This window comes from Haloechinothrix alba (assembly GCF_900188115.1).
Lineage (GTDB): Bacteria > Actinomycetota > Actinomycetes > Mycobacteriales > Pseudonocardiaceae > Haloechinothrix > Haloechinothrix alba.
The window spans coordinates 115,343-226,808 of the sequence record NZ_FZNW01000008.1; the positions used below are offsets into that span (position 1 = coordinate 115,343).

The 111,466-nt window shown below is 69.6% G+C and carries 95 protein-coding genes, 4 tRNA genes and 1 pseudogene (1 of these 100 only partly in view); 40 read left to right on the top strand and 60 right to left on the bottom strand.

What is annotated here, in order from left to right:
• From CHB84_RS09440 to CHB84_RS09455, 4 genes are all read right to left on the bottom strand, one after another.
• Window positions 1-331: the 5' portion of a YebC/PmpR family DNA-binding transcriptional regulator gene (locus CHB84_RS09440; protein WP_089301164.1), read on the bottom strand. Its footprint begins 419 nt before the window's first position; only the first 331 of its 750 coding nucleotides appear in the window; the start codon lies at window positions 329-331; its stop codon lies beyond the left edge, outside the window.
• Between the two features lie 171 nt (window positions 332-502).
• The gene (gene pdxT / locus CHB84_RS09445; RefSeq protein ID WP_089301165.1) at window positions 503-1,120 is read right to left on the bottom strand and encodes a pyridoxal 5'-phosphate synthase glutaminase subunit PdxT; all 618 of its coding nucleotides are present in this window, start codon (window positions 1,118-1,120) and stop codon (window positions 503-505) included.
• Window positions 1,121-1,286: 166 nt separating this feature from the next.
• Complete coding sequence (locus CHB84_RS09450; RefSeq protein ID WP_089301245.1) at window positions 1,287-1,607, bottom strand: AzlD domain-containing protein; 321 nt, start codon at window positions 1,605-1,607, stop codon at window positions 1,287-1,289.
• The gene (locus tag CHB84_RS09455; protein ID WP_089301166.1) at window positions 1,607-2,311 is read right to left on the bottom strand and encodes an AzlC family ABC transporter permease; all 705 of its coding nucleotides are present in this window, start codon (window positions 2,309-2,311) and stop codon (window positions 1,607-1,609) included. The genes CHB84_RS09450 and CHB84_RS09455 overlap by 1 nt, the downstream gene beginning before the upstream one ends.
• An 81-nt stretch (window positions 2,312-2,392) precedes the next feature.
• On the opposite strand from CHB84_RS09455, the gene CHB84_RS09460 reads away from it, so the two are divergent.
• On the top strand, window positions 2,393-2,941 hold the full coding sequence (locus CHB84_RS09460; RefSeq protein ID WP_089301167.1) for a helix-turn-helix domain-containing protein: 549 nt from the start codon (window positions 2,393-2,395) through the stop codon (window positions 2,939-2,941).
• Between the two features lie 39 nt (window positions 2,942-2,980).
• Here the strand turns inward: CHB84_RS09460 and pdxS are convergent, their stop codons facing one another.
• Entirely contained in the window at window positions 2,981-3,907 is a 927-nt protein-coding gene (gene pdxS, locus CHB84_RS09465; RefSeq protein WP_089301168.1) for a pyridoxal 5'-phosphate synthase lyase subunit PdxS, read from the bottom strand.
• Between the two features lie 329 nt (window positions 3,908-4,236).
• Between pdxS and CHB84_RS09470 the strand changes: the two genes are divergently transcribed.
• Entirely contained in the window at window positions 4,237-6,369 is a 2,133-nt protein-coding gene (locus CHB84_RS09470) for an elongation factor G-like protein EF-G2 (RefSeq protein ID WP_089301169.1), read from the top strand.
• Window positions 6,370-6,408: 39 nt separating this feature from the next.
• On the opposite strand, the gene CHB84_RS09475 is transcribed toward CHB84_RS09470, so the two are convergent.
• The 5 genes from CHB84_RS09475 to CHB84_RS09495 all read right to left on the bottom strand — a co-directional run bounded on the left by CHB84_RS09475 (window position 6,409) and on the right by CHB84_RS09495 (window position 10,318).
• Complete coding sequence (locus CHB84_RS09475; RefSeq protein WP_089301246.1) at window positions 6,409-6,942, bottom strand: LemA family protein; 534 nt, start codon at window positions 6,940-6,942, stop codon at window positions 6,409-6,411.
• 2 nt (window positions 6,943-6,944) lie between these two features.
• Window positions 6,945-8,111: a glycosyltransferase family 4 protein gene (locus CHB84_RS09480; RefSeq protein ID WP_089301170.1), complete on the bottom strand. Its 1,167-nt coding sequence runs from the start codon at window positions 8,109-8,111 to the stop codon at window positions 6,945-6,947.
• Window positions 8,108-9,073, bottom strand: coding sequence for a phosphatidylinositol mannoside acyltransferase (locus tag CHB84_RS09485; protein ID WP_089301171.1), 966 nt, complete (start codon window positions 9,071-9,073; stop codon window positions 8,108-8,110). Before CHB84_RS09485 ends, CHB84_RS09480 begins: the two co-directional genes overlap by 4 nt.
• On the bottom strand, window positions 9,070-9,681 hold the full coding sequence (gene pgsA / locus CHB84_RS09490; RefSeq protein WP_089301247.1) for a phosphatidylinositol phosphate synthase: 612 nt from the start codon (window positions 9,679-9,681) through the stop codon (window positions 9,070-9,072). The genes CHB84_RS09485 and pgsA overlap by 4 nt, the downstream gene beginning before the upstream one ends.
• A gap of 136 nt (window positions 9,682-9,817) precedes the next feature.
• Entirely contained in the window at window positions 9,818-10,318 is a 501-nt protein-coding gene (locus tag CHB84_RS09495) for a MarR family winged helix-turn-helix transcriptional regulator (RefSeq protein ID WP_089301172.1), read from the bottom strand.
• Window positions 10,319-10,417: 99 nt separating this feature from the next.
• On the opposite strand from CHB84_RS09495, the gene CHB84_RS09500 reads away from it, so the two are divergent.
• A complete protein-coding gene (locus CHB84_RS09500) occupies window positions 10,418-10,957 on the top strand; it encodes a YceI family protein (protein WP_089301248.1) in 540 nt (179 codons plus the stop codon).
• A gap of 48 nt (window positions 10,958-11,005) precedes the next feature.
• Here the strand turns inward: CHB84_RS09500 and CHB84_RS09505 are convergent, their stop codons facing one another.
• The 5 genes from CHB84_RS09505 to CHB84_RS09525 all read right to left on the bottom strand — a co-directional run bounded on the left by CHB84_RS09505 (window position 11,006) and on the right by CHB84_RS09525 (window position 17,185).
• Window positions 11,006-11,683 (bottom strand): O-methyltransferase, encoded by a 678-nt coding sequence (locus CHB84_RS09505; RefSeq protein WP_089301173.1) that lies wholly within the window; start codon window positions 11,681-11,683, stop codon window positions 11,006-11,008.
• Window positions 11,684-11,694: 11 nt separating this feature from the next.
• Window positions 11,695-12,303 carry an HIT family protein gene (locus CHB84_RS09510; protein WP_089301174.1) on the bottom strand — a complete coding sequence of 203 codons (609 nt, stop codon included), beginning with the start codon at window positions 12,301-12,303 and terminating at the stop codon, window positions 11,695-11,697.
• On the bottom strand, window positions 12,300-14,342 hold the full coding sequence (gene thrS / locus CHB84_RS09515; protein ID WP_245818643.1) for a threonine--tRNA ligase: 2,043 nt from the start codon (window positions 14,340-14,342) through the stop codon (window positions 12,300-12,302). The genes CHB84_RS09510 and thrS overlap by 4 nt, the downstream gene beginning before the upstream one ends.
• Window positions 14,343-14,472: 130 nt before the next feature.
• Window positions 14,473-15,714 carry an MATE family efflux transporter gene (locus tag CHB84_RS09520; protein WP_141134632.1) on the bottom strand — a complete coding sequence of 414 codons (1,242 nt, stop codon included), beginning with the start codon at window positions 15,712-15,714 and terminating at the stop codon, window positions 14,473-14,475.
• A complete protein-coding gene (locus CHB84_RS09525; RefSeq protein WP_089301175.1) occupies window positions 15,701-17,185 on the bottom strand; it encodes a P-loop NTPase family protein in 1,485 nt (494 codons plus the stop codon). Before CHB84_RS09525 ends, CHB84_RS09520 begins: the two co-directional genes overlap by 14 nt.
• Window positions 17,186-17,484: 299 nt before the next feature.
• On the opposite strand from CHB84_RS09525, the gene CHB84_RS09530 reads away from it, so the two are divergent.
• The 3 genes from CHB84_RS09530 to CHB84_RS09540 are packed head-to-tail and all read left to right on the top strand — an operon-like array spanning window position 17,485 to window position 20,517.
• The gene (locus CHB84_RS09530; RefSeq protein ID WP_089301176.1) at window positions 17,485-18,252 is read left to right on the top strand and encodes a CDP-alcohol phosphatidyltransferase family protein; all 768 of its coding nucleotides are present in this window, start codon (window positions 17,485-17,487) and stop codon (window positions 18,250-18,252) included.
• Window positions 18,249-18,698, top strand: coding sequence for an FAD synthase family protein (locus CHB84_RS09535; protein WP_089301177.1), 450 nt, complete (start codon window positions 18,249-18,251; stop codon window positions 18,696-18,698). Before CHB84_RS09530 ends, CHB84_RS09535 begins: the two co-directional genes overlap by 4 nt.
• Before the next feature lies 1 nt (window position 18,699).
• Complete coding sequence (locus CHB84_RS09540; protein ID WP_245818644.1) at window positions 18,700-20,517, top strand: right-handed parallel beta-helix repeat-containing protein; 1,818 nt, start codon at window positions 18,700-18,702, stop codon at window positions 20,515-20,517.
• A 31-nt stretch (window positions 20,518-20,548) separates the two neighbouring features.
• Here CHB84_RS09540 and CHB84_RS09545 read toward each other — a convergent pair whose 3' ends face one another.
• Both CHB84_RS09545 and CHB84_RS09550 read right to left on the bottom strand, forming a co-directional pair.
• Window positions 20,549-22,219 carry a PQQ-binding-like beta-propeller repeat protein gene (locus CHB84_RS09545; protein WP_089301178.1) on the bottom strand — a complete coding sequence of 557 codons (1,671 nt, stop codon included), beginning with the start codon at window positions 22,217-22,219 and terminating at the stop codon, window positions 20,549-20,551.
• Window positions 22,220-22,275: 56 nt separating this feature from the next.
• Window positions 22,276-23,415 carry a DUF1972 domain-containing protein gene (locus tag CHB84_RS09550; protein ID WP_089301252.1) on the bottom strand — a complete coding sequence of 380 codons (1,140 nt, stop codon included), beginning with the start codon at window positions 23,413-23,415 and terminating at the stop codon, window positions 22,276-22,278.
• A gap of 528 nt (window positions 23,416-23,943) precedes the next feature.
• Between CHB84_RS09550 and CHB84_RS09555 the strand changes: the two genes are divergently transcribed.
• Together CHB84_RS09555 and CHB84_RS09560 are read left to right on the top strand one after the other, a co-directional pair.
• On the top strand, window positions 23,944-25,155 hold the full coding sequence (locus tag CHB84_RS09555) for an O-antigen ligase family protein (RefSeq protein WP_089301179.1): 1,212 nt from the start codon (window positions 23,944-23,946) through the stop codon (window positions 25,153-25,155).
• Window positions 25,156-25,173: 18 nt separating this feature from the next.
• Window positions 25,174-26,328: a glycosyltransferase family 4 protein gene (locus CHB84_RS09560; RefSeq protein ID WP_245818645.1), complete on the top strand. Its 1,155-nt coding sequence runs from the start codon at window positions 25,174-25,176 to the stop codon at window positions 26,326-26,328.
• A gap of 7 nt (window positions 26,329-26,335) precedes the next feature.
• On the opposite strand, the gene CHB84_RS09565 is transcribed toward CHB84_RS09560, so the two are convergent.
• From CHB84_RS09565 to CHB84_RS09585, 5 genes are all read right to left on the bottom strand, one after another.
• Complete coding sequence (locus CHB84_RS09565) at window positions 26,336-27,805, bottom strand: sugar transferase (RefSeq protein ID WP_089301253.1); 1,470 nt, start codon at window positions 27,803-27,805, stop codon at window positions 26,336-26,338.
• Between the two features lie 493 nt (window positions 27,806-28,298).
• Window positions 28,299-28,373: transfer RNA gene (locus CHB84_RS09570), tRNA-Val, on the bottom strand.
• A 1-nt stretch (window position 28,374) separates the two neighbouring features.
• Window positions 28,375-28,446: transfer RNA gene (locus tag CHB84_RS09575), tRNA-Cys, on the bottom strand.
• A 65-nt stretch (window positions 28,447-28,511) separates the two neighbouring features.
• Window positions 28,512-28,584: transfer RNA gene (locus tag CHB84_RS09580), tRNA-Gly, on the bottom strand.
• 104 nt (window positions 28,585-28,688) lie between these two features.
• Window positions 28,689-29,114 (bottom strand): SsgA family sporulation/cell division regulator, encoded by a 426-nt coding sequence (locus CHB84_RS09585; protein WP_089301181.1) that lies wholly within the window; start codon window positions 29,112-29,114, stop codon window positions 28,689-28,691.
• A gap of 337 nt (window positions 29,115-29,451) precedes the next feature.
• Here CHB84_RS09585 and CHB84_RS09590 point away from each other — a divergent pair.
• Window positions 29,452-29,526: transfer RNA gene (locus CHB84_RS09590), tRNA-Val, on the top strand.
• Window positions 29,527-29,649: 123 nt separating this feature from the next.
• Here the strand turns inward: CHB84_RS09590 and CHB84_RS09595 are convergent.
• Entirely contained in the window at window positions 29,650-31,734 is a 2,085-nt protein-coding gene (locus CHB84_RS09595; protein WP_089301182.1) for a S9 family peptidase, read from the bottom strand.
• Between the two features lie 245 nt (window positions 31,735-31,979).
• Between CHB84_RS09595 and rocD the strand changes: the two genes are divergently transcribed.
• A complete protein-coding gene (rocD, locus tag CHB84_RS09600; RefSeq protein ID WP_089301254.1) occupies window positions 31,980-33,209 on the top strand; it encodes an ornithine--oxo-acid transaminase in 1,230 nt (409 codons plus the stop codon).
• Between the two features lie 61 nt (window positions 33,210-33,270).
• Here rocD and zapE read toward each other — a convergent pair whose 3' ends face one another.
• Window positions 33,271-34,329, bottom strand: coding sequence for a cell division protein ZapE (zapE, locus tag CHB84_RS09605; RefSeq protein ID WP_245818656.1), 1,059 nt, complete (start codon window positions 34,327-34,329; stop codon window positions 33,271-33,273).
• A 114-nt stretch (window positions 34,330-34,443) separates the two neighbouring features.
• On the opposite strand from zapE, the gene CHB84_RS09610 reads away from it, so the two are divergent.
• On the top strand, window positions 34,444-35,202 hold the full coding sequence (locus CHB84_RS09610) for a pyrimidine reductase family protein (protein ID WP_089301255.1): 759 nt from the start codon (window positions 34,444-34,446) through the stop codon (window positions 35,200-35,202).
• 67 nt (window positions 35,203-35,269) lie between these two features.
• On the opposite strand, the gene CHB84_RS09615 is transcribed toward CHB84_RS09610, so the two are convergent.
• A complete protein-coding gene (locus tag CHB84_RS09615) occupies window positions 35,270-36,517 on the bottom strand; it encodes a CaiB/BaiF CoA transferase family protein (protein WP_089301184.1) in 1,248 nt (415 codons plus the stop codon).
• A 116-nt stretch (window positions 36,518-36,633) separates the two neighbouring features.
• Between CHB84_RS09615 and CHB84_RS09620 the strand changes: the two genes are divergently transcribed.
• The 4 genes from CHB84_RS09620 to msrB all read left to right on the top strand — a co-directional run bounded on the left by CHB84_RS09620 (window position 36,634) and on the right by msrB (window position 40,889).
• Window positions 36,634-38,199 carry an alpha/beta hydrolase gene (locus CHB84_RS09620; RefSeq protein WP_217898501.1) on the top strand — a complete coding sequence of 522 codons (1,566 nt, stop codon included), beginning with the start codon at window positions 36,634-36,636 and terminating at the stop codon, window positions 38,197-38,199.
• A 345-nt stretch (window positions 38,200-38,544) separates the two neighbouring features.
• Complete coding sequence (locus tag CHB84_RS09625; protein ID WP_245818657.1) at window positions 38,545-40,083, top strand: serine/threonine-protein kinase; 1,539 nt, start codon at window positions 38,545-38,547, stop codon at window positions 40,081-40,083.
• Between the two features lie 71 nt (window positions 40,084-40,154).
• Window positions 40,155-40,451, top strand: a complete 297-nt coding sequence (locus CHB84_RS09630; RefSeq protein WP_089301257.1) for a hypothetical protein — start codon at window positions 40,155-40,157, stop codon at window positions 40,449-40,451.
• A 9-nt stretch (window positions 40,452-40,460) separates the two neighbouring features.
• Window positions 40,461-40,889, top strand: coding sequence for a peptide-methionine (R)-S-oxide reductase MsrB (gene msrB, locus CHB84_RS09635; protein WP_089301186.1), 429 nt, complete (start codon window positions 40,461-40,463; stop codon window positions 40,887-40,889).
• 27 nt (window positions 40,890-40,916) lie between these two features.
• Here the strand turns inward: msrB and hemQ are convergent, their stop codons facing one another.
• The 3 genes from hemQ to hemE form a co-directional block, all read right to left on the bottom strand.
• A complete protein-coding gene (gene hemQ / locus CHB84_RS09640; protein ID WP_089301187.1) occupies window positions 40,917-41,621 on the bottom strand; it encodes a hydrogen peroxide-dependent heme synthase in 705 nt (234 codons plus the stop codon).
• Window positions 41,622-41,654: 33 nt separating this feature from the next.
• Window positions 41,655-43,097 carry a protoporphyrinogen oxidase gene (gene hemG / locus CHB84_RS09645; RefSeq protein WP_089301188.1) on the bottom strand — a complete coding sequence of 481 codons (1,443 nt, stop codon included), beginning with the start codon at window positions 43,095-43,097 and terminating at the stop codon, window positions 41,655-41,657.
• An 86-nt stretch (window positions 43,098-43,183) separates the two neighbouring features.
• Window positions 43,184-44,287, bottom strand: coding sequence for a uroporphyrinogen decarboxylase (gene hemE, locus CHB84_RS09650; protein ID WP_089301189.1), 1,104 nt, complete (start codon window positions 44,285-44,287; stop codon window positions 43,184-43,186).
• Between the two features lie 115 nt (window positions 44,288-44,402).
• On the opposite strand from hemE, the gene CHB84_RS09655 reads away from it, so the two are divergent.
• The 3 genes from CHB84_RS09655 to CHB84_RS09665 all read left to right on the top strand — a co-directional run bounded on the left by CHB84_RS09655 (window position 44,403) and on the right by CHB84_RS09665 (window position 47,569).
• The gene (locus CHB84_RS09655; protein ID WP_176439885.1) at window positions 44,403-44,966 is read left to right on the top strand and encodes a DUF3000 domain-containing protein; all 564 of its coding nucleotides are present in this window, start codon (window positions 44,403-44,405) and stop codon (window positions 44,964-44,966) included.
• Between the two features lie 476 nt (window positions 44,967-45,442).
• Entirely contained in the window at window positions 45,443-46,159 is a 717-nt protein-coding gene (locus CHB84_RS09660; RefSeq protein ID WP_089301191.1) for a response regulator, read from the top strand.
• 147 nt (window positions 46,160-46,306) lie between these two features.
• Window positions 46,307-47,569, top strand: a complete 1,263-nt coding sequence (locus CHB84_RS09665; RefSeq protein WP_425432292.1) for an HRDC domain-containing protein — start codon at window positions 46,307-46,309, stop codon at window positions 47,567-47,569.
• Here the strand turns inward: CHB84_RS09665 and CHB84_RS09670 are convergent.
• Together CHB84_RS09670 and CHB84_RS09675 are read right to left on the bottom strand one after the other, a co-directional pair.
• Window positions 47,538-48,806, bottom strand: a complete 1,269-nt coding sequence (locus CHB84_RS09670; protein WP_245818647.1) for an aminotransferase class V-fold PLP-dependent enzyme — start codon at window positions 48,804-48,806, stop codon at window positions 47,538-47,540. The genes CHB84_RS09665 and CHB84_RS09670 overlap by 32 nt on opposite strands.
• Window positions 48,803-49,594 (bottom strand): tryptophan 2,3-dioxygenase, encoded by a 792-nt coding sequence (locus tag CHB84_RS09675; protein WP_089301192.1) that lies wholly within the window; start codon window positions 49,592-49,594, stop codon window positions 48,803-48,805. Before CHB84_RS09675 ends, CHB84_RS09670 begins: the two co-directional genes overlap by 4 nt.
• Before the next feature lie 182 nt (window positions 49,595-49,776).
• Between CHB84_RS09675 and CHB84_RS24010 the strand changes: the two are divergent.
• The 4 genes and pseudogenes from CHB84_RS24010 to CHB84_RS09695 form a co-directional block, all read left to right on the top strand.
• Window positions 49,777-49,893, top strand: a pseudogene (locus CHB84_RS24010) (ArsR family transcriptional regulator); the annotation flags it as partial.
• 118 nt (window positions 49,894-50,011) lie between these two features.
• Window positions 50,012-50,287, top strand: coding sequence for a permease (locus CHB84_RS09685; RefSeq protein ID WP_089301193.1), 276 nt, complete (start codon window positions 50,012-50,014; stop codon window positions 50,285-50,287).
• A gap of 21 nt (window positions 50,288-50,308) precedes the next feature.
• Window positions 50,309-51,127: an SIR2 family NAD-dependent protein deacylase gene (locus CHB84_RS09690; protein ID WP_217898502.1), complete on the top strand. Its 819-nt coding sequence runs from the start codon at window positions 50,309-50,311 to the stop codon at window positions 51,125-51,127.
• 230 nt (window positions 51,128-51,357) lie between these two features.
• The gene (locus CHB84_RS09695) at window positions 51,358-52,752 is read left to right on the top strand and encodes an alanine/glycine:cation symporter family protein (protein ID WP_217898511.1); all 1,395 of its coding nucleotides are present in this window, start codon (window positions 51,358-51,360) and stop codon (window positions 52,750-52,752) included.
• A 75-nt stretch (window positions 52,753-52,827) separates the two neighbouring features.
• Here CHB84_RS09695 and CHB84_RS09700 read toward each other — a convergent pair whose 3' ends face one another.
• Window positions 52,828-53,442 carry a TetR/AcrR family transcriptional regulator gene (locus CHB84_RS09700; RefSeq protein WP_089301195.1) on the bottom strand — a complete coding sequence of 205 codons (615 nt, stop codon included), beginning with the start codon at window positions 53,440-53,442 and terminating at the stop codon, window positions 52,828-52,830.
• Window positions 53,443-53,630: 188 nt separating this feature from the next.
• Between CHB84_RS09700 and CHB84_RS22860 the strand changes: the two genes are divergently transcribed.
• A complete protein-coding gene (locus tag CHB84_RS22860) occupies window positions 53,631-53,807 on the top strand; it encodes a hypothetical protein (RefSeq protein WP_176439886.1) in 177 nt (58 codons plus the stop codon).
• Between the two features lie 54 nt (window positions 53,808-53,861).
• Window positions 53,862-54,254 carry a DUF2237 family protein gene (locus CHB84_RS09705; RefSeq protein WP_089301196.1) on the top strand — a complete coding sequence of 131 codons (393 nt, stop codon included), beginning with the start codon at window positions 53,862-53,864 and terminating at the stop codon, window positions 54,252-54,254.
• 89 nt (window positions 54,255-54,343) lie between these two features.
• Here CHB84_RS09705 and CHB84_RS09710 read toward each other — a convergent pair whose 3' ends face one another.
• The 4 genes from CHB84_RS09710 to fabG are packed head-to-tail and all read right to left on the bottom strand — an operon-like array spanning window position 54,344 to window position 58,035.
• Entirely contained in the window at window positions 54,344-54,952 is a 609-nt protein-coding gene (locus tag CHB84_RS09710) for a TetR/AcrR family transcriptional regulator (RefSeq protein WP_089301197.1), read from the bottom strand.
• On the bottom strand, window positions 54,949-56,088 hold the full coding sequence (locus CHB84_RS09715; RefSeq protein ID WP_245818648.1) for an acyl-CoA dehydrogenase family protein: 1,140 nt from the start codon (window positions 56,086-56,088) through the stop codon (window positions 54,949-54,951). The genes CHB84_RS09710 and CHB84_RS09715 overlap by 4 nt, the downstream gene beginning before the upstream one ends.
• Window positions 56,067-57,275 (bottom strand): acyl-CoA dehydrogenase family protein, encoded by a 1,209-nt coding sequence (locus tag CHB84_RS09720; protein WP_089301199.1) that lies wholly within the window; start codon window positions 57,273-57,275, stop codon window positions 56,067-56,069. The genes CHB84_RS09715 and CHB84_RS09720 overlap by 22 nt, the downstream gene beginning before the upstream one ends.
• 4 nt (window positions 57,276-57,279) lie before the next feature.
• Window positions 57,280-58,035: a 3-oxoacyl-ACP reductase FabG gene (gene fabG, locus CHB84_RS09725; protein ID WP_089301200.1), complete on the bottom strand. Its 756-nt coding sequence runs from the start codon at window positions 58,033-58,035 to the stop codon at window positions 57,280-57,282.
• 428 nt (window positions 58,036-58,463) lie between these two features.
• Between fabG and CHB84_RS09730 the strand changes: the two genes are divergently transcribed.
• The 3 genes from CHB84_RS09730 to CHB84_RS09740 all read left to right on the top strand — a co-directional run bounded on the left by CHB84_RS09730 (window position 58,464) and on the right by CHB84_RS09740 (window position 60,758).
• Window positions 58,464-58,895 (top strand): hypothetical protein, encoded by a 432-nt coding sequence (locus CHB84_RS09730; RefSeq protein WP_089301201.1) that lies wholly within the window; start codon window positions 58,464-58,466, stop codon window positions 58,893-58,895.
• Between the two features lie 64 nt (window positions 58,896-58,959).
• Complete coding sequence (locus tag CHB84_RS09735) at window positions 58,960-59,523, top strand: hypothetical protein (RefSeq protein ID WP_141134633.1); 564 nt, start codon at window positions 58,960-58,962, stop codon at window positions 59,521-59,523.
• A complete protein-coding gene (locus CHB84_RS09740) occupies window positions 59,520-60,758 on the top strand; it encodes an MAB_1171c family putative transporter (protein ID WP_089301203.1) in 1,239 nt (412 codons plus the stop codon). The genes CHB84_RS09735 and CHB84_RS09740 overlap by 4 nt, the downstream gene beginning before the upstream one ends.
• Here CHB84_RS09740 and CHB84_RS09745 read toward each other — a convergent pair.
• The 4 genes from CHB84_RS09745 to CHB84_RS09760 form a co-directional block, all read right to left on the bottom strand.
• Window positions 60,727-61,863 carry an adenosine deaminase gene (locus CHB84_RS09745; RefSeq protein WP_089301204.1) on the bottom strand — a complete coding sequence of 379 codons (1,137 nt, stop codon included), beginning with the start codon at window positions 61,861-61,863 and terminating at the stop codon, window positions 60,727-60,729. The genes CHB84_RS09740 and CHB84_RS09745 overlap by 32 nt on opposite strands.
• 208 nt (window positions 61,864-62,071) lie before the next feature.
• On the bottom strand, window positions 62,072-62,707 hold the full coding sequence (locus CHB84_RS09750) for a superoxide dismutase family protein (protein ID WP_245818649.1): 636 nt from the start codon (window positions 62,705-62,707) through the stop codon (window positions 62,072-62,074).
• A gap of 330 nt (window positions 62,708-63,037) precedes the next feature.
• The gene (locus CHB84_RS09755; RefSeq protein WP_089301205.1) at window positions 63,038-65,941 is read right to left on the bottom strand and encodes an ATP-binding protein; all 2,904 of its coding nucleotides are present in this window, start codon (window positions 65,939-65,941) and stop codon (window positions 63,038-63,040) included.
• Window positions 65,942-66,185: 244 nt separating this feature from the next.
• The gene (locus tag CHB84_RS09760; protein ID WP_089301206.1) at window positions 66,186-66,995 is read right to left on the bottom strand and encodes a hypothetical protein; all 810 of its coding nucleotides are present in this window, start codon (window positions 66,993-66,995) and stop codon (window positions 66,186-66,188) included.
• A gap of 237 nt (window positions 66,996-67,232) precedes the next feature.
• Here CHB84_RS09760 and CHB84_RS09765 point away from each other — a divergent pair, with 237 nt between their 5' ends.
• The 4 genes from CHB84_RS09765 (at window position 67,233) to CHB84_RS09780 (ending at window position 71,358) form a co-directional block, all read left to right on the top strand.
• Window positions 67,233-68,999 carry a carbon starvation CstA family protein gene (locus CHB84_RS09765; RefSeq protein WP_089301207.1) on the top strand — a complete coding sequence of 589 codons (1,767 nt, stop codon included), beginning with the start codon at window positions 67,233-67,235 and terminating at the stop codon, window positions 68,997-68,999.
• Window positions 68,989-69,306 carry a cory-CC-star protein gene (locus tag CHB84_RS09770; RefSeq protein ID WP_245818650.1) on the top strand — a complete coding sequence of 106 codons (318 nt, stop codon included), beginning with the start codon at window positions 68,989-68,991 and terminating at the stop codon, window positions 69,304-69,306. The genes CHB84_RS09765 and CHB84_RS09770 overlap by 11 nt, the downstream gene beginning before the upstream one ends.
• 5 nt (window positions 69,307-69,311) lie before the next feature.
• The gene (locus CHB84_RS09775) at window positions 69,312-70,259 is read left to right on the top strand and encodes an ArsA family ATPase (RefSeq protein ID WP_089301262.1); all 948 of its coding nucleotides are present in this window, start codon (window positions 69,312-69,314) and stop codon (window positions 70,257-70,259) included.
• A 109-nt stretch (window positions 70,260-70,368) separates the two neighbouring features.
• Entirely contained in the window at window positions 70,369-71,358 is a 990-nt protein-coding gene (locus CHB84_RS09780) for a rod shape-determining protein (RefSeq protein ID WP_089301263.1), read from the top strand.
• A gap of 147 nt (window positions 71,359-71,505) precedes the next feature.
• On the opposite strand, the gene CHB84_RS09785 is transcribed toward CHB84_RS09780, so the two are convergent.
• A complete protein-coding gene (locus tag CHB84_RS09785) occupies window positions 71,506-74,415 on the bottom strand; it encodes an FtsW/RodA/SpoVE family cell cycle protein (RefSeq protein ID WP_217898503.1) in 2,910 nt (969 codons plus the stop codon).
• Window positions 74,399-75,754 carry a hypothetical protein gene (locus CHB84_RS09790; RefSeq protein WP_089301209.1) on the bottom strand — a complete coding sequence of 452 codons (1,356 nt, stop codon included), beginning with the start codon at window positions 75,752-75,754 and terminating at the stop codon, window positions 74,399-74,401. The genes CHB84_RS09785 and CHB84_RS09790 overlap by 17 nt, the downstream gene beginning before the upstream one ends.
• Window positions 75,755-76,118: 364 nt before the next feature.
• On the opposite strand from CHB84_RS09790, the gene CHB84_RS09795 reads away from it, so the two are divergent.
• Window positions 76,119-76,745 (top strand): alpha-ketoglutarate-dependent dioxygenase AlkB, encoded by a 627-nt coding sequence (locus tag CHB84_RS09795; protein ID WP_089301210.1) that lies wholly within the window; start codon window positions 76,119-76,121, stop codon window positions 76,743-76,745.
• A 79-nt stretch (window positions 76,746-76,824) separates the two neighbouring features.
• Entirely contained in the window at window positions 76,825-77,787 is a 963-nt protein-coding gene (locus CHB84_RS09800; RefSeq protein WP_089301211.1) for a pseudouridine synthase, read from the top strand.
• A gap of 210 nt (window positions 77,788-77,997) precedes the next feature.
• Here CHB84_RS09800 and CHB84_RS22865 read toward each other — a convergent pair whose 3' ends face one another.
• From CHB84_RS22865 to CHB84_RS09815, 3 genes are all read right to left on the bottom strand, one after another.
• Window positions 77,998-78,969: a tetratricopeptide repeat protein gene (locus CHB84_RS22865; RefSeq protein ID WP_089301212.1), complete on the bottom strand. Its 972-nt coding sequence runs from the start codon at window positions 78,967-78,969 to the stop codon at window positions 77,998-78,000.
• Window positions 78,893-80,842: an AfsR/SARP family transcriptional regulator gene (locus CHB84_RS09810; RefSeq protein WP_089301213.1), complete on the bottom strand. Its 1,950-nt coding sequence runs from the start codon at window positions 80,840-80,842 to the stop codon at window positions 78,893-78,895. Before CHB84_RS09810 ends, CHB84_RS22865 begins: the two co-directional genes overlap by 77 nt.
• An 87-nt stretch (window positions 80,843-80,929) precedes the next feature.
• A complete protein-coding gene (locus CHB84_RS09815) occupies window positions 80,930-81,883 on the bottom strand; it encodes a threonine ammonia-lyase (RefSeq protein ID WP_089301214.1) in 954 nt (317 codons plus the stop codon).
• Window positions 81,884-82,094: 211 nt separating this feature from the next.
• Here CHB84_RS09815 and CHB84_RS09820 point away from each other — a divergent pair, with 211 nt between their 5' ends.
• Together CHB84_RS09820 and CHB84_RS09825 are read left to right on the top strand one after the other, a co-directional pair.
• Entirely contained in the window at window positions 82,095-83,450 is a 1,356-nt protein-coding gene (locus tag CHB84_RS09820) for an ATP-grasp domain-containing protein (RefSeq protein WP_176439888.1), read from the top strand.
• A gap of 7 nt (window positions 83,451-83,457) precedes the next feature.
• The gene (locus tag CHB84_RS09825) at window positions 83,458-84,090 is read left to right on the top strand and encodes a protein-L-isoaspartate(D-aspartate) O-methyltransferase (protein WP_089301216.1); all 633 of its coding nucleotides are present in this window, start codon (window positions 83,458-83,460) and stop codon (window positions 84,088-84,090) included.
• A 3-nt stretch (window positions 84,091-84,093) separates the two neighbouring features.
• On the opposite strand, the gene CHB84_RS23495 is transcribed toward CHB84_RS09825, so the two are convergent.
• The 4 genes from CHB84_RS23495 to CHB84_RS09845 form a co-directional block, all read right to left on the bottom strand.
• Window positions 84,094-84,975, bottom strand: a complete 882-nt coding sequence (locus tag CHB84_RS23495) for a lysozyme (RefSeq protein ID WP_425432293.1) — start codon at window positions 84,973-84,975, stop codon at window positions 84,094-84,096.
• Between the two features lie 1,116 nt (window positions 84,976-86,091).
• Complete coding sequence (locus CHB84_RS09835; protein ID WP_089301217.1) at window positions 86,092-86,907, bottom strand: ArsR/SmtB family transcription factor; 816 nt, start codon at window positions 86,905-86,907, stop codon at window positions 86,092-86,094.
• Between the two features lie 142 nt (window positions 86,908-87,049).
• Entirely contained in the window at window positions 87,050-87,403 is a 354-nt protein-coding gene (locus CHB84_RS09840; RefSeq protein ID WP_245818652.1) for a DUF4190 domain-containing protein, read from the bottom strand.
• A gap of 117 nt (window positions 87,404-87,520) precedes the next feature.
• A complete protein-coding gene (locus CHB84_RS09845) occupies window positions 87,521-88,129 on the bottom strand; it encodes a hypothetical protein (protein ID WP_089301219.1) in 609 nt (202 codons plus the stop codon).
• Between the two features lie 185 nt (window positions 88,130-88,314).
• On the opposite strand from CHB84_RS09845, the gene CHB84_RS09850 reads away from it, so the two are divergent.
• The 3 genes from CHB84_RS09850 to CHB84_RS09860 all read left to right on the top strand — a co-directional run bounded on the left by CHB84_RS09850 (window position 88,315) and on the right by CHB84_RS09860 (window position 92,998).
• A complete protein-coding gene (locus CHB84_RS09850; protein WP_089301220.1) occupies window positions 88,315-89,583 on the top strand; it encodes a sensor histidine kinase in 1,269 nt (422 codons plus the stop codon).
• Between the two features lie 73 nt (window positions 89,584-89,656).
• Window positions 89,657-90,304, top strand: a complete 648-nt coding sequence (locus CHB84_RS09855; protein ID WP_089301265.1) for a response regulator transcription factor — start codon at window positions 89,657-89,659, stop codon at window positions 90,302-90,304.
• Window positions 90,305-90,382: 78 nt separating this feature from the next.
• Entirely contained in the window at window positions 90,383-92,998 is a 2,616-nt protein-coding gene (locus tag CHB84_RS09860) for an SEC-C metal-binding domain-containing protein (RefSeq protein ID WP_089301221.1), read from the top strand.
• Between the two features lie 14 nt (window positions 92,999-93,012).
• On the opposite strand, the gene CHB84_RS09865 is transcribed toward CHB84_RS09860, so the two are convergent.
• From CHB84_RS09865 to CHB84_RS09890, 6 genes are all read right to left on the bottom strand, one after another.
• A complete protein-coding gene (locus CHB84_RS09865) occupies window positions 93,013-93,462 on the bottom strand; it encodes a hypothetical protein (protein WP_089301222.1) in 450 nt (149 codons plus the stop codon).
• A gap of 158 nt (window positions 93,463-93,620) precedes the next feature.
• Window positions 93,621-94,778, bottom strand: a complete 1,158-nt coding sequence (locus tag CHB84_RS09870) for an MFS transporter (protein ID WP_176439889.1) — start codon at window positions 94,776-94,778, stop codon at window positions 93,621-93,623.
• Between the two features lie 226 nt (window positions 94,779-95,004).
• Entirely contained in the window at window positions 95,005-95,301 is a 297-nt protein-coding gene (locus CHB84_RS09875; RefSeq protein WP_089301224.1) for a MoaD/ThiS family protein, read from the bottom strand.
• Window positions 95,298-96,413 carry a WD40/YVTN/BNR-like repeat-containing protein gene (locus CHB84_RS09880; protein WP_089301225.1) on the bottom strand — a complete coding sequence of 372 codons (1,116 nt, stop codon included), beginning with the start codon at window positions 96,411-96,413 and terminating at the stop codon, window positions 95,298-95,300. The genes CHB84_RS09875 and CHB84_RS09880 overlap by 4 nt, the downstream gene beginning before the upstream one ends.
• A gap of 340 nt (window positions 96,414-96,753) precedes the next feature.
• The gene (ilvD, locus tag CHB84_RS09885; RefSeq protein WP_089301226.1) at window positions 96,754-98,463 is read right to left on the bottom strand and encodes a dihydroxy-acid dehydratase; all 1,710 of its coding nucleotides are present in this window, start codon (window positions 98,461-98,463) and stop codon (window positions 96,754-96,756) included.
• On the bottom strand, window positions 98,444-99,475 hold the full coding sequence (locus CHB84_RS09890) for a bile acid:sodium symporter family protein (protein WP_089301227.1): 1,032 nt from the start codon (window positions 99,473-99,475) through the stop codon (window positions 98,444-98,446). The genes ilvD and CHB84_RS09890 overlap by 20 nt, the downstream gene beginning before the upstream one ends.
• 132 nt (window positions 99,476-99,607) lie before the next feature.
• On the opposite strand from CHB84_RS09890, the gene CHB84_RS09895 reads away from it, so the two are divergent.
• Window positions 99,608-100,438, top strand: coding sequence for a helix-turn-helix transcriptional regulator (locus CHB84_RS09895; RefSeq protein WP_089301228.1), 831 nt, complete (start codon window positions 99,608-99,610; stop codon window positions 100,436-100,438).
• 66 nt (window positions 100,439-100,504) lie between these two features.
• Here the strand turns inward: CHB84_RS09895 and CHB84_RS09900 are convergent, their stop codons facing one another.
• The 3 genes from CHB84_RS09900 to CHB84_RS09910 all read right to left on the bottom strand — a co-directional run bounded on the left by CHB84_RS09900 (window position 100,505) and on the right by CHB84_RS09910 (window position 104,467).
• Window positions 100,505-102,388, bottom strand: coding sequence for a propionyl-CoA synthetase (locus tag CHB84_RS09900; RefSeq protein ID WP_089301229.1), 1,884 nt, complete (start codon window positions 102,386-102,388; stop codon window positions 100,505-100,507).
• Window positions 102,389-102,764: 376 nt separating this feature from the next.
• A complete protein-coding gene (locus tag CHB84_RS09905; protein ID WP_217898504.1) occupies window positions 102,765-103,475 on the bottom strand; it encodes a hypothetical protein in 711 nt (236 codons plus the stop codon).
• A gap of 131 nt (window positions 103,476-103,606) precedes the next feature.
• A complete protein-coding gene (locus CHB84_RS09910; protein ID WP_089301230.1) occupies window positions 103,607-104,467 on the bottom strand; it encodes a glycerophosphodiester phosphodiesterase family protein in 861 nt (286 codons plus the stop codon).
• Between the two features lie 353 nt (window positions 104,468-104,820).
• Between CHB84_RS09910 and CHB84_RS09915 the strand changes: the two genes are divergently transcribed.
• The gene (locus CHB84_RS09915; protein WP_089301231.1) at window positions 104,821-106,209 is read left to right on the top strand and encodes a M14 family metallopeptidase; all 1,389 of its coding nucleotides are present in this window, start codon (window positions 104,821-104,823) and stop codon (window positions 106,207-106,209) included.
• Window positions 106,210-106,266: 57 nt separating this feature from the next.
• Here CHB84_RS09915 and CHB84_RS09920 read toward each other — a convergent pair whose 3' ends face one another.
• From CHB84_RS09920 to CHB84_RS09930, 3 genes are all read right to left on the bottom strand, one after another.
• A complete protein-coding gene (locus CHB84_RS09920; RefSeq protein ID WP_217898505.1) occupies window positions 106,267-107,541 on the bottom strand; it encodes an exonuclease domain-containing protein in 1,275 nt (424 codons plus the stop codon).
• Between the two features lie 3 nt (window positions 107,542-107,544).
• A complete protein-coding gene (locus CHB84_RS09925; RefSeq protein ID WP_342743951.1) occupies window positions 107,545-109,479 on the bottom strand; it encodes an N-6 DNA methylase in 1,935 nt (644 codons plus the stop codon).
• 195 nt (window positions 109,480-109,674) lie between these two features.
• Complete coding sequence (locus CHB84_RS09930; RefSeq protein WP_089301269.1) at window positions 109,675-110,541, bottom strand: SGNH/GDSL hydrolase family protein; 867 nt, start codon at window positions 110,539-110,541, stop codon at window positions 109,675-109,677.
• Window positions 110,542-111,466: the final 925 nt, after the last annotated feature.

The window sequence follows — 111,466 nt, forward strand, 5'->3', positions numbered from 1 at the left end:
CAGCGCGGTTCTTGTTGTCGGTCAGGCACTCGATCAGGACCCCGACGCCGTTCGGCGCGTAACCCTCGTACATGACCGTCTGCCAGTCGGCCCCACCGGCCTCGTCCCCCGCCCCGCGCTTGCGGGCACGCTCGATGTTGTCCGCGGGCATCGAGCTCTTCTTCGCCTTCTGGATGGCGTCGTAGAGCGTGGGGTTGGCCTCCGGATCGCCACCACCGGTTCGCGCGGCGACCTCGATGTTCTTGATCAGTTTGGCGAACAGCTTGCCCCGCTTGGCATCCAGCGCGGCCTTCTTGTGCTTCGTCGTCGCCCACTTGGAGTGGCCGCTCATCGTTCCTCCAATTGCTCCGGGTGCTTGCCGGCGCGCGTGGTGTCCGGGATAGGCAGGTCCTGCCGCGAGCGTGACAAATCACGTCCGTACCCGACCATCCGCCCCGGCGAGCTCGTCGCCGGACGGCCGGCCCGCGTCCCCGCCGGACCCGCGAACGACCGTCCCGGCATCTCAGCGTGCACCGACCATGCCTGCGAACAGCTCGTGCATCCGCCGGTCACCCGTGAGCTCCGAGTGAAACGCGGTTGCCAGCACGGAGCCCTGCCGCACCGCTACGATCCTACCTGCCGCCCGCCCGGCGGCCGGGGTCTCGGGCACTCTCGCCAGGACCTCCACGGCAGGCTCGACCGACTCCACCCAGGGGGCCCTGATGAACACCGCGTGCATCGGCCCCCCTCCGACACCGGTCACGTCCAGGTCCTCCTCGAACGAGTCGACCTGCCTGCCGAAGGCGTTGCGCCGCACGATCATGTCGAGCGCACCGAGCTGATGCTGGTCCGGCCTGCCGTCCAGCACCTTGCCGGCCAGCAGGATCATCCCGGCGCACGAGCCGTACGCCGGCATCCCCTCCGCGAGGTGCCTGCGGAGCGGCTCCAGCAGGTCGAACGCCTCGAGCAGCCGGGACATGGTGGTCGACTCGCCACCCGGGATCACGATTCCGTCCACGGTGGACAGCTCGCCCGCCCGGCGCACGGGCGATGCCCGCGCCCCGCATTCCTCGAGCGAGACCACGTGCTCGCGCACGTCACCCTGCAACGCGAGCACACCGATATGTGGCTCCGCCACCACTACACCACCTGCCCGGACGATTCGTCAGCACGCGCGCGGGGCGCCGGGAGCGCCCTCATCAGCTGCCGTGCCGCACTCGAGCGCGCGGCTCAACCTTATGCCGCGACGGCCGGAGCACCGCCGGTGGGCCCCGCAGCGGTGTTCGGCAGGCCGAACGCGCCAGCATCTACGGTACGCCGGCCATCCGCAACGCCGCCGCGACCGCTGCGCCTGCGAGCACCACGACGAGGAACGGTGCCCGCAACCACGCGAGCACACCCCCGGCCAGCACGCCTGCGGGACGGGCCCATCCGGCGAACCCCTCGCCGTCCACGAGTGCCTGCGTGGCGACAAGGGCCGCGAGCAACACGACCGTGGCCATCGTGATGCGTCGGGTGAGCCAGTGCGGCAGCTGCACCCTGTCCCGCAGGGCCGGACCGGCACAGCGCAACGCGTACGTCCCCGCGGCCAGCGCGACCACCGTGGCGACCATGCTCCCTGCCGGCATCATCGCGACTCCCCGACCACGCCCGGCACGGCCGCCCGTGGCGTGCCTGCGGGTACCACGAGCAGCGCCAGCAGTGCCGCCAGGACCGGCATGCCGGATGGCAGGACGGGAGCGCTGGCCAGCGCGACGCACGCGCCGAGTACGGCAGCAGTGGCCATGCGCCGCTCGCGCAGCGACGGCCGGACCAGCGCGAGCAGCATCGCGGGGAACGCCGCGTCCAGCCCGAACGCGGCCGTGTCGCCGATCGCCGTCCCGGCGAGCGAGCCGGCGAGCACGCCGATGTTCCAGGTGGCGAACAACCCGACACCCAGCGTCCAGTACACCGCTCGCCGCCGCGCGGGGTCCTGCTGCGCGATCGTGAACGCCACCGTCTCGTCGATCATCAGGTGTGCCCCGACGTACCGTCGCCAGCCGGAACCGAGGGCGTCGGAGACGGCGAACCCGAAGGGTAGGTGCCTGCTGTTCACGGCAAGCGCCGCGGCCAGTGCGCCGAGCGGCCCGCCTCCCGCCGTCAGGATGCCGATGAACACGAACTGGGACGCTCCGGCGAACACCAGCAGCGACAGCGCGGCCGGTAGCCACAGTGGCAGGCCCGAGCCCACCGCGATCGCCCCGAAAGCCAGGCCAACGACCCCGATCGCGGCGGCGACCAGCGCGGCATCCGCCGCGAGATCACGTCCAACTGTTCGCCATACCGAACGCATAGTATCTTGTGTAGAACACACATGGATTGTTCGTCAAGTCGAACGGATGACCCGGTATGCCGAACACAGGTCGTGACACGCATGCAGACGCCACTGGAGACCATCTCGGTGTCGCTCCGCAGGGAGCGGGAACGGGCCGGGCTGTCGCTCAGCGAGCTCGCCAAGCGCGCGGGCATCGCCAAGTCCACGCTCTCGCAGCTCGAAGCCGGGTCGGGTAACCCGAGCGTGGAGACGCTGTGGGCGCTCGGGGTCGCGCTCGACGTACCGTTCTCCCGGCTGGTCGAACCACCCGAGCCACGGGTTCGCGTGATCCGCTCGGGTGAAGGCCCCGGCGTCGCCTCCGAGCAGGCGAGCTTCGTCGGCACGTTGCTGTCCTCGTGCCCGCCATCGGCACGCAGGGACATCTACGTCATCTCGCTGGAGCCCGGGTCACCGCGCGTGGCCGAGCCGCACATGCCGGGCACGGTCGAGCACCTCACCGTGGCCGCGGGGCGCCTCCGTGCCGGTCCCGCGGGCGACCCTGTCGACCTGGCGGTCGGCGACTACCTGGCGTTTCCCGGCGATGTATCGCACGTCTACGAGGCGCTTGACCCGGGAAGCTGGGCGGTTCTCGTCATGGAACACACCTGATCCGCGCCGACGCCGGTGACCGCGTCGGCGCGGCAGGCTTCACCAGCCGCGTTCGGCCAGGCGGTGCGGCTCCGCGACGTTCTCGACATTGATGCCGACCATCGCCTCGCCCAACCCGCGCGAGACCTTCGCCAGCACGTCCGGATCGTCGTGGAACGTCGTCGCCTTGACGATCGCCTCCGCCCGCTGCCCGGGATTGCTCGACTTGAAGATGCCGGACCCGACGAACACGCCTTCTGCGCCCAGCTGCATCATCATCGCCGCGTCCGGCGGTGTGGCCACTCCCCCTGCCGTGAACAGCACGACGGGCAGCTTGCCTCGCGAGGCGACCTCCCGGACCAGCTCGTACGGGGCCTGCAGCTCCTTGGCGGCGACGTAGAGCTCGTCCTCCGGGAGCGAGGACAGTTTGCGGATCTCCGCCCGGATCTGCCTCATATGCGTGGTGGCGTTGGAGACGTCGCCCGTTCCGGCCTCCCCCTTCGAGCGGATCATCGCCGCACCCTCTGTGATACGCCGCAACGCCTCGCCCAGGTTCGTCGCCCCGCACACGAAGGGAACCGTGAACGCGAACTTGTCGATGTGGTTGGTGTAGTCGGCAGGCGTAAGCACCTCGGACTCGTCGATGTAGTCGACGCCGAGCGACTGCAACACCTGTGCCTCGACGAAATGCCCGATGCGTGCCTTGGCCATCACCGGGATCGAGACGGCATCGATGATGCCGTCGATCAGGTCCGGATCGCTCATCCGCGCGACGCCGCCCTGCGCCCGGATATCCGCGGGGACCCGTTCGAGCGCCATCACCGCGACCGCACCGGCGTCTTCCGCGATCTTGGCCTGTTCCGGGGTGACCACGTCCATGATTACCCCGCCCTTGAGCATCTCGGCCATGCCACGCTTCACGCGGGCAGTACCTGTCTCCGCTACGGGGTTCGGGCTGGTCCCGTTCGAGCCGTTGACGGCAGTCAATGCACGAGCCTTTCTGTCATCCGTGATCCACGGGACGAGCCATTCGACCGCAGGGGAAGCATCTACCGTGGCGTTCGCGCGCGACCTCCGAACCGTACTGCCGCGCCGAGGAATGGCGTGTCCGTGGCTATCCAGAGCTTCCACTGCCATCGTACGGGCCGCGTGGACCGCTCGTGCAGGCCAGTATGCGGCAATTCCGGAAGTCCACTTTCCGCTTCGGAGGCGTCACACGCGGCCATCGATCATCACCCTGCCTCCCCTTGCTCACCGCGGCGATTCGGTGTGTGATCGATGACACACCCGTAGACGTGGGGCCACGGAGGCAGGTCATGGTGGACAAGCAAGCGAAGAACGGCCGCGGTTCCGCGGCGATGGCGGTCGATGACCCGCGTAAGGTGCGTAACGTGGTCCTTGTCGGCCCGTGTGGCTCCGGCAAGACCACCCTCATCGAGGCGTTGCTCACCGTCTCCGGCGCACTGGACCGGACCGGCTCTGTGACGGACGGCACGACCGTATGCGATCACGACCCCGCGGCGGTCCGGCAGCAGCGTTCGGTCGGCATCGCGTTCGCCCCGATCACGCACGACGGCATCAAGATCAATCTGATCGACACGCCCGGATACGCCGACTTCGTCGGCGAGCTGCGTGCCGGGATGCGCGCCGCGGACGCCGCGCTGTTCGTGGTGTGTGCCGCTGACGGCGTCGACGCCGCGACCGTCGCGCTCTGGAACGAGTGCGCAGCGATCGACATGCCACGCGCGGTGGTGATCTCCCGCACCGACCACAAGCGCGCCGACGTGCTCGGCGAGATGCGCGCGTGCCAGGAGGCGTTCGGGGCAGGCGTCGTCCCGCTCTACCTTCCGGTCGACGGTGAGCAGCCGGGACTCGTGGGGCTCATCACCCAGCAGCGATCGGACTACAGCGCCGGCTACCCGCCCACGATGATCGCGGCCGGCACGCAGGCCACCAGCGCCGCAGGCCCCATCAGCGCGGCGCGTGACGAGCTGATCGAGGGAATCATCGCGGAGAGCGAGGACGAGACCCTCATGGATCGCTATCTCGGCGGCGAGCAGCTCGACGAGGCCGCGCTCATCGACGACCTGGAGACGGCCGTCGAGCGCGGCTCGTTTCACCCGGTCATTCCCGTATGCGCGCACACCGGCGTCGGTCTCGCCGAGCTGCTCGAGCTGGTCGGCCGCGGGTTCCCGTCCCCGCTCGAGCACGAGCCGCCCGACGTGACCGGCGTCAACGGGGATCCGCACGACACGCTGCGCGCCGACCCCGACGGGCCGCTTGCAGCCGAGGTGGTGCACACGAGCATGGACTCCTATGTCGGTCGTATCTCGCTTGTCCGGGTGTTCTCCGGCACCCTGCGACCGGACCGTACGGTGCACGTTTCCGGGCACGGTCTGACCGAGCGCGGGCACGCGGATCACGACGTCGACGAGCGTGTCACGCACATCTACTCGGCACGGGGGACGGAGCTGAGCGAGGTGCCCTACTGCGTGGCAGGCGACGTCTGCGCGCTGACGAAGATCGGGTCGGCGGAGACCGGCGACACGGTGTCGCTGCCGTCCGACCCGGTGCTGATGCGGCCGTGGTCGATGCCGGAGCCGCTGCTGCCGATCGCCGTCGTGGCCAACAAACGCGGCGACGAGGACGCTCTGTCGCGCAACCTGGCGCGCGTGGTGGCAAGCGATCCCACCCTCCGGCTGGAACGCAACTCCGAGACGAACCAGCTCGTGCTGTGGTGCATGGGCGAGGCTCACGCGGACGTGGCGCTGTCCAGGCTACGTGCGGGCGGCATCGATGTGACGACGGAGGATGTCCGTATCCCGCTGCGCGAGACGTTCTCCGGTCCGGCGCGCGGACACGGGCGGCACATCAAACAGTCCGGCGGGCACGGCCAGTACGCGGTGTGCTTCATCGAGGTCGAACCGCTTCCGCGCGGTGCGGGGTTCGAGTTCGTCGACAGGATCGTCGGTGGTGTCATCCCCAACCAGTTCATCCCGAGCGTGGAGAAGGGGATACGCAACCAGCTCGCGCTCGGCGTCGCCGAGGGGTACCCGATGGTCGACATCCGGGTAACGCTCGTGGACGGCAAGGCCCACAGCGTGGACTCCTCCGACGCGGCGTTCCAGACAGCGGGCGCCCTCGCGTTGAAGGACGCGGCGGCGAACGGCTCGGTCATCCTGCTCGAGCCGCTCGACCAGGTCGTGGTGCGGGTCCCCGACGAGCATGTGGGAACGGTGCTCGGCGACCTGTCCGCCCGGCGTGGCCGGGTTCTCGGTACCGAAGCCACCGCGGGCACGTCCACTGTCCGGGCGGACGTCCCGGCCACCGAGCTGCTGCGCTACGCCACCGAGCTGCGCTCGATGACCTCCGGCACCGCGTCGTTCAGCCGCACCTTCTCCCGCTACGAACCCGCGCCGCAGAACATGACCGCCCATACGGGTGGCTGAATGACGCTTTCAGTCCACTGCGTGGATGCAAGGCGTCATTCAGCGATCGGCACGGGGGCCCGGCTCGGCGATCTCGAAGTAGTCCGGGGCCGGTGCGCTACCGGCAAGCCGGAAATAGCGCACCGCGGGCAGCCTGCGCACCGACAGCGTGTCGCGAACCGCGTCGTTGTAGACCCTGCGTGCGATCACCACGCGCTGCTCGGCGTCGGACAGCTCCCCGGCCAGGTCCGGCGGCAGGGCCGAGGTGTCGACCGCGGCCAGCAGCCGGGTGAGCTCGCTTTCCCGGATCTCGCGCTCGGCACGCCCGGCCCGTTCCGCCCGGTCCGCGGCGGCGCGCAACTCGGCTGCCGTGTCGGCACGGTCGGCCCGGCAGGCGCTGTCCGGGTCCACCATGCCGACCGCAACCGCCCGTGCCACAACCGCACGCCGGTCGAGAGCGGCCTTCAGCGCGGCCCACCCCGCGTCGGTGCGCACGTGCAGGCGGTCCAGCCGGTTCGCCGCCGAGACCAGCATCCCGCCGACGACCAGCGTCACAACCAGCAGGCAGACGAGGACCAGCAGCAGTACGGTCACGGTCACTCCACCGGTCCTGGCTGCCGGGCTCGCGACTGCCGCACCGCTTCGCGGACGCGCCGCGGATCCGCGGCAACCGCCGTGTCGTAGACCCGGAGTACCTGCTCACAGACCGTCGACCAGTCGTACCGTGCCACGCGTTCCGAACCAGCAGCCGCCAGCTCCGCGCGCCGGCCGGCGTCCCCGAGCAGGCCCCGCAACGCCCTGGCGAGCGCGGCGAAGTCTCCCGGCTCGGTGAGCATTCCGGCGTTCCCGTCGTCGAGCACCCGCCGGAACGAGTCCAGCGCGCTGGCCACCACCGGGGTACCCGCCGCCATAGCTTCGGTCAGGATCATGCCGAAGCTCTCCCCTCGCAGGTTGGGCGCGCAGTACACGTCCACACTCCGCAGCACGCGTGCCTTGGTCTCGTCATCGACCTGCCCCAGCAGCTCGATGCGCTCGCCGAGCCGCTCGCCGGCCTGCCGGAACAGCACATCCTGCTCGCCCCTGCCGACCACAAGCAGGCGCAGCCCGGGGAACTCCTCGGCCAGACCGTCCAGAGCCTCCAGCAACACGCCCATACCCTTGCGGGGTTCGCTGTACCTGCCGACGAACCCGATGGTCCGGCCCGGCCGCGGATAGCCGGGAAGCGGTTCGGCCGCTGCGAAGAACTCGGTGTCCACCCCGTTGGGAATCTCCACCGCATCGCCGCCGAGGTGCTCGACCTGCACGCGGCGTGCCAGCGCCGATACCGCGATGCGCGCGGTGATCTTCTCCAGCCACGGCCGCAGGAGGGGCCCGAAACCGGACAGTGTGCGCGACTTCATCGTGGAGGTGTGAAACGTGGCCACGATCGGGCCGTCGGCCACCGTCAGCGCCAGCAACGACAGGCTGGGCACGGTCGGCTCGTGCAGGTGCAGGACATCGAACTCGTTGTCCCTGAGCCACCGGCGCACCCTGGCGAAGGCCAGGGGACCGAACTGCAGCCGCGCGACGGAGCCGTTGTACGGGATTCCCACGGCCCTTCCGGAGGGATGCACGAAGTCGGGCAGCTCCTCGGCCGCGCCGGCAGGCGCCAGTACCGATATCTCGTGCCCCCTGCGCAGGAGCTCATTGGCCATGGCGGTCACGTGACCCTGAACCCCGCCCGGTACGGCGAACGAGTAGGGGCAGACGATTCCTATCCTCACGACGGCCCCAGTTCTTCCGCGTTCGGCTCCGACCCGTCCGCTGGCTCCCCCGCACCCCCTCGAGCGTCGGACAGGTCGGCCAGCCACAGCTTCTGCAGCATATGCCAGTCGGCAGGGTGAGCGGCGATGTCTCCGGCGAAACAGTCGGCGAGCAACTGGGTCGCCGAGGCCACCTCCTCCCGGCTGTCGACCCGGATGCGCGGGTGGATCCGCAACCCCCACCCGTCGTCGGTGAACCAGCTGCCGACGGGCAACAGGGCAGCGCCGGTGTCCGCAGCCAGCCGCGCAGGCCCGGCAGGCATCCGCGTGCGTTCGCCGAAGAACGTCACATCGATTCCGGCCGAGGTCAGGTCGCGATCAGCGAGCAGGCACACCACCCGATTGGCGCGTAACCGCTCGCGCAGCGTCGCGTAGGTCCTGATACCGCCGGAGAGCGGGAGGATCTCGAATCCGAGCGACTCGCGGAACCGGACGAACCGGCGGTACAGCGACTCCGGCCGCAGCCGTTCCGCCACCGTGCTGAACCGGCCCGAGTAGTGTACGAGCCACACGCCCGCCACATCCCAGTTCCCGCTGTGCGGCAACGCGACGATCACCCCCCGGCCTTCGCGCAGTGCCACGCTGAGGTTGTCCACCCCGTCGATGCCCTCGCTGACCTTGCGATACAGCTTGTCGAGATCGACAGCAGGCAGCCGGAACACCTCCTGCCAGTACCGCCCGTAGGAACGCAGCGCCTTGCGGGTCAGCTCGTCGAGCTCGTTCGGCCCCGCCTGAGGCACCACCCGCGCGAGGTTCCTGCGCAGCTGGCGCGCCCCTGGGCCGCCGCGACGGGCCGCCATGTCGCCGCCGACGGCGAACAACGTCTCGGCGACCTTCGCCGGTGCAGCCCTGACCAACCACCACCCGGTCACGTAGGCCAGCTCCTGGCTGCGCGAACCCAGCCACTGCCATGGCGTCGTCATCGACCTGCCTCCCGGGCCGAACGATGTGCGGCGACCACGCGCTGCACGAACGTCGCTGCGGACAACCCCACGAGTATCCACAGAGCGATCTCAACGGTGTGCGGGACCCCGAATCCGTGCAAGCCGGTACCGACAAGGGCGATGATCAGGCGTTCGGGCCGCTCGATCAACCCGCCCTCCGCGGTCAACCCCGATGCCTCGGCCCGCGCTTTGACGTAGGAGATGATCTGGGCGAGGACGAGTGCGAGCAACGCAGCCACCGCAGCCGTCCGGTTGTCGTCCACGGCGAAGCACCACCAGGCTATTGCCGCGAACAGCGCACCGTCGGCCAACCGGTCGCCGGTGGCGTCGAGCACGGCGCCGAACGCCGTCGGTCGCCCGGTCGCGCGGGCCATGGCACCGTCCAGCAGGTCCAGCATGGCGAAACCCCAGACCACGAAGGTCCCTGCCAGCAGCATCCCGAGCGGGAAGAACACCAGCGACGCCACAACCACGCCGACCGTCCCGATCAGCGTCATACCGTTCGGGGTCAACCCGGCACGGACCAGGGTGCGCCCGAGCGGATCGACGACTCGGGACACGGAGGCGCGGGCAAGGACGTTCAGCATCGGCTCGTAGACCCTCACATCTGTAACTGCGCGCTCGATACGGTGCGGCCAGGCCAGCCTAGCTGGCGACCCCTCCACCACCGGCGTCGCCGTCGCGTGTGCGCGTGTCCCGGCGCAGCGCCCGCGCGGCAGCCCGCTAGCCCGGACCTTCGTCCGCATCGGCCTCGACGGCCTCGCACTCCTCGGCGAGACCGTCGACGATCGCGCCGGTGATCTCGCCGAGCCTGCGCACCTGCTCGCTGTCGAGCACGTCGAACAGCGCTTTCCTGACCGCCTCGACGTGGTCCGGAGCTGCCGCTTCGAGTACCGCCCTGCCCTGCTCCGACAGCGTCGCCCACGCCCCTCGCTTGTCGGTGGGGCACGAGGTGCGGATGACCCACCCTTTGGCTTCCAGCTTGGTCACGGCGTGCGAGAGCCGGCTTCGGGAGAACCGGGACCGCACAGCGAGCTCGCTCATCCGCAGCGTGCACTCCGGCGCCTCGGACAGCGAGACGAGGACCTCGTAGTAGGTGTGCGGGATTCCCGCGTCCTGCTGCATACGGCGTTCCAGGTACTCGCTGAGCATGCTGGTGGCGGCGAGGTACCTACGCCACACGCGCTGCTCGTCCTCGGTGAGCCAACGCACTCCGTCGTTCATACCGGCATCATACCCCTTGGTTGAACCTTCAAGTATCTATCGTTACGATATGGTTGAGTCTTCAACGATTCGATGTTCAACAACCTGAAGGGAACACGCATGACTACTGCCACCACCGCGCTGCCCACCGGAACGTGGGTCATCGACCCCGCGCACTCCGAGGTCACCTTCAAGGTCCGGCACCTGGGACTGGCCAGGGTCCGTGGCGAGTTCACCTCATTTCGCGGGCAGATCGTGACCGGCGAGAGCGTGACCGACTCGACGGTGACCGCCGAGATCGACGTGGCTTCGCTCGACACCGGCAACGAGAACCGGGACCAGCACGTGCGCTCGGCGGACTTCTTCGACGCCGACAACCACCCGACGATGGGCTTCCGCTCCGTGAGCATCACTCCCGACGGCGACGCGTACCGCATCGACGGTGAGATCTCCTGGCGCGGGTACACGGTTCCGGTCAGCCTGCACACGGAGTTCCACGGTGTCGGGCAGAACCCCGCGAACAACGACGCGACAACGCTCGGCGCCTCCGCCGAGGCGACCATCAACCGGCTCGACTTCGGTGTCGGGGAGCCCGGTAACGCCATACTCAGCGAGCAGGTGAAGATCATCCTCGAGATCGAAGCCGCACTGCAGTCCTGAGCGCGACCCGCACCGCGTGAGGTGTCGCGTGCACCTGAGCGCGACACCTCACGCGGACTTGGCGTCGACCACCGCCAGGGCGAAACCGTCGTACCCCTTGCTCCCCACCGTCTGCAGCACGGTGGCCGTCAGCCGCGGCTCGGCCGCGATCAGTTCGTTCATCGCGCGCACACCACGCACCGTGGGGTCGTCGCTGTCCGAGTCGAGCACAGCACCGCCCCGGACGACGTTGTCGACGACGATCACCGCCCCCGAACGCGCCAGCCGAAGCGCCCAGGTCACGTACTCGGGAATGCTCGGCTTGTCCGCATCGATGAAGACGAGGTCGAACGGGCCGGCACCCTCGACCTCCAGTTGCGGGAGCGTCTCGAGGGCATTGCCCACCCTGATGTCGACCCGGGATCCGAGGCCCGCGGCGACGACGTTGGACTCGGCGACGGCCGCATGTGTCGGGTCCACCTCGAGGGTGACCAACGTCCCGTCGGCGGGCAACGCCCTGCCGAGCCAGATCGTGCTGTAACCCCCCAGCGTGCCGATCTCCAGGATCTTGCCGGCTCCCTGGATCGTCGCCAGCAGGTTCAGGAACTGCCCTTGAGCCGCTGACACGCTGATCGGCGGAAGGCCGGCGTCCTCGCACGCCTGCAGCGCCTCGGCCAGGTTCTCGTCTCGCCCGATGAGCAGGTCGGCGACGTACTCATCGACGTCGGTCCAGGCTGTGCTACTCACAGAGCCCGACGCTACACCGACTTCCACGCGTCCGCGAGCAGGATCCTGGTGTCGGACAGCAACTGCGGTAGCACTTTGGTGTGGCCGATGACCGGCATGAAATTGGAGTCACCGCCCCACCGTGGCACCAGGTGCTGGTGCAGGTGCGCCGCGATGCCCGCACCTGCGATGACCCCCTGGTTCATCCCGATGTTGAAGCCGTGCGCCCCCGACACCGACCGGATCACCCGCATCGCCCGTTGGGTGAACTCGGCGACCTCGACGGTCTCGTCCCCGGTCAGCTCGGTGTAGTCGGCAACGTGCCGGTAAGGCAGCACCATCAGGTGCCCCGGGTTGTACGGGTACAGGTTCAGCACCGCATACACCGCATCGCCGCGCGCGATGATCAGCGCTTCCTCGTCATCGAGGTCGATCAGGCGGCAGAACGGGCAGCCATGCGGCTGGTCGTCCTCGGCCTTGTTCTCGCCCTTGATGTAGGCCAGCCGGTGCGGCGTCCACAGCCGTTGCAGCGCGTCGTCGACGCCGACGCCGTCCTGTTCGACGAGTTCGGACTCGTCACCCACCGAACCACCGCCTCGGCACGTCCCATCGCCCGCGTGCTCGCGGCCCGCGTCCGTCATCCGTGCTGCTCCGCGCTCCTGCTGACAGCCTCCCCGAAGCTGTCGGCCGCCGGTGCCGCGTTCTCCTTACGCTCCACCCAATCCACGATGGCATGAACGGCCGAGGGCACCGAAACCCCGTTGATCTGACTGCCGTCCCTGAACCGGAAGGACACCGCGCCCGCCTCGACGTCGTTGCCCCCGGCAAGCAGCATGAACGGCACCTTGTCGGTGGTGTGGTTGCGGATCTTCTTCTGCATACGGTCGTCGCCGGTGTCGACCTCCGCCCGGAGACCGTGCGCACGCAGCTGGTTACGCACATCGAGCAGGTGCGGTATGTGCTCCTCGGCGATCGGGATTCCCATCACCTGTACCGGAGCCAGCCATGCGGGGAACGCCCCGGCGTAGTGCTCGGTAAGTACCCCGAAGAACCGCTCGATCGAGCCGAACAGCGCACGATGGATCATCACGGGCTGCTGCCGTGAACCGTCGTGCGCGGTGTACTGCAGGTCGAACCGCTTGGGCTGCTGGAAGTCGACCTGGATCGTGGACATCTGCCACGTACGGCCGATGGCATCGGTGGCCTGCACCGAGATCTTCGGGCCGTAGTAGGCCGCGCCACCCGGATCCGGCACCAGCGCGAGCCCGGACGTCTCGGCGGCCTCGCGCAGCGCCTCGGTCGCTTCCTCCCACTCGGCGTACTCGCCGATGAACTTCGGGGAGTCGTCGCGTGTGGACAGTTCGAGATAGAAGTCCTCGAGCCCGAAGTCCCGCAGCAGATCCAGCACGAAGGTCAGCAGGTTGCGCAGCTCATCCTGCATCTGCTCCTTGGCGCAGTAGATGTGCGCATCGTCCTGTGTCATACCGCGCACCCTGGTCAGCCCGTGCACCACACCGGACTTCTCGTAGCGGTACACCGAGCCGAACTCGAACAGGCGAAGCGGCAGCTCCCGGTACGACCGCCCGCGGGAGCGGAAGATCAGGTTGTGCATGGGGCAGTTCATCGCCTTGAGGTAGTAGTTCACCCCGTCCAGTTCCATCGGGGGGAACATCCCGTCGGCGAAGGACTGCAGGTGGCCGGAGGTCTCGAACAGGTCCGCCTTGGTGATGTGCGGGGAGTAGACGAACTCGTACCCGGCTTCGTCGTGTTTACGCCGCGAGTAGTCCTCCATGGCGCGCCGCACCACACCGCCCTTGGGGTGGAACACGGCCAGGCCGGAGCCGATCTCCTCGGGGAAGCTGAACAGGTCCAGTTCACCACCGAGTTTGCGGTGGTCGCGCCGTTCGGCCTCGGCGAGCATCTCCAGGTAGTGGTCCAGAGCCTCCTGGGACTCCCATGCGGTCCCGTACACCCGCTGCAACTGCCTGTTGCTGTCGTCGCCACGCCAGTACGCGGCGGCCACCCGGGTCAGCCGGAACGCGGGAATGTGCTTGGTCGTCGGAACGTGCGGCCCGCGGCAGAGATCGCCCCACTTCACCTCCCCGCTCCGCGGGTCGACGTTGTCGTAGATCGTCAGCTCACCGCCACCGACCTCCATGACCTCGGAGGTGTCCACGTCCCCCTTGTCGTCCACGAGCTCCAGCTTGAACGGCTCATCGGCCAGCTCACGCTTGGCCTCGTCCACCGAGTCCACCACGCGCCGGGAGAACCGCTGGGACGACTTGATGATCTGCTTCATGCGCTTCTCGAGCGCGCGCAGATCCTCCGGGGTGAACGGGGTGTCGACGGCGAAGTCGTAGTAGAAGCCGTCCCGCACGGGCGGTCCGACGCCGAGCTTGGCATCGGGGAACTGCTCCTGCACGGCCTGGGCCAGCACGTGCGCGCAGGAGTGCCGGATGACACTCCTGCCGTCCTCGCTGCAGGCGGTGACCGGCTCCACCTCGGAGTCGACCGTGGGCGCCCAGGACAGGTCGCGCAGCGACCCGTCCTCGTCGCGCACCACGACGACGGCGTCGGACCCCTTACCGGGCAGCCCGGCCTCGTGCACGGCTGTCCCCGCGCTGGTGCCAGCAGGAACCTTCACGCGTGGCACGGGCACGGACTCGGACAGTTCGTTCACTTCGGGCTCCCTGACGACGATGGCACGACTACAGCACCGCGCTCCGGCGGGCGGAGCCGATTTTACCTGCGCGGACTCGGCGGTACGCTGCGGGTTTACCGAGCAGCCCCGGGTGACCCGCCTGCCGGGGTCACGAGGTGCGGCGTGTGTCGTGCGCCAGCCGCCGCACACGCCAGACGGCGTACACCCCGCCGAGCGCCATCGCCCACGGCACAGCCGTCACACCCCGGCCCGTAGCCAGCAGTACCGCCACGAGCAGCAACCCGATCAGCGCATCGACGAGCCTGGCGGTGAATACCGCGCGGGAGTGCCGCCGAGCGACCACCTCGGTGACGTAGGGCAGGCCCGCTCCCCACACCGTCAGGTATACGACCCAGCCGAGCACCAGCAACGGGTCGACCGCGGTCCCGGTCAGCAACGCGCCGACCGGTCCGGACAGCGCGACGAGCACACCTCCCGCGCCGAGCGTTCCGACGCTCAGTATCCACACGAAGCGGGTGGTCAGGCGCCCGGTACGGGCCATACCCTCGCTTTCGGCCGAGGCGAACCTCGGCAGCAGGTAGCTGCCCGCGCCGTTGATCACCACCTGCAGCGGCGCCACCACAAGGCGCGCAGCCTCCAGCATGCCGACCGCTGCCAACGACAGCAGGTTCGCCACCAGCACGCGTGCAGCGAGCAGTGCTGCGGGCCGGAGGCCGGCCTGCGCCGAACGCCACGCGGCGAACGAGGCAACCCGACGCAGGCCACCCGTAGCGGGCCGTAATCCGCTCCGCTCCCGGCGCGGCAGGCGCGCCAACCCGGTGGCCACCGCGCCGATCGCGCCGACGGCCATCGCGGTGAACAGCGCGAGCAGCCCGACACCGGCCAGCCACCGGAACACCCCGAGCGTGGCGAGTGTGCCGAGCAGGTACACGCAGTCGTTGCCGACCAGCTCACCGAACTGCAGCCGTGCGATCAGCAGCCTGCGAACCGACTCCTTGCACAGCCAGCACGCGAGCATCGCCGGGTAGGCGATCACGAGCGCGGCGTCGCCCCCGCTCACCACCAGCGCCGCACCGGCCGCGGTGGCCCCGCACAGCAGTATCGCGGCCAGCGCACTGGTGGCCAGTGCCGAGCGTGTCCGCGGGTCGTGGCGGTCGAGTACCGCCAAGCTGTCGCCGACATAGCCTGTGTAAACGGCTGCCGCGCTCACCAGCAGGGCGAGGAACAACGCGAACGCGCCGAACTCGGCGAGTCCCAGCGATCGCGCGGCGATGACCTGGAGCAGCAGGCTCGTCCCCGCGGTGAGCCCCTGGGCGACGACCGGAGCGCCGATCCTCGCGGAGAGCCGGCCCACCCGGTGCAGGCCGGCCCCGAGGTCACCGCCCGCCATGCCGCTGTGACGGGTTCGCGAAGGTGAAGACGTACCCGGCGATCGAACCGCCGATCATCTGTATCTGGTCGCGCAGCCGCAACAGCTCATCGGTCGAACTACCGTGCCTGACGGTGATCACCACACCGTCGGCCTCGCGCAGCAGCGGGGTGGACTCCGGCGCGACGTCCGGGGCGGACGTGTCGACCAGCACCATGTCGTAGCCGGAACGGAGGCGCTCGGCCAGCGCACGCAGCTGACCGGCACGGAAGAACTCGGACGCGCCCTCCGCGTAGTGGCCGGCGGGAATCACCCAGTACCCGATGCCGTATCCCAGGTTGACCGGGCGCACGACCTCGCGGACATCGGTCAGTCCTGCCGCGACATCGGTCAGCCCACCGTGCTCGATCCCGTCGAGCCGCAGGGTGGCCGACAGGTCACGGCTACGCAGCGCGGCGTCGACCACGAGCACCCGCAGTCCCGCGCGTGCGGCCGCGTTGGCCAGTTGCATCGTCGTCGTCGTGCTCCCGGAGTCCGGCAGCCCGGTGACCGTGAGCACCCCGCGCTGCACCACCTGCTGCACGCTGGCCAGCGTCAACCGGTAGGCCTTCGCCGGTTGCAGCTTCGGGTCGAGCAACGCTCTCCCGTCGTCGGGTCCACGCCGCTCGATCTCGCCGAGGACGGGCCCCTCCACGACTGCCGCCACGCTCGCCTGGTCGGTCAACCGGCGGTCCCGGTCCGCGCGCACCCATGCCACCGCGGTCGCGAGCACCACACCGAGGGCGAGCCCGATGGCGCCGTCCCGCGGCACCGTCATCGGCATCGTCTCGGCTCCGGGGTCGGGCGCGTGCACGAACGCCACCCCGTCGCCGAGCTCGTTCCCGGCCAGCCGGATCTCGGTGGCCTGGCGGTCCAGCTCGCTGAGCGTCTGCGCGGCTGCCGTGGTATTGGCCTCCACGCGGCTGCCTGCTACCTCGTCGGGCAGCGCCTCCTCAACCGCGTCCCGGCGTTCGGCGATCGTTTCGAGGGCAGCACTGACACGTTCCTCGAGCTGCTCACCCGACAGCTCCCGGTACGCGGCGACCACGGCGTCGGCGAGCCGCACCGCGTCCTCGTGCGATGCCCCCTCGACCTCGACGACGACGGACTCCCCTGTGTCGGATTCCCTGGCGGTCACCACCCGCCGCAACTCCCGCAACGACCGACGGTCGGCCAGCTCCTCCCTGGCGACACCGAGCACCCCGTCCGAGGTCATCAGCAGGGCCTGCTGGTTGACGTAGCGGCTGAACGCCGACTCGCTCGAGGCGTCGACGCCCAGCAACCCCGTTTCGTCAGGCGGGTTGAGCACCACGCGCGACTGCACCGTGCTCGCGCTGCCCACCAGCAACGCGACGAGCACGCTGACCAGGACACAGCCGAGGACGATCGCCGCCGAGCTCCAGCGATACCGCCACAGCGAGTCCAGCACGCGGGGACTCGACTGGTCATCCATGTCTCGCGCTCCGATGCTCGGCACAGCCGGATCCGTTCTCACCCGTGGAGCCTGCCACCGACGTCGAGCCTGCCCGCGCCCGCTTGATCGACCGCGGCCGGACGTGCCGGCAGGCGCGCGGGTCCGGGCTGCTACGCGCGGTGACAGATTCCCAGGCCGTAACGAATCATGCCGTCCACACGACAAGGTGAGCAACGGGCAATACTCTCGTGGGGGGTCAAAACACCATTCACGCGGGTGGCGTGCGTCATACTCCGGCACGCTGATCCGCCCGCGGGACCGAGTACGTACGGGGCGGGATGACGAACGCGACGACACCCGATTTCACTACGGCGCTGGCACGACTGCGTGACGCGCAGAAGAGCACCAAGGGGGCGCCTGCCTACTCTCGCTTCATCAACCGCGAAGCGGGCCGCGTGCTCGCGGCCGCCGCGTTCACAGCCAACCTGACGCCCAACCGGGTCACCGCCATCAGCGCCGTGTTCACGTTCGGCGGGATCGGTCTCATCGCGACGGCACCTCCGACCCCGCTACTCGGTCTGGCCGTGGCCGCGGCCCTCGTGCTCGGTTACGCGCTCGATGCCGCCGACGGGCAGCTCGCGCGGCTGCGCGGTGGCGGCACGCCCGAGGGGGAATGGCTCGACCATGTCGTGGACAGCATCAAGATATCCGCACTGCACCTCGCCGTGCTCATCGCGCTGTACCGGCACTTCGACGTCACGACGGAGTTCCTGCTCGTCCCGCTGGGATTCCATCTCGTAGCCGCCGTCATGTTCTTCACGATGATCCTCAACGAGCAGCTGCGGCGCCGCCACACGACGCCGGACCGGGTGGCGGCCGAGACCGGATCGTCGCCCGTTCGCTCGCTCCTCGTCCTGCCCACCGACTACGGCGTTCTGTGCCTGCTCTTCGTCACTCTCGGGTTCGCCCGGGTGTTCCCCATCGGCTACGCGGCGTTGTTCGTCGCCAATGCCGCCTTCCTGGCCGCCGCACTCGTGAAGTGGTACAAGGACGTCTCCGCGCTCGGACGAGCCGGCACGGCACCGGAGGGCAGGTACACCTCATGAGCATCATCGGATATGCCCCCGGCGCCTACGACCTGTTCCACATCGGGCACCTCAACCTGCTCCGGCACGCCAGCGAGCACTGCGACCACCTCGTCGCGGGCGTGGTCACCGATGACGTGCTGGAGGCCGCCAAGGCACAGCGACCGGTGATCCCGCTCCAGGAGCGCATCGAGATCGTACGCAACATCCGCTATGTCGACGAGGCTGTCGCCGACCCGTACGTCGACAAGTTCGAGTCGTGGCGCCGATACCGCTTCGATGTCCTGTTCAAGGGCGACGACTGGCGCGGCACACCAGCCGGCCTGCGACTCGAGGGCCTGTTGAGCGAGGTCGGTGCTCGCGTGGTGTACTTCCCGTACACAGTGCACACCTCGAGCAGTGCCCTCCGGAGGTTCATCACCATGTCCGGTTCGCACTCCGGTCCGCACCGAGAGACCGGCGGCTGACATGCCCGGAGGCCGCTCTCTGACGCGCGCCCTGCATACCCGCTCGGGCATCCGGTACCTGGCACTGCTCATCCTGCTCGTATCGCTGGCTGCCGTGCTCGTCCTGCAGATGTCCAACGGCTCACCCGTACGGTCCGGCACCGAGCCGGCAGGCGAGCGCTACCAGGAACCGCCACTGGCGGGAACCGACGCCCCGGTGCCCGACGGCGCGCTGCTGGTGGCCACCGACGGCGCCGACGACAACCCGGGCACTGCCGACGCGCCACTGCGCACGCTCGGCGCGGCGATCGACCGTGCCGAGCCTGGGGCCACGATCGTCCTGCGCGACGGTGTCTACCGCGAGTCGGTCGGCATGGTCCGCAAGAGGCTGACGATCCGCGCCTACCCCGGCGAGCGGGTCTGGTTCCGCGGCAGCACCCCGGTGGACGACTGGACCGGCAACGGGCAGTACTGGGAACACACCGGCTGGGTGCCGGACTTCTGCCGCGACTGCTTCGTTCCGGAGATCATCGATCCGGAGCATCCCCTCGCCGGCCGGCCCGACATGGTGTTCGTCAACGGTGCGCCGTTGCGGCAGGTCTCCGGGCGCGACGAGGTGGAGCCCGGCACGTTCTTCGTGGACACCGACGACCCCGCCGTGGTGATCGGCGACGACCCCACCGGCAAGCTCGTGGAGGTCGCCACGCACGACCACCTGCTGCAGTTCGACGGACCCGGGGCAGCCGGTAGCACCATCCTCGGCATCGGTGTCGCCCAGTACGCCTCGCGCCAGGACTACGGGGCGCGCTCGGCGATGGTCGTCGTCAACGCCCCGGATGTCACCGTCGACTCCGCTGCCTTCGTCTCGTCGGCCTCCACCGGCCTCGCGGTGTTCCAGCCCGGTGCCATCGTCACAGGAACCCGGCTCGGTGACAACGGCCTCGTAGGACTGCTCGCCAACCGAGCGGACGGCCTCGTGATGACCGGCAACACCGTGACCGGTAACAACCTGCGGCGGTTCACGCTCAGCGGCGAGGCCATCGGCGCCGCGGGAACCAAGATCACCCGGACCGCACGCCCGCACATCGCGCGGAACACGTTCACCGGCAACCTCGCAACGGGGTGGTGGTGCGATCTCGGCTGCACCGACGCCACCGTCGTACACAACGTATCCGCCGACAACCTCCGGCACGGGTTGTACTACGAGGTCTCGTCCCGCGCACTGATCGCGTCCAACGCCCTGGAAGGCAACGGCGGGGCGGGGTTGAAGATATCCAGCTCCGACGACATCGGCGTGTATCACAACACGTTCGCAGGCAACGAGCTGAGCACGGGAATCTACAATGACCCGCGCAGCCCCGAGTCCGATCCGTACAGTGCCGGGCTCGGCCTGACGTGGGTCACCGAGAACGTGCGCCTGGTCAACAACTACATCACCCAGCGCGTCGACGATCGCCCGATCATCGACGCGGTCGACGGCAAGGACGACCCCGCAGGCAACCCGCCGTTCGTTTCCGAAGCCGACGGGAACGCCTACCTCTGGTCCTCTTCGGACGAGCCCGGCCACCTGCTGACCCTCGTCATGGGCGACGGCGAACGGAGCGACTTCACCTCGCTCGCCGAGCTGCGCGAGACGACCGGCTTCGAACGTTCCGGTTCCGAGCACGAGCTCGCCGCATCGCTGCTGTCCCCGTTCGTCGATCCCGGCAACGGCGACTTCAGCCTCCGCGCGGACGCGCCCGGGCGGCGCGCGGGCGTGCCGATCCCGCACGACGTTGCCGCCGAGCTCGGCATCGCCGGCGGGGACACCCCCGTCATCGGTGTACTGCCCCGTCCGTAGCGGCCTGCCGTTCGCGGCGCCGGCACGCCGGTCACAGCGTGGAGCTCGGCGAGCGCAGCACCTGACCGTCGTCGTCGACGACCCTGATCCAGTAGGTGCCGGACCGCGCGCCCCTGTCCACGAACCGTTGTTCCGGCCGGTCCCACGGACGCGACTCGACGGTGACCTCGTGGATCGGTTCGTCGGTGCCCTCGCGCATCACCTGGTACGTCATCTCGCCGTTCTGCGCGTTCCACGTGGCGTCCCAGCGGATGACCGGGCTGCCCAAGATCGGGAACGTCCGGCTCAACCGCGGTGCGCGGAACGGGAACTGCGGGCCGTTGTCGACCGCGCCGTCGACTCCGCGGGCCCCGAACCGGGTCAGGGACTGCTGTGGCCTGCTGTCCCTTGAATGCGTGTTCACCCCGGTGAACTCCCCACCGACGACCACATACCGCCCGTCGGTGTCGATCGCCCAGGTGCCTTGCTGGAAGTAGCTGTCGGAGGGTCCGCTGTCGGTGTTGGGAAACCACGGCAACACCTCCGGAACGGGGTCACCCTCCTCAACGTGGTTGTGATCATGCTCTGCCGTGCCGCGCGCATCCGCGGTCTGCGCGAGGAGCCGGAAGTAGCGGAAGTCCGCACCCTCCTCCGGCACGGCGCCGCTGGCCGCGCAGTCGTGGGCGTGCGAGACGCTGTAGAGCACACCGTCCGCGACAGCCGCACCGAAGCTGTCCCCGTAACAGCCGTCCCACCAGTGGGCCTTTCCGGTGGCGATGTCCGCGGCCATGCGCCCTTCGAACCGTACGCTGCCGCTGCCGAAGTCGAAGGCGCTCAACCATGCTGTACCGGAACCGTCGGTGACGATGTCCGTGACGGCCTCTCCCCCGCCGGGCACCTCGGCCTCCCACGGAACGAGACTGCCCTCCGTCGCGTCGACCGCCGTCATCCCCTGCCGGTCGGCGCCGTTGACCGTGCCGAACCGGCCACCGAGTACGACACGGTTCAGCTCCGGGACCGCCAGCACCGACCAGACTTCCCGGTCCGCACGGGGCGACCACTCGAGAAGCTCGCCGCCGGTGTCCACAGCGGCCAGCCTTGCGCGCTCGTGACCGCCCACGGCGCCGAAATCACCCCCGAAGTACACGGTGTCGGCTGTGGCCGACACCGATCGCACGCGGCCGTCGGCAGCCGGGTCGAACGGCTGGAGGTTCCCACCCGCTGTGTCGAACGCGGCCACCCTGGACCGCCACTGCCCGTCGATCCTGTCGAAGTCACCGCCCACGTACAGCGTCTCCCCCGACGGGCCGGCCTCGATGTCGAAGACCGAGTCGCACACCCACCGGTCCTCACCTGTACCGGTGCACCAGGCGGCGAGCTCGTCGTTCGACGAGCTGAACTCCGTTCCGTCGACCTCGGGGGACCAGTCCAGCAACTGGCCGGTGTGCAGGTCGAACGCCAGCAGGTTGTGCCGCTCCACCTCGCCGGGGCCACCCGGTTCCTCGCCGTAGGGTCGGGCCGTGTCGAATCGCCCGCCCGCGTACACCGTGTCGCCGACGATCGTGATCGCGAATACGGTCCCGTCGGTCTGCGGCGCGGGCATGGCTCCGGCCGTCACCGGTTCGGGCGGCTGGTCGGGCTCGGCCACCGAGGGGACCGTTACCACCATCGCGCAGGCGAGCGACGCGGTCAGCACCGTGACCGCCCACCGTGTCACACGCATCTGTCGTCTACCTCTCTTCCTGTCCCGGTGCGGCCCGCACCGGCGTGTTCCCCGGGTCACGCTCCCCACCGGGACTCGGACCTCGAGTGCCTCGCCAGTCGCCCCGCCAGCGTCTCGTAGGCCCCGGCGACCTCGTCCCAGTCGTAGCGAGCGGCCTCAGCGCGCAGTGCCCGACCACGCTCGGCGATCACCGCGGGATCGGCGGCCTCCGTCCGCGTGCACAGCCGTGCCAGCTCGTCAGGCGCGGCGAAGTACTGCCCCCGTTGCCCCAGCACCTCCCGGTTGAATCCGACGTCGTAGGCGAGGGTGACCGTGCCCGCTCCGATCGCGCGGAGCAACGAAGGGTTCGTGCCGCCGACGGAGTGCCCGTGTATGTAGGTCAGGGCATTGGCATAGAGCTCGTCGAGCAGCTCCTGGTCCCATACTCCTCCGAGGAACCGGACGCTCTCGTCCCCGGCCGCCAGCCGGGTGAGGCGCGCGACGTACTCGCCGGCGTAGGGCGCCGAGCCGACCACAACCAGTGGGAACCGGCAGCCGCCTGCCCGGTACCCCTCGACGGCCAGGTGCACATGGTTCTCCGGCTCGAAGCGTGCGACCACCAGATGGTACTCACCCGCCCGGAGCCCGTACTCGGCCAGCCGTGAACTGCCGACACCGTCCAGGACGGGAGCACCGTAGGCGATGTACTCGCTCGACGCGCCGAAGCGGTCCATATAGTACTCTTGGATGCCGCGCGCGTCGGCTATCAACGCATCCGACCATCGCACGGCCAGCGACTCCGCGAGCCGGTAGTACCGGCGGCCTGCGCGCCCCCACTTTCCGCGTTTCCACTCCAGGCCGTCCACGTGGGTGGCGACCGGAACCCGGCACGCACGGAGTACGGGCAGCAGCGGCGCGTTCGCCGCGTTGAACACGAACGCGGCGTCCGGTCCACGACGCGCGCTGTGCGCCGTCGACAACGCCGTATGGCTCAACGTCTCCAGCGCCTTGTGCCGCACGGCAGGTAGGTGAACCAGGTGCATTCCCAGGTAGTCGCCGTCCCGAGCCGCCGTGCATCCAGGGGAGGCGGAACCGCGGCAGTACACCGTGACCTCGTGTCCGGCAGAGGCCAGGCGGCGCCCCACTTCCTCCACGCACGTCTCGAAGCCCCCGTATCGCGCGGGTACGCCGCGCGTGCCGATCATCGCGATCCGCATCAACGAACCCGAACGGTACCGCGCCGGTGGTGCTCGCAGCGCATCCGCACGCGCCGGTCCGGACCGTGCGGATGGCCTCCCGCCCGTCGACGTGCCTGTCGCCGCATCGCCGGTTCGATTCTCACGTTCCTCCCCTGCCTGCTCCCCGCATGCTCCCCGCATGCACAGCCGGATCACCTCGCACGCAGCCACCTGCGCACCGTTTCGGACAACGCACCCTGTATGTCACGTTCCGCCAGGGATGTACGCCGAAGCCGCGACATCGTTACCCGAATACGAGCAAACTGGGCGAAACGGCGTAGCGCGCTGCTCCCAACGGACCCGACCGCAGGCATGCGTGCGTCGCAGAACCCACTGTGATTCGGCGGTCGCGGCTCGGGCGCGTGTCACAGCACTACCCGGTAGGCTGGGCGAGCCGGACGACGAGGACGAGGGATGCTGCTACCCCGAAACCCACGAGGCGACGCACGCGCCTCCGCAACACGACCGACCGGCCGGGGGTCGCACTCCGTACCGTGGTGGCCGTCGATGTGCGTGCTCGCCGTGATCGTCGTGAGCGAGTTCCAGTTTCGCGTCCGCGACGAGGACGAGGCGGTCTCCGGCAGACCCGACCTGTTCGTCCTGCTGGAAGTCGCCACCTACGCCTGCGTCGGCGCGTTCGTTCTGCTCCGTTTCCGGCCACGACCCCGGCGGCGCAGACCGGACGACGGGCTGCCCGCGTACGCGCTCGGGTACGGCTTCGGCTGCGTCCTCGTCCTGTCCGCCGTGTACTCGCCCTACCTGTCGCTGGCCGTGGTGCGCGCGGGCCAGGTAATCGTGGTCCTCGTCCTGTTCACCGCGCTCCTGCGGTACGCAGGGCCCGCAGCGTTGCACCGTGTCGCGCACGCCTACTGCGTGCTCCTGACGGCCGCCGTGCTCTTCGGTGTCCTGGTGCCGTTCCCCCGCACCACCCAGCCGGAACGGTTCACCTGGCTGCACGTTCATCCGGTCCAGGCAGGCGAGATGCTGGGGATCGCCGTGGTGCTGCTGATCGCCTACCTGGTCACGCACCGCCTGGATCGCGCGGGACCTCGTTGGCCCCTTCCCGTCTACCTGGCGTTGCTCACGCCCTGCGCCGGTGGGCTCGTCGCCACCCACACCAGGGGTGCGGTGTTCGGGGCCGTGGTGGGAACGGCGGTGGTGGTGTGGACGAGGTGGCGCGGCAGCCGCAAGGTGGAGGTCGGCGCCCTCGGCGCGGTCGTGCTCGGCCTCGTCGCGCTGACCAGCTGGCACGCCATCGGGGAGTTCGTCACACGCGGTGAGTCGGCCGAGCGGTTGTCGACCCTCAACGCCAGGACGGAACTGTGGTCCCTTGCCATGGAGCAGGTCGCCCGCCATCCGCTGTACGGTTCCGGTCTGGCTGCCTCGCGTGGCGTCTTCCTGGAGGCCATGGGACTCGGGGGTGGCCACAACGCGCTGGTGAACCTGCTGGTCGACACGGGGCTGGTCGGCGGGATCATCTGGCTCGCGCTGCTCGTGACGATCGGGATCGCCGCCGCCCGCCTCATCGGTTCCACCGGCACCGTCCGCGTCGACGGCGTCATCGTGCTGTCTGTACTGTGCGGCATGGTGGCGAACTCGGTATTCACCGAGGAGCTGGGAACGCCGGCGAACGCGGCGTTCACGTGGCTGTACCTGCTGCTCGCCTGGGTCCTTGTCGCGCGTGGCACAGCCGGTCATCGGGAGCGTCCGGTCCTGTAGTCACACTGGGGAGGTTCGTTGAGCAGCACAGGCAAGGTTGCCCTCATGGTGCACCCCTCGGCGGAGCTGTACGGCTCCGATCGTATGTTCGCCGAGTCGGTCGTGGCCCTTGCGGAGCGAGGCTGGCGAGTGGTCGCCGCGCTGCCGGAGGACGGCCCCCTTGCCGGGCTGCTTCGCGAGCACGCGGACGTGGTGCGCTGCCCCACCGCCGTCCTGCGCAAGTCCGCGCTGCGACCGGCAGGCCTGTTTCGGCTCATCGTGGACTCGGTGCGCGCCATCCCGCGGATGCTCGGGCTGCTCAAGGACAGCAGGCCGGACGTGGTGTACGTCAACACGCTTACTGTTCCACAGTGGATACTCATGGCCCGGATGTTTCGCAAGCCTGTCATCGCCCACGTGCACGAGGCCGAGGACGAGGTCGCCGCGCCGGTCCGCGTCGCGCTGGCCGCGCCGCTGCTGGCCGCGCACACGGTCGTGGTCAACAGCACCGCGACACGGCAATCGGTCACCGCTGCGCTGCCCAGGCTGGCGCGCACGAGCAGGCTGCTCTACAACGGTGTCGCCGGCCCCGGGCACGTTGTACGGCTTCCCGCGCACGTCCCGGATCCGGTCGGCCTGGTTCTCGTCGGGCGGTTGTCGCCGCGCAAGGGCACCGACGTCGCCGTGGAGGCCGTGGCCGAGCTGCTACGGGACGGCCACGACGTCACCCTCGACCTGGTCGGTTCGGCCTTCACCGGCTACGAGTGGTTCGAGAAGCAGGTTCGTTCCCGGGTCGATGAGCTCGAACTGACCGGAAGGGTCTCGCTACGCGGCTTCACCGAGGATGTCTGGCAGGCCTACGCGCGGGCGGACATCGCCCTGGTTCCCTCCCGGGTGGAGCCGTTCGGCAACACGGCCGTCGAGGCCCAACTGGCAGGCGTCCCCGTCGTGGTCACCGACACCCAGGGCCTGCCGGAGACGGTCGCGCACGGCACCTACGGTTCGGTCGTACCGCGCGACGATCCCCGTGCGCTCGCGGACGCGATAGCTGCCATGCTCGACGACTGGCCGCACACCCGCCGCATCGCCGAGCGAGCGCGAACGGCCGCGCTGGAACGTTTCGCACCGGCCACCTACCGCGCCGGGCTCGCCGGAATCGCAGCGGACCTGCTCGTCCCCGACCGCGAACGGTGACGACGCCCTAGTAGGCACCCTTGCCGTGCAGCACGGCCCGCGCCGTCTTCCACAGGATCATCAGGTCCAACGCGGGCGACCAGTCGTCCACGTACCGCAGGTCCAGCCGCACGGCCTCCTGCCAGGACAGGTCACTGCGGCCGCTCACCTGCCACAGACCCGTCATCCCGGGTTTGACGAGGAGCCGTCGCCCAACCACAGGGCCGTACGCCTGGGTTTCCTCCGGTAACGCCGGTCGTGGCCCCACAAGGGACATGCTCCCGCCGAGGACGTTGAGCAGCTGGGGGAGCTCGTCGAGGGAGAAGCGCCGCAGCACGGCGCCTGCACGGGTGACACGGGGATCGCCCCGGAGCTTGAACAGCGGGCCGTCCGAGTCGTTCTCACGCGCGGCAAGGGCGGCCCACTCGGCATCGGCACCGGTTCGCATGGTGCGGAACTTCCAGATCGTGAACATCGCGCCGTCCCGCTTCACCCTGCGTTGACGGTAGAAGACGGGCCCGCCGTCGTCGAGCTTGACGGCCACCGCTATCGCGAGCATGAGTGGCGCGGCCAGCATCAGCAACGCGGCGGCGCCCACCCGGTCGGCGACCTCCTTGAACAGCCGTCCCGCACCGGTGAAGGCGGGCTGCGTGACACGCAGCATCGGCAGTCCGAGGATTCCGGTGACGTTGAGCCGCGTGCCGCCGACATCCATCAAGGTCGGTGCCACCGCCAGCTCGGCAGGCGTGCCTTCCAGGTTCCACGCGAGATGCTGCAACCGGTCGGAGGTCCAGTACGCCGCGGGTGCCACGGCCACGACCCGGTAGCCTCCGTTGCGTACATGGTCGGTCAGCGTGTCGTAGCCACCGATGACCGGGACGCCGTCGATCTCCCCGACATCGCGCTCCCGGTCCTGTGCGACGACGCACGCGGCCTCGACCCGCCATCCGACGTGCGGGTGCTCGCGAGTCCGTGCGATCAGCTCGCGCACGCTGGCCACGTCGCCCGCCGCCAGCACCGGCAGCAGGCACGCGCCCGATCGCCGTGCCCGGTGCAGCAGTTGCCGCAGCACGTATCGGGAGACCAGGAGCAGCACACCCATCGTGGGAACGACCACGAAGACCCACGGCCGTACGTCCGTATCGGGAAGGAACGTTCCGATGAGCGCGATCACCACGGCAGCGGTGCAGGTACCCACGATGACTGCCCGGTACTCCTCGACCCCTTCATCGAGCACGGACTCGGCCCACGCACGGCGGGCCGGTAGCGCCGTCAGCATCGCCAACACCGCCACGACAGCCATCTCCGGGCGCATCGTCTGCCACGCCCCGAATGCAGCGCCGACCGCGCACACGGCACCGAGAGCGAGTACCAGCAGTACGTCACCGGCGACCACCGTCGCCCGGTACCGTCGCTCCCAGTCCAGCCCGGGCCCCTTGCCGCGCCTGCTGCCATGAGCCAGGTCGACGGGTGCCGGGTCATGGACGGTATCGGGCATCGAACCGGTAGCCGCTGCCCCCTGCTGGTCCCGCACGCGCTCTCCCTCGGATACCGGCGCTCAGCGCGGTGAACCGGCCCGAACCGCAGCGCACAGCCACCTCGCCACGGCGGGTACGTTCACTGAGCGTGTTATCTATACCCGGACTGTCCCCCGACGAGGATCTTCGATCCCTCTATCGGGTCATTCTTAGCGTAGACTTTGCCTGCTATCAACCGCTTCTTCGGAATCGTCACTCTCGTGGTCCAGCGGATGGGGTGACGTGGCAGGCGGCATGCGCGCTCGCTACATTCCGCGTGATCCACGGGTGGTGACGGAGCGGCGCGGCAGCCGTCTACAAAGGATGCATTCCTACCGGGCAGGCGGCATGTCCCCGCGTCGTTCCCGAGCAGGCAGGCCCGGCAGGGGCGGGATCATCTGCTCGGGTTCGATCCGGGGCTGCCCCGAGACAGCAGTCAGCCCCCTGCCGTTGCTGGTCAGGGGGCTGGACGGATGGTGCGCGATGCTGGGTTTGAACCAGCGACCTCTACCGTGTCAAGGTAGCGCTCTCCCGCTGAGCTAATCGCGCGAGGCGGAGGCGGGAATCGAACCCGCGTACAGGGCTTTGCAGGCCCTTGCCTGAGCCACTCGGCCACTCCGCCGGGTAATCCCGACCTCCTGTGAGGCTATCGCAGGAAGGGAGTCCCCGAGTGGAGGACCCCATCCGAGCGGACGACGGGATTCGAACCCGCGACCCTCACCTTGGCAAGGTGATGCGCTACCAGCTGCGCTACGTCCGCATCTCGCCAGCGCCGGACCGAACCCGGCCCTGCGCGGTGACGCAGGAAGTACTCTATAAGACCCTTGATCGGCTTCGACAACCGGGGGGACACATCCGGTGTGATCAGGCCCGGTCGTTGGGCATGAGGTGGGTCAACGCCTCGTCGACATCCACCCACAGGTGCTCGTTCCCCGGAAGCACCACATCGTAGGTCCGGTCGAGGAAGTCGGCGAGCTCCTGCGCCGAGGCCTCGAACACCGCGTGCCCCGAAGGCGAGTTCAGCTCCACCAGCACCGACTCGGGCTCTTCGAGGGACGGCCGGATGCGGACATCCCCGTTCCCCGCCTCGGCGAGCAACCCGTCCGCGACGAGGTCGCGTGCGAAGACCCATTCCACCCAGCCCGCGCGGCCGGTGCGGAACGCCGCGACCACCGCGTACGGGTCACGGGTGTCATACCGCAACTCGACCTTGACCGGAACCGCCGGTGTTTGCGGTGCCAGCAGATCGAACACCGCGGCCGAGCGAAGCGTTACGTGGTCGTTGCGCATCGTTCTACCCTTCTTCTCCCTCCCCGGCACCGTTACGCCGGCCGAGCTTCACCCGTGGGACGGCCACGGCCGCCTGTTCGCTCGCGATTGCCACCCAGATCACCCGATCGAGTTTCAGCGCGCCTGATGTTACTGGGTACATACTGCTCTTTGAAACCGCCATGCGACAGCAATGTCCCGCGAATGTCTTAAGCGAGTTCGATCACGTCAGGGGTACGGTAACCCTATGACTAGGCGTTTGTTCACTCCGTGGCCGGCTGCTCGCGAACCGTGAGCACGCCGTCCGACCCGTCTGAGAGGCCCGGCGACGACTATTGTAGAGTTCTTCCTGCATCCGGCGCGATTAGCTCAGCGGGAGAGCGCTTCGTTCACACCGAAGAGGTCGCTGGTTCGAACCCAGCATCGCGCACCACCACGCCGGCGTGTCAGGCGTCCCGGCCCACTGTGTTGGGCGCGGGAACGCCGTCCGGTTACGGTACCTGCCTCTCCATGCAGCTCTCCGGCGTCCGAGGGTGCCCTCGCGGGCGCTGCCCGCTCACGTGACGCCGAGCTCCCTGCGCAACCAGTCCACTTGCATGCAGAGCAGGTTCTCGGCGACATCCTCATCCTGCGGCGTCATGTGCGTGGCCCCGGCCAGCGGGAGGAAGGTGTGTTGCCTGCCTGCCGCCAGCAGTGCCGAGGACAGCCGCAAGGCGTGTGCCACGAAGACGTTGTCGTCGGCCAGGCCGTGCACGATCAGCAAGGGCCTGCTCAACCGTTTCGCGTCGTCGAGTAGCGAGTTCCGCCGGTACGCCTCGGCCTCCCGCTCGGGGTGGCCGAGGTACCGCTCGGTGTAGTGGGTGTCGTACAGCGACCAGTCCACCACCGGCGCTCCGGCGACCGCGGCGTGAAACACCTCGGGCCTGCGCAGTACCGCCAACGCGGCGAGATAGCCGCCGTAGGACCACCCCCTGATCGCGACCCGGCCGGTGTCCAGCTCGGGGCGCTCCGCCGCGAGCGCGTGCAACGCGTCGACCTGGTCGGCCAGGGTCACGCCTGCGAGATCACCGGCGACTTCCTTCTCCCAGTCCGGCCCTCGCCCCGGAGTCCCCCGCCCATCGGCGATCACCACCGCGAAGCCCTGGTCGGCGAACCACTGCGCGGACAGGAACGCGTTGCGGCTGCACAGCACACGTTGGGCGTGTGGCCCCCCGTACGGATCCAGCAGTACCGGCAGCGGCCCGTCCTGCTCGCGGTACCCCGTCGGCAGCAACAACGCGGTGCGAAGCTCCCTTTCCCCCACCACGTGCACGGCGAGGTTCGGTTCCATCCCGGGCTCTTCCGGGTACGAGCCGACCGGCACCTCGGTTCGCCCCGGGCCCAGCACGGCCACCCGTGGTCCGCTGTGATCGAGCCCCCAGCTGGACAGCACCGTCGTCCCGGCCGTACCAGCCCCGATGTGCACGCCATCCGAGGTCGACACACGGAGCACGCTGTCGCCTTCGGTGCGGTAGACGTGGATCTGGGTCGGGTCGTCCTCCGAGGCGCAGAACAGGACCTCCGTGCCGACGTGCAGGACCGAGCGCACCTGCACGCGCGGCTCGGTGACCGGCTTGCCGTCGATCACCAGGCGGTGCGCGCCGTCGCTTGCCGCGATCCACACCAGACGCCCGTCCGCGGTCCACGCCGGCACGCCGGAAGCGAGCTCCACCCAGTTCGGGTCGGTCTCGCTGTGCAGCACTGTCGTGCTGCCGTCCCGGGTGTCGACGGCGTGGACATCCACCCGGCGCTGGTCACGGGACTGCACGGAGATCAGCGGCGGGCCGCCTTCCGACCAGTGCGCCGCGACCAGATACTCCCAGTCCCCCGACCGGACCGGGATGACCGTCCCGTCCAGGCCGACCAGAGCCAGCGAGACCGCGACATTGCGCGAACCCGCGGCCGGGTAGGGCACCGTCCGCGCGTCGCGCTCCGGCTGCGCCGGGTCCGCGATCGTCCAGCGCGGCACGGCCGAGTCGTCGCTGCGCTGCGCCAGGAGGAACCGCCCGTCCGGCGACCACCAGTACCCGGCGGACCTGCCCATCTCCTCGGCGGCGATGAACTCCGCGACCCCCCAGCTGACGTTCGGATCGGACTCGGAAACCAGCTCGACGTCCACACCGCTGTCCAGCGCGATCACCCGCAGCGCGCCCCCGCAGGCATAGGCCAGATGCGTGCCCTGCGGGTTCAACCGCGGATCGACGACGGCCCCCTGGGCCGTGGCGTACTCGGAGATCGCCCCGGTGGCGACGTCGACGGTGAACAGCCGGCCGGAGAGGGTGAACGCTGCGGTCTCGCACGTCGAGTCCACCGAGTACCGCACCACCCCGCCGCCGGTTTCCCTGCTGCGTTCGCGGCGTGCCCGCTCCTCGTCCGGGAGGTTCTCGTCGCCGGAATGCAGGCGTTCGGCGTCGACGATCTTCACCTCGCGCCCGGACGTCAGGTCGAGCGACCACAGGTCGTGCTGCCGGTCGTAGCCGTCCGCACTGCGCAGGAACAGCACGCGTGAGCCGTCCGAGGCGACCCGGAAGTCCCTCGGCGCTCCCAGCGTGAAGCGTTGTGTGCGGGCGAGCCTGCGCAGGAACGTGCCAGATCCGGTCACCGAACGAGCTCCTCATCTGTATACGGGTATGCGCGACTGTTCACGGCTTGTCGAAGACTATCTTCCGGCGACCGCTTGTGCCCGCATACCGGTACGGGTCGGTGCCGGGTACAGCAGTCATCGTCCCGGCTACACGACTGCGGACAACGAACCACCTTGCCGGCGGGATATACGCACAACGAATCGTCGCAGCGTGCAATACTGTCGTGCTGATTCGCGCGCATCCGGAGGCCTATGCTGTTGATATGACGCTGACCGCGAACTCCTTGCGCACGCGAGCCGCGACCGAGTACATCGAGCTGGACGAGCGCTGGTCGACGCACAACTACCACCCGCTGCCGGTCGTTCTCGCCGAAGGGCGGGGCTGTTGGGTGACCGACGTGGACGGCAACGATTACCTCGACTTCCTCGCCGGCTACTCGGCGCTCAACTTCGGTCACCGCCACCCCGACCTCGTGGCGGCCGCGTCGGCGCAGCTCGAGCGGCTCACCCTGACCTCCCGCGCGTTCCACCACGACCAGTTCGGAGCCTTCTGCCGGGAGCTCGCCGAGCTGACAGGGACCGAGATGGTGCTGCCGATGAACTCCGGTGCCGAGGCCGTCGAGTCGGCGGTGAAGGTGGCCAGGAAGTGGGCCTACCGGATCAAGGGGGTACCGGACGGTACCGCGGAGATCGTGACGATGAGCTCCAACTTCCACGGCCGGACCACGACCATCGTCTCGTTCTCCGAGGACACGGATGCGCGTACGGACTACGGTCCCTACACACCCGGTTTCGTCACGGTCCCCTACGGGGACCCGTCCGCCGTCGCCGACGCGATCACCGAACGGACCGCGGCCGTGCTGCTCGAACCCGTGCAGGGCGAGGCCGGTGTCGTCACCCCGCCGCCGGGTTTCCTGGCCGAGGTCAGGAGGCTCTGCGACGAGCGCGGTGTACTCCTGATCGCCGACGAGATCCAGTCCGGTCTCGCGCGCACCGGCACCGTGCTGGCACTCGACCACGCCGGGGTACGCGCGGACCTCTACACACTGGGTAAGGCACTCGGCGGGGGCATCCTGCCGGTCTCGGCCGTGGTGGGGAATGCGGCCGTACTCGGGTTGCTGCGTCCCGGGCAGCACGGCTCCACGTTCGGCGGCAACCCGCTGGCGTGCGCCGTCGGCCGGGCCGTCGTCCGCCTGCTCGGGTCCGGCGAGTACCAGCGCCGCGCCACAGAGCTCGGCGCGCACCTGCACGGCAGGCTCGGCGAGCTCGTCGGGCGCGGCGTCGACGCGGTGCGCGGGATCGGCCTGTGGGCGGGCGTGGACATCGCACCGGACGGACCGACCGGTCGACAGGCGTCCGAGATGCTCGCCGCCAAGGGTGTGCTGTGCAAGGAGACGCACGGGTCGACGTTGCGGATCGCTCCACCGCTGGTCATCGACGAGTCGGAGCTGGAGAGCGGCATCGACGCCATCGCCGGGGTGCTCACCGGGTAGCCGGAGCCGGCCGTGATGCGTTGTGGCAGTTGCGGCAGCCGGGACGCGTCGCGACCACCGGTCAGATGCTGCTCGCGTCGGACTCCCGCGCCAGTGCCGTCAGCCTGCTCAGCGCCCGGAGGTACTTCTTGCGATAGCCACCACACAGCATCTCCTCGGAGAACAACACGGACAGCGGCTCCCCGGACGTGACCACCGGGATCGCCCTGTCGTACAGCCGGTCCACGAAGGAGACCAGGCGCAGCGCCACACTCTGGTCGGTCACCCCGGTCACCCCGCGCAGGTGGACAGCTGCCACCCCGTCGAGCAGGCGCCCGTACCGCGAGGGATGCAGGCGCGCCAGGTGCTCGCACAGCACACCGAAGTCGTCCATCGTCGCCCCGTCCAGCGCGGCGGCCGATGCCGTCAGCTCGCCCTCGCCGACGGGATCGGGCGCGTCCACCGCGTCGCGATGCCGGTAGTCCGGGCCGTCCACGCGTACGACCTCGAACCGTGCCGACAAGGCCTGGATCTCACGCAGGAAGTCCTCCGCGGCGAACCGGCCCTCGCCGAGCTTGTCCGGCAGCGTGTTCGAGGTCGCTGCCACGTGCACACCCGCCGCCATCAACTCCCGCAGCAGGCGCGTGACCAGCATGGTGTCACCGGGGTCGTCGAGTTCGAACTCGTCGATGGCGAGCAGCTGGTGATCGGCGAGCCTGGCCACCGCCGTGCTGAACCCGAGCAGCCCCACGAGGTGCGTCAGCTCGACGAACGTGCAGTACGCCTTCGGCCCCGGCACGTCGTGCCACAACGAGGCGAGCAGGTGCGTCTTGCCGACCCCGAACCCGCCGTCGAAGTACAGGCCGCGCGTCCCGTCCCCGCGCGCCGTCGCGTTGGGCGTGCCGAGCCTGCCGGGAAGCAGTGCGCGCCACCCGCGGCGCCCACCGGCCGCTGCCCGTGCGGCCACGCTCGCGGCGAACGCGGCGCCCGCGGCTACGGCGTGTTGCTGGCTGGGTTCATCGGGGTTGGGGATGTACGTCCCGAACCGGACGGTGTCGAACCGCGGCGGCGGGACGAGCGCGCCGACCAGCTCGTCGGCACTGACCGTGGGCCACCGGTCGGCCAGCCTGCCCGCGGACACGTCGACACCGTCCTCGCCTGCGGTGTCGGGGCCTGCTTCGGGACCAAGGGACATGGCGGGAGCGTAGCTGGCCTGCCGCTGTGATGGGATGAACGCGTGGACCAGCTGTGGCCGATGACACCGCGTGAAGCGGCGACACCTGCGGTCGGCGACGCCGACCTCGAGGCGCTCTACGCCTACCCTGAACCACTCGAACGGCCGTGGGTGCAGGCGAACTTCATCGCCTCGGTCGACGGAGCCGCCAGCGTCGATGGTGGCTCGTCGGGGCTGTCCCACCCCGTGGACCGGCGCGTGTTCGCGCTCGGCAGGGACCTGGCTGATGTGGTTCTCGCGGGGGTCGGGACCGTGCTCGCCGAGAACTACGCCGGCGTCAAACCCAGCGCCCGGCGTCTGGAACGCCGCACGCGGCTCGGGCTGGCCGGGGTACCGCCCATCGCGGTGGTCAGCAGCAGCTGCGCCATCCCGCCAACGGCACGGGTGCTGGTCGAGACCTCCGTGCCGCCCATCGTGCTGACCTGCCAGGCTGCTCCCCCCGAGCGTGCGAACGCGCTCCGCGACGCAGGCGCCGAGGTGGTCACCGCAGGAGAGGACAGGGTGGACCTGGCGAGCGCCCTCGACGCCCTGCGCGATCGGGGGTTCTACCGAATCGACTGCGAGGGCGGCCCGCGGCTGTTCGCCGGGATGCTCGCCGCCGACCTGGTCGACCAGCTGTGCCTGACCGTTGCCCCGCTGGCCACCGGCGCCGGTGCCGATCGCATCGCGGCCGGTCCCCCTGCCGAGCACCTCCACCGGTTCGAACTGGCCTCGGTGCTGCACGAGGACGGCTTCCTGCTGCTGCGCTACCGCCGTCCGGCAGCCGAGACCGGCACGTGAGTGCGAGCCGAAGGACTCCTTGGGTACGTGCGGTGCACCGGAGGAGCATCCCTCGGCTCGAGATCGACTACGCCACGACGCCGTCGGCACGCCACCGTGCGACCTGGTGCGAGGTGTACCCCAGCCGTGCGAGCACCGTGTCGGTGTGCTCTCCCAGCCGCGGGATCGCTCCGTGCCCTGGCGGCACGCCGTCCGGCATGGCCGGCGGCGACAGCATCCGCAGCGGGCCGACCGGCGAGCCGGCATCCTGCCACTTCCCCAGCTCGCGCAGTTGCGGATGCTCGGCGAGCCCCGCAACCGAGTTGAGCCTGCCTGCTGCGATCGATGCCTCGTCCAGGCGGGTGAGCAGCTCCCCTGTCGGAAGCCCCGAGGTCACCTTCGTCACGAGGTAGTCGACGCGCTCCCGGTTGCGCGCCCGGCCGATGTTGGTCGCCAGCTCCCGGTCATCAAGCAGCTCAGGGCGTTCCAGCACCTGCCGCGCAAGGCGTTCCCATTCCCGGTCGTTCTGCACCCCGATGAGCACCAGGTCACCGTCGGCGGTGGGATAGGCGTCATAGGGCACGATCGCCGGGTGCGCCGTACCGGTACGCGGCGGGGCACCACCCCCGTAGGTCGCCATGTACAGCGGGTGGCCCATCCATTCCGCGAGCGCCTCCAGCATGCTCACGTGCACCGACGCGCCGACTCCGGTGCGTTCCCTGCGAAACAGTGCGGCCAGCGTGGCCGAGTAGGCGTACATTCCCGCTGCGATATCGGCGATCGGGATGCCGGACTTGGCAGGCGAGTCGGGAGTCCCTGTAACCGAGACCACGCCGGCCTCCCCCTGCACCAGGAAGTCGTAGGCCCGCCTGTCCTTGTACGGCCCGCTCCGCCCGTAGCCGGAGATCTCGACGGCGACCAGCCCCGGGTACGTTGCCGCGGCCGTCCCGGCGTCCACGCCGAGATTCGCTGCCGAGCCGGGCCCGAGGTTGTGCACGAACACATCCGCCCGCTCGAGCAGCGCGCCGAGCACCTCGCCGCCCGCCCGGGTCTTCACGTCCAGCGCGACGGACTCCTTGCCGCGGTTGAGCCAGACGAAGTGCGACGCCAGGCCGAGTACCTCCGTGTCGTAGTGACGCGCGAAGTCGCCACCGCCGACCCGTTCCACCTTGGTCACCGTAGCGCCCTGATCAGCCAGGTGCCGGGTGGCGAGCGGAGCCGCGACAGCCTGCTCGAGCGCCACGACACGTACGCCCTCCAGCGGCCGCTGGTCACGTGTGTCTCCCGCGGTGCCGTGGGATCCGGCGGCCGTGCCGGCATCGCGATCGCACTCCATACGCGTCATCCTCCCGGAGCGGTGGTGCTTACGGGGTACTCACCTCGGCTCTGCCATGCTCGACGCCAAGAGTGGCAGACGACAGACACGACAGCGCGTGAGGAAGAGGGTGTGGGGTGCCACCTGCTCGACTTCGCGGCCGAGCCGGTCGGGGGCTGGTGCTCGCCGTCGCAGCCGCGACGCTACTGGCGGGTTGCGTCCCCGGGCCTTCCGAACGGCCCGCGGTCATCGCCCAGGACGATCCGGTGACCGGGGACTCCGACGGGTCCGCGGAGGAAGTGCCCCTGCCCCCGCTGGAGCAGCCGGAGCATCCCGGCATCGCGTGGCAGGACTGCGAGGGAGATGCCCGCGACCGCATCGACGAGCAGGACGTTCCCGGCTCGATGCGCGTCGACTGCGCGGTGGTCAGCAGCGTGCTGGACCCACCGGGCCTCCCGGACCGCGGCATGATCCGGCTGTCCCTGACCAGGATCGGCAACGGGGATATCCCGTTGCTCGTCGTCAACGACGTCGGAGGCCTGCCCGGTGGGGTGTACGCGGCTCGGTTGGCCGGTCAGCTGCCCGAGGAGATGCTCGAGACGTTCTCGCTCGTCGGCGTCGACCGCCGGTACACCGGCCGGTCCAACCCCAACAACTGCATCGAGCCGGATACCAGGGCACGGATGCTGGGGTTCGACCCGGCGGCCGACGACCTCAAACCGCTGATCGACACAGCAGGCAGCGCAGGCCAGCAGTGCACCATCGAGCTCGGCAACGAACAGGGTGCGCTGGACTCCTGGCGCAGCGCAGGCGATCTGGAACACATCCGGGAGCAGCTCGGGATGTCCCGGCTGCACGCGATCGGCCGTGGCGACGGATCCCAGGTGCTCGACCTCTACGCGCAGCGCTACCCGGACACCGTCGGCCGGTTCGCCCTCGACGGGATCCCCGACCCCGCCGACGACCACGCCAACAGGCTGGAAGGCATCGCCGAGGGGGCCGAGGCCACGCTCGGGGCCTTCGCCGCGGACTGTTCGCGCGACGACTGCCCACTGGACGACGCCGAGGCGGCGGTCACCGAGCTCACCGGGGAGCTGCGAGCGGACCCGCTCCGCACGCCGCAGGGCGAGCTGATGGGACCCGCTCTCGCGCTGCGGGCCATCCGGGCCGGCCTTGCCGACCGGGAACTGTGGCCGGAACTGGCCGAGGGCATCGCCGATGCGCTCGACGGCGACGCGGCCGGCCTGGCAACGTTCACCGAGCCGATGCTGCACGCCACCATCAACGGACCGCCCACGGTGGACACCGCATGGGGAACGCGCTGCAACGACACACCGACCCGGCTCAGCCCCGACCGCATCAACGAGACCAGCGCCGAGTGGCGGGAGCGGTTCCCGGTCTTCGGCGGCCTCCTCGCCCAGCGGCTCGCCTGGTGCGCGCCGTGGCCGACCGTGGAGGAGCAACCGGCCGAGGGGATCACCGATGACGTCCCCCCGATCCTGGTCGTCACGACGGCGGCCGACCCGGTGACGCCCGAGGAAGGCAGCCTGCGACGCGCGATGCAGATGCCGACCTCGGTCACGCTGTCCTGGCAGGGCGCCGGGCACGGTGCGATCGGTCGGTCCGGCTGTGTGAACGAGCGCGTGCACGGCTTCCTCGCGGATGGGGACGTACCGGCGGACGGCACCCCCTGTCCTGCATAGGGCGTGTCCGGCAACCCCGCGTACCTGCTGGTCGACACGCCTTTGTTCGGGCAGGCCACCGCGGAAACGGCGTGCGGATGAACGGCACTGCCGCACGTCAGGATCGTGTCGCGGGCAACGCCCACCACATCCAGCGGCGCAACCCCGCGCAAGTACACTCGATCCGGTAAGTGTGGCGGATTCTTTCGCGTCCGCCCCCGTCGCACGGTTGGTGCGGGCGGTTCGCTACCCCAGCCGCACAGGACCACAGCCGTGCAGGCAACGTCTCCAGGAGCGAGCACCATCGAAACCGGGCAGCTGATCGCAGGGCACTACCGCCTGGCCGAGCATGTCGGTTCCGGCGCGATGGGTGTCGTCTGGCGCGCGGTCGACGTGCGCCTCGAACGTTCGGTGGCCGTCAAGAGGGTCGTCAGCCAGCACGGCCTGTCCGAAGCCGACCGGGACGCGCTGCACAAGCGAGCGATGCGCGAGGCGAAGATCGCAGCGCGGCTGCAGCACCCGAACGCCATTGCCGTGTACGACATCACCGAACACGACGGCGACCCCTGCCTGGTCATGGAGTACCTGCCGTCTCGAAGCCTCTCGGATGTCCTTGCCGAGGAGGGCACCGTGCCGGTCGCCACGGCAGCCCGCATCGGCGAGCAGGTCGCCGCCGCCCTGGTCGCCGCGCACCGCGCGGGCATCGTGCACCGTGACGTCAAGCCCGGGAACATCCTCATCGACGACACCGGTGTCGCCAAGCTGACCGACTTCGGCATCTCCCGCGCACACGGCGACATCACACTCACGCAGACCGGCCTGGTCGCAGGCACCGCTGGTTACCTCGCTCCCGAGCTGGCCAGGGGCGGTGACCCGAGTGCCGCCTCGGACGTCTTCGCGCTCGGCGCCACCCTCTACCACGCCCTCGAGGGGCAGTCTCCATACGGAAGCGGCTCGAACCAGCTCGCACTGCTACACACCGCGGCCAGCGGGAAGGTCAACCCACCGACCCGGTCCGGGCCTGCGACGGCGCTGCTGATGTCCTTGCTGCGCGTCGCTCCGGAGGAGCGTGCCACGATGCAGCAGGCCAGTGAACGGCTCGCCGCGATCGCCTCGGGTGGCGGTGTCCCGGCGCCACCCCCGCCGGTGCTGCCTGCGAGGCCACCGGCCGACGGCTCCGCCATGGCAGAGCCGTCGGCGAGCTCCGCAGGGCCTTCTTCACAGCCTCCGGCCACGCGACAGCAACCGACGCTCGCCGCGACATCGGCACATCCGTCCCCCGCGAGCACGGCCACGTTCGAGCCGGCGAGCAGCGACGAGCGTTCCGCGGGCCAGGCACCGAGCAGGCCGCATACGGGATCGCCCGGCCGGTCCGGGACCACCCGGTCCGCGGGCGCCACAGGTAACCGTGCGCTGCTACTCGGCGGGGCCGGGTTCCTCGCCTTGCTGGTGCTCGCGCTCGTCCTGCTCATCAACCCGGACGACGATCCGGGCGATGCCACCGGCTCCCCTGCCGAGAATCCCGAGGTCGGGTCGGAGCCGCAGGACGATACCGGCGACACGGAGGAGCCGACCGGCACCGAGAGGTCCGTCGACGACTGGGGCGCCGCAGGCGAGCTCGTCGTGGACTACTACACGTTGCCCAGCGAGATCGACGCCTCCTGGGACATGCTCACCGCCGCAGGTCAGGGCGCCTTCGACGGCAAGCGCGGCTTCGACCAGTACTGGCAGGGCTACGACCAGGTTTACGCGCAGAATGCGCGAGCGAGCCCGAACGAGGACGGCTCGGTCACCATCTCCGCCGATGTCACCTTCATCGAGGGTGGCCAGGAACGCACGGAAAGCCGGGAGCTGCGTATCGTCAAGATCGACGGCGAGCTGCAGATCGACTCGGACACCCGGTAGCGCGGGCGGCAGGCTCACCGGGCCGCTCTCGGCAGTGCGCGCACCGTGCCACGTGACTTACTGTGGACGGCATGAGCCAGGATCACCCGGCCGAGCACCCCCGGTTCTCCGCCGATCTGATCGGTCTGGATCCGGACGACCAGGAAGCGCGGGCGTTCGCCGAGCATCTCGACAAGATGGAACGCAGTGGACCAAGCTTCACCATCGAGGGCTCATTGCAGGGGGTCGCGGACTTCGCGGAGTCGAGCACCAAGCTCGGCGGGCCGCGCCGGTACGTCGTGGCGCTGGTCGTGACCCTGATACTGCTCGGTATTCTCGCTGCCACCTGGCAGTTCGCAGGCGGACTCGCCGCGTGGTTGACGGGATAGGGTGCATATATGGAGCAGGAAACACCGGCGACGCCCCGGGTCGCCAAGAGTGAGCAGCAGTGGCGCGAGGAACTCTCCGCCACCGAGTACCACATCCTTCGTGAGGCAGGCACCGAACAGCCCTTCTCCGGGCAGTACACCGACACCACCACGGAAGGCGTCTACTCGTGCCGTGCCTGCGGTGCCGAGTTGTTCACCAGCGACACCAAGTTCCACAGCCACTGCGGCTGGCCGTCCTTCTTCGATCCCGCCCGGTCAGACGCCGTGCTGCTGCGCGAGGATCGCAGCCTGGGCATGGTGCGGGTCGAGGTGCAGTGCGCCACCTGCCACAGCCATCTTGGCCACGTGTTCACCGGTGAAGGCTACGACACTCCCACCGACCAGCGGTACTGCATCAACTCCGTGGCGCTGACCCTGCGCCCGCGTGCCGACGGTTGAGTTAGCTCCCGCCGCGACGGCTGCCCGTCACGGGAGGGTGGCGACCAGTTCCGCTGCGGCGACCCTCGTGCCGGTGTAGAACGGCACTTCCTCGCGCACGTGCCTGCGGGCCGAGCTTCCCCGCAACGTCCGCATCAGGTCGACGATGCGGTACAGGTCGTCTGCCTCGAAGGCGAGCATCCACTCGTAGTCGCCGAGCGCGAAGGCCGGCACCGTGTTCGCCCGGACGTCCGGGTAGTCCCGCGCCTGCTGGCCGTGCTCGGCCAGCATGTGACGCCGCTCCTCATCCGGAAGCAGGTACCACTCGTAGGAACGCACGAACGGGTACACGCACAGGTACTTGCGCGGTTCCTCCCCCGCGAGGAACGCCGGGATGTGGCTCTTGTTGAACTCCGCGGGTCGGTGCAGGGCAGCCTGGCTCCACACCGGGACCGACGCACGCCCGAGAGGTGTCTTCCGGAACCCGCTGTAGGCATCCTGGAGCCGTTCGATCTCGGGGGCGTGCCACCAGATCATGAAGTCCGCGTCCGCTCGCATGCCGGATACGTCGTACACGCCGCGGACGGTGACGTCCTTGGCGGCCAGCGCGTCCAGGTACTCCTGGGTCCCGGCGCCCGCCTGGTCGCGATCGTCCGGAAGCCTGTCGGGGTCGGCCCGGAACACCGACCACATGGTGTACCGGATCGTGTCGTTCAGCTCGCGGATCCGCGCAGCGTTCGTCTCACCCGTCATAACCCGATTCTGCCCGCACGGCGAGCTTCCTGGTCATCGGGGACCCTGTTCGCCAGCGGGGTCCTCCATCGCCGGTGACCCGCCCGTCAGCAGGCGGGCCACCTCGCGTGCGGCGACGTCACCGGAGCCGATGCAGGCGGGCACGCCGACGCCGCGCAGGGCCGCCCCGGCGACCGCGAGCCCGGGTAGCCCGGCCACGGCACGGTCGATGCGGTCCACCCGCGCGGTGTGGCCAACGCCGTACTGCGGGAGCGCGTCGTTCCAGCGATACACGGCCGAGGCCGCCGGCTCGGCTGCCACGCCCGCGACCTCCGCCAGGTCGGCACGCACCCGCCCGACCAGCTCCGCATCGGCTGCCTGCAACGAACCGTGGTCCCCGAACCGCCCCACCGAACCGCGCACGAGCGTGCCGTGCTCGGGGGCGCGCTCGGCGTAATGTGGCCACTTGCGGGACAGGAAGGTGAACGCCTTGGCCGTGAACTCACCGCCGCCCGTATGGCGCTCCCCCGTGGCGATCAGCACACCCGAGGCGTCTGGCAGCTCGGTGCCCGGCGGGAAGGCGAGCTGCACCACGGCCATCGACGCCAGCTCCACCTCGGCGAAGGCGCGTGCCGCATCCCCGGCCTCCTCGGCGAGCAGCTCACTGGCCACCGGGGCGGGCACAGCAAGCACGACGCCGTCCACCTCCAGCTCCGCGCCCGTGGCCCCGAGTCCGACTCGCCAGCCCGACACCGGGGCGGCCCGCAACCTGCTCGCGGGCTCGCCGTACCTGATGTCGGCTGCTGACCGCGTCGCCAGCTCGCGCACCAGTACGGACAGGCCGCCGTGCAGCGTGCCGAACACCGGGTCCCGAGCGGTCTCCGCCGGCAGCAGCGCCGCGGCGGCACTGGTCAGCGACCCGGCCCCGGCATCGAGCTGCCTGGCCAGCTCGGGAAGCACCGCACGCAGCCCGAGCCCCTCGGCTCCGCCCGCGTACACCCCGCCCAGCAGCGGGTCGACCACGCGGTCGACGAGCTCGTCGCCGAACCGCTCGCGGAGCAACGCACCCAGCGAGACGTCCCCCCTCGGCGGCGCGAGCTGCGGAAGCTCGTTCTCGGCGCGTACCGCGGCGCGCCCCTCCGGCGACAACGCCTCAGCGACCACGTCCGGCGAGCCGGGTATGCCGAGAACGGTGGGCGCGGGTAGCGGCACGGTACGCGCCCCGGCCCGGATACGCGGGCGCGCGCCCCCCGGGTGGACCAGCCGCCCGCGCAGGCCGAGCTCGTCCACCAGGTCGAGCGCCTCGGGCCTGCGCACAAGGAACGCCTCGGCTCCGGCGTCCACCGGTAGCCCGGACAGCTCGGCGGTGCGCACCTTGCCGCCCGCGTGCGGGCCGGCCTCCAGCACGGTGATCCGCACGCTGTCACCGAGCAGGGTGCGCAGCCGGTACGCCGCGGTCAGCCCGGCGATCCCACCGCCGACCACCGCGATTCTCATGTCGCTCCCCTACGTCGACCGCTCTGCACTCGGGTCCTGTCACCGCCTGCACGCCAACAATGACCTGCCGTTCATCAGCCGGTGGGTCAGGGCCGCAACCCGTGCACGAGCTCGACGATGCGGGTCAGCACCGTCGGGTCGGCATCGGGCAGGACACCGTGTCCCAGGTTGAACACGTGCCCGGCGGCGGCACGCCCCTCCTCCACGATCCTGCGCACCTCGTCCTCGACGACCGGCCAGGAGGCGAGCAGCAGGGCGGGGTCGAGGTTGCCCTGTACGACAGGGGGGTCCTCGCCGCCCGGACTCATCCGCCGTGCCGCATCGTCGAGCGGTACCCGCCAGTCGACCCCCACGACGTCGGCACCGGCCTGGCGCATGGCAGGCAACAGCTCGCCGGTACCGACACCGAAGTGGATACCCGGCACGCCGGCATCGGCGATACCGGCGAAGACCTTCGACGAGTGCGGCAGCACGAACCGGCGGTAGTCGCGCTCCGACAGCGCCCCGGCCCAGGAGTCGAACAGCTGCACGGCGTCGGCTCCCGCGGCGAGTTGGGCGCGCAGGAACGTGACGGCCATGACGGCGAGCTTGTCCATCAGGCGGTGCCACAGCTCCGGATCGGCGTGCATCAGCGCCTTGGTCCGCTCGTGGTTCTTGCTCGGGCCGCCCTCGACGAGGTAGGAGGCCAGCGTGAACGGCGCGCCCGCGAACCCGATCAGCGGTGTGTCGCCGAGCGCGCCGACCAACGCGCGCACCCCGCCCGCGACCGGGTCGACCTGCTCGGTATGCAGCTCGGGCAACTGATCCACGTCACTCCGGGTACGCACCGGCGAGCGCACGACGGGACCGACGCCGGAGGAGATCTCGACGTCCACACCGGCGGCACGCAGCGGCACGACGATGTCGCTGAACAGGATCGCGGCATCGACCCCGTGCCTGCGGACCGGCTGCAGGGTGATCTCGGTGAGCAGATCGGCGTCGAAGCACGCGCCGAGCATGTCGACTCCGGCGCGCAACCGCCGGTACTCGGGTAACGAGCGGCCGGCCTGCCGCATGAACCACACGGGCAGCCGCAACGGCCGCCTGCCGCGCGCAGCCAGAAGGAAGGGGGCGTCCGAGAGGTCACGGCGCGTGTCGGCGCCCAGTGTCGGCTGCCGGGGGGCGCCGAGCGGTTCAGTGCTGGAGGACATCAGGAATGCATGATCCCACGATGCCCCGTACCGCCGTCATCGGACCTGAACCGGATGGGCACCGCCCGGCGTGGCTGGTCTCCGCACCCGGTTCACGCGTCCTACAGTCGGGTATGTGACCGCGATGAGCCACGCGCCGCAGGCGTTCCAGGAAGCGGTGGCCGCACTGTGCGCGGTGCAGTCACGCGCCGAGGTCGTTCTCGAACCGATGCGACCGCCGCAGCGGCTCGCCCCGTGGTCGTACGCCTTGGGTTGCGAGGTCACCGGTCCGGCCGACGTGCTCGCCTCGGGCAGGGTCGTGCTGCTGCACGACCCCGACGGTCACGAGTCCTGGGACGGGGTACTGCGCCTGGTGACCTACGTGCGCGCCGAGCTCGACCAGGAGCTGGCAGGCGATCCGGCCCTCGCGGCGGTGGGATGGTCGTGGTTGACCGACGCCCTCGAGGCGACCGGCGCCGACTACCTCGCGCTCGGTGGCACGGTGACGAAGACGTCCTCCACGCGGTTCGGCGACATCGGCGGTCCGTCCCAGGCCGACGACCTCGAGCTGCGCGCATCGTGGACACCGGCGAGTACCGAGCTACGCGCGCACGGTGAGGCGTTCTGCCAGCTGATGGCCAGTGTCGCGGGCCTGCCACCGGTCGGGGTCACGCTGTTCGGCCAGCGTCAGGGCTCCTGAGCCGCGCCACACCCGCGCTCGCTCACCACCCGACCGCCGGGCCGCCCCGCGACGCACCGACGCTTCGCGCGCGGCCACTCCGCATCCCCGTCATGGACCGCGGCAACCGGCGAGTACCACGCTGTGTCACAGGCGTGGGTGATCCCCGCGCACCACCGGGCCGTCCACACTACGTGCCGGCGGTGATGCGCCGCCGAACACTACTCCGGTCCGTTGAAGCAAACCCCCAATATAGAGGAATCGCATGAGCCGAAAGATACGTTAACTGCCAACGCTTCTGTCGCCCCATGGTGTTACGTTGATGCCATAAGGTAATCAATTCACCCGAATACTTACCCGTTCGATCGCCCCACTGACCCTCTCAGGCGGTTACAGTGCTCTCTACGACACCACTTTCGGTCGACAGCTGGCGCGGTTATCGACCGAGGGTGCCGGTGCCGGTCGGGGGGCACGACCGACTCCAGGGAGGTAGTGACGTGGCTGCCGTCGGCTTCACTCAGGCCGTCCGTTCCACGCCAGCTGGCGCGTTGCCAGCAAGCATGGTTCCGCATCCGCGGGAGGAGCTGTTCTCGGTACTGGTGGTCGATGACCACCCGCTGCTGAGAGAGGCGATTTCCGCACGACTAGCACAGATGGGAGCAGGTACCGTCCACGAGGCCGCTTCGGTGGCCGAGGCGAGACTGCGGGCATCGGCCACCGGGCCGTGCGACCTCGCGATCCTCGACCTCGGATTGCCGGACGGCAGTGGTATCGAGCTCGTCGCCGAGCTACGCCATCACAACTGGCCGCGCATCGTCGTACTCGCGTCCTCGGACGATCCGTACGCGGTGCGTGCCGCATTCCAAGCGGGTGCTCAGGCGTACTTGCTCAAGTCGGCATCACCGGTCGCCGTGACGGACGGGGTACGCCGGGTTCTCGAGGGTGGCGTATACGCCGACCCCGGTGTCGCTCCGGTGCTGGCTACCGGAACGCGGGTCCCGAGTACCGACAACACCCCGAGGGAGCTGTCCTCCCGAGAGGTGCAGGTACTCCAGCTCGTCGCGGACGGCAAGTCCAACAAGGAAATCGGCGACGAGCTGAGCCTGTCAGCGCTCACGGTGAAGTCTCACCTGTCGCGCATCGGCAGGAAGCTCGGCACCGGCGACCGGGCGCAAATGGTCGCGTTGGCCATGCGCGCGGGCGTTATCCGCTGAGCCTGCGGGTCACGCACGGACCGGTTGGCGTGGTCCCGACCCGCACGGGCCGGGCTGTGCCAACCGGCTAGCCCACTGGCTAGCCAACCGGTTACCCGCGGACTACGGGACGGGCACGACCCGCGCCCGTCCCGTAGTCTGCGGGATGTGAGCACCGCCAAGGACGACACGGTGACCGACGACCCCGCGGATACGGCACGGTCCGGGGGACTCACCGCCCTGACCGAGCCTGCCGAGGGCACGCCACCGGTGATCGAGGACCGTGCCGGGCTGCAACGCGCCTGTGACGCGGTTGCCGCCGGCAGCGGGCCGGTCGCGATCGACACCGAGAGGGCTTCCGGGTACCGCTACTGGCAGCGGGCGTACCTGGTTCAGGTTCGCCGCCACGGGTCAGGCACCCACCTGATCGATCCCGTCGCCCTCGACGGGGCACTGGAGCCCCTGGCCACGGTACTGGCCGGGACCGAGTGGGTACTGCACGCCGCATCCCAGGACCTGCCGTGCCTTGCCGAGCTCGACCTCCATCCCGCGGCGCTGTTCGACACCGAGCTCGCCGCGCGCCTTGCCGGGTTCCCGCGCGTGGGCCTGGGCACGCTCGTCGAGCAGCTACTGGGTTTCCAGCTGGCCAAGGGCCACGGCGCCGCCGACTGGTCCACCCGTCCCCTGCCGCGGGCCTGGCTCAACTACGCCGCACTGGACGTCGAGCTGCTGCTGCCACTGCGGCGGTCGCTGGCCGAGGTTCTCAGCAGGGACGGGAAGATGGTCTGGGCCGAGGAGGAGTTCGACGCGGTCCGGCAGGCGCCCCCGGCCGCCCCTCGCAGCGAGCCGTGGCGGCGCACCTCCGGCATCCACAAGGTACGCACCCGGCGAGGGCTCGCTGTGGTGCGTGAGCTCTGGAACGCCCGCGACGCACAGGCCCGCAAGCGTGACCGCGCCCCGGGAAGGGTCCTTCCGGACAAGGCGATCATCGCGGCGGCCCAGGCGATCCCCGGCAGCGTCGAGGAGGTGGTCGCGCTACCCGGGTTCGGTGGCCAGCACCAGCGGAGGCATGCCGGTACGTGGCTGCGACGGATCAACGTCGCCCGCACGTCCGGCGAGCACGAGCTGCCGCTTCTCACGCGCAACAGCTCCGACCCGCCGCCGCCGAACAAGTGGGGTGACCGCGACCCCGACGCCGCGGCCCGGCTCACCGCGGCACGGGCAGCGCTGACCGAGGTGGCCGAGCGGCACGAGCTGCCGGTCGAGAACCTGGTGCAGCCGGATCTGGTGCGCAAGCTCTGCTGGGAGCCGCCCGCCGACATCGGGATGGACGGCACGGCGACGGCCCTGCGGGCAGGGGGCGCGCGGCCGTGGCAGGTGAGCCTGACCGCAGAGCCCCTCAGCCGTTCCCTCGGGACTTCGGCAACGTGACCCCGCCTGTCCCCCGCCCGACCCGCAGGACCTCGCCGAGCGCCGCCATGGCGTCGCGCAGCTGCCGGTCCGACAGGTACGGGGCGGGGCCGAACCGCAGGTAGTCGCCGCGGTGATCGGTGTACACCCCGTATCGCGCGAGCGAGGCGCGCACCGCCGAGGCTTCCGCGCAGCGGAGCGCGAGGAAGCCGGCGTAGTCCGACCGGGGGCGGGTCCGGTCGCGGGTGACCAGCTCGGGCGGCAAGGCCAGCTCGTCGAAGGCGTCGGCGAGGACACTGTTCTGGTGTAACGAGACCTCGCGCAGGAACGCGGGAGTCAGGCCTTGCGCGCGGAAGAACTCGAACACGCTTGCCGCACGGTAATGGCTGGTCGGGTCGTACGTCGCGCCCGCGAACCGCGCGGCGCCGCTGCCGTAGGCCACCTCGCCTGCCCCGGGCCGCTGGGAACGCGCGGAGAACTCGCTGAACCACCCGGTGACGACAGGGCGGAACCGGTCGGCGTGCCGGGGAAGGCGCAGGAAACAGTTGCCCTCGCCGAGCTGGAGGTACTTGTACCCCCCGCCCACGATCCAGGCCGCGCCGAGCCCCTGCTCGTGAATCGGCATCCCGACCACTCCGAGGGCGTGGTAGGCATCGACGAGCAGCTCGGCGTCCCATCGCGCGCACGACTCGGCGAGCCCGTCCAGCCCCGGCACGATCCGTGCCGTCTCGAACAACACGGCCGACACGAGCACGGCCGCGGCGCGCCCGTCCACCTCGGCGGCAAGCCGCTCGGCGAGCGTGTCCGCAGGCTCGGCAGGCACGCGCACCACCTCGACTCCGGCCTCGGCCAGACGGTCGAGCTGCCTGCGCACGGTGTGGAACTCCCCGTCGGTGGTGACCAGCCTGCGCCTGCCGCACAGGTCGAGGCCGGAGAGGAACCGCACGAGCAGCTCGTGCGTGCTCGCTCCCAGAGCGAGCTCCCCGTCGGGATCGCCGAGCAGCGCGCGGTAACCGTCCCGCACCTCCTCGGCCTTGTCCGCAGCGCGATCCCACTTCCCGTCGAGCTCGGCAGCGGCATCGGTGAACGCCGCGAGCTGCCCATCGATCGCCACGTCGGGCCACGCCTGGTGGGAGTGCCCCGTCAGCGGGAGCCGGTTGGCCACGTCGAACCGCGAGTAGTGCTGCGCCAGCGCGTTCGGGCCGGCCCGCAGGTCCGCCAGCCGGAGTCCGCCCGGCACGGGTGCGTGTTCGTTCACAGCCTGCTCCGCACCGCCCACAGGTCCGGAAACGCCGGCACGCCCACGGTGGAGCGCAGGTAGGACGCTCCGGAGGATCCCCCTGTCCCCTGCTTGTCCCCGATCGTGCGCTGCACCATCATCACGTGCCGGTAGCGCCACTCCTGCTGGCCTTCGTCGAGGTCGACGAGGTGCTCGCAGATGGTGGCCGCACCGCCGTCATCGGCATAGACACGCAACAGCACGTCCTGCACCTCCTCGGAAGGTTCCCATGGTAGGCGCACGTCGCGCCGCAACGCCTCCTCCGGAACCGGGTAGTCGTGGCGTGCCAGGTAGCCGAGGAACGAGTCGAACAGCGACGGGTTCTCCATCGCCTCCGCGATCCGCTGCCGGGCACCGCTCTCCGGCGGGTAGTGCTCGAACACCTGCCGATCACGCCTGCCGAGTACGGCCTCCAGCTCGCGGAACTGCGCGGACTCGAAGCCGCTCGCCGCATCCAGCCGTGCCCGGAACCCGGCGAACTGGCTGGGTGTCATCGTCTCCAGCACGTCGATCTGGGCCACGACGACCTTGAGGATCGTCAGTGCCCTGCGTAACGTCCGGATTGAGTGCGCGGTGTCGCCCGTCTCCAGGCGCGACCTCAGATGCGCCAGCTCGTGCAACAGCTGCTTGAACCACAGCTCGTACACCTGGTGGATCACGATGAACAGCATCTCGTCGTGCTCGTGGGACCTCGGCCGTTGCGCGCCGAGGATCTCCGGCAGCGCGAGGTAGGACTCGTAGGTCAGTGCCGCGTTCCGTTCCGTCATCCCGTGCATCCTGCCATTGACCCGGCGCCTGCCGCGCCGTATCGACGGCGTGCGCATGTGGTTACACAATTAATCGATAATTGTCGATTGTCGATTAAGGGAGGCGAGGGGGGCTCGACCGGGTTCGCGCTGAGGCCTAAGCGCGCTGGTTCGCCTGCCTGTCCGATGCCACCGGGCTGCAGATCCTCCATGCTGTCGTCACGGCGTCGGGACCGATGACGGTCGGCGAGATCGTCGCTGTCTCCGGGGTCGGGCAGTCCACCGTGTCCGCACACCTCCGCAAGCTGGCTGCCCTCGAGTTCGTCCGCGTCGAGCACGTGCGCACCACAACCCGTGTCCGGATCAACCCGGACTGCCTCGCCGAGCTACCCGATGACCGGGTCGTTCCACGGGCTCGCCCTCCTGTAGCTCGAGCTGATGGCGCTGCTGTTCGTGGTGGCAGCGGGATTGGCACTCGGCACGCCCTTCTACGTCTCCACCGAGGCATTCCTGCCCATCGCCTCAGCGCTCCACGACAGTGGGATGTCCCTCGGCGCGACCGTCGCGCTGGTACTGACCTCGGCAGGTGTCAACCTGCCCGAACCGACGGTCCTCAGCAGGCTGATGCGTGCCGGGTTACTCGCCTGCTACACCCTCACCGTGGTCGTCGCCGCTATTGGCGCGGGGTACCTCGTTCCGTTGCTCGCACCGTGAGCGCCGCTAGCATCGAGAGTGATGAGCATGCGCGCGGACTCCAACGACCCTGCCGACGACCACAGGGCTGCCGGGACCGGCGAAGCCGGCGACGAGCACGAGCCGGATGTCACCGCCCTCGCGTCGCTACTCGCGAGCAGCGAGCGGGTCGTGGCGCTCACCGGAGCGGGAGTGTCTGTACCGTCGGGTATCCCGGACTTTCGCAGTCCGGAGAGCGGGCTGTGGAACACCGTCGACCCGATGGACGTGGCCACCATCGATGCCTTCCACCGCAACACCAAGGGGTTCTGGGACTTCTACCGGCCACGCCTGGACATGGTCCGGCAGAAGCGGCCCAACCCCGCACACGAGGCGCTTGTCGAGCTGGAGCGGCGCGGCCGGTGCGATGCGGTGATCACCCAGAACATCGACGGGCTCCACCAGGCGGCAGGCAGTACGGGGGTCGTCGAGGTGCACGGCTCGATCGGCACGTCCAGCTGTACGGGGTGCGGTGCCACGTGGACTCTCGACGAGACCGCGTCGCTGTTCGGCGAGCACGGTATCGCGACGTGTACCAGCTGTTCCGGCAAGGTCAAACCGGATGTCGTGCTGTTCGGCGAGCTCCTGCCCGCCGCGGCCATGGAACGGGCACGCGACCTGGCTGCCCGGGCCGACCTGTTGCTCTGTGTCGGCTCCTCCCTCGAGGTCTATCCTGTCGCCGAGCTACCCGCGCTCACGCGGGACAGCGGTGGCCGGATCGCTGTCGTCACACAGGGCCCGACTCCCTACGACGAGGTGGCCGACGTGCGCGTGACCGGGAACGTCGCCACCGCACTGCCCGCTGCCGTCGCCGAGCTCTGAAACCTCGCGACGGCCGGCGGCGACACGCGAAGCCGCACGGAGGCTCGACTGCGGGATGACCGCTCCGCGGTCACCACTCGGGGTGCCCTGCCGTGCATCACACTTCGATAGCGGCCCTGTCCTTCGGCGCCCCTCGACGGCTATCGTCCGATCGTCCCGGGTGCCCGGGTGCCGGTAGGCGGTCGGACATCAGTCGAGGCAAGGTCTACGAGGAGGCGCGAATGGACACGGTGGACGAATGGCTCGGGAACGCATCCGAGTTCATCTGGGGCCCGTGGTTACTGGTCCCCCTGCTCCTGCTCACCGGCCTCTACCTGACCATCGTCCTTCGTGGCGTGCAGTTCCACCGGTTCGGGTACGCGTTCTGGCTGGCGCTGGTCAAGCGTAAGGAGCGCGGCGCCGAGGGCGACATCAGCCACTACCAGGCGCTCACCGTGGCACTGGCCGCCACGATCGGCGTCGGGAACATCGCGGGCGTGGGTACGGCGATCGCACTCGGTGGTCCGGGCGCCCTGTTCTGGATGTGGATCACCGGGCTCGTCGGCATGGCCACCAAGTACGCCGAGGCTTTCCTGGGCGTGCGCTTCCGCCGCGTGGACGCCAAGGGAGAGCAGAGCGGCGGGCCGATGTTCTACCTCAGCGAGGGCATCAGGAACAACTTCGGCAAGATCCTCGGAGTTTCCTTCGCCGTGTTCGGCGCGGTCGCCGCATTCGGGATCGGCAACATGGTGCAGGCCAACAGCCTCGCCGACGCCCTGAACGCCGAGTGGGACATTCCATTCTGGATCAGCGGGCTCGTGCTGATGCTCGCCGCGGCCGCTGTGATCCTCGGCGGCATCCGCAGCATCGGCCGGTTCACCGCAGCGTTCGTCCCCTTCATGGCGATCATCTACGTGCTCGGCGCCACCGGCGTGCTGCTGTTCAACGTCGGCGAGCTCCCCGGCGCGCTGGCAACCATCTTCACCGACGCCTTCACCGGGACCGCCGCGACCGGCGGCTTCGTCGGTGTCGGGTTCCTCGCCGCGCTGCGCTGGGGTGTGGCCAGGGGGATCTTCTCGAACGAGTCCGGTCTCGGTACCGGTGGCATCGCGGCGGCCGCCGCGCAGACCACGAACCCGGTACGGCAGGCCCTCGTCTCGATGACGCAGACATTCCTGGACACGCTCGTCGTCGTCACCTTCACCGGCCTGACCATCGTGGTCACCGGAGCGTGGACGACTGTGGACTCCGAGGGCGAGGCGCTGACCGGTGCCCCGCTGACCTCAGAGGCATTCCGTGACGGCCTGCCCGGCGACTGGGGCGGTCTCATCGTCTCCGTCGGCGTGGTCTTCTTCGCCTTCTCCACCCTGCTCAGCTGGTCGTACTACGGCGAGCGGTGCATGGACCGGCTGTTCGGGCGCGGCCTGGTGACGCCGTACCGCGTGGTGTTCGTTCTCATCATCTTCGTCGGAGCCGTCACCGAGCTCACCACGGTGTGGACGATCGCGGACATCCTCAACGGGTTGATGGCACTGCCGAACCTGATCGGTCTGCTCCTGCTGTCGCCGCTGATCGCCAGGAAGAGCCGCGAGTTCTTCCAGCTGGCCAACTGGAAGCAGGTCGACGACCTGCCCGGCCAGCGGTAACCCCGGAGGCGGTACGACCGTGTAGATGTCAGCGGGCGGTCGAGCGGGTGCGGAGGGGCTCGCTCGACCGCCCGCTCAACCGGTCCCGCTCAACGCGCGGCGGAACAGCGTCGCGATCTCGCCGTGCTCCGGTGTCTCGTCCACCAGCACGGCTTGCATCAGCAGCCCGCAGAACAGCGCGGCGATCATGCGCCCGGTCATCGGATCGGTGCGTGATCCGAACAGCTCCGCCATGGCGTTGTCCCAATCCGCGGCGGCCTTGCGCAGGTGCGGCCGGTGCAGCGCGAGCGCGTACAGGTTGTACTCGACGATCGTGTGCTCCCGATGCTCGGTGAGCGAACGGACCACGAAGTCGGCCAGCGCGTCCGCGAGGTCGACGCCGGAGTCGAGGGACCGTTCCCACTCGCGCAGCTGCGTGATGCTGCCCTCTGCTGCCTGCTCGAGGGCGACGGCGACCAGGTCGTCCATCGTCGCGAAGTGATAGGTCGTCGACCCGAGCGGAACTCCCGCCTGCGCCGCGACGCGGCGGTGCGTCAGCGCGTCGATGCCCTGCTCGGCCACCACCGTGATAGCCGCCCTGGCGATGCGGTTTCGCCGGTCCGGGTCGTTCGGCCCGCGCCTGCCCTGCGCACGCCCCGGCGATGAGGCACCTGCCTCCCCGTCGCCACCGGCCGCTCTGCTTGTCGTCATGACCGCCGAGTACCCCCTTCGCGCTGTACCAACCGTGCCCTCCGCCTTTTCATGATCACACGAAGGCTCCGTTCCTGGCCGCCCACCTGATGTGGACACCAGTACACATTCTAAGTACGCTTGTACGCAGCTTGCGCCTCGCGGCACCAGCATCAAAAGTGTGAACAGCGATTGGGACGACGAACCGGATGAAGGATCTCTACATCGACGGCATCTGGAGCGGGCCCTCGGCCGAACAGCCGGACAGCACCAGGACCGTACTCAACCCGTACGACGCAGGCGAGCTCACCACGGTCGCCGAGGCAGGCGAGAAGTGGGTCGAGGAGAACCAGGACGTGGTGCGGACCTGGCTCGGCCAGGAGTGAGTCCCTCGCACGAGCACGGCTGATGAACAGCCGTGCTCGTGCGAGAATCAGAGTATGACCACCGATCGCAATGTGCTGGGCGGCGAACTCGAGGTCTGCGGTACCGACCCGGTGACCGGTTTCTACCGGGACGGGTGCTGCAACACCGGCGAGGAGGACCTCGGTAACCACTCGGTATGTGCCGTGGTCACCGCGGATTTCCTCGCCAACCAGCACTCGGCGGACAACGACCTGTCCACGCCACGCCCCGAGTTCGGCTTCCAGGGGCTCGAGCCGGGCGACCGCTGGTGCGTATGCGCCGCTCGCTGGTTACAAGCCTACGAAGCCGGCGCCGCGCCTCCCGTGGTACTCGCGGCGACACACGCCAAGGCGCTCGACGTCGTCCCACTGGAGGCGCTCCGGGAGCACGCCGTCGACGTCCCGGCCGACCCCAGCAGCCTGACCTAGCCGCCACACCCCGCCACCATCGCGGAGTCATCACGGGCGAGGCGCCCGCACTCCCCGGGGTCGGCCCCGGAGCACGTGTGGGGCCGGCGTCAGTCGGCGCCGAGCATGCGCGATACGAGCCCCGCGTACGCGCGCGCGAGTTCACCGGGATCCGGACCGGTGGAATGCGTGTACCAGCGCGCGACATCGATACTCAGTGACAGCACGGCACGTGCTGCTGCCTTCACGTCGTCGACGCGGAAGTCACCGGACGACTGTCCCTCCGTGATCACCTCGCGTACCACGCGCTCGGTCTCCCGTCGCAGCCCGGCGACGACCTCGAACTCCTCAGGCGGTAACGCGGTCAGCTCGTACTGCACCACCCGGGCGACCAGATGACGGCGGGCGTGCCAGGCGACGAACTCCTGCACCAGCTCGCGCATCCGCACCACCGGTGGCTCCGGCCGCTGCGCCACCGAGCGCACCAGCGCGAGTGCCTTCTCGTGTCCGGTCCTACTGATGGCGAACAGCAACGCCGCCTTCGAGGGAAAGTGCACGTAGAGCGCGGCGGGACTCATCCCGGCAGCTGTCGCGATGTCCCGCGTGGTCGTCGCGTGATAGCCACGTTCGGCGAAGGACTCGACGGCAGCGGCCATCAGCCTGCGCGCGGCGTCGGGCTGGACGTCGGGCCACAGGTCGAGCGGGGACTGCTCGGTCATGGAGCCGGATGCAAGTCCACGAGGGGCCCGAGGACGCCGTGATGCGCGCTCGGGCTTCCCAGCGCGATCTCATCGGCCTTGGCACGCTTCAGGTAGAGATGCGCCGGGTGCTCCCAGGTCATGCCGATCCCACCGTGCAGCTGGACGCACTCCTCCGCCGCGTGCCGTGCCACGCGGGCGCACAACGACTGGGCCACGCCGACGGCGACGGGAGCGTCGTCGCCCGCTGTCGCCAGCTGGTCGGCCGCGTACCGCGCCGCCGCCCGCGCCACGACCAGCTCGTACCACAGGTCGGCGAGCCGGTGTTTGAGCGCCTGGTACGACGCCAACGCCCGGCCGAACTGGTACCTCTGCTTGAGGTACTCGACGGTACTGTCCAGGCACCACTCGGCCACACCGACCTGCTCGGAGGCGAGGACGCCTGCGCCGGTGCGGACCGCGTCCTCCAGCACCGTCGCCGCCAGATCCGGGCCCGCGATCCGTACTCCTGCCACGTCCTCGAGATCCACATCGGACACCGGCCTCGTGATGTCGAAGGACGTGACCGCGTCGACCGTGACCCCGCTTTCCGTGGCGTCGACGACGTACAGCTCCGGACCTTCCGCTCCACCGGCGGGAACGATCAGGCAGTCGGCACCCGCGCCTTCGGCGACAGTACGGACCGATCCGGACAGTCTCCCCTCTCTGGCGCGCACCGCGGTGGGAAAGGACCCACCGACACACGACGACAGCGGGACCACCAGCGTAGCGGTCCGGTTGCCGGCCGCCACCTCGGCGAGTACGGCATCGCGGTGCTCACCTGCCCGGCATCCGAGCAGCGCGCTGGTGGCCAACACGGCGCTACCGAGGAACGGCACAGGGGCCACGAACCGACCGAGCTCCTCAGCCACGACCGCGACCTCCCGCACACTCGCGCCCTGGCCACCGAGCTCGTCCGGGACGTTCAGCGAGGTTGCCCCGAGCTGGGTGGCCAACGTGTGCCACAACGCGGGGTCCCCGGTCCCTCCTTCCTCGCAGAGCTCGAGAACGCGCTCGGGCGGACACCGGTCCGTGAGCAGGTCCCGTACGCTGGCACGCAGGTCCTGTTCTTCCGTACTGTAAAGCAGGTTCGGGCTCATCGCGGCAGATCCTTCCATGGCACGTCCTTGTCGGCGCGCGCCTCCGCTGGCAATCCGAGCACGCGCTCGGCGATGATGTTGCGCAGTACCTCGGAGGTTCCCCCCTCGATCGAGTTACCCTTCGCCCTGAGGTAGCGGTACCCGGCAGTTCGCCCGGTGAAGTTGACCGTTTCCGGGCGACGCAGGCTCCAGTCGTCGTACCGCAGGCCCTCCTGCCCGAGCAGCTCCAGCTCCAGCCCGGACAGCTCCTGGGACAGCCGAGCGAAGCCGAGCTTCATCGCAGACCCTTCCGGCCCTGGAGAACCGGCCGCGAGCTGCTGTCCCAGGCGCTTGCCTGCCAGGCGCAAGGCCTCCGCCTCGACCCACAGCGCCATGAGCCGGTCATAGGTCGCCGCGTCAGCACCCTCCGGACGCTTTCGCCATGTGTCGGCGACGACACCCGACATACCGCCCTCGCGGGGCATCGGCCTGCCGCCGATGGCCACCCGCTCGTTCATCAGTGTCGTCTGGGCGACACGCCACCCCTCGCCGACCTCGCCGAGGCGGTTGGAGTCCGGGATCCACGCATCGCTGAGGAAGACCTCGTTGAACTCCGCCTCCCCGGTGATCTGGCGTAGCGGTCGCACCTCGACACCGGGGTCGGTCATGTCGCAGACGAAGTAGCTCATTCCCTTGTGCTTCGGCGCGTCGGGATCCGTCCGCGCCAGCAAGATCGCCCACCTGGCGTTGTGCGCGCTCGATGTCCAGACCTTCTGACCGGTCACACGCCAGCCATCACCCTTGCGCTCCGCCCGCGTACCCACCGACGCGAGGTCGGATCCGGCGCCGGGCTCGCTGAACAGCTGGCACCACACCTCCTCCCCGGTCCACAAGGGTCGCAGGAAACCCTGCTTCTGCTCTTCGGTTCCGAAAGCCAGAATCGTCGGAGCGGCCATACCCAGCCCGATACCGATCCTGGAAGGCTCGTTGTCCGGAGCACCCGCGGCTTCGAGCTCGGCATCGACGACCGGCTGCAGTGCACGCGGGGCACCGAGCCCGCCGAGCCCCTCCGGGTAGTGCACCCACGCGAGGCCCGCGTCGAACCGGGCGCGCAGGAACTCCCCGCGATCGGTCGTCGCGGGGTCGTTCGATGCCAGGAACTCGCGCGTCCGGGAACGTAGCCCCTCGGCGTCGAGCTCGACGGTGTCGGCAACGGATTCGCTCATCAGCTCAGTCCCTCGGTCCGCCTGCGATGTAGATGACTTGACCCGAGATGAACCCGGCCTCCTCGCTGACCAGGAACGACACCGTGGCCGCGATATCGGACGGCTGCCCGACCCTGCGCACAGGTATCTGCTCGGCCGCCCCCTTCTTGAAGTCCTCGTACGGCACGCCCACACGTTCGGCCGTGGCCGCGGTCATCTCGCTCTCGATGAAGCCGGGCGCGATGGCGTTGGCCGTGACGCCGAACTTGCCGAGCTCGACAGCGAGCGTCTTGGTGAACCCCTGCAGCCCCGCCTTCGCCGTGGAGTAGTTCGCCTGCCCCCTGTTGCCGAGCGCGGACACGCTGGAGAGGTTCACCACGCGCCCCCAGCCCGCCTCGGTCTGGTGAGCCTGCACGGCCCTGCTCATCAGGAACGAGCCCCGCAGGTGCACGCCCATCACCGCGTCCCAGTCCTCGTCGCTCATCTTGAACAGCAGGTTGTCCCTGGTGATGCCGGCGTTGTTCACCAGCACCGTTGGCGCGCCGAGCTCCTCGGTCACCCGTCGCACGGCCGCTTCGACGTCCGCTGAGGAGCTGACGTCCGCGCCGACCGCGATGGCCCGGCCACCGGCCGAGGTGATCGCCGCGATCGTCTCCGTGCAGCTGGACTCGTCCAGGTCGACGACACCGACGGCGAAACCGTCCTGCGCCAGCCGTACGGCGATCGCCGCGCCGATGCCGCGCGCGGCGCCGGTGACGATGGCGGTACGTGATTGGGTCACGGTTGCCTCCAACAGAATCGCTGTCCGACAGCTCAACCCATGACAGGCTAAGCAACCGCTTAGTACGTTACCGCCCCATGCCTCCCCCTGTCCAGCACCACATGAGTAATGATCGCGCGCGGGGCGGGGCACGGCGCACCACTCGCACGGCGCACGCCACCGGCCCCGAGAAACCGCCGGGTCCCGCTACGGCTGAGCGCGCGCCGAACGCCCCGTCACAACGGCAGCGAAACGGCGAATGGCTAGGCAGACCCCCAGACTGCCTAGCCATGCGAGACACACCTCAGAATGCGCTCCGACGTGGCGCATTCACATGAGTTGCTGTCACCATCGGAACCTATCGAGGCAACTGGCGCAGCGTCAACCGATGTGATGTACATCCATGTATCCTCTTTACATCAGTTGAAATTCGTAACGGAGGTTGTGGCATGTCCGCAGGGGAGCTCGGAACACTGGCAGATCGCATCAATCACCTGTTCGCCACGGTGCACCCCGCGGGCCGCGGCCCGTACAGCAACGAGGAGGCCGCCGCCGCAATCACCGAGCAGGCCTCGACGTCCATCTCGGCCACCTACATCTGGATGCTGCGGAAGGGGCATCGGGACAACCCTACGATGAAGCACCTCGAAGCCCTCGCCACGTTCTTCGGGGTTCCCGCGGCCTACTTCTTCGACGACGCGATCGCCGCGGACGTCGCCGCCGAGCTGGAGGCACTCACCGCGCTGAAGAACGCGGGAGTCCACCACGTCGCGCTGCGTGCCGCAGGGCTGTCCGAGCGCAGCCTGGACTCGATCATCGACGTGATCAACCGTGTCCGGGAGCTGGAGGGTTTGCCCCGCGAGGACGATTCCCGACAATGAAGCAGGGACGACGTCAGCGTCACGTTCCGCGCGCGTGCCCGCGGGACCCAGGACGACGAGCAGTATGGGACAGCCCCAGGTGAACAGGGACGGACTGAAGCGGCGATGCCGGAAGCGACTGCGAGAGCTGGAGCTACCGGATCCCTTCGACCTCGACAGGTTCTGCGCGAGCCTGAGCGAACGGACGGGTCGTCCCATCCGCCTGCTTGCCCTCGAGCTCTCCCCACCCGGCCCCTGCGGGATGTGGCTGTGCACCGCGACGACCGACTACGTGATCTACCAGTCGGCGACCGACCCGCTCCATCAGGAGCACATCGTCCTCCACGAGCTCAGCCACATCGCCTGCGCGCACAGCGCGACCTCCGTACTGCGCGCGGACACGGCCGAGCGGCTCCTGCCACACCTCGACGGCGACATGGTGCACAGCGTCCTCTCCCGTAGCCACTACACGCAGGAGCAGGAACTCGAGGCCGAGTTGATGGCCTCATTGATCCTGCACAGGGCCCGCAAGGACTCGCGGGCGAAGGCGAAGCCGGACCGCAGGGTCCCGCTCTCCGCGGAGGACGACGCCAGGATCGCCGCGCGGATCGAGCGATCCCTGCAAACTCCGGTGAGGTACCGGCCGTGACGACGGCCCTGTACTCGCTGTGCGCCGCCGGCGCCTGGGTCGCGGCAGGATACAAGCTCTCCGCGACGCGCAGGCTCCGCGACCCCACCGTGACCGCGGTGTGCGTGACCTTGGCCCTGATGGGCATGGTGCTCACCGCGTCCATCCCACCGTTACGGGTGTGGCTCGACCACCAGCTCGCGTCTGTCAACTTCGGAGTCCTGCTCACCCTCGTCTGCGTGGTCGCGTTCAGCACGTCCGCGCAGGTCATGCTGCTGCTGTGGACCAGAACCGCCGAAGACGCCCGCGGGGCCGTCCGCAACCGGCTCATCGCGCTTGCCGGGGTCGTTGTCCTGATGACCGCGCTCTTCCTCGCTGCACACCCTGGCCCACACGACCACTCGTTCTCCCGCGGCAGCGCCGGGAACCTCGGCTACGCGGCCTGCCTGCTGATCTACCTGGCAGCACTCGGCATCGCCATGCTCGCCATCGCCAGGCTCGGATGGCGGTACGCGCGCCTGACCGACCGTCCGCTGGTGGCGCACGGGTTACGGTTGGCGGCAGCCGGATCCACACTCGTGCTCGCCTACTGCGTGTACCGGCTCGGCACCCTCGTCGGCGCCTGGTTCGGCAGGGACACGGCGTACCCGGAGACGCTTCTGCGACTCATCGCGGGCAGCGGGGCGTTGCTGATCATGCTGGGACTGACCTTGCCGTCCTGGGGTCCCCGGTTCGTCCACGGCATCGACCATCTCCGGCGTTACGCCCGCTACCGGCGCCTACGCTCGCTGTGGCAGTCGATCGTGGCCGGTCGGCACCCGGAGCTCGTCCTCGAGCACTCGACCGCCAGAGCATTACGCAGGTTCGCCCCCGGCGAGCTGCACTTTCGCGTGTACCGCCGCATCATCGAGCTGTCCGACGCGCGGCTGGCGTTGCGCCCCTACATCGACCCCGACGCGCGGGAACGAGCCCGCCTGCTGACCAGGCATCTGGACGAGCAGGAACGCTCCGCGATCGTCGCCGCCACCGAGCTGCGCAGCGCAGTCCGGGCCGAGCAATCCGCTGCTCCTGCCGGCCACGAGTCACCCGGGACGGAACCGGCACCGCTCGACGGCGACGTCGCATCCGCGCTCGCATGGTGGGCACGTGTCGCGCGAGCGTACGCCCGGTCCGAGTGGGTCGCCGAGGCCCTGGCCGCGCCTACGGACGCGGACGTGTACGCGGCTACGCCGGGTTCTCCGCGGCGACCTGGGTGAACAGCCGCTCCGCTCGCAATGCGGCGTAGCCGGGCTTGATGACATCGTTGATCAGGGCGAGGCGCTGGTCGAACGGGAGGAACGCCGACTTCATCGCGTTGACCGTGAACCACTGCAGGTCGTCGAGCGTGTAGCCGAAGGCGTCCACGAGCTCGGTGAACTCGCGGCTCATGCACGTCCCGCCCATGAGCCGGTTGTCGGTGTTGACGGTGACGCGGAAGTACAGGCTGCGCAACAGCCGGATCGGGTGCTCGGAGATCGAGGGAGCCGCGCCCGTCTGCACGTTGGAGGTCGGGCACATCTCCAGGGGGATACGCAGGTCCCGCACGTAGGAGGCCAGCCTGCCGAGGCGCACGCTTCCGGAGTCCGAGACGGTGATGTCGTCCACGATCCGCACGCCGTGCCCCAGGCGCTCCGCGCCGCATCGCTGGATCGCCTCCCAGATCGACGGGAGACCGAAAGCCTCGCCCGCGTGGATCGTGAAGTGCGCGTTCTGCCTGCGCAGGTACTCGAAGGTGTCCAGGTTCCTTGTCGGGGGGAACCCGGCCTCCGGGCCTGCGATGTCGAATCCCAGCACACCCTCGTCCCGGTACCGTACGGCCAGCTCGGCGATCTCCCCCGAGCGCGCGTTCTGGCGCATCGCGCACAGCAGCGTACCCATCCGGATCCGCCTGCCGGAGGCAGCGGTACGGCGCTCGCCCTCGCGGAACCCCTCCTGGACAGCCTCCACCACCTCGGGCAGCGTGAGCCCCGACTCCAGGAACAGCTCGGGCGCGTAACGCACCTCGGCGTAGACGACTCCGTCCGCGGCGAGATCCTCCGCGCACTCGGCAGCGACGCGTGCCAGCGCGTCCGCGGACTGCATCACACCGACGGTGTGACCGAACGTCTCCAGGTAGCGCTCGAGCGACCCCGAGTCGGCGGCGTTCACGAACCATTCACCGAGCTCGCCCGCGTCGGTGGTGGGGAGCTTGTGGTACCCGGTCTCGCCTGCGAGCTCGACCACCGTCTCCGGACGCACGCCACCATCCAGGTGATCGTGCAGCACCACCTTGGGTGCCCGGCGGATCCGATCCCGCGTCGCGGCGTTCAGTTCGTCCTGCACCCGCACCTCCTCATGGCCGGTTCGCGGCTCATGGCCGACTGGCAGTAGACCTGGCTCGGCGCGCGTCCCTGTGGGGATCGCACCGGGGCCCACGTCCAGGATCGCACGAATCCGCCCGTCTCCCGTGCACCTGCGGTGGGAGCCGAATGTGACAGCGGGTTCCTAGAAGACGCCCGGGGTCACATTCGGCTCCCACCCGCGGGGTGGGTTACTGGCCGGAGCTGTCGAACGGTGCGGTCAGGCAGGCCAGGCGGTCCCCGGCGGCGCCTGCCTCGCCCTCCTCGGTAGCGGTCTCGGCTTCGGCGTGCACCACGACCGAGGCCGGAGCACGCTCGGCGAATCCGAACGGCACCTCCGCGGTGACCTCGGCGTCGCCGGCCCCGTCTGTGGCGAAGTCCAGCCAGATCTCGTTGTCCGGGTTGGCGTAGTCCGGGTCCGTGGACGGCTGGTTCGGATCGACCTCGTGCTGGAAGTGGGGTCCGGCGTCGGATCCATCGGCACCGCACGGCTCGGAGTGCGCATGTGCCGCGTAGGCGCGGTCCGGAACCAGCCCCCGCACAGACAGTGTCACCGACGTGGTGTCACCTTCGTCCACCTCCACTCCGAGCTCGGCACCTTCCGGAGCCAGCTCCGTGTCGTAGGTGTAGGCGTCGTCCGCCGACTCCACAGCGGCGAGCACGCCGCTGTGGCTGACGGCCTCGGCCTCGGAGCCGTTGGGGTTTCCCGTCCCGGCCTCCTCGTCGCCGTTACCGTTGTCGGCGCAACCCGCCATGAGCAGTCCCGCGATGGCCACGGCCGCGAGCAAGCCGCGAGCCGGGCTCGTACGTTGTGCAGTAGTCCGCATACAGTCAGTGTTGCTGATCACGTTGAGCGACCCGGACCCGACCCGTGTGGCACCGGGTCGTGCGAATCTCACCGGCCAGGCAACGCCGCGTACCGGGCATGCGTTGAGCGGAGGGTAACTCCGCACGCCACGGTGCCGTCCGTTCGCGGGCCGGTCTCGGCGCCGTCCGGGGCGCGCAGGAGGCGCCGGTGGGTGCACGGGCGTGCGCGTCGGGCTCGACATCCGGTGTGACATGCGGCGCCATCCAGGCCAAGAACCAGACCGTCCGGTACCCGCCGGATGCCCTGCCGCGCGGTGCCGCACGGCACCTGCCGGACCGGGCGGTGGTAGCTAAGGGCGGCGTAGTTCGAACCGCGATCGCACCCCGAGCTTGCGCAGCACGCGCGCCACGTGATGCTCGGCGGTGCGCGGGGACAGAAACAGCACCTCGGCGATCTCCCTGTTCGTCAGTCCCCGGCTGAGCAGGCCTGCGACCTCTTTCTCCCTGGGGGACAGCGCGTTGCCGTAGCCGCGCCTCCCCCGGCGTGACGCGACGACGCCGCCCGCGCTCCGGACCGCGCTGCGGCAACGGGCGGCATCCCTGGTAGCGCCGAGCGTCTCGAACGTCTCCGCGACAGCCGGGACCAGTTCGGCAGGGTGCCCCTCGCCCTGGGCGATCCGGCAGTACGCCGCGGACTCGGCCGCCACGGCCGCGTGATACGGAGCGGGTAGCTCCGCGTAGTGTCGCCGGGCACAGTCCAGGGCGTCGGCCGCCTGCCGGAGGCTGCCCGCCCATCGCAACCGGCTACCCCGTGCCGCGACGGCGGCAGCGTGCGCCAGCGGGGCATCCCGCCCCCGGATACCGTGCTCGAACTCGGAGCCCACCCGCTCCGCGGCACCGTGTCGACCCAGCTGCCCGAGCGTCTCGGTCAGCACCGGCACGAGCGGTGCGGCCCAGACCCACACTCTCTTGCCGTGCACCATCGACCACGACCGCGACGCCACCTCGTACGCGGCCTCGGGGTCCTGCCGGGACAGATGCATCCTGGCCAGTTCGGCGGTTGCGGCCAGCAGGCGCGGGTTGTACGCGCGGGCATCGGTCAGTCCGGCCGAGTCGAGGTGGGCCGTAGCCGCGTCCCACTCCCCCTTCGCCACCGCCAGCGCGCCCTGCGCGAGCGCCAGCTCGGTGCGCACGACCTCGATGTCCGCGCAACGCTCGGCGAGCTCGCTGCATCGCTCCGCGAGCCCCGTCCAGTTCCCGGTGAGCCAGTCGAGCCTGGCTTGCAACCCACGGCCGATGTCGATCATGAACGTGGCACATTCCTGAGCCTGCGCGAGCCGGATACCGCTGTCCAGGAACCGCCGCGCGCGTTGTAGATGGCCGACCCAGGACAGCGCGTCGGCGAGGTAGAGGTGCGCCCGGGTGAGGTACTGATGCTCCTCACGGGAACGTGCCTGAGCCGGGAGCAGGGCGATACGCTCCCCGACGTCCGGCGTGCCGATCTGGACGAGGTTCTGCAGCTGGTTGGCGAGCACGTTGGTCAGCGCGGGCCCATCCGGGAGCCTGCCGAGCTCGCGATCCACCCGGTTGACCCACGCGAGGTGGTCCTCCACGGGTGCCGCACCGACCTGGGCCTGCCCGAGTGCCGACATCGCGAGCAACGCGGTCGGCGCGTCGTGCTCACGTAGCTCACGCACCGCGGTTCTGAGGTGCCTGCGACCGGCGGCCACCAGTTCGGGCTTGCGCAGCATCACCACGCCGAGCCGGGTCCGGATCAGCCCGCGAGTGGCCACCGGCAGCCGCTCGTCGCCGAGGACCCGCTCGAGGATCCCGGTGACATCGCACCTGCCCCTCGAGCACAGAGCGGCCTTGCTCAGTTTTCCCGCCAGGCGCACCCGCTGCACGGCCGAGAGCGACGCCTCGGACAGCAGTTCATGCAGGATCTCGGCGGCCGCGGTCGGCTCACCGATCTCGCGTGCCTGGTCGGCCGCTGCCTCGGCGGTCTCCACCCACCGCCCGTACTCCTCCGCGGCCCGGTAGTGCTCGGCCATCCACGCGAGCGGCACCGGGTCCCTCCTCGCCAGCACGTCCGCCGCACGCAGGTGCAGCTGCAAGCGTTCCGGCCCTGGCAGTGCCTCGTAGACGGCCTGGCGCGCCAGCGCGTGCACGTACCCGTAACGGTTCCGGCTCGCCTCGACCAGCACGCCGGCGCGCAGGGCCTCCATCAACGCCGCGGCGGTGCGTTTCCTCGACCGGCCGGTCATACCACTGAGCAGCTCGACGTCGACCGGCTTGCCCAGCACAGCGCCGGCCCGCGCCACGTGCAGGGCGGACGCCGACAGTGGTGCCAACCGCTCCTGCATCGCGTGGCCGAGCAACACCGGAACGCCGAGCGACTCGAGCAGCCGAACGGTCCCGGGCCCGTCGGTGCGGACCGGCCCGGCCGCGTCGCCGAGCGCGCGCAGCACTTCCTCGAGCACGAACGGGATACCCGCCGTCCGTTCGTGCAGCTGGATGAGCAGCTCCTCGGACTCGGCATCCGGCCCCAGCGTGGCGCCGACCAACTCGGCCACCTCGGCACGGCCCAGGCCTGCCAGCCGGACCACTGTACCGGTGACATCGCGTCGCAGGCGGTACGCGCTGCCCAGCGGGCCGCCGTCGCCGCGATGACCCGCGCCGCGGTAGCTGACCACCACGGACAGGCGCTCGGGCATGGTGGCCGCGAGGAAGTTCAGCACGTCCCGGGTACCGTCGTCCGCCCAGTGCGCGTCCTCGATGATCAGCAGCGTGCGCCCGCACGTCGCGAGGACGTCGCGCATCGCCCGGAACAGCCGGTGCCGTTCCGCGCTGGGGTCGTCGAGCCGGTCCGGGCAGGGCGGCAGGTAGCACGCGAGCTCGGGCAGCAGCGGGCGCAGGGCCCCCGTCAGCGGGCTCAGTCGCGAGCAGCGGCGCAGCCGCTTCCCGACCGCCCGCAGCGCGTCGAGCACCGGCCCGTAGGAGCACGGTTCGCGGAACGGCTGGCAGGCCCCGCTCAGCACGTTCCAGGAACGCAACGTCGGCAGCGCGCACAGCTCGTCGATCAGCCGGGTCTTGCCGATGCCTGCGTCACCTTCGACGAGCGCGACCGACGGCGGTGTGGTGACGGTGTCGAACAGCGCCCCCAGCTCGGCGGACCGGCCGACGAGCGGGAGTTGGCTGGTGTGGGCCGACACGACCGGCCCCGTCGTCGCGGGCTCGACCGGATGGGCTGGCATTGCTACGCGCTCACTCGAACACGGTGCCCTGATCCGTCGTTCGGGCAACTCATCTCGACCACATCGCCTTCCCGAGCGATTCACCCCATGCCGCGTGACCCACAGGTCCGTGGCGCGGTTCACTGAGTCTAGTGAAGCTTGCCTAACAGGCAACCCGACAGGAGAGTGAATAGTTACGGCGTGTAGCCGTACGTCCGGGGTGTGGCACCCATGCCGAACCGATCACCCCTGAGCTGGACGGCACTCAGCGCAACGAGCCCGACCGCCGCTCGACGGCGTCGATGCCCGCCCTGCACGAACGCTCGACCGCGCGGTGATTGCGGATCCGGCCCACGATCCCGAACGGCTCCAGCTCGAGCCCCGGCTCGCCGTTTCCGTCGCTGACCGTGAACGTCTCCCCGGACAGCACGCCCCCGCGATACCACGGCTCCCAGCGCTCGAAGTCGGGGCTGTGCCGGTGCCCGTAGACGTACACCCGCGAGCCGTCCCCCTCGAGCAGCCCGCCGTCCCGCGGCCACACGTCGATGCGCTCACCGGATCGCGCCGGCCATTCCCGGGCCGTCACCACCTCCACGCACGGTCGTGTGCCGTCCCGCCGCACCAGCAACCCGTCCGCGGGGCCGGAACGGACGGGCACCGGCGCGGCGGAGTCGATCTCCACGACGGTGATCAGCACCCGAGGTACCCACCACCAGTTCTCCCGCCGCGCCAGCAGACCCGCCGCGCGCAGCCGCGTCGGCGGATGCTTGACGATCTCCTGCTCGAGCAGCTTGTCCGTGAAGATCGTTCCGTCCAGGTCGTGCCGCACGCTGACCCGGCCGGCGGCGACAGCGGCCGTCGCATCCTCCCCGAGCGTGCGGGTGTCGGTCACGCTCGCCGCCACGTACTCGGTCACGAGTGAGTCGACCGTGTCCAGATGCAGGTAAGGCAACGCCGCACACGGCACACCGTCCAGCTCGAGCGGCACAACGGGCAGGCCAACCGGGCCGCGCGGACCCAGCCAGGACAGCTCGGCGACAGTGGACCGCCGCCACACCGAGTTGAAGTCCGTCACCTCGCCGTCCTCCCGTGTCCGACGCCCGTACCCGGCAGGGCCCTTCCACCGCTGCCCCGCCGACGTGACTCGGAGCCGCGTGGGCTTCCGTACCCACACCATAGGGCGAGGCACGGGGCGCTACCCCGCCGCCCGGCAACCCCTATGACTGTCCGGCGCCTCGTGCTAGGTTGCATCGACTTCAACGATGCCTTGAAGCGGAGTTCGTGTACGTCAGGCTCTCGGAGGTACCGTCAGATGCCCGCCGTCATCGTGCTGTTGGCCGTACTGGCCGTCTTCGCACTCGGCTACCGCTACTACTCGGCATACCTCGCCAGAAGTGTGTACGCGCTCGACCCGTCCTATGTCACGCCTGCCCACCGCTACTCCGACGGCATCGACTTCGTCCCCACGAACAAGCACATCGTCTTCGCGCACCACTTCATCTCCGTCGCCGGTGCGGCGCCGATCGTGGGTCCCGCCATCGCCGTGTTCTGGGGATGGCTTCCCGCGCTGCTCTGGGTGGTACTCGGCACGGTCTTCGCGGCGGGCGCGCACGACTTCGGCGCCCTCGTCGTCTCCGTGCGGCACAAGGGGCGCAGCGTCGGCACGCTGGCCAAGGACGTGATCAGCTCGCGCGCGCGGACACTGTTCCTGCTCATCATTTACTTCCTGGTCACCTTGGTCAACGCGGTGTTCGCCGTGGTGATCGCGACGCTGTTCGTGAACAACCCCGCTGCCGTGCTCCCCGTGCTGTTGACCATCCCCCTGGCCATCGGCGTGGGGCAGTACATCTACCGCAAGCGCACGGCCGCGCTGCTGCCCTCGGTGATCGCGCTGCTCGTCGTCTACGCGTCCATCTGGCTCGGCAGGCACGTGCCGGTCACGGTGGACCCGATCGCCTCGGCGTTCGGGCTCGAACCGCTCACCGTGTGGATCGTGCTCGTGTTCGCCTACACGTTCTTCGCCTCCCGCCTTCCGGTGTGGGTGCTGCTACAGCCGCGTGACTACATCAACCAGCAGCAAATGCTGCTGGCGCTCGCCGTGATCGTGGTCGGCGTGGTCATCGGTATGAACACGATCGCGGCTCCGGCCGTCACCGAGGTCCCCGCCGACTCCCCGCCGTGGTTCCCGCTGCTGTTCATCACGATCGCCTGCGGTGCCATCTCCGGGTTCCACAGCCTGGTCTCGTCGGGGACGACGGCCAAGCAGCTCGACAAGGAGAGCGACGCGCGCTACGTCGGGTACCTCGGCGCGGTCGGCGAGGGCACGCTCGCGCTGTGCTCCATCCTCGCCTGCACCGCGGGTGTCGTGGCGCTCTCGGCCACGCCGGGCTCCGACTGGCAGGCACGCTACGCCGACTGGCAGACCGCATCGGACGGCGCGCTCGACACCTTCACCCGAGGCGTGGCGGGTTTCGCCGAGAACCTCGGGGTACCCCTCGCTACCGGGACCGTGTTCGCGGCGGTCGTGGTGATCAGCTTCGCCGCGACCAGCCTGGACACCGCTGTGCGCCTGCAGCGTTACATCGTGCAGGAGATCGCCGAGATCGTCGGGTTCCGCCCGCTCGCGCGCAACCTCACGCTGGCCACGGCCGTGGCGTTGAGCCTGCCGATCGTTCTCGCGCTGCTGCCGGGGAACTTCGCGTTCGGCACGCTGTGGCAGCTGTTCGGCACCACCAACCAGCTCACCGCGGGCCTCGCCCTCGCGGTGATCGCGGTATGGGTGACCAAGCGTCGTCGCAACCCGGTCGTGATTCTCGTGCCACTGGTGTTCCTGGTGGCAATGACATCCTGGGCACTGGTCATTCAGCTCGTCGAGTTCGCCACCCACGAGGATCCGCTGCAGGTCTTCCTGCTCGCCCCGCTGGATGCGATCATCTTCGTGCTCGCCATCTGGCTGATCGTCGAGGCCGCCGTCGCACTGCGCGCGGCGTGGGCAGGGCGCACCTCGGCTGTCGAGCACGGCGAGGAGCTCACCGAGGTCGAGGCGCCTGCAGCGGACCCGGACCGCGATGAACGCTGACGCCGCGCGGTCGCGCAGCCGCAAGCAGGTCGCGGCTCGAGCACGCGCGTCGTTCACCCGCGCGTGGCGGAAGGCCGAGCAAGCGTTCGATGCGGTCTTCGCCGCGCGCTGGGGCAGCGCGCTCCGGCGTGACGCGCGGGACCAGTCCGACACCCTGCGTGCGCTGGTGCTGCTGGAGTCCCTGGGAGTGGACAACCCCGTCGGCTACGAGACGCTGGAGCTCATCCCCTACGTAGTCGCGGATATCCACGACTGGCATCGGCGCATGGGACACGAGGAGCTCGGCGAACCCGGAGTGTGCTGTTGACGGACGTGGCGACCCCGGGCGATGCCCCACCGATCGTCATCATCGGCGGTAAGGGAGGCGTCGGCAAGACGACGGTCGCCGCCGCGACGGCACTCACCCTCGCGGATGCCGGGCGACGCACGCTCGTGCTGTCCACCGATCCGGCGCACTCGCTCGGCGACGCCCTCGCGAGCCGGCTGGCCGACCGCCCGAAGCGGGTCGCTCCGCGGCTGTGGGCGGCCGAACCGGACGCGGACGCCGCCGTGCGAGCCAGGGTCGGCCAGGTCACCGACGACGCCTATGCCGCACTGCCCCGCAAGATCATGCCGGCCGTGCAGCGGCACCTCGAGACGGCATCCAACGCTCCCGGTATGACCGAGTCCGCGCTCAACGACGTGTTCATCGAGTATCTGGAGCGCGTACCGCGGGACTGGGACCACCTCGTGGTCGACAGCGCTCCGACCGGACACCTGCTGCGCATGCTCGAGCTACCCGCGTTGCTGACCCCGTGGGTGCGCGGGCTCGCACGGCAACGCGAGCGGGCCGTCGACGCCGACAGGTTCGCCACCGGCGTGCTGGGCACAGCCGACGAGGCGGACGACCCGTTGCTCGCGCGGCTGCACGCGAGGCGGAGGAGACTCGAAGGGGCCGCGGACCGGCTTCGCACGGAGGCCACAGTGCACCTGGTCGTGCTGGCCCGCCACATGGTGCTCGCAGAGAGTGCTCGTGCGGCGACGTCACTGACCTCGGCAGGGTTCGTCCTCGGCGACGCCGTACTGAACCAATCACCATCCGAATCGGACAGTACGTGGCACGAGCTGGCACGCGAGCAGCTCGGCGTGCCCGGTGTGGTAGAGCTCGCCGCAGCAGACTCCGAGCCGATCGGTCCGGAACGACTGCGTGCGCTGGGAGTTGCTCTGACCGAGGGAGGGTTCCCGCGCGGCGATCACCGCACGAGTACAACGAATAGATAGCGACGTCGCCGGTGATCTGCCGCACACGCCGGTATGTGTCGTAAGGTCACAGGATCACCTCGGTGAGTGCACAACCGTGCTGAGCGTACAGCGGTGTTGGGAGGCTGTGGTGGGTGGATTCGGTATTGATTTCGGCACTGCGAACACGGTCGTGGGCCAGCCCGATGCGGGAATCGTTCTCGATGAGCCGTCCGTCATGCTCACCCGGGCGAACGAACCGTACCGGGCGATCCGGGTAGGAAAGGAAGCTCGGGAGCTGATCGGGCGAACTCCGGCCGGGTTCGCCACGGTCCGGCCGATGCGTGACGGTGTCATCGTCGATCTCGAGTCGGCGCGCGCCTACATCGGCGCCATCATCCGGAAGGTCACCGACCGGTGGCAGCGCTGGATGCGCCCCCGGGCGGTGATCGCCGTGCCTGCGGGCGCGACCACCCTGGAACGTCGCGCGCTGCTCGAGGTCGCCCACGAGGCGGGGCTACGGAAGGTCGCGGTATTGCCGGAGCCGGTATCGGGCGCGTTGGGCTCCGGTGTCAACCCCGTCGAGCCACGCGCGCACCTGGTCGTGGACGTCGGTGGCGGTACCTCCGAGATCACGGGCTTCTGCTTCGGCGGCGTCCTGACCCACCGCAGCTGCCGGGTGGCTGGTGACGAGCTCACCCTGGCGCTGTACCAGCACCTGCGCGCCGAGCACCAGATCGTTGTCGGTGAGCTCACCGCGGAGGACATCAAGGTAGGCATGCACGGCCAGGACGATCCCTCCCTCGTCGTTGAGGGCCGGGATGCCGCCACCGGCCGCGCCCGTCTGGTCACTCTGGACACTGCCGAGATCATGGACGCGTTGCGCCCGACGACCACCGAGATCGTGCATACCCTCACGAGCTGTCTCGAGGACCTGCCGGCGCAGGCGGTCGGTGACGTGATGGCCGAGGGCGTGCTGGCCATCGGTGGCGGGTCGTTGCTGCGCGGGTTCACCATGCTTCTCGAGGAAGCGTTCGGGTTCCCCGTCAAGCAGTCGGAGCGGCCGCTCACCTGCGTGGCGGAGGGCGCTACCGCCGCGCTGTCCCAGCCGGACGTCGTCGCCGCCTACGGCTACTACTAGACATCCCCTGCGTGGGGCGCCCGGTCGGCACAGCCGCGGACCGGGCGCACCACCCACGTCTCCGCCAGGTCGTGCGCCGTTCTCGTCGCGGCGCGATTCGGCTCGACACACGTGCACGCCCTGCGGATGGCGTGCGGGTCCGGCACCTCAGCGGTTGTCGATGTAGTGCTCGAGTATCGCCGTCACGACCGGCCCCGAGGTCTGCGACCCGAACCCACCGCCGCGCACGAAGGTGGACACGACGATCTCCGGCTCCTCGGCCGGTGCCACCGCACTGAACCAGGCGTGCGGCTCCCCGTTGGGTGAGGAGGGATCCTCCGCGGTTCCGGTCTTGGCCACGCTCGATATCGGCAGCTCGTTGAGCTGGCCTGCCGTACCTCGCTCCGCCGAGGCACGCATGCCCTCGAGTACCGGGTCGAGCTTGTCGGCGAAGGACAGCTCCCGGGGCTCTTCGGTCTCCAGCTCGGTGAAGGACTCGTTACCGAACGCGGCGGCCAGCTGAGGCGTCACGATGTGTCCCGTCGCCAGCCCGGACGTCCACAGCGCGGAGTGCAGCGGGGTCACCGTCAGCGGCCCCTGCCCGATCCCCATCAACACGGTCGACCCGGTGTACCAGTTGCCACCGACCTGCTGGACCGAGTCCGGCGTTCCGAGGAACCCGGCGTTCTCCCCCGGCAGATCGATCCCGGTCGGCCTCCCGACACCCAGTTCCTCTGCCACCGTCGCGATCTTCTCCGGCCCCAGCTCGAGTGCCAGCTTGTAGAAGTACACGTTGTCCGACATGGCGATGGCATCGACGAGGTCGTGCGGCCCCATGGGGCGCCAGTTGTCGAACGTGTGCCCTCCGAGTGAGAAGCTGGCCCCGGTAGGCACCACTCGATCGGGTGGAACCGCGTCGTAGACGGCGTTGGCGGCGGCGACCACGATCTTGAACGTCGACCCGGGTGCCACGGGCACCTGTGACACGTGGTCGATCATCGGCAGGCCGGATCCGTCCATCTCCGAGGCCAGCTCGGCGTCGTTGATCGGCGGGACGTAGACGTTGTTGTCATAGGCGGGCACGCTCGCCTTGGCGAGTACCGCCCCGGTACGCGCGTCCATGGCGACCGCGCCACCGAGGTCCCCGCCGCTCTCCTCGATCGCGTCCGCCAGCGCTTCGTTGGCCACACGCTGCATCTCAGCGTCGAGGTGCAGCCGGAGATGCTCACCGGGAACCGGGTCGGTTCGACCGGCAGCGGCAGCAGGCCGGCCGTCGGGCTCGACGTAGACACACTGCCAGCCGTCCGTCCCGCGCAGGATCGCGTCGTACTGCTGCTCCAGCCCCGCCCGGCCGACCACCGAGCCGAGCGCCAGCGACGGTTGCCTGCTCATGTCGGCAGGCGTGCCCACGCCGACGAATCCCAGCGTCGGGCCCAGCACCGAACCGAGCGGGTAGTCCCTGCGCTGGGAGGGCATCACCAGTACGCCAGGCAGTTCGGACTCGGCGAGCCGGTCACCCACCTCCGGCCGCACGGTCGCGATCTCGACGTGCAGCTCGGACGACTCGGAGACCTGCTCGACCGCGTCCGCGAGCTCCCCGGCGGGCTCGTCGACGATGCCGGCCAGCCGCGCGATCGCGTCGCTGTCACCCTCCGGGAACAGGCCAGGAACCACGTGCACCTCGCTGCGCTCCTGGTTGGTGGCCAGCGGCTCGCCCGTGCGGTCCCGGATGTCTCCTCGCTCGGCAGGCAGCCGGATGCACCGGGTCATCTGCTCCTCGCTCGTCTGGCGCAGCTCATCGCCGCGTGCAGACTGGACGTGCCAGGCGAACCAGGACATCGCGGCGAGGGTCGCGCTGAGCAGCACGGCGCCGGTGCGTGCCCACCGCGGGTGTCGCCGCTTGGGCGGCGCGGGCGCCCACAGCGGCCGGTCCAAGCCGTCCCTGCGCGCGGCGAGTACCAGGCCGAGCGCGACGAAGTGCACCGTGGCGGTGGTGCCGCCGTAGCTGAACAGCGGGATCGGCAGTCCGGTGTGCGGCAGCAACGTCAGGTTCGCCGCGATCGACACGAACGCGTGCAGGCCGAACATCGCAGCGACGCCCGCGGCTATCAGCGCGGCCTCCGGGCTCCGTGTCATCCTGCTCGCCAGCGCCGCGCGCCACACGAGGACCAGGACCGCGGCGATCACCGCCACACCGGCCAGCAGGCCCCACGCGTGCACCACGCTGGCGAACGCGAGGTCGTGCTCGCTCTCCGGCACGTACGAGGCACGCAGGTCGAACAGCGGGTCACCCGCCCGCCCGAACAACCCCCCTGCGGCGATAGCGATCTCGGCCTGCAACGCGGCCCAGCCTGCACCACTGGCGTCCCGCGCACCCGACGCGAAGGACTCCAGCCGGTCGAGCTGGTACGGCCGCAACACCAGGAGGACCAGGGGCAAGGACGCCAGGGCGATACCGAAGATCGGAAGGAGCGGCAGCAACGGCACGCGGGCGAGCACCACGGTGAACAGCACGAGCGAGGCGATGACAGCGGCCGTGGACAGGTCGGGTTGCGTCGCCACCAGCCCGACGGGTACCGCGGCGAAGGCGAGGGCACTCCACAGCCGCCACCACGAGTAGCCACGCGCCAGCTGGTGCACAAGGAGCAACAGCACACCCAGCTTGGCGACCTCGGAGGGTTGCACGGAGATCACGCCGAGATCGAGCCACCGCTGGGCCCCCTTGACCTTGTCCCCCACGAGCGGGACCGCCAGCAGCATCAGCACAGCGGCCAGGTAGACGGCCCATGCCAGCCGTGACAGCGCCTGCACACGCAGCCGGGCGAGCAACACCATCGCGACAAGGCCCGCGGCGCCGATCACACCGTGCCGCACGGCATGTTCGGCCATCCCGAGCGCGAGCAGGTTCAGCAGCCCCAACCCGACCAGCACCGCAGCGGCGGCCACGATCCACGGGTCGATGACCCACCCGCCCGGATGCGTCGCCGCGGTCGACGGGCCGCTCAGCCGGCGCTTGTGCGCGCCACCGCGGCCGGGACTGCCGTTGCCCATGAGCGCCCTTTCAGCACGTGCCACCATCGGCGGGAATCTCGAGCGGCTGCGACGACACCCGCACCGGCTCCTGCGTCACAGCCATCACCGCGAGCGAGGACGACTCCGGCAGCTCCGGCCTGCTGATGCCGTACACCTGGCCCCACCCGGACTGCGCCGTGACCGCCATACCGGGCTGTTCCTCGACCGAGTCGCTGCAGCGGTCGACCACGTGCAGGGACCATTCCACGGCACGGTTCGTGCCCTCCCGATCCATGTGCACGTCCACCCGGAGCGGGCACGCCTGCCCCGGCTCACAGGTTTCTTCCAGGAGTTCCACGGCGACCTCGGTGATGGGATCCGCCTCCTCCGGAGCCAGCAGCTCGACGTCACGTGGCGTCCGCGCCGCCCCTTCCCCCCGGTCGCCGGATCCTTGCGCGCCAGAAGTCTCGCCGTCCGGCTCCGCGTCGCCTGCGTCCTCCTGCCCGCCCGGTTCCTGCGTCACAGGGGCGAGCTGGCGCTGCGGCTCGTCCGAGGACATCAGCGCGCCCCAGCCCCGCTGAATGTCCGACACCACGTTGGGCAGGCCCCACAAGCTGCCCGCGGCCACGAGCCCGGCGACGAGACCGAACACGAGTAGCCACCGTAGCCGCGCGACCGGTTTGCTGTGCCACGCGCGCCGCCGCGATCTGCGCCAGCCCCGCAGCCGCAGGTCGGCGCCGTGTGTCTCGCTCCTCGACCAGGATGCGGCTCCACTCTGGTCCTTTTCGGACTGTTCATCGTCCAGCTCGGGTTCGCGCCCAGCTATCGCTCCCGCCAGCGAGGCGAGCTCCGCGCGCAGGATGTCGATCCGGTCATCCGGTACATCGCGCAACAACCGCGTCGCCGCCTGACGCACATGCTCGGCGAGAGCACCCACATCGTCGCCGAGCTCGTCGAGACCCTGTACGAGCAGGTCCGCTTCGTCCCGCTGGCGCACACCGTCCCGCCGCGCGCTGGCGGCGAGCTTGCGCACCAGACCGGCCACGTGGTGGGTCACGGATCGTCCGTGCCCGACCTCGCCCGGCTCCTGCCCGTCCGGTTCGCCCTGCTGCTCGGTATCGACTCCGTCGCCGGTCGCGATGACGACGCTTCCCGACCCGGTGAGCAACACCCGGCGATCGGTGAAACCGGCCGGGTAGCGGCCGCCGCGTCGCAAGGCCTCCAACTCGACGGCGAGATCCCGGGCGAGCAGGCCAGCTTGCGCCGGGGTCAACGTCGCCACCGCGAGCAGCCTACTGAGGGCCGTGCCGGCGTGTTCGGCTCGCTCCACACCGGCTTCCGACTCGTGCGAGCTCTGCTGCGTAGCCTCCGGTTCCTGCGGTTCGGTGGAGCTGGACTCTGGCATGGACAACCCCTCACGACGCCGGACTCGTTGATTCATTATTTCGAGTTAGGGCGCGTAAGCACAGGGCTGTCCGTGTGTCTGCCAAACTGTTACCTGTGCACTTCGTGCACATCCGGGAATCCCGCACCACACCTGGGTCCACTTCGGTGGAACGCCACCGTGCGACACGCTCGGATTACCGAGTGTCGCGCGCCGGAATTCTTACTCCTGTATCAAGGCCACGCACCACATCCGGCCGCAGGGCACCGGGCGCGACCCGCGGTCGCTCGGCGCGGACAGCACACGGGGTGCCGTTGCTTTCCGGTAACGACGAAGCCGTGTACGCTGTATCGCACACCCGTTCGATTCCCGGAGGTGAGTGCCGGTGACCGTGCCGATCCAGGCATCGATTCTCGACCAGGCAGACGAGATCGGGCTCGGAACACTCGGCCCCGTCGAACGCACACAGTTGGGCGATCGCGCCTGGGTCGACCTGCTGCCGAACTGGGTCGCCTGCGCGCAGGAGCTGTTCGAGTTCCTGTACCGGGCGGTTCCCTGGCACGCCGAGCGTAGGCGCATGTACGACTCGATGATCGATGTTCCCCGGCTACTCGCCTTCTACGACGAGCACGACCCGATGCCGCATCCCGCCCTGGAACGGGCCCGGGCTCAGCTGACCACCCACTACGCGCGCGACCTCGGCGAGCCACTGTGCACCGCGGGCCTGTGCCTCTACCGCGACGGCGGCGACAGTGTCGCCTGGCACGGCGACACCATCGGCAGGGGCGCGCGGGAGGACACGGTCGTCGCGATCGTCGCGCTCGGCGCGCAACGCCCCTTCCTGCTGCGCCCACGCGGCGGCGGCAGGAGCCTGCGTTACTCCATCGGACACGGCGACCTGCTGGTGATGGGCGGTTCCTGCCAGCGGACGTGGGAGCACGCGGTCCCGAAGACGAGCAAGCGCGTCGGTCCCCGCATCAGCATCCAGTTCCGGCCACGAGATGTCCGCTGACCAGGGCTGCGGCCACGCTCCCGAGGTACTCGCGGCGTCACAACCCGACCGATCCGCTGGGGATCGCTCCGCACACCGGATGCGCTATCCTGCCCGCGTGCCGCACGGAGCAGTCGAACCGCCGCCGACGCCGGACGGGATCCGGCCGGCGCGGTTGCGGCTTCCAGCCACCGGACGGTGGCGGACTCTGCGGGAGTACCTTCTCGACCGCTTTCCCGCGGAAGGGCCGCAGCGTGTCGATGCGCTCTTTGCCGAGCAACGGCTCGTCGACCGCGCCGGTCCCGTAGCGCGGGAGGCCCCGTTCGTACCCGGTGCCACGCTCTGGTGCTACCGGGAACCGCCGAGCGAGGTCCCGGTGCCGTTCGAGGTTTCGATCGTGCATCGCGACGACCGCGTGCTCGTCGCCGACAAGCCGCATTTCCTGGCCACGACGCCACGAGGATCGCACGTACTCGAGACGGCGCTGGTCCGGTTGCGCCGCGAGCTGGACCTTCCGGAACTGACGCCCGCGCACCGGCTGGACCGGACGGCCGCAGGCCTGGTCCTGTTCGTGCTCCGGCCGGAGCTGCGTGGCGCCTACCAGAAGCTCTTCCAGCACGGGCTGGTGCACAAGACCTACGAGGCGGTCGCTGGGTACCCACCCTCGGCGGCATTGCCCCGGACCCTCCGAAGCCGCATCGTCAAGCAGCACGGCGATCATCGGGCCCGCGAGGTGGACGGGCCTGCCAACAGCAGCACCCGGGTCGACCTGCTCGAGCACCGTGACGGCCTCGGTCGCTACGGGCTCGTGCCCGCGACGGGTCGAACCCACCAGCTGCGCGTCCATATGGGCAGCCTCGGCGTACCGATCCTCGGAGACGAGCTGTACCCGCGCCCCACAGGCAAGGCGCCCGACGACTTCAGCAGGCCACTACAGCTGCTTGCCCGTGGACTGGCGTTCACCGACCCCGTGAGCGGTGAACCGCGCCGGTTCGTCAGCGATCGTTCGTTGCAGGCATGGACGGCGTACGCGGAGTGGACGCGCTCACCCGCGAACCGGTGAGCAGCTCGAGCACCGCACCGTCATGGCAGACGAGCTGCACGGCGATCACGCCGGGAGAGACGTTGATGACACGCCTGATGCGGCGGAACCCGAGTAGCACGTTCGCCTGGTGCCGGGGGCAGTAAACGGTGAACATCACGGTGAATCCCCTTTCTCCGGGAGCACTCACCACTGTGTGCCGCACCGCTGATGGTGTGCTGACGATCGCCGCTACATCGCCACCCGGTAGGCGCTGCTGTCGCCGAGCGGCCGTTTCACCCGACCGGCGATGCCCTCGATATCGGCTGCCCATGCCCGGACACGCTCACGCGCATCCCCGGCCATCAGGGCCTCCGGCTCCCCGAGACCGGCCTCCACACGGTCCACCTCCGGGATCTCGCCGTGCGGGCGCGGCGCCCCGGCACGCTCCCGTAGCTCCCGGGCTGCCGCAAGCAGCGTGGCGACCTTCTCCGTCTCGTAGACCGTCAGGGCAAGACCCTCGAGAGCGAGCGCGACCGCGCGACGGTCCCTGGTGCGTGCCGCATCGTGCAGGGACCGCATGTGCCAGGAGTACGCGGTGCCGGTGTCCCCGCCTGTCACGCTGGCGAGCCCGATGGCCGCGCAGGTGAAGGCACTACCGGCATGCGAGCTGATCCCCCGGTAGTGCCGCAGCGCGGCCTCGTGGTGCACCAGGGCGTCGTGTGCGTGACCCGCACGCCGCAGCACCAACCCCAGCCCGTTGTTGGCGTAGGCCACCGTGTTCGGCTTACCCAGCTGACGCCCCAGGTCACGAGCGTTCCGCAGGAACCGGAGGGCGGCATCGAGCTCCTCGCTCAGGCCGAGCAGGTTGCCGATCTTGACAACCTGGTACGCGTGGACGTCGCGCATGCCGAGCTCCTCGGCGATACCCGCCATGTCCTCGCGCGCCGCGCGAGCCCGCTGGTAGGAGCCCTCCATCTCGTCGAGCCCGGCCAGCAGGTCGAGTGCCTGCAGCTCGCCCCACCGGTCCCCTGCCGAGACGAACCCCGCCCTTGCGGTCTCCGCGTGGTGCCGCGCGCGCCGGGTACTGCCGTTTCGCGACGCGTCGATACCCGAGGTGAGCCGTGCGGCTGCGATGTACCACTCGTCATCGAGCTGCTCGGCCACCGTGTTGATGCGCGCGAGGAGGTGACCGCCCCGTTCGGGCTCGCCGCGCTGGAACACGTGATCTGCGGTGAGCAGTGCGATCAGCCTCAGACCACTGTCCCAGTCCCGTGTCGGCGTCGACGAGAGCACCGCGAGGCAGCGTCGCAGTGCCTGCTCGGCGTCGACGTCGGTGAGCGCGAGGGCGTCCCGCCACGCCGACGCGGTCCACCGGCCGGGCGAGGTCGCCGCCACGGACCCCGTCCGGCGCGAGGGCGTGCGCCGCGTCGAGACCCCAGGAGCCTTCGATCAGCGACAGCCTGGCCAGTAGGTCGCGCTCCTGCTCGCCGAGCAGCCTCCAGCTGCGCTCGATCGTCTCGATCAGCGTGGACCCACTTCCGTGCTGCAGGAAGTCCTGGTCCGCCCGCAGGTGCGCGGCCAGGTCCGACAGCGTCAGACCGCCGAGCAGCCCTGCGGCGACCTCCATCGCGAGCGGGATGCCGTCGGTGCGGCGCACGATCGCGGCGACCTCGCCGAACGCGGCCTCGGACAACGCCTCGGCGTCGAGTCCGGCTCTGGTGCAGAACAACGCTACGGACTCGGCCGCGAGGTAGTCCTTCCGCGCGGCCTCGACCGGGGGCAACGCCAGCGGCTCCAGCCGCAGGACGGCCTCACCGGCGAGCCCCAGCAGCACACGGGTCGTGACGACCAGGCGTAGCTCGGGGCACGCCGCCAGCAGGTAACCGGCCAGCTCGGCGACCTCGGCCACGACGTGTTCCCCGCCGTCCAGCACGAGGACCATCTCGCGCGAGCCGATCCGGTCACGCAACCTCTCGACGGCACCCCGCCGGCTGTCCGTGGTCAGCCGCTCGTCACTGCCGAGGTTGGCTCCTTGCCTGTCACGGAACGTCCGGAGGACGGTGTCGGCGATCGTCGCCGAGTCGTTGGGGCAGTCGATCGTGCCCGCCACCGAGCCGAGGTCGGTGAACCACACCCCCTCCGCGGGCTCGGTGAGCCGGGTGAGCGTGTGCACCACGAGCCGGGTCTTACCGATGCCGCCCGGCCCGGTCACGGTCACCAGGCGCTCCCTGGCCAGCAGGTCCTGCAGGTGTTGCCGTTGCGGCCCGCGACCGATGAACTCCGTCGACTCGGCAGGCAACCAGCCGGCGGGCCCGTGGCCGGTATCCGCTACCGGTGCGACCTGGTCGTGCTGGGCGAACACGTCCGCGTGCGCCGACTCCAGCTCGGCACCGGGGTCGATGCCGAGCTCGTCGCGCAGCAGCCGCCGACCAGCGCGGTACACCTGCAGTGCTTCCACCTGCCTGGCTTGCCTGGCGAGCGCCCGCATCAGCAGGGCACGCAGCGACTCCCGCAGCGGGTGTTCGGCGAGCACCTTCGCCAGCTCATCCGGCAGTCCCGGCCGCCCGCCAACGGCCAGCCACGCCGTGGCATGCATCTCCACCGCGTTGAGCCACAGAGCCCGGTAACGGTCGGCGGCTGCCGCCGCGAACGGGTAGTCGCGGTGTTCGGGCAGCGGCTCGCCACCCCACAGCGCCAGCGCCTGCTCGAGCAGCGCGTAGGCCCGCGCCGGATGGTTGGCTTCCAGCGCACCGCGCGCCCTGGCCACGAGCCCGGCGAACCGGTCCGCGTCCACGGTGTCCTCGTCGGCCGAGATACGGTAGCCGCCGTCGCGCGCCTCGAGTAGCCTGCGCCCCCGCTCCGCGTCGGCGGGCGCCAGTGCGCGACGCAGGCTCGAGACCTTCGCCTGCAGGGCGTTGCGAGCCTTGCTCGGCGCCGCGTCACCCCACAGATCCTCGATGATGCGGTCGGCCGGCACGAGCCTGCCCCCGTTGACGAGCAGGTAGGCAAGCAAGACACGCTGCTTCGCACCGGGAATGTCGAGCTCGGTGGATCCGTCCCAGACTGCCAGCCGGCCGAGCACCTCGAACCGCATAGTGGCAGGCTACTCTCGCCCACCGACAACCGCGCGCGATTTTCCGGCGGCAGGACGCGGGCCGGTACCGCGCGGCCTGCCGCCCGGCTACGGCGTGCCGTCCGCGTACCGCTCCCCCAGCCACGCCGCGCCCGAGTCGCCACCGGTGAGCACCGTCGCGCATCGTCTGCCGGGCAGCTCGTGCGTGGCGAGCGCTGCTATCCCGGCCGCTCCCGCGGGCTCGAGCAGCACACCGAGGGTCTCGGCTGCGAGCCGCTGCGCGGACCGTAACGCCGCATCGTCGACGAGCACGATGTCGTCCACGAGCGCGCGCACACGCTCGACGGACTCCGGGATGGGCGCAGGGTTGCACAGCGTGGTGGCGACGGTGTCCGTTGCGCCGTCGGTGGTGACCCGGCCGGTTCGCCACGCGTGTGCCATCGCCGGTGACCCTGCCGCGCATACCCCGATCACGTGGACGCCCGGCAGGTGGGTCTTCAGCCACATCCCGACTCCGGAGATCAGTGCACCGTCGCCGACGGGCACCACGACGGAGTCGAACGCGGCGGCTGTACCCAGCTCGAGCCCGATCGTTCCCGCTCCTTCCGCGATACGGGGGTGCTCACCGTCCCGCACGAGGGATCGCTCGGGGCTCTCCGCGGCGTACGTGGCCGCGGCCCGGCTCGAGTCGCCGTCCACGACCGTCACGTCGGCACCCAGCCCGCGCATCCTGGCCACCTTCACCGGATCCACCCGACGCCCCACGAAGATCGAGACGGGTACCCCGAACGCGCGACCTGCGTAGGCCATCGCCTGGCCGAAGTTGCCCGCGGACGCGCACACCACCGTGTGCGCTCCCTCCCACTCGCGCATCAGCGTCCACGCGCCGCGTCCCTTGAAGCTGTGCAGGGGGTTCGCGGTCTCGAGTTTCACGAGCACCTGCCGTCCCAGCGCCTCGCACAGCTGCTCGTCGACGAACTGTGGGCTGTCGCGCAGCACCGGGTCGAGCGTCCGGGCCGCGTGTTCGATGTGCTCCGGAGCCAGGTCCAGGTCGGCGATCATGCGTGCACACTAGAGCATCCGGAGTGATCGGGCACGTGATTGTCCCGAACCCCGGACCGGACGTACCGGTTGACACGATCAGGTCACGGTCACCGCAGGTCAGCTCTGTGCCAGAATGCCACCGAATGAACATGATTCTCACGTTCTTTACCGCTGGGGGTTGTGGACGACGGCAGTACCGGTGGGTCCGGTGCGGGGCGAGACGGAGTGGGTGAGTGACTTGGCAACGTTGCTGATGATCGAGAGCTGGATGCGGTCCACCGGCCACAGCCTGCCCGGCGTCATCAAACGTCTGGGACATCGCTACGTCCTGCTCACAAGGGATCCCGACCTGTACCCGGCCTGCCCGGACGGGCAGACGCACCCCGTCGTCGCCGAGGCGGACGAGATCGTGCGGGTGGACACCAACGACACGGCACGCCTGGTCGATGCCTCCCGCGCTGTGGCTACCCGCGACAGGATCGACGGCGTACTCACCACATGTGATTACTACCTCGAAGCGGTGGCCGAGGTCGCCGACGCTCTCGGGTTGGCCGGACCGTCCGGTGAGGTCATGCGCGTGGCGACCCGTAAACACCTCGTCCGCAAGGCCCTCCAGGATGCCGGGTTGGCCAACCCGGCCTTCGCAGTCACCCGGACCTGGGAGGACTGCCTCGCCGCGGCCGCGGAGATCGGGTACCCGCTCGTCGCCAAGCCGACCGACCTCAACGCGGGGACCGCCGTACGCCGGATCGACGACGACGCGAGCCTCAAGGACGCGTTCTGGGAGATCACCGGCACCGAGCGCAACACACGGGACCAGCCGCTCGAACGCGCAGTGCTGCTCGAGCAGCTGATCGACGGGCAGGAGCTCAGCGTCGAGGCAGCCACCTGTCACGGCGAGACCACGATCATCGGGATCACCGACAAGACTGTCACCGGCGCGCCGGCGTTCGTGGAGTCGGGCCACATGTTCCCCGCCCTTTTGGACCGGGAGGAGGCCAGGGACGTCGAGGCCTACGTGCGCGCCGCTCTCGACGCGATCGGGTACACGCACGGGTTGACACACACCGAGGTGCGGCTGACCCCGAACGGGCCTCGTATCGTCGAGATCAACCCCAGGCAGGCGGGCGGGTACATCTTCGACCTCGTTCACCGCGTCACCGGAACCCACCCGCTCGAGCTACTCGTCGAGCTCAGTCTCGGCAGGAACCCGCAGGTCGGCACCGCCTCGGCACCGACCCTGACCGCCGAGGCCCCTTCGGGAAGCGCCGCTGTCTTCTTCGTCATGTCGCCCGTCGAGGGCACCCTCCAGGAAGTGCACGGCACGGCACACCTCGATGCCGATCCCGCGGTGGTGCGGTGGTCCGTTCCCACGCCCGCCGCGATCCGCCGCCCGCGTAGCAACGACGCCTACCTCGGCCACGTCCTTGTGGTCGATCCGGCGGGGCGCGCGGCACGGGAGCGCGCCGAGACCGCGGTCGGCGGGCTCGCGCTGCGGCTGACCGACGGCAGGACCGTGGCACCGGTCGGTGTGCCGAGCGGGCTCGTGGCAGGCACGCCACGTCCTACCATGGAGGCAGGGTGACCTGAGCATGACTGGAGTGTCGTCGGCGGAGGATCTCGCCCGCGCGGTCCGCGCGAAGGGAGTGCGGGACGAGCGGGTACTCGACGCGTTGCGCCGCCTGCCGCGCGCCGCGTTCGTACCGGCCGAACGAGCCGGCTCGGCCTACGTCGACGAACCCGTCCCCATCACCCACGACCAAACCTCGACGCAGCCGTGGTTGTCAGCCAGGATGTTCGAGGCGCTGGAGCTGTCCGGTACCGAGCGCGTGCTCGAGGTGGGCACGGGTAGCGGCTTCGCGACCGCGCTGCTGGCCCAGCTGGCCTCGGAAGTGGTGACGATCGACCGGTGGCAGGACATGGTCGAGCGGGCCGAACGCGCGCTCGCGGAGCAGGGGGTGCGCAACGTGACCGCGCTCGTCGGTGACGGCAGTGCCGGGGCGCCCGATCATGCGCCGTTCGACGCCATCGCCGTCTCCGCGGCGTGCCCGCACGTACCGGCGCCGCTTGCCGAGCAGCTCCGGCCGGGTGGCCGGATCGTCCTTCCCATTGGCCCCAGTGGCCAGGAGCAGGTCACGCTTCTCGAGCGCAACGACGGCGGCCTGGTCACTCGCGAGACGATCGCCCCAGCCAGGTTCGTACGCCTGCAGGGGCGCCACGCCTGAGTCTCACTCGAGCAGCCCGCCGCGTGCGAGCTCGACCAGCTCCCGGTAGCTGCCGTTGAACTCGTTCTTGTCCAGCGGGCTGTCGGTGTACTGCCAGATGGTGTACTCACCCCAGCCCGGGGGGAGCTCACCGGCGTCATCCGCGTAGCGCGCGATCCACAGCGGTACTGTCTCGTCGAACCCGTGCCGGGTACCCACGCATCGCTTCCACCACTTGGTGTTGGTGTAGAAAACGGGATAGCGACCGGTGCGCTCGTGGTACGTGTCGTGGAAGTCCTCGATCCAGGACACCATGGCGGACTCGGTCATGCCGAAACAGGTGGGGCCGTACGGGTTGAACTCGATGTCCAGCACACCGGGAAGCGTCTGCCCGTCGGCGCTCCAAGCCCCGCCGTTGTCGACGAAGAAGTTCGCCTGCGCCGCTCCGCTCGACTCGTTCGGAAGGGCGTAATGGTAAGCGCCTCGGATCATCCCGACGTCGCGCGCTCCGGCGTACTGGTGCGCGAAGTCGGAGTTGGTGATGTCGGTGCCTTCGGTGGCCTTGATGTAGGCGAAACGCTTGCCCTCGTCCCACCAATGCTGCCAGTCCACCCGGCCCTGCCAGCCACTGACGTCGATGCCGTGCTGCACGACCGAGTCGTCCCCCTTCACCAGCTCGACAACGGTGTCCGCCGCATCCGCGAGCTGGTCTGCGATGTCCGGCTGCTCCTCGGTGGTCTCCTCCTCGGTGGTCGCTTCCTCGGCGCCGTCGTCGTCGGCTGTTTCGTCACCGGATGGCTCTTCGCGCGGGGGTGCCGGCGCGGGCTCACTCTCGTCCCGTCCGGACTCGACAGTGGCGCCGCCGGTATCGGCATTCGCGACGGGCGGGACGGCGCGCTGGGGCAGCGCCAGTATCCTGGCGTCCTCCGGGCGGGGTTCGGCCTGCCATTCCAGCAGCGGCACCGGAATCTCGAATGCCTCTGTCGTCTCCGCCAACCCGTCGACGGGCACCGGCAACTCCCGCTCCGCGAAGGAGCTCCCCTCCGGCAACGGCGCGGGCAGATCATCGGAGGCCGACAGCGGCATTTCGACGGGGCCGGACGGCGCCGGTCCGGCCTGGGGCGGTGCCGGTTCGGGCTCGGACGGCACCGCTTCGGGTCCGAGCGGGCGCGCGGCCTCCGGAACCGGTGCGGCTTCCGGCTGCGGCAGTGCCAGTATCCTGGCCTCCTCCGGGCGGGGTTCGGCCTGCCATTCCAGCAGCGGCACCGGAATCTCGAATGCCTCTGTCGTCTCCGCCAACCCGTCGACGGGCACCGGCAACTCCCGCTCCGCGAAGGAGCTCCCCTCCGGCAACGGCGCGGGCAGATCATCGGCAGCGGCCGCCAGACCCGCGAGCGGAACCTCGACCTCCTCCGGCGCCGGTGCCTCCGGTTCACGTGCCGGACCCGGCAGTGGCGGCAACGTCACGTCGTCCTCGCGCATCGCACCGGATGACTGGCGCGCCTGCTCGTATACATGCCGCCAGAACACGCTGTCGTGCCGTCGCGACTCCGCTTCGTCGACCAGGTCGCCGGTTGCCGCGAGTTCGCTAGGCGCCAGAAGCTCCGCCACATGCGCGGCGTCCGTGCCAGCGCGGCCGGGTAGGACCGATGCGACCAGCGCGATTCCGGCGGCCGCGGCGACGGCGTCACGCCAGAACGTGCTCTCCCGCTGCCCGGGGTCTTGGGGCATCGAACTGGTCCTCCACGGTGCCACCCGGACCGGTCATGCCTCGCAGGCAGCGATTGAGGTGCTGTTTTCACGGTCAGTGAAGCATTGTTACCCACCTCGTGCGCTTTGTCACTAGTTCGCGTGAAATACCGTTCGCCAGACTGCGCACCGCATGAGGTAGAAATCTCCGGTGAAGCCCGGTTTCAGCGTCATGCGCGCGGTGCGGCAGCCCTCCTGCCTTTGCACGGTTGAAACCTCTGTTACCTGGTCTTTTGCGCACACAGGGACATAGTGCGTGCCTGCCGGCAATGGCTATCGCTCCACCCCCTGCCGTTCCGAGAGCCACGTCCCCCCTTCGAGTACTGTCTTCAAACCCGAAAGGATCATGACCCATCCACCGCTGACGCTTTCCAGCATCTTGCTGTCCGGGCTGTCGAAACCGTCGTGGGTGATCGTCAGCTTGACGCCCAGCTCGGGCACCTCGGCCGGCTCGATGTCGAACGTGACCCTGGACCGCTCCTTGCGCGCCTCTTCGAACTCCTCGTCGGAGTCGAACAGCTCACGATGCATCGGCTGGAGCGTGTGCCAGGTGTAGGACAGCCGCTTGCCGGGCTCGGCCTCGAGCACCCGCTGATCGAGATCCTCGAACTCACCGTCCGGCTGTGACTTCCACAGCACGGGCGAGCCCACCTGCCAGTCCGACTGTGGACCCGTGTTGCCCATGTAGACCTTGATGAACTCGGGGTCGGTCAGCGCCTGGTACAGCTCCTCGGCGGTGGCCTGGATATAGGTCACGTAGACGAACTCGGGTTTGCTCATGACAGTTCCTTCCAGGGAGTGCTTGAGGTGGGCCAGCGCGACCATGTGTCCACGCTCGTACTGCCTGATCCACCGTTCCGCGATCTGGTGAATGGGCACCGGGTTGAGGTAGTGCAGCTTCTGCCTGCCCTGCCACACCGTGGTCACGAGGCCGGCTGCCTCCAGCACTGCCAGGTGCTTGCTCACCGACTGCCGGGCCATATCCAGCCCCGCGCACAGCTCCCGCAAGCTCTGACCGTTGCGAGCGTTCAGGCTGTCGAGCAGCCGCCGGCGGCTGCCGTCGGCCAGCGCCTTGAACACCTCGTCCATGAACCTCACCCAGTCATGCAACCGTTTGGCTGCATGACTATTTACGCAGCCAGGCGGCTGCATGTCAAGTGGTTGTCCGGCACCGGCACTCCCGTCGACTACCGCGCCCACGGCACGTAACGGCGACAGCTACCCATCCCGCCTACAGTTCGCCCGCTTCGCGTTCGACACCCGCACTGATCCGATCCAGATCCTCGCCGAGCTCGTCGAACGCGCCGAACACGACGCTCATACCCCAGATGCCGAGAGCGATCGCGCAACCGCCGAGCAGCCCGCCGATCACCGACATCGTCTTGTTCGTCGCCACCCCGCGGCGTGCTCGGCCCCACCCGAGGAAGCCGAACAGCACCGCGAGCACCCCGAGCGTGAAGCCGATGAACCCGGTCAGCGGGACCAGCCCGAACACAAGGCCCACGAACGCCAGAACGAGCGCGGTAATGCCGAAACCGTTGCGGGGCTCACGCGTCCGCGAGGGAGTATCCTGCTCCTGAGTCATGATCATTCCTTTCTCGACAAGTACCCGGCGAAGCCCGTACCGACGGTTCAGCCGGGGAAGTACACGAAGCTGGGTGAGCGGCACGCCACTGGTTCCAGTGGTTTGCCTGCGCGCAGCTCACGCGAGTGAGTAGAAGGCACGCGTGTCGCCGAACTCGAAGGTCTCCTGGATCCGGATGGTCCCGCCGTCCAGTTGATCGGCAGGCACTGAGATGCACACGTTCCCGCTCACGTCACCGCCCGGGTACGTTTCCCCGGTGTCGTCGAGCGGATCAGGAACCACCCCGCAGTAGTCGTCCATCGACTCGCCACCGAAGGTGTTGCCGGCCGAGCCGACGACGGCCCAGCTGAAGTCGAGCCAGGCCGTGCCGGACTCCTCACCGTGGTAGCTGGCATCCACGCTGAACATGACGAACTGCCGCCCGTCCGCAGGTGCTTCGTTGAACTCGTTGGCAGCCAGAACCTCGTCGGTAGCGTCCGGGTTCACATCGGTGACCGCGAGCGACCACTCCCCCATCTCGATCCTCGTGCCGATCTCCAGTGGATTGGCGCGGGTGCCGTACTCGCTCTCATCTTCCTGAGCCTCACTGTCACCGTTCTCGCTACCGTTCTCGACGGTCTCGTCGTCGATCACGTCGGCCCCGGATCCCGATGCGGGACCCGTCTGGCAGCCGGCAAGCATGAACATGACCGCTGCGCCTGCGAACAACGCGGTCGTGCGTTTCATAGCTGATGCTCCTTCGCGAATGTCGTCGGACGTTCCGGATAGCCAGAAGCAAACCGCACAGCGCCTGCGCGCCGCGTCGACCGCAGGCATGGAGACAGCTACGACCAAAGTCGTCCCCCCCTGCCGGGAATGTCAGCCCTTCCTCGGATGCGGAGTTGTCGCACTTCGGTCGTAGGCTGCGCGGTATGACCGCAGCTACCCGGGACACCATTGCGCCCTCCGCCGGGCGAGCCCGGGCGCGCCGCGTCAAGGACGGGGTCGTCACCACGCTCGTCATCGCAGCCAGCGTGTTCAGCAGTTTCTTCGTACTCGGAGCGCAGGTGTTCGCCGAGGTGCCCGACGACCTACCGCCCGCCTGGCTGGCGACAACCAGCTTTCTCACGGCCGTCGGTGCCGCCATCGCGCTGCGATGGCGGCACCGCCACCCGGCACTCGTGACCGGTATCGCGATCGTGCCGCCGTTGCTACTCATCGCCGAGGCGCTGGCGGCGCTCATCGCGCTCGCCGCCCTGGCGGCCAGCCGCCGGGACCACGTTTTGTGGGCTGGTACGACCTTCGTCTTCGTGGCGACGATCCTCGCGGTCGAACGGGACGCGAACAGGCATCCGGAAATCTCGGTGATGCAGATGTTCGCCGGGGCGGAAACAACGGCCGAGCGCGTCGACGTGCCGCTGTTCGCGGTCATCCTGACCGCCGCGGTGCTGACGTCGGTTCCGGTGGCTATCGGCCTGTGGCGGAGTACGCGCAGGGATCTGAGCCGCCGCGACGTCAAGGAACAGCAACTGCGAGCCGAGGTCGCCAGACAGGAGGAACGCTCCCGGATCGCCCACGAGATGCACGACGTCCTCGGCCACCGGCTGTCCATCCTGTCGCTGCAAGCCGGCGCACTCGAAGTCAGCGGGGCGGACGCGGGTTCGCGAACCGCCGAGGCTGCACGCTCGGTGCGTAGCACGGCCAAGGACGCGCTCGACGATCTGCGACACGTGATCGGGGTGCTGAAGGAAGGGCAGCTACCGACGGGTGAAGCCGGTCCGGCCGAGCCCGAGCGACCGCAGCCCACGCTGGCCGACATCCCCGAGGTGATCGCGTCGTCTCGGCAGGCTGGTCAGCCGGTCAACACGACGATCCTGATCGACGATTCCTCCGCAGCGCCCAGCGCGCTCGGCGCGGCCGCCTACCGCATCACCCGGGAAGCTCTGACGAACGTCGTCCGGCACGCACCGGGCGCCACCACGGAGGTGACCGTGCGGGGTGGACCAGGAGCCGGGCTCAGCGTCGAGGTTGTCAACACGCTACCGGACGGCCCGCCGACGGAGGCATCGACGGGCAATGGCACCGGCTTGCCCGGCGTCCGCGAGCGGGTCTCGCTACTCGGTGGCACGGTCAGCGCGGGCGCCACCGAGGAAGGGACCTTCGCGCTCAGTGCTTGGTTACCGTGGCCGCGACCATCGTGATCACTCCCGCACTTACCATGGCGAGGTGACACACGGCACTGCGCGGCAACAGGAGGACAGGCGAGAGCTGAAGGTGCTCCTCGTCGACGACGACCCGATGGCCCGCACCGGGGTATCCATGATTCTGAACAGTGTCGACGACATCACGGTCGTCGACGAGGCTACCGACGGGGACCAAGCCGTAACGCTCGTACACCAGCACGCTCCGGACATCGTCCTCATGGACGTGCGGATGCCTCGAATGGACGGCATTCGCGCGACCGCGGAGGTGGTTGCCGCACCGCGATCGCCCAAGGTCATCGTTCTGACCACGTTCGACTTCGACCAGTACGCTTTCGACGCCCTCGCAGCAGGCGCCGCGGGCTTCCTGCTCAAGGAAGAGTCGCCGCAGGACATCATCAACGCCGTCCGGGTCGTTGCCAGGGGTGATGCCATGCTTTCCCCGCGCATGACGAAGAGCCTCATCGCGCACTTCGCTTTGGGCGCCGCGAACGCGAATCGCGCACGAGCCCGCGAAGGACTGGGCGCGCTCACCGAGCGAGAACGCGAGATCGTCACCGCTGTCGCCCAGGGCAAGTCCAACGCCCACATCGGCAACGAACTTCATCTCAGCGAGGCGACCGTGAAAACCCACATCACCCGCTGCTTCCACAAACTCGATGTGGGCAACCGGGTGCAACTGACGATCTTCGCCTACGAAGCCGGCCTGGTCACACCGTGACGGACCGGCCGGATCACCAGCGTCGGTAGGACGACAGCCGAATCCCGACCGCCAGCCGTGCAGGAGTACGTTCGGCGTATGACCGAAGCAAACCTCACGGAGTACCCGGAACCGGCAGGCTCCGTCATCGAGGTGCTTGCTCAGCACGGGTCGCTGGCCGATGAGGAGCTCATCGCCGAGCTGGCACAGCGCGGCATCACGATCGAGGACCCGGGCCGGGTCGTCACGGAATCAGCAGACAACGTGCCGGTGGTGCCGCTGGTCGACGGTCGATGGGCTTGGCTGCCCAGCCTGTTGGATGGTCGGATACTCACGCGCCGCCTTACCGGCAACGAGATCAGCCACGACCTACTGCACACGAACCCGGACCTCGATCCCCTGTCCTACCTGCTGGAGCTACCGTGCTACCAGCGGCTGACGGACGGTTCGCGAATCATCGAGGTGCTGCCGGGGATCAACGACGGGGTGCTGGCCGAGCGCGACATCTCGTGGGACGCCATAGGTGAGTACGGTAGCTTCCTGCTTCCGGCAGGAACACTGCACGCGATGGACGTCTACGAAGGGGACCTCGTAGGGCTGCGTGTGACGCCGGAGGGACTGCGGCTGGAATCCGTCACCGAGCCGCAGGAGACGGCCGATGCGGCAGACTCGCTCGGTCAACGGCTCCGCGCTCTGCTGCCCGACGACCCGGAACAACCCGTGGAGATCCATGGCGCCATCTGGACGGCCTGCGCCGACGATCCCGAGCTGTTCACGCAGGCAATGGCGCCGCTCGGTGCGCTTGTGGGCTCGCTCGGGTTCTCGTGCGACGGTGAGTGGCTCGCAGCCGAAGGCTTCGACTTCGCTCACTGGCGAACCGAGACTCAAGGCCGCAGCATCGCCCGGCGTTACGACCTGACTGACGAAGAGGCCCTCGCCGTACAGGTAGCCGTCACACTCCACCGACGGTGCGCCGCACTGCTGGCCGCCGCCTCTACCGGAAGCGATGAGGAAGCCGGCGCCGCCGAGCCCGCCGGTGCTTCCAGGTCGGGCGAGTTCGCTGCTCCGATCGAGGATGACGACGGCGAGGTCATCCGGGCGGCTGCGGCGGCACTGGCCGAACCGGCCGTAGCCGACGCTGTGCTGCGCGAGGCCACCGGAATGGACAAAAGTGAGGCGGCGGCACTGGGGCTGTTCGCCGAGACGGTCGAGCCGCTCGCCCCTCGCGAGGCTCGCCCCGCACTACGGTGGTTGCGCGCGAAGGCGTTCGAGCTGCTCGACGACGTGGAACAGGCCGAGCGTACCCTGGAGTCGGCAGGAACCCTCGATCCGGAGTGGCCGCTGACACTGGTGGATCTCGCCCGCTACGCGGGCGACCGCGGGGAGGCTACTCGCGGCATCAACCTGCTGAGGCGAGCAGACATGCCACCCGACTTCCCACTGCGGGAGGTGCTCGAGCGTTTCCAGCCGACCCAGCGAACCGACCTGGGACGCAATGACCCGTGCTGGTGCGGTTCCGGCCGCAAGTACAAGAAGTGCCACCCGGACGGGGAAACACCTGGTCTTGAGGAACGGGCAGCGTGGCTGTACGAGAAGGCCGCCATGTTCCTCTCCGACAGCACCTGGACATCCCAGCTGATCACTGCCGCGGCCGAGCGATCCACCTACGACGACTCCGAGGATGCACTGTTCACCGCGATGAATGACCCGCTGGTCACGGATGCGGTGCTGTTCGAAGGTGGCGCGTTCTCCCACTTCCTCGCCACACGCGGCGCACTACTGCCGGATGACGAACAGCTGCTGGCCGAACAGTGGCTACTGGTGGACCGGTCCCTGTTCGACATCGAGGACGTCCGACCGGGCGAGTGTGTCATTGTCCGCGACTTGCGCACCGGGGACGTCCACCAGGTGCGTGAGCAGACAGCCAGCCGGCAGCTGCGACGTGGCGACCTGGTGTGCACTCGCGTCGTCCCAGCGGGCGAGACCGCGCAGTTCTTCGGCGGCATCGAGCCCGTAGCTCTGCACCAACGCGACGACCTACTCGAGTTGCTCGACTCCGGTCCGGAGGCCGATGAGCTGGTCGCTTTTCTCACCAGCCGCTTCGCACCTCCGGCGCTCACGAACACCGAAGGCGACCCGCTTGTTGTCTGCGAGGCCACGCTCCGAGTGAGCGATCCCGCGGCGCTGTCCGGCACCCTGGATGCCACATATGACCGGAGCGACGGCCCCGATGACGGCGACGGGGCCGAGTGGTTCGAGCACGTAACTGCGCACGGCATGCAACAGGTCCGTACGTTCCTGCGCTTGCGGGAAGGCGAACTCTCCGTCAGCACCAACAGCGAGAGACGTCTCGACCGCGTGATCACCATGCTTCGCTCACTTGACCCGGATCTCCGGGTGACGAACGAGTCGAGGCAACCCATACGCGACACCCGCCAAGCCTCCGAGTACGCAGCGAACCACCACATCGGTGACCAATCACTCGACCATGCCGATCCCGAGGTCGCCGCGACGCTGCACGAGGTTATCCGGGATTACGAGCGAACATGGCTCGACGAACCGCTGCCCGCTCTCGCCGGGCTCACCCCACGCCAAGCCGCCGATGACCCGACCCGCCGGGACGACCTGCTGCGGTTGCTCGACTCGTTCCCGGTCGATGACGACAATCCCGGAGCTATGAACCCCGACCGGCTACGCGCTGACCTGGACCTCTGATAACGGCCCGAAGCTCACGGCGCCAGCCGCCCTCGTCGTACCGCGAACTGCTCGCTTGTTGCTGTTCGAGCCACCGCCCAGTCCGCGAACCATGCAGATACCCCAGGCCTGCCACCAGCGCGGTCGATGGTGCCCAAGGAATCCGTCCACGCAGGTTCGTGCGGAAACTCGTCGTGGTAGTCCTTCGGTGCCTGGTAATTCCCCGTCGGGTCGGCGACGTCCTCGAAGGTGCCAGCCAGCGCGGTCACGTCCTCGACGCCGCGGCGCGCTTCGGTGACGTCATGCTCGGGGTAGGTCGCGTCCAGGCGCTCCGCGCTCGCGTTGTCCGTCGGTCTGTAGTAGCGAGCAGCGTCGATCAGCGCTTCCGGCGTCGGCGCGGCCGTGGGGGCAGCCAGCCTGCCCAGGAAGTCCTCGACCTGCTTGCTCAACGACGCCACCGCGTCCGGTTCCACGGAGAAACCCACAACTACCCCTCAGACTGGTCGACCTCCAGCGAGGCGAGATGCTACCAGCCCGCAGAGTGCGGCTTGATGATCGCGAGGTGCGCAGGCCGCTGCCCTACTGGCCAACATGGACTGGTCAGGGGCCCGACACGCGGTGCCCGCACGCCAGACACGCGTGGTCACTCGTGCGCGGGGGTCGCCCGCCGTACAGCTGACAACGTCCACGCCGTGGCGAGCCACGCAAGCACGCCCACCACGCTCAGCGCGGCAGCGACCGGGCGGTAGCCGGTGTTACCTGCCAGCCAGGCCGCCGCGACCGGCCCGGTCAACCCCACGACGCCCCAGCCGCTGAACACGATGCCGTACGCCGTGCCGAATCGGGCCGGTGGTACCGCTGACGCTGTCGTCAAGGGGGTCAGCACGGACAGCGCACCGTACTGGGCGCCGAGCACCAGCAACGCGGCCAGCGACAGCCACGGGTGGTGGGACAACGCCAGCACGAGACACGCACCGACCAGGGCGGCGGCTGTGGCGTGCAGGGCGCGGGTCGTCCCGACCCGGTCGCAGGCAGGGCCCGCGACCAGCCGCCCGACGAAGTTGCCCGCGTTGAGCAGGGCGACGGCAATCGCGGCGAGTTCCGGACCTCCCGCGAATCGGCCGGCATGGGCGAAGGCGACGAGTGCGGGGGCGCACCCGAGGGCGAACAGCGCCCACAGCGCGGGTATCGCCGCTTGGTGCCGGACAGCGGGACCGCTCGCCTCCGGCGCGGTGCGCGCGTCTGGTGTCGAACCCGGTAGCAGGACCGCGGCAAGGATCAACGTGACACCGAGCACGGCTGCCAGCGCGGCGAACGTTCCCGCACGGCCGACCATGACGAGCAACCGGTCGGCCACCGGGGCCAGCACGACGGCACCGGCAGCGTAGGCGCTGACCACCAGTGCGACCGCCATTCCTCGCCTGGTCGGGACGGTCGTGGCCACCCGCACGGCCGTGGCATACCCCGTCCCCGTGGCCGCGCCGAGCAGTACCCCGAACCCGAGGACCAGGACCGGCACCGACGAGGCGGCGGCGCTGACCGCGAGGCCCGCGACGACACCGGCTGCGCTCAGCAGCGCGAGCCCGCGGGGTGCGACGCGGTCGGCGATGCGGCCTCCCGCGAGCACGCCCACGGTGAACAAGGCCAGCCCCACCGCGATCACCACGCTCAGCGCCGTGTCGGAGGCGCCGAGCTCCGCTGCCAGCCGGCTGGTGAAGGTGTCCCAGATGAACAGCGGGCTCACCGCGAGATCCAGCAGGACAGCTCCCGCCAGCGCACGCGCCTTCCCACTCCGGCTCATCCGCTCATGCATACCGCACGTCCAGGGCCGGAGGCCACATGCCCAGGGATTGGGCAGGCGCCGCTGGACGGCGCCCCAGGAGAACTCGGATCGCGGCCAGCGCTTCACCGGGGTGCGGGCACCACGAGTCACCCGCTACTACCCGACGGGCACGGCTCCGGGGTCGACATCAGCCGGACTCCACTCACCCGCACGCGGTCGGGTTCGCCCCTACCTGTCGCGGCCGTCAGCCGCCGGCCATCGCACCCACCACGAGGAACGGCTCGTCGCCGGAGACGACCGGTTCCGGCAACGGGGCGTCGGCCGGCTCGTGCGAGAGGTCCTGCTCACACGCGAAGAACCGCACGTAGGCACGGCGCTTGCCGGTCTCGTGGTCGCGCAGGGTGCCGCGCAGCGCCGGGAAACGCGCCTCGAGGGCGTCGATGACCGTGCGCTGGCTGGCCTGGCCGTCGAATTCGAGCCTGACCTCCCCGTCGATGCGCGCGAGCGTGCGCAGCTGGGTCGGCAGTACAACGCGGATCATGGCAGCGTCTGCACCTCCACGGACAACACGGGCGGCAGGTCCCGCACGATCGGTTCCCAGCTGTCCCCGGCGTCGGCAGAGGCGTACACCTGGCCACCGGTGGTGCCGAAGTACACCCCGCACTCGTCGAGGTCATCGACGGCCATCGCGTCCCGCAGCACGTTCACGTACGCGTGCTGCTGCGGCAGGCCGGTGGTCAGCGCCTCCCACTCGTAGCCGCCGGTGCGGCTGCGGTAGACGCGCAGTTTGCCTTCCGGCGGGTAGTGCTCGGCGTCGCTCTTGATCGGCACTACGTAGATCGTGTCCGGTTCGTGGCTGTGCACGGCGATGGGGAAGCCGAAGTCACTCGGCAGGTCACCGCTGATCTCGTACCAGGAGTCCCCGGCGTCGTCGCTGCGCATGACGTCCCAGTGCTTCTGCATGAACAGCACATCCGGGCGTGACGGGTGTGTCGCTATGCGGTGCACGCAGTGCCCGACCTCGGCTTCGGGGGCGGGAATGCCTCCCGACTGCAAGCCCTTGTTGATCGGCTGCCATGTCTCGCCGGTGTCGTCGGTGCGGAACACCCCGGCAGCGGAGATCGCGATGGTCAACCGTTCCGCCTTCGTCGGGTGCTGCACGATCGTGTGCAGGCACAGCCCGCCCGCCCCTGGTTGCCAGGACGAGCCCGAACCGTGCTCCCGCAGCCCACGCAGCTCGTGCCACGACGCGCCGCCGTCGACCGACCGGAACAGCGCGGCGTCCTGCACGCCCGCGTACACGGTGTCCGGGTCCGTCAGCGACGGCTCAAGGTGCCAGACACGGGTGAACTCCCACGGGCGATCCGTACCGTCGTACCACTGGTGCGTGCCGGGCACCCCCGCATAGCTGAACTCGTTCCCCACTGTCTCCCAGCTCGCGCCGCCGTCGTCCGAGCGCTGGATCACCTGCCCGAACCAGTCCATGGACTGCGAGACGTACAGCCGGTCCGGATCGGCGGGTGAGCCTGCCACGTGGTAGATCTCCCAGCCGCCGAAGAACGGGCCGTCGACCTGCCATCGATCGCGTCTGCCATCCGAGGTAAGCACGAACGCTCCCTTGCGCGTGCCTACCAGTACACGTACCGAGCTCATGTGCGCTCCTTCCATTCCTGAACAGGTGGCCTCGCAGTGTTGACTGCCGCCACGCACAGAACTCATCGCACCCGGGACGGACCCGTTTCAGAAACCACCGCAGCGACGACGCCCCCGTTTGCTGTTCCCTCCCGCCCGGCGGATCGCGCCACCCGGCAGCGGCGGGCCCGATCGACGCCGCACGCACCTGTCGATGCATCGTTCGCCCGGATCGGCTCAGGCAGCGACGCCACCAGCGGTTCGGCCCGCACGTACGACTCTCTGCCGCATCAGTCGCAGAGTGCCGTGGCAGCCGACACGGGGTGACAAGAGGCCCGACACGGCTCGGGCCGGGGCGTGGTCAGCCGCACGTCGCTCCGTTGGCCGCTGAGGTGACCATGCGCGCGTACCTGCCGAGGACACCGCGAGCGGTCCCGGACCCGCGTGGCGTGTGGCGCTCCTTCCGCCGCGCCAGCTCCTCGCCGTCGACGAGCAGGTCGAGGCTGCCACTGTGCAGGTCGAGGCGAACCCGGTCGCCGTCCTGCGCCAGGGCGATGGGACCGGTGTCGGCGGCCTCGGGCGCGATGTGTCCCACGCACAGGCCGGTGGTGCCGCCGGAGAACCGCCCATCGGTGAGCAGCAGGACATCCTTGCCGAGGCCGGCCCCCTTGATGGCGCCGGTGATCGCCAGCATCTCCCGCATGCCCGGTCCGCCTCTCGGCCCTTCGTAGCGGATGACGACGACGTCGCCCGCGGAGATGGTTCCGGCGGCGAACGCGTCCATCGCGGCGCTTTCCCCGTCGAACACCCGCGCGGGTCCGGAGAACTCGGTACCTTCGTATCCGGCCGATTTCACCACCGCCCCGTCCGGAGCCAGCGATCCGTTCAGCACAGTGATACCGCCGGTGGGATGGATGGGGTCGTCCGGCGGGCGCAGCACGGTGCCGTCGGGACACGGCGGATCGATCTCGGCGAGGTTCTCCGCGAGCGTGCGACCGGTCACCGTCAGCGCATCACCGTGCACGAGGCCTGCGTCCAGCAGCGCCTTCATCACCACCGGGATCCCGCCAACCCGGTCGACGTCGACCATGACGTGCCTGCCGAACGGCCGGACATCGGCCAGGTGCGGCACGCGGGCATTGATCCGCGCGAAGTCATCCAGCGACAGCTCGACCTCGGCTTCACGGGCGATCGCGAGCAGGTGCAGGACAGCGTTCGTCGACCCCCCGAGCGCCATCACCACAGCGACGGCGTTCTCGAACGCTTCCCGGGTCAGGATGTCCCTTGCCGTGATGTCCCTGGCGAGGAGCTCGACAACGGCCCTGCCGGCTTCACGCGCATGTACCGAGCGACGCCGGTCCGTCGCCGGTGGTGCGGCGCTGCCCGGCAGTGACATACCCAGCGCCTCGCCCACGCCGGCCATGGTGTTGGCGGAGTACATGCCGGCGCACGCGCCTTCGCTCGGGCAGTAGCCGCGTTCGATCGTCTCGACGTCGTCGCGCGGCATCAGGCCGCGTGAGCACGCCCCGACGGCTTCGAAGGCATCCACGATGGTGACCTGCCGTCGTGTGCCGTCCGATGTGGTGACCAGGCCCGGCAGCGCGGTGCCCGCGTAGCAGAACACGCTCGCCAGGTCCAGCCTCGCGGCGGCCATCAGCATCCCGGGAAGCGACTTGTCACAGCCTGCGAGCAGCACCGATCCGTCCATGCGCTCGGCTTCCATGACCGTCTCGACGCTGTCGGCGATCACCTCGCGGGACACCAACGAGAAGTGCATGCCGCGGTGCCCCATCGAGATACCGTCGCTGACGGAGATGGTTCCGAACTCCAGCGGGTATGCGCCCGCCGCGTGCACCCCGTCCTTCACAGCGCCTGCGAGCCGGTCGAGACTCAGGTTGCACGGCGTGATCTCGTTCCAGGACGATGCGACCCCGACCTGGAACTTGGCCAGGTCCGCGTCCCCGAGCCCGGCAGCCCGGAGCAGGCCACGCGCCGCAGTCTTGTCCAACCCTTCGGTCACCTCACCGCTGCGAGGCCGCACGGCAGGCGTGTCAGGAGTCGTCGGCGGCATGCGTCCCTCCAGAAGTCTCGCTCGGCTGTGGTGACTCCGTGCCAGCGTCGGCTACCGGCGCTACGGTTGGCTGTCCGGTGTCCGTGCCGGTGGGTTTGCGTGACCAGTAGCTGGCAAGCAGGGGCCCGGTGACGTTGTGCCACACGGAGAACAGCGCTGCGGGCAACGCGGCAGGTGGACTGAAGTGCGCGGCGGCCAAAGCCGCTGCCAGCCCGGAGTTCTGCATGCCCACCTCGATACTGACCGCGCGCCTGCTGGCAACCGGAACCCGGCACACACGGGCGATCGCGTAGCCCAGCCCCAGGCCCACGGCATTGTGCAGCACCACCGCGATCACCAGCACAGCACCGACCGCCAGCAACGTCGACGCGCTGCCCGCGACCACCGCCATCACCACCGCAGTGATACCGGCGACCGAGACCAGCGGCAGAGCCTCCAGCACGTGTTCGATCAACCTCGGCACCACCATCCGCAGCAGCAACCCCAGTACCACCGGCGCGATCACGATCTGCAGGATCGACACGAGCAGCGAACCGGCATCCACCGGCAGGAACTGCCCCGCGTAGGCCACCACCAGCAGTGGGGTCAGGACCGGCGCGAGCAGCGTCGACACCGTCGTCATGGCCACGGACAGCGCGGTGTCGCCCCGCGACAGGTACACCATCACGTTCGACGCCGTGCCACCGGGCGCCGCGCCCACCAGGACCATCCCGACCGCTAGTGCGCCCGAGAGGTTCAGCGCGTACGCCAGCGCGAGCCCGACAAGGGGCATCACCCCGTACTGGGCGACGATACCGAGCAGCAATGCCCACGGGCGCCTGGCGACCACCGCGAAATCGCGTGGGCGCAGCGTCATGCCCATCCCGAGCATGATCACACCCAGCAGCCAGGGCACCGCCACGATCGCCCCGGCGAACGCGTCCGGAACGGCGAAGGCGAGTGCGCCTGCCACGAGCACGATCAGTACGAACCAGCGTCCGGTGAACTGGCTCAAGCGTTTCACAGCATTCATCGTGACGACCTCTCCTCGAGCGCGATCGGTGCGTGCAGGCTAACCACCGCGCGGGCACGATTCCCAGACGACTGTTGGTACTAGTACTCGCACTAATACCCTGATCGGATCGCGACGTTGTGGGAGGCACACGTGAGTACCGGTCCGCGCGCGAGGTCCGAACTCGCCGATTTCCTCAAGACGCGACGGGCACACATCAGCCCGGCCGATGCCGGGCTGCCGGTGGCCGAGCGACGGCACGCGCCGGGGCTCCGGCGCGAAGAGGTCGCCCTGCTCACCGGCATCAGCGCCACCTGGTACACCTGGCTCGAGCAGGCGCGCGCGATCAACCCCTCCAGGCAGGTCGTCGACGCGCTGGCCCGGACGATGCGCATGTCCGCCGCCGAGCACGCGTACGTTCTCCACCTGACCGGCCACGGCTTCGCCCATTCCGGCGAAGGGCCGACACGAACCGCGCCGGAACACGTGCAACGCCTGCTGGACGCGCTCACCACGTCACCGGCGTACGCGATCACCCACGACTGGTCGATCGTCGCCTGGAACCAGGCGTACGAACGTTTCTATCCCCGGATCGCAGAGACCTCGCCGGCGAATCGCAACCTCCTGTGGCTCATCTTCACCGACCCTTATGTACACGAGCTGCTCGCGGACTGGGAGACCGACAGCCGCCGGTTCCTGACCCAGTTCCGCGCGCAGGCGGGCGCGCGGGTGCACGATCCTCCGTTCGCCGAGCTGGTTCAGCGGCTCCGGGAGGTGAGCGAACCGTTTCGCCGCGGCTGGGACTCCCACGACGTCGACCACTTCACGTCGACGGAGCGGCAGTTCCACCACCCCGAGGCAGGCCCCCTGTTACTCGAACACCACCAGCTGTCCTTGTCGGACTGTCCGGACCTGCACGTGGTCGTCTACACGCCCTCGCCGAACAGCGACGCCGCAGGCAAGCTCATCGAACTCACCGCGTGACCGGCGCCGCACCCCGTGTCTTGGCCACTCCGGCCCGCGTGCCGGGCCGTCGTGCGCTACACCGGGTCAGGCGTTGTCCTCCCGCAGCACCGGTCGCAGGTCGTCGAGCACGGCCGGATCCTCGATTGTGGACGGTACGGGTTCATCGCGGCCGTCGGCGATGCCGCGCATCGTCTTGCGGAGGATCTTGCCCGACCGGGTCTTGGGCAGCGCGTCGACCACCGAGACGTCCCGGAACGCGGCGACCGGCCCGATCTCCCTGGCTACCGCGGCGACCAGCTCCTGCCGCAGCTCCTCCTCGCCGACCTCCGAACCCGCTTTGAGAACCACAAGACCGCGCGGAAGCTGCCCCTTGAGCGTGTCACGTACGCCGATCACCGCGCACTCGGCGACGGCGGGGTGCGCGGCCAGCACGGCCTCCATCGAACCGGTCGACAGGCGGTGGCCTGCCACGTTGATGACGTCATCGGTGCGGCCCATCACGAACAGGTAGCCGTCCTGGTCGAAGTAGCCGGAGTCGCCGGTGACGTAGTAGCCGTCGTAGCTGGACAGGTACGTCTCGATGTAGCGCTGATCGTCGCCCCACAGCGTGGGCAGCGCACCGGGCGGCAACGGGAGCCGGATCGCGATCGCGCCTTCCACCCCCGCCGCGAGTTCGGCACCGGCTTGGTCCAGGATCCGGACATCCCAGCCCGGCACCGGGACCGTCGCCGACCCGGGTTTGACCGGCATCGGTTCCAGGCCGCGCGGGTTCGCCGCGATCGGCCAGCCGGTCTCGGTCTGCCACCAGTGGTCGATCACCGGCGTGCCGAGCTTCTCGTGTGCCCAGTGGTACGTCTCCGGATCCAGCCGCTCACCCGCCATGAACAGCGTCCGGAAGGCCGACAGGTCGTACTTTACGAGCTCCGTCGCGTCCGGGTCCATCTTCTTGATCGCGCGTAGCGCGGTGGGGGCGGTGAACAGGGCGCGCACGCCGTGCTCGGCGATGACCCGCCAGAACGCGCCCGCGTCGGGCGTGCCGACCGGCTTGCCCTCGTACAGTACCGTCGTCGCGCCGACCAGTAGCGGCGCGTACACGATGTAGGAGTGGCCGACGACCCACCCCACGTCCGAGGCGGTCCACCACACGTCCCCGGGGCGGATGTCGTAGATCGCGGACATCGACCAGGCCAGCGCGACAGCGTGGCCGCCGGTGTCGCGCACGACGCCTTTCGGCTTACCCGTGGTACCCGAGGTGTAGAGCACGTACAGCGGATCGGTCGCCGCCACCGGCACCGGATCGACCGGCTCGGCGTCCGACACGAGGGCACCCCAGTCGACGTCCCGGTCGCCCAGCTCGGCCCGGGCTGCGTCGCGCTGCAACACGACCACAGCCTCCGGCTGGTGCTCGGTCGTCTCCAGCGCGGCCTCGATGATCGGCTTGTACTCCACGACCCTGGCCGGTTCGAGCCCGCAGGAGGCGGCGAGGATCGCCTTCGGCTTGGCGTCCTCGACCCGGGCGGCCAGCTCCTTGGGGGCGAAGCCGCCGAAGACCACCGAGTGCACGGCGCCGATCCGGGCGCACGCCAGCATCGCCACGACCGCTTCGGGCACCATCGGCATGTACACGATCACCCGGTCGCCCTTGCCGACACCCAGCGAACGCAGCGCTCCGGCGAACCGCGCGACCTCGTCCCGCAACTCCGCGTAGGTGAGCCGCCGGACGGTACCGGTCATCGGCGAGTCGTAGATCAGCGCGAGCTGCTCGCCACGGCCGCGTTCGACGTGCCGGTCCAGCGCGTTGTATGAGGTGTTGAGTTCCCCGTCCGGGAACCACCGGTACAGCGGCGCGGCAGCGGCGTCCAACGCCCTGCTCGGCGTCACGGACCAGTCGATCGCACCGGCAGCCTCCAGCCAGAATCCCTCGGGGTCGTCGAGGCTGCGGCGGTAGGTCTTTTCGTAAGCGCCCATCTCATCTCCTCACGGCGTCGACGAACCAGCGTATCCGAGGATCGCCCGTACGGCACGGTTCCACGAAGCCATAGGAGAGATCGCGCTCTCCGCCAGCAGAATGGGAGCCGGAAGCTGATGTCAGAATGTCTCGGCGCTGAACACGCGGTGCGGCTGTGCCCGACACGGGGTGTCACAACGCCCGACACGGTGGGGACGTCTACTCGGGGTCCGCGACTCCAAGGCTGGTGGCGGCAGCGCGGTTCTCGTGGTCGGTAGCGCCGAGTCCGCCCGTTCCCGGCGCGCACCACTCGGCTGTAACGCGCACCCGGGCTGAACGCCGAGCGCGGCTCGACCTCACGTCGTGCACACTGCACCGCAATGCGCTCGGCCGCTACTACGGGTGCCCGTTGGCTACGATCGCGATGCGCACCCGGTTTCCCAGTTCCGAGTCGATACGGCAGTGCATTCCGAGATCGACGACGCGGCCGTCACGCGGATGCCACTGCCGCTCCGGATCGGTGCGTCCCAGCAGCCGGTCGAGCGCGTCGATGGTCGGCTTCCAGAGATTGACCCAGTTGCGCCTCGGCCCGACGGTGAAGCTCAACTGCAACGACACCGGGCCTTCCGCAACAGCGTCCCACCCCTCGAGCTGTTCATGGACCTGCTGCTTGTATGCCGTGGTCTCCGCCGATGCGGTTGTTTCCAATGCCGGCAACGACGAAGTGTCGCGTGCGACGTCGATCGGCACTGCCTGGTCGACGGCAACTGCCGATGTCTCGGAGTGTCGCTTGGAGCACCACACGGAGGAGAACTGCCGGCGGAAACGCTTGCTGAGCTGTGTGACGAGCGGGAAAGCGTAATTGTCCAGGTCGTGCTCGTCCGTCAGCGAGACACTCTGCGGCAAGCCGACATCCAATCGCAGCGCGAGTGGATCCGGGAGGCCGGAGAACTGAGGCGCCAGCAGCTCACCCGCGTGCTGCACGTACTCGTCCAACCGGACCTGATCAGGATGACCGGCCCTCTCCCAGCTGGCCAGCCGTGGCGGAATCCGCAGGGTCTGCAAGCTTCCATTGGGCTTCGTGAAGAACGGGTATGTCTGCGGCACAACCTCACACGGTAGATGCCGCATCGGACGTTTCGACCGCGCCGAGGATCACACTGTACGGTAGCGCCTCCGCTTCCTCGACAGCGTGATACGGCTATGTCGCGGACCCAACGCAGCCCGGCTGTGCGCCGTCAACCCCGCTCGCGCAGCACGTCGCGCAGCACGTCCGGGTAGTCCGAGATGATGCCGTCGACCCCCATGTCGCGGTAGGCGCGCATGGTCTCCGCGTCGTTGAGCGTGTACACGCTGATCGTCATATCCAGCTCGTGCACCCGTTCGACGAGCTCGGAGTCGGTGACCCGGTAGCTCGGGTTGATCTGCGCGGCCCAGCCCTTGGCCTCGGCGAGGTCGCTCTCGGTCGGCCGGTCACTGTAGAGCAGGCCGATCGGCACCGCCGGTTGCAGGTCGTGGAAGCGGCGCATGGACTCGTGGTCGAAGGACTGCACCACGAACCTGCCCGTGGCCACCGCCGACGTGAGGTAGCCGGGAACCGCGGCGAGCTCCTTGTCGATGTCGCGTTCGATTCCCGGGTACAGCTCCGGTGCCTTCACTTCGAGCAGCAGTCCCGCGCGCCTGCCGAGGCTGTCCACGACCTCGCGCAGCGTCGGGATGCGTTCGCCTGCGAACTCCTCGGAGAACCAGGAACCGGCGTCGAGCTGCCTGATCTCGGCGAGCGTGAAGTCGCCGACCCGCCACGGAGCGCGTTGCGGGAAGACCTCCTCGACATCGGTGGTGCGTTCCAGCGTCGTGTCGTGCACCGCGACCAGCTCGCCGTCCGCGGTGCGCTGGATGTCGACCTCCACGTAGCTCGCGTTCTGCCGCAACGCCAGCTCGACCGCGGCGATCGTGTTCTCCGGAGCGGCGCCGGAGAATCCACGGTGTGCGATGTCGACGACCGAGGTGGGCGATGCCTGTGCCGTCGGCGCCACGACGAGTGCGAGGCAGAGGGTCAGGCCGGTGACCGTCAGGGCGCGCAGTGGGCTGAGTCGCATGAGTGATCCTTCCCGCTGGGGTCACCCCCAGCCTGCTGGCTGGATCTGCCGAGCAGGTGACATCGGCCAGGCCGGCCGGTAGCGATCGGGTGACCATCCCGAACATCGCGCGATATCCTCCCCGCGCCGTCGCTTTCGACCTGTGTCGCATACACTGCCTGATCGTCGTTCCCTGCGATACCCACATGTCCCTCAGCAGGCCCCGGTGAAGCGATGCACATCCGGGAGCGGCCACGCAGCGTTGATCAGCGTGGTTGGTTGTGTTTGTATGCCGGGAATTGGGTTTATGAGATAGTTCGTCCGAACACGGACCTGATGCCGGTACGGAACACGATCCCTCGGAGAGTCTGAGCATGCAGGGTAGCGCGGGCCGCGGGGTCTCGCTGCGCTTGTGCCTCGCGGTGGCGCTCGCCGTCACGCTGGTCATCGCGGTAGCCGTCACTATCTCCCCGTGGTCGGTGATGACGTCCGCGGACGCCGAACAGTCCCCGGGTACGGACGGCGCGCAGATCGAGACGGTGCGGCAGGAGCCTCCCGCCGAGCCACCCGAAACGGGCTTCGAGAAACGCGGGGGTCACGGCACGACCACGAACGCGGAGGAGGCGGAGTTCCTGGGCGCCGTCGCGCGAGCCTCGCCGCGCGTGCGCTCCACCGTGCTCGGCCAGTCACTCCAGGGGCGTCAGCTGCGGCTGCTGCGCATCGGCTTTCCCCAACCACCGACGGACCAGGAGATCGCCGACGGCTCGAGCGTCCTCGTCGTCGGCGGTCAGCACGGAAACGAGCCAGCAGGCAGGGAGATGTCCCTGCAGCTGGTGCGGGACCTGGCATTCACCGACGACGCCGAGCTGCTCGAACAGCTCTCCGATACGACCGTGCTGGTCATGCCCAACACCAACCCCGACGGGCTCGCAGCGGACCAGCGCGGCAACGCCGCACGAATCGACACCAACCGAGACCACCTCAACGTGCGCTCCGCCGAGTCCCGCGCGATCGCCCGGGTCCTGCGGGAGTACACGCCCGACATCGGGCTGGACGCGCACGAGGCAGGCAACCCGCTGGACAACCACGGCCAGGTGCCCCGACTGCGGGTCGGGTGGCAACGCAACCTCAACGTCGACCCGCGGTTGTACGATCTCACCAGGGAGATGGTCGACGACTACGTGTTCCCGGGAGTCGCCGCCGCCGGGTTTCCGGACACCGGCCATTACGGCCTTCCCGATGACGGCCAGCAGTCGCCCGCGATCCTCAGCCAGGCATTCGGCCTCCGCCACGGCGTGGGGATGCTGATCGAAGCGTTCGGCGGTACCGCGGCCGGCCGCATCGACCTGCAGCTGCAGACCGTCCACGAGGTACTGCGGTTCCAACGCGAGCGCGGCGGGGCGGTCGCCAACGCGAGCGCCACTGCCGCCAGCCGCGCCGCAGCGCTGGGCGCGGCCCGGTCCGAACCGTACTTCCTGCACGGCGCGGACTGGGACACGCGCCGGCCACCCGAGGAGTTCGTGCTCGACCCACCTCCGTGCGGTTACCTGCTCACCGCGGCACAGGCCAAGCGAATCCGGCGCCACGTCGAGCTGTTCCCGCTGGAGACCGAACGGATCGGCACCGACCGAGTGTTCGTCACGATGGGCCAGCCGCTCATGACCCTGGTTCCGGAGCTGCTCGACCCGCGCGGCCGCAGGAACGAGGTCGACGCGCGAGCACTGGACGACTGCTCGGCGCCGGGCGCGGCCGACCGCCTCTAGCCGCAGCCCCAGTCCGGGCGATCGCACCGCACGCGGCGGCCCCGAGGTCCGGGCGGGTTACGTCACGCTGCCGAGCAGGCGCCCGAAGGTCCCCTCGCCGACGATCGGGATGCCGTACTGGCGCGCCTTGCGGGCCTTGCCGGACAGGCTGTCCGGGTCGGCGGCGACGAGTAGCTTCACGTTCTTGGTCATCGCCGGGTGCGGCACCAGTCCCGCGCCGCGCGCCGCGCGCTCCCACTGCTCGCGGGGACGCTCCGTCGCGCCGGTGAACACCACCTTGTCCCCCTCGGCCAGCGAGAACGACGGCACCGCCGTGGCGTCCTCCGCGGGGTCGTCAGGCGGCTGTTCGGCGATGATCCCGTCCACCTCGTCGATACTCATCCCGAGGAGCGAACCCACGGTCCGCAGGTCGTGCCGTTCGTTCTCGGTGATCACACCGTCGCTCCAGGCCGCGCGGGCGAGCTGGTCGACGTAGTGCGCATGCAGCCGGTGCGCCAGCTCGCGGCCGATTCCGAGATCCTCCGCGAGCGCCACCAGCTCATCGGCCTCGTGCGCGGAGATCTCCCTGTCCAGCAGCACCCGGTCGAGCATCGCCAGGTACTCCGCCCGGTCCTCGGGTTCCTCGTCGCCGGGCATGTGCTCCACCAGCCTGCCGAGGAAGTGGCGCTGCCTGCCCCGCGCCGCCTCCCGTGGTAGCCACTCGGCCGACGTCCGCGGCAGATGTGGCCACGACAGTCCGGCAGCCCGGTCGAGCGAGTCGTACCAGTGCCGCGCGGCCGGGTCCAGGTCGAGGTAACACGACAGCAGCCGGGCCGTGGCAGCGGCGTCGGTGAGCGCGCGGTGCTCCTGGGGGTTGTCGATGTCGAAAACGGCGCAGCAGTCGGCGAGGCTGCGGCCGGCACCCGGCAGGTAGCTTCGTGCCAGTCGCATCGTGCACAACCCGTACTCCACGCCCACGGGAACCTCGACGCCCAGCCGCCGGTACTCGATCGTCAGGAACCCGGCGTCGAAGCGCAGGTTGTGCGCCACGAGTACACGGCCGGCGAGCAGGTCGGACAGCGGTCCCGCTATGCGCTCGAACGTCGGCGCCTCCCGCACCTCCCGGCCGGTGATGCCGTGGACCCGCTGCGGGCCGAGATCCCTGTTCGGGTTGACCAGCGTCTCCCACTGCCCTTCGACCTGCCCGTCCGGCGCGACGTGCACGACGCCGACCTCGACGATCCGCTCGTTCCACTCTGGATTGATCCCCGTGGTCTCCAGATCGACGACCGCGTACCCGGCACGTCCGCGCGCGGCCGGGTCATCCATCTCGCTCACCACCCTCGTGGCCACACGTCACTCGTAGTCCGGCTCGATGACGCCTTCCGCGAGGCCGTCGGTGTACCGCCGAGCGAGCTCCACTCCACGGTCGGCCGCCGAGCGCAGCTCCCGTTCGAACGCGCGCAGCACGCGGAACCGCTCCCCCAGCCGCCGCTGCTCGTCGATCTCGACGACGGGCACCTCCACGCGCCGCACGTCCAGGCGGTGCACCCCGGAGGCTGTGACGCCGCCGGATCGCCCGGCACGCGCGGCGCGCAGGTGCCCGGCGAGGAACTCGGCGTCCACGCGCTCCGGATCGACGCGCAGCAGCTGCACGTTCGGTCCCAGCAGCAGGCCCGTCTCGGTGACGACCTCCGCGGTCGGCCGCCTGTCACCGGCCACAAGCGTCGGCACCACCACGTCGCCGGCCCGCAACTCCATCAGGTCACCGGTGCGTTCCTCGTCCGCCCGCATCGACGGTCCCGTCCCCGCCGCCAGGTCACGACCGGTGAGTACCAGCCTGCCACCGGCACCCGGCTCGTCGGTCAACTCCACCCGGCCGGTCTGCTGGCGGAACAGCACCGCGCCCGCACGGACGAGGTCACCGATCGTGGCCGAGGGGCGTGTCCACGCTGCCCCGCTGTCCCGTACCCGGGGCAGCTGACCGGGAAGCCGCTCGACTGCGGCGTCCAGCTGCTTCCGTGCGGAGTCGAGTGAGGCGGCGTCCACTTCGGTCACCGGTACCGGCAGGTGCCGCGCCGGCGTGAGGTCGACGTCCTCGTCGAGAAAGTCGATCGGCTCCACTGTGGCCTGTCGCCCCGGGATCGTCTCGACCTCGCCGGTGTCGGAGAACTCCTGCCAGGGCTCGAGAACCGTCGCGCGCAACGCGGACCAGTCCACGCTGCCCCGCCTGCTCGGCTTCGCATCGCCCGCGTCGACAAGCAGGATCGGTTCGGCGGAGTCACCCTCCGAGGCGCGCAGCACCCACAGGTGCACCGGTATGCCGGTGTGTCGCAGCAAGCCGGGCGGCAACGCGATCACCGCACGCACCACGCCACGGCGCACCATCGCCTGGCGGATCACCTTACCCGAGCGGCGAGACGCCACCCCGGCCGGAGCGAGCATCACCACGGTGCCGCCGGGCCGGGTGTGGAACAGGCAGTGCTGCAGCCACGCCAGCTCGGGTTCGTTCTTGACGGGGAACCCGTACTCCCAGCGCGGATCGACGCCGAGGTCCTCGTAACCCCAGTCGCGATACCCGAACGGTGGGTCGCAGACCACCGCGTCGGCCCGCAGGTCGCCGAAGGCATCGGCGCGCAGCGAATCGCCCGCGGTGACTCGCACGGTGGCCTGCGGTGCCGCGTTCGCCTCGACCCTGGCACGGGCGAGGCGGGCCAACGGCTCGCTGAGCTCCTGGCCCGCGAGGTCCCTCGCGCCGCGCGCCGCAGCCTCGCGCAACACCGCGCCGCCGCCGCACGCCGGGTCGAGCACCGACTCCAGCGTACCGGCCAGCTCGATCATCAGGGCCGCGAGCTCCGGTGCGGTCACGACGTCGGCACGGTGGGAGCGCTCGAAGTACCGGCGGAACAGCTCCTCGGCCAGTTCCGCGCGCTCGCCGTCCGGCACCTGGTCGAGCAACCCGCGCACGTGCCCGCCGAGCTCACTCGCGGTCCCTGAGCCGTGCAGGTGGGCGATGACATGGGCAACGAGCTGCGACATCTCCGCGTCGCCGCGGCCGGCCTCCAGTGCCCGCCACACCGCTTCGACCGGGTCCGGGGCGCTGAGCTTGCCCTGCTCCCGCAGCCACTGCTCGACCTCGCCGCGCTTGAAGCGCGGGTTCGCCTCGCTGCTGTCCACCGGCTGAGGGAAGTCGGGATGCCGCCGTCGCCAGTTACTCACCGCCGCCCGGCCGACGTCGGCCAGCCGAGCCACCTCGGCCGCACTGACCAGCGACTCGTCGGACAACGCCACCTCCCGATCGGAACTGTCGTGAACCTATCATGTTCTCGTCGTCCTGTTGACTAGATTAACAATGTTGCGCAGGCGTCGAGGTGGATCTCGGCACATCCGGGTCGTGATCCAACGCCCGACACGGGGTGCCCGCATGCCCGACATAGCGTGCCCGCGCGCCCAACACATGGGGCGGGGCATGGTTCGCGGGCCGGGTCAGTGGCCGTCGGGGAACTCCGCGGAGCGGCCTTCAGTCACTTCGGCTGCCGGGCCGTCCGGTGACTCGGCGCGGATGAGCGCGTCGGGATCGACGGGAGCGAGCTCGGGACGTTTGGGCGGCACCCCGTCGCCGAGGGACTCCCTGCGGATACGCCTGCCGATCCACGGCAGCACGTAGGCCCGCGTCCACTCGATGTCGGAACGGCGCTGCGAGATCCAGTCGTCCTTCTCGGCCTCGCGCTGCTCGTCGGCGTTACCCAGCGGCCTACGCCAGTCCTCCCCGGTGTGCAGCCCGAGCACCTCGGCGGTGCGCAGGGCGATGCGCCGGTGCGCCTCTGGTGTGAAGTGCAGCCGGTCCTCGCTCCAGGCGCGCGGGTCGCGTAGCACGTCCATCGCCCACAGGTCCACGACGCTGGTCCCGCGCCGCTCGGCGATCGCGCGGATGTCGGCGTTGTAGATGGCGATCTTGCCGCGCAGCCGGTTCATCACCGACATCTGCTTGGTGTCGGCGAAGGTGAACAGCAACACGTCGATACCGGCCGCGCGCAGCTGCGCGACCATCTCGTCGATCCGCCTGGCCATGTGGTCCACATCGATGCCCGGCAACAGGATGTCGTTGCCGCCTGCGCAGAGGGCCGCGAAGTCCGGGCGTAGCTCGAGAGCGACCGGCAGCTGTTCCTCGGCGATCTCGTCGACGCGCTTGCCGCGCACAGCGATGTTGGCGTACTTGAAGTCCGGTTTGCCCTCGGCGAGTATAGCGGCGAGCCGGTCGGACCAGCCCAGGAAGGAACCGTCGCGCAACTGGTCGTTGAGGCCTTCGGTGAAGCTGTCTCCGAGCGCGATATAGCTGTTGAACGAATGCACCACTCACTCCATTCCGCTGCCCGTCCTGCTCCGTGCTGACGAACCGTGCTACCGCGCACGAGAATGAAATGTAGGGCGATCCCGTACCCGGGCCGCGCATCGCACGGCACGCCGACAGCTCGGCGACCATGCCTGTGCGAGCCACGTCTTCCCAGCGTACGCCCTATGGGTAGTGGGAAGATCAGGTTCGCCCCGGTCGGGCGCGTGAGCACCGCTTCGGCGCTCCATCACTGGTGGCTTCGAGGCCCGGTGGCGCCGTTTCAGGGGATGTTGACGGAGATGTTTCGCGGTGTGCACCGGGGTGTCACACGATCCGAGCAACCATGGTGCCAAGGACCAGTCGTCGTACGGTGAGCAGGGGATTGATGATGCGCTTTTACTGTCCCGAATGCCTGTGGGTCGTGACCCATCCGCATGCAGGCGCCGACGCCGAGGTGCTGTGCGATCCGTGCGGATGGCTGTGGCTGCACCACAGCCGATACGCGGCGCCGCGCATGCGGCCGCATCCGGCGGACTCCGTTCCGGTCCCGCGACCCCGGGCGGTGCGCTCGCTCAGCGGCTAGCCCGGGCGAGCCCGCCAGGCAGCGGCACGCCCGTCGCTACCGCGCTACAGGCAGGCTTCCGCCATCCCGGAACGGGACCGGTACGGACACGATCTTCCGGTTCGTGCTCGTGCCGGAACAGGCCGGCGTCGAGGACCGGCGCACGCCACGGTCGTCTCGCGCGCATTCGCGCACGTGGCGGGTAACGCCCCGAGGCCGGTCGCAGAACTCGGGGAGTCGGGGTCGGGCGTACCCGGTACCTACCCGGCGACCGTCTGTCCACAGTGCGCCCATTGTTCCAGGTTCGCGACGAAGTGGCGGGCGTGGTGTGGCCAGGAGTACTCGGCCAGGGCCGCCTCGTGCCCGCGCTTGCCCATCTCCGC

Coding starts and splice junctions, on each gene's coding strand:
- CHB84_RS09450 (WP_089301245.1), bottom strand. CDS start 1,607: ATGCCGGCAGGGAGCATGGTCGCCACGGTGGTCGCGCTGGCCGCGGGG.
- CHB84_RS09455 (WP_089301166.1), bottom strand. CDS start 2,311: ATGCGTTCGGTATGGCGAACAGTTGGACGTGATCTCGCGGCGGATGCC.
- CHB84_RS09460 (WP_089301167.1), top strand. CDS start 2,393: ATGCAGACGCCACTGGAGACCATCTCGGTGTCGCTCCGCAGGGAGCGG.
- CHB84_RS09470 (WP_089301169.1), top strand. CDS start 4,237: ATGGTGGACAAGCAAGCGAAGAACGGCCGCGGTTCCGCGGCGATGGCG.
- CHB84_RS09485 (WP_089301171.1), bottom strand. CDS start 9,073: ATGACGACGCCATGGCAGTGGCTGGGTTCGCGCAGCCAGGAGCTGGCC.
- pgsA (WP_089301247.1), bottom strand. CDS start 9,681: ATGCTGAACGTCCTTGCCCGCGCCTCCGTGTCCCGAGTCGTCGATCCG.
- CHB84_RS09495 (WP_089301172.1), bottom strand. CDS start 10,318: ATGAACGACGGAGTGCGTTGGCTCACCGAGGACGAGCAGCGCGTGTGG.
- CHB84_RS09500 (WP_089301248.1), top strand. CDS start 10,418: ATGACTACTGCCACCACCGCGCTGCCCACCGGAACGTGGGTCATCGAC.
- CHB84_RS09510 (WP_089301174.1), bottom strand. CDS start 12,303: ATGACGGACGCGGGCCGCGAGCACGCGGGCGATGGGACGTGCCGAGGC.
- CHB84_RS09520 (WP_141134632.1), bottom strand. CDS start 15,714: ATGGCGGGCGGTGACCTCGGGGCCGGCCTGCACCGGGTGGGCCGGCTC.
- CHB84_RS09525 (WP_089301175.1), bottom strand. CDS start 17,185: ATGGATGACCAGTCGAGTCCCCGCGTGCTGGACTCGCTGTGGCGGTAT.
- CHB84_RS09530 (WP_089301176.1), top strand. CDS start 17,485: ATGACGAACGCGACGACACCCGATTTCACTACGGCGCTGGCACGACTG.
- CHB84_RS09535 (WP_089301177.1), top strand. CDS start 18,249: ATGAGCATCATCGGATATGCCCCCGGCGCCTACGACCTGTTCCACATC.
- CHB84_RS09540 (WP_245818644.1), top strand. CDS start 18,700: ATGCCCGGAGGCCGCTCTCTGACGCGCGCCCTGCATACCCGCTCGGGC.
- CHB84_RS09545 (WP_089301178.1), bottom strand. CDS start 22,219: ATGCGTGTGACACGGTGGGCGGTCACGGTGCTGACCGCGTCGCTCGCC.
- CHB84_RS09550 (WP_089301252.1), bottom strand. CDS start 23,415: ATGCGGATCGCGATGATCGGCACGCGCGGCGTACCCGCGCGATACGGG.
- CHB84_RS09555 (WP_089301179.1), top strand. CDS start 23,944: ATGTGCGTGCTCGCCGTGATCGTCGTGAGCGAGTTCCAGTTTCGCGTC.
- CHB84_RS09565 (WP_089301253.1), bottom strand. CDS start 27,805: ATGCCCGATACCGTCCATGACCCGGCACCCGTCGACCTGGCTCATGGC.
- CHB84_RS09585 (WP_089301181.1), bottom strand. CDS start 29,114: ATGCGCAACGACCACGTAACGCTTCGCTCGGCCGCGGTGTTCGATCTG.
- rocD (WP_089301254.1), top strand. CDS start 31,980: ATGACGCTGACCGCGAACTCCTTGCGCACGCGAGCCGCGACCGAGTAC.
- CHB84_RS09610 (WP_089301255.1), top strand. CDS start 34,444: ATGACACCGCGTGAAGCGGCGACACCTGCGGTCGGCGACGCCGACCTC.
- CHB84_RS09615 (WP_089301184.1), bottom strand. CDS start 36,517: ATGGAGTGCGATCGCGATGCCGGCACGGCCGCCGGATCCCACGGCACC.
- CHB84_RS09625 (WP_245818657.1), top strand. CDS start 38,545: ATGGGTGTCGTCTGGCGCGCGGTCGACGTGCGCCTCGAACGTTCGGTG.
- CHB84_RS09630 (WP_089301257.1), top strand. CDS start 40,155: ATGAGCCAGGATCACCCGGCCGAGCACCCCCGGTTCTCCGCCGATCTG.
- msrB (WP_089301186.1), top strand. CDS start 40,461: ATGGAGCAGGAAACACCGGCGACGCCCCGGGTCGCCAAGAGTGAGCAG.
- hemQ (WP_089301187.1), bottom strand. CDS start 41,621: ATGACGGGTGAGACGAACGCTGCGCGGATCCGCGAGCTGAACGACACG.
- hemG (WP_089301188.1), bottom strand. CDS start 43,097: ATGAGAATCGCGGTGGTCGGCGGTGGGATCGCCGGGCTGACCGCGGCG.
- hemE (WP_089301189.1), bottom strand. CDS start 44,287: ATGTCCTCCAGCACTGAACCGCTCGGCGCCCCCCGGCAGCCGACACTG.
- CHB84_RS09675 (WP_089301192.1), bottom strand. CDS start 49,594: ATGACGGAACGGAACGCGGCACTGACCTACGAGTCCTACCTCGCGCTG.
- CHB84_RS09685 (WP_089301193.1), top strand. CDS start 50,012: ATGGCGCTGCTGTTCGTGGTGGCAGCGGGATTGGCACTCGGCACGCCC.
- CHB84_RS09690 (WP_217898502.1), top strand. CDS start 50,309: ATGAGCATGCGCGCGGACTCCAACGACCCTGCCGACGACCACAGGGCT.
- CHB84_RS09700 (WP_089301195.1), bottom strand. CDS start 53,442: ATGACGACAAGCAGAGCGGCCGGTGGCGACGGGGAGGCAGGTGCCTCA.
- CHB84_RS22860 (WP_176439886.1), top strand. CDS start 53,631: ATGAAGGATCTCTACATCGACGGCATCTGGAGCGGGCCCTCGGCCGAA.
- CHB84_RS09705 (WP_089301196.1), top strand. CDS start 53,862: ATGACCACCGATCGCAATGTGCTGGGCGGCGAACTCGAGGTCTGCGGT.
- CHB84_RS09710 (WP_089301197.1), bottom strand. CDS start 54,952: ATGACCGAGCAGTCCCCGCTCGACCTGTGGCCCGACGTCCAGCCCGAC.
- CHB84_RS09715 (WP_245818648.1), bottom strand. CDS start 56,088: ATGGAAGGATCTGCCGCGATGAGCCCGAACCTGCTTTACAGTACGGAA.
- CHB84_RS09720 (WP_089301199.1), bottom strand. CDS start 57,275: ATGAGCGAATCCGTTGCCGACACCGTCGAGCTCGACGCCGAGGGGCTA.
- CHB84_RS09730 (WP_089301201.1), top strand. CDS start 58,464: ATGTCCGCAGGGGAGCTCGGAACACTGGCAGATCGCATCAATCACCTG.
- CHB84_RS09735 (WP_141134633.1), top strand. CDS start 58,960: ATGGGACAGCCCCAGGTGAACAGGGACGGACTGAAGCGGCGATGCCGG.
- CHB84_RS09750 (WP_245818649.1), bottom strand. CDS start 62,707: ATGCGGACTACTGCACAACGTACGAGCCCGGCTCGCGGCTTGCTCGCG.
- CHB84_RS09755 (WP_089301205.1), bottom strand. CDS start 65,941: ATGCCAGCCCATCCGGTCGAGCCCGCGACGACGGGGCCGGTCGTGTCG.
- CHB84_RS09765 (WP_089301207.1), top strand. CDS start 67,233: ATGCCCGCCGTCATCGTGCTGTTGGCCGTACTGGCCGTCTTCGCACTC.
- CHB84_RS09770 (WP_245818650.1), top strand. CDS start 68,989: ATGAACGCTGACGCCGCGCGGTCGCGCAGCCGCAAGCAGGTCGCGGCT.
- CHB84_RS09785 (WP_217898503.1), bottom strand. CDS start 74,415: ATGGTGGCACGTGCTGAAAGGGCGCTCATGGGCAACGGCAGTCCCGGC.
- CHB84_RS09790 (WP_089301209.1), bottom strand. CDS start 75,754: ATGCCAGAGTCCAGCTCCACCGAACCGCAGGAACCGGAGGCTACGCAG.
- CHB84_RS09800 (WP_089301211.1), top strand. CDS start 76,825: ATGCGCTATCCTGCCCGCGTGCCGCACGGAGCAGTCGAACCGCCGCCG.
- CHB84_RS09810 (WP_089301213.1), bottom strand. CDS start 80,842: ATGCGGTTCGAGGTGCTCGGCCGGCTGGCAGTCTGGGACGGATCCACC.
- CHB84_RS09815 (WP_089301214.1), bottom strand. CDS start 81,883: ATGATCGCCGACCTGGACCTGGCTCCGGAGCACATCGAACACGCGGCC.
- CHB84_RS09825 (WP_089301216.1), top strand. CDS start 83,458: ATGACTGGAGTGTCGTCGGCGGAGGATCTCGCCCGCGCGGTCCGCGCG.
- CHB84_RS09835 (WP_089301217.1), bottom strand. CDS start 86,907: ATGGACGAGGTGTTCAAGGCGCTGGCCGACGGCAGCCGCCGGCGGCTG.
- CHB84_RS09840 (WP_245818652.1), bottom strand. CDS start 87,403: ATGACTCAGGAGCAGGATACTCCCTCGCGGACGCGTGAGCCCCGCAAC.
- CHB84_RS09845 (WP_089301219.1), bottom strand. CDS start 88,129: ATGAAACGCACGACCGCGTTGTTCGCAGGCGCAGCGGTCATGTTCATG.
- CHB84_RS09850 (WP_089301220.1), top strand. CDS start 88,315: ATGACCGCAGCTACCCGGGACACCATTGCGCCCTCCGCCGGGCGAGCC.
- CHB84_RS09860 (WP_089301221.1), top strand. CDS start 90,383: ATGACCGAAGCAAACCTCACGGAGTACCCGGAACCGGCAGGCTCCGTC.
- CHB84_RS09870 (WP_176439889.1), bottom strand. CDS start 94,778: ATGAGCCGGAGTGGGAAGGCGCGTGCGCTGGCGGGAGCTGTCCTGCTG.
- CHB84_RS09875 (WP_089301224.1), bottom strand. CDS start 95,301: ATGATCCGCGTTGTACTGCCGACCCAGCTGCGCACGCTCGCGCGCATC.
- CHB84_RS09880 (WP_089301225.1), bottom strand. CDS start 96,413: ATGAGCTCGGTACGTGTACTGGTAGGCACGCGCAAGGGAGCGTTCGTG.
- ilvD (WP_089301226.1), bottom strand. CDS start 98,463: ATGCCGCCGACGACTCCTGACACGCCTGCCGTGCGGCCTCGCAGCGGT.
- CHB84_RS09890 (WP_089301227.1), bottom strand. CDS start 99,475: ATGAATGCTGTGAAACGCTTGAGCCAGTTCACCGGACGCTGGTTCGTA.
- CHB84_RS09900 (WP_089301229.1), bottom strand. CDS start 102,388: ATGGGCGCTTACGAAAAGACCTACCGCCGCAGCCTCGACGACCCCGAG.
- CHB84_RS09910 (WP_089301230.1), bottom strand. CDS start 104,467: ATGCGACTCAGCCCACTGCGCGCCCTGACGGTCACCGGCCTGACCCTC.
- CHB84_RS09915 (WP_089301231.1), top strand. CDS start 104,821: ATGCAGGGTAGCGCGGGCCGCGGGGTCTCGCTGCGCTTGTGCCTCGCG.